The organism is Georgenia deserti, assembly GCF_042680605.1.
GTDB lineage: Bacteria > Actinomycetota > Actinomycetes > Actinomycetales > Actinomycetaceae > Allobogoriella > Allobogoriella deserti.
In genome coordinates this window covers 98317-211821 of sequence record NZ_JBHUEE010000003.1, presented here as the reverse complement: position 1 = coordinate 211821, position 113505 = coordinate 98317, and the positions used below count along the sequence as shown (strand labels likewise).

General features: G+C 70.3%; 107 protein-coding genes, 1 pseudogene and 1 riboswitch (1 of these 109 only partly in view). Of the genes and pseudogenes, 56 read left to right on the top strand and 52 right to left on the bottom strand.

What is annotated here, in order from left to right:
- Positions 1–283 carry the 3' portion of a beta-xylosidase/alpha-l-arabinosidase gene (locus tag ACFSE6_RS07790; protein ID WP_388004601.1) on the top strand. It extends 2051 nt beyond the left edge of the window, so the window shows 283 of its 2334 coding nt (coding positions 2052–2334); its start codon lies beyond the left edge, outside the window; its stop codon occupies positions 281–283.
- Positions 284–377: 94 nt separating this feature from the next.
- On the opposite strand, the gene ACFSE6_RS07785 is transcribed toward ACFSE6_RS07790, so the two are convergent.
- Positions 378–926 (bottom strand): TetR/AcrR family transcriptional regulator, encoded by a 549-nt coding sequence (locus ACFSE6_RS07785; protein WP_388004597.1) that lies wholly within the window; start codon positions 924–926, stop codon positions 378–380.
- 88 nt (positions 927–1014) lie between these two features.
- Here ACFSE6_RS07785 and ACFSE6_RS07780 point away from each other — a divergent pair, with 88 nt between their 5' ends.
- Entirely contained in the window at positions 1015–2172 is a 1158-nt protein-coding gene (locus ACFSE6_RS07780) for an FAD-dependent oxidoreductase (protein ID WP_388004594.1), read from the top strand.
- 84 nt (positions 2173–2256) lie between these two features.
- On the opposite strand, the gene ACFSE6_RS07775 is transcribed toward ACFSE6_RS07780, so the two are convergent.
- Complete coding sequence (locus ACFSE6_RS07775; protein WP_388004591.1) at positions 2257–3228, bottom strand: sugar-binding transcriptional regulator; 972 nt, start codon at positions 3226–3228, stop codon at positions 2257–2259.
- 121 nt (positions 3229–3349) lie between these two features.
- On the opposite strand from ACFSE6_RS07775, the gene ACFSE6_RS07770 reads away from it, so the two are divergent.
- From ACFSE6_RS07770 to ACFSE6_RS07760, 3 genes are all read left to right on the top strand, one after another.
- Positions 3350–4663, top strand: a complete 1314-nt coding sequence (locus ACFSE6_RS07770) for an MFS transporter (protein ID WP_388004588.1) — start codon at positions 3350–3352, stop codon at positions 4661–4663.
- A 59-nt stretch (positions 4664–4722) separates the two neighbouring features.
- On the top strand, positions 4723–6183 hold the full coding sequence (locus tag ACFSE6_RS07765) for a sulfatase family protein (RefSeq protein ID WP_388004585.1): 1461 nt from the start codon (positions 4723–4725) through the stop codon (positions 6181–6183).
- 87 nt (positions 6184–6270) lie between these two features.
- Positions 6271–7074 carry a VOC family protein gene (locus ACFSE6_RS07760; protein ID WP_388004582.1) on the top strand — a complete coding sequence of 268 codons (804 nt, stop codon included), beginning with the start codon at positions 6271–6273 and terminating at the stop codon, positions 7072–7074.
- Between the two features lie 26 nt (positions 7075–7100).
- Here the strand turns inward: ACFSE6_RS07760 and ACFSE6_RS07755 are convergent, their stop codons facing one another.
- From ACFSE6_RS07755 to ACFSE6_RS07735, 5 genes are all read right to left on the bottom strand, one after another.
- The gene (locus ACFSE6_RS07755) at positions 7101–7988 is read right to left on the bottom strand and encodes an alpha/beta fold hydrolase (protein ID WP_388004579.1); all 888 of its coding nucleotides are present in this window, start codon (positions 7986–7988) and stop codon (positions 7101–7103) included.
- Between the two features lie 9 nt (positions 7989–7997).
- Entirely contained in the window at positions 7998–8585 is a 588-nt protein-coding gene (locus ACFSE6_RS07750) for a TetR/AcrR family transcriptional regulator (RefSeq protein WP_388004576.1), read from the bottom strand.
- Positions 8586–8638: 53 nt separating this feature from the next.
- The gene (locus ACFSE6_RS07745) at positions 8639–10267 is read right to left on the bottom strand and encodes an ABC-F family ATP-binding cassette domain-containing protein (RefSeq protein WP_388004573.1); all 1629 of its coding nucleotides are present in this window, start codon (positions 10265–10267) and stop codon (positions 8639–8641) included.
- 166 nt (positions 10268–10433) lie between these two features.
- Positions 10434–11483: an RNA polymerase subunit sigma-70 gene (locus ACFSE6_RS07740; protein ID WP_388004570.1), complete on the bottom strand. Its 1050-nt coding sequence runs from the start codon at positions 11481–11483 to the stop codon at positions 10434–10436.
- Entirely contained in the window at positions 11480–12013 is a 534-nt protein-coding gene (locus ACFSE6_RS07735) for a dihydrofolate reductase family protein (protein ID WP_388004566.1), read from the bottom strand. Before ACFSE6_RS07735 ends, ACFSE6_RS07740 begins: the two co-directional genes overlap by 4 nt.
- A gap of 134 nt (positions 12014–12147) precedes the next feature.
- Positions 12148–12256: riboswitch (TPP riboswitch) on the top strand.
- Between the two features lie 50 nt (positions 12257–12306).
- Here ACFSE6_RS07735 and ACFSE6_RS07730 point away from each other — a divergent pair.
- The 4 genes from ACFSE6_RS07730 to ACFSE6_RS07715 are packed head-to-tail and all read left to right on the top strand — an operon-like array spanning position 12307 to position 16296.
- The gene (locus ACFSE6_RS07730) at positions 12307–13026 is read left to right on the top strand and encodes a YkoF family thiamine/hydroxymethylpyrimidine-binding protein (RefSeq protein ID WP_388004563.1); all 720 of its coding nucleotides are present in this window, start codon (positions 12307–12309) and stop codon (positions 13024–13026) included.
- Positions 13027–13031: 5 nt separating this feature from the next.
- Positions 13032–13643, top strand: a complete 612-nt coding sequence (locus tag ACFSE6_RS07725; RefSeq protein ID WP_388004560.1) for an ECF transporter S component — start codon at positions 13032–13034, stop codon at positions 13641–13643.
- Positions 13640–15448, top strand: a complete 1809-nt coding sequence (locus ACFSE6_RS07720) for an ABC transporter ATP-binding protein (protein WP_388004557.1) — start codon at positions 13640–13642, stop codon at positions 15446–15448. The genes ACFSE6_RS07725 and ACFSE6_RS07720 overlap by 4 nt, the downstream gene beginning before the upstream one ends.
- Entirely contained in the window at positions 15445–16296 is an 852-nt protein-coding gene (locus tag ACFSE6_RS07715; RefSeq protein ID WP_388004554.1) for an energy-coupling factor transporter transmembrane component T family protein, read from the top strand. Before ACFSE6_RS07720 ends, ACFSE6_RS07715 begins: the two co-directional genes overlap by 4 nt.
- A 121-nt stretch (positions 16297–16417) precedes the next feature.
- Here the strand turns inward: ACFSE6_RS07715 and aztD are convergent, their stop codons facing one another.
- Positions 16418–17839, bottom strand: a complete 1422-nt coding sequence (gene aztD / locus ACFSE6_RS07710) for a zinc metallochaperone AztD (protein ID WP_388004551.1) — start codon at positions 17837–17839, stop codon at positions 16418–16420.
- 137 nt (positions 17840–17976) lie between these two features.
- On the opposite strand from aztD, the gene ACFSE6_RS07705 reads away from it, so the two are divergent.
- Positions 17977–19065, top strand: coding sequence for a DNA polymerase IV (locus tag ACFSE6_RS07705; RefSeq protein ID WP_388004548.1), 1089 nt, complete (start codon positions 17977–17979; stop codon positions 19063–19065).
- A gap of 13 nt (positions 19066–19078) precedes the next feature.
- Here the strand turns inward: ACFSE6_RS07705 and ACFSE6_RS07700 are convergent, their stop codons facing one another.
- Entirely contained in the window at positions 19079–19852 is a 774-nt protein-coding gene (locus ACFSE6_RS07700) for a potassium channel family protein (protein WP_388004545.1), read from the bottom strand.
- A 76-nt stretch (positions 19853–19928) separates the two neighbouring features.
- On the opposite strand from ACFSE6_RS07700, the gene ACFSE6_RS07695 reads away from it, so the two are divergent.
- From ACFSE6_RS07695 to ACFSE6_RS07670, 6 genes are all read left to right on the top strand, one after another.
- On the top strand, positions 19929–20624 hold the full coding sequence (locus ACFSE6_RS07695; protein WP_388004542.1) for a FadR/GntR family transcriptional regulator: 696 nt from the start codon (positions 19929–19931) through the stop codon (positions 20622–20624).
- 194 nt (positions 20625–20818) lie between these two features.
- Complete coding sequence (locus ACFSE6_RS07690; protein ID WP_388004539.1) at positions 20819–21802, top strand: C4-dicarboxylate TRAP transporter substrate-binding protein; 984 nt, start codon at positions 20819–20821, stop codon at positions 21800–21802.
- Entirely contained in the window at positions 21799–22377 is a 579-nt protein-coding gene (locus tag ACFSE6_RS07685; protein WP_388004536.1) for a TRAP transporter small permease, read from the top strand. Before ACFSE6_RS07690 ends, ACFSE6_RS07685 begins: the two co-directional genes overlap by 4 nt.
- The gene (locus ACFSE6_RS07680; RefSeq protein WP_388004533.1) at positions 22374–23648 is read left to right on the top strand and encodes a TRAP transporter large permease; all 1275 of its coding nucleotides are present in this window, start codon (positions 22374–22376) and stop codon (positions 23646–23648) included. The genes ACFSE6_RS07685 and ACFSE6_RS07680 overlap by 4 nt, the downstream gene beginning before the upstream one ends.
- A 15-nt stretch (positions 23649–23663) precedes the next feature.
- Positions 23664–24422: an SDR family NAD(P)-dependent oxidoreductase gene (locus ACFSE6_RS07675; RefSeq protein WP_388004530.1), complete on the top strand. Its 759-nt coding sequence runs from the start codon at positions 23664–23666 to the stop codon at positions 24420–24422.
- Between the two features lie 70 nt (positions 24423–24492).
- Positions 24493–25491 carry a hypothetical protein gene (locus tag ACFSE6_RS07670; RefSeq protein WP_388004527.1) on the top strand — a complete coding sequence of 333 codons (999 nt, stop codon included), beginning with the start codon at positions 24493–24495 and terminating at the stop codon, positions 25489–25491.
- A 40-nt stretch (positions 25492–25531) separates the two neighbouring features.
- On the opposite strand, the gene ACFSE6_RS07665 is transcribed toward ACFSE6_RS07670, so the two are convergent.
- Positions 25532–25675 (bottom strand): hypothetical protein, encoded by a 144-nt coding sequence (locus ACFSE6_RS07665; protein ID WP_388004524.1) that lies wholly within the window; start codon positions 25673–25675, stop codon positions 25532–25534.
- A gap of 98 nt (positions 25676–25773) precedes the next feature.
- Positions 25774–26577, bottom strand: a complete 804-nt coding sequence (locus tag ACFSE6_RS07660) for a hypothetical protein (RefSeq protein ID WP_388004521.1) — start codon at positions 26575–26577, stop codon at positions 25774–25776.
- A gap of 215 nt (positions 26578–26792) precedes the next feature.
- Between ACFSE6_RS07660 and ACFSE6_RS07655 the strand changes: the two genes are divergently transcribed.
- Positions 26793–27977 carry an endo-1,4-beta-xylanase gene (locus ACFSE6_RS07655; RefSeq protein ID WP_388004518.1) on the top strand — a complete coding sequence of 395 codons (1185 nt, stop codon included), beginning with the start codon at positions 26793–26795 and terminating at the stop codon, positions 27975–27977.
- Positions 27978–28096: 119 nt separating this feature from the next.
- A complete protein-coding gene (locus ACFSE6_RS07650; protein WP_388004515.1) occupies positions 28097–29734 on the top strand; it encodes a S49 family peptidase in 1638 nt (545 codons plus the stop codon).
- 12 nt (positions 29735–29746) lie between these two features.
- On the opposite strand, the gene ACFSE6_RS07645 is transcribed toward ACFSE6_RS07650, so the two are convergent.
- The 4 genes from ACFSE6_RS07645 to ACFSE6_RS07630 all read right to left on the bottom strand — a co-directional run bounded on the left by ACFSE6_RS07645 (position 29747) and on the right by ACFSE6_RS07630 (position 32826).
- Complete coding sequence (locus ACFSE6_RS07645) at positions 29747–30511, bottom strand: VIT1/CCC1 transporter family protein (RefSeq protein ID WP_388004512.1); 765 nt, start codon at positions 30509–30511, stop codon at positions 29747–29749.
- Between the two features lie 84 nt (positions 30512–30595).
- Positions 30596–31702, bottom strand: coding sequence for an App1 family protein (locus ACFSE6_RS07640; RefSeq protein WP_388004509.1), 1107 nt, complete (start codon positions 31700–31702; stop codon positions 30596–30598).
- A 68-nt stretch (positions 31703–31770) separates the two neighbouring features.
- On the bottom strand, positions 31771–31992 hold the full coding sequence (locus ACFSE6_RS07635; RefSeq protein WP_388004506.1) for a DUF6458 family protein: 222 nt from the start codon (positions 31990–31992) through the stop codon (positions 31771–31773).
- A 108-nt stretch (positions 31993–32100) separates the two neighbouring features.
- Positions 32101–32826: a TetR/AcrR family transcriptional regulator gene (locus ACFSE6_RS07630; RefSeq protein WP_388004503.1), complete on the bottom strand. Its 726-nt coding sequence runs from the start codon at positions 32824–32826 to the stop codon at positions 32101–32103.
- A 145-nt stretch (positions 32827–32971) separates the two neighbouring features.
- Between ACFSE6_RS07630 and ACFSE6_RS07625 the strand changes: the two genes are divergently transcribed.
- A complete protein-coding gene (locus tag ACFSE6_RS07625) occupies positions 32972–33919 on the top strand; it encodes an NAD-dependent epimerase/dehydratase family protein (RefSeq protein WP_388004500.1) in 948 nt (315 codons plus the stop codon).
- Between the two features lie 12 nt (positions 33920–33931).
- Here the strand turns inward: ACFSE6_RS07625 and ACFSE6_RS07620 are convergent, their stop codons facing one another.
- The 3 genes from ACFSE6_RS07620 to ACFSE6_RS07610 are packed head-to-tail and all read right to left on the bottom strand — an operon-like array spanning position 33932 to position 36317.
- Positions 33932–34708 carry an amino acid ABC transporter ATP-binding protein gene (locus ACFSE6_RS07620; RefSeq protein WP_388004497.1) on the bottom strand — a complete coding sequence of 259 codons (777 nt, stop codon included), beginning with the start codon at positions 34706–34708 and terminating at the stop codon, positions 33932–33934.
- Entirely contained in the window at positions 34705–35490 is a 786-nt protein-coding gene (locus ACFSE6_RS07615; protein ID WP_388004494.1) for an amino acid ABC transporter permease, read from the bottom strand. The genes ACFSE6_RS07620 and ACFSE6_RS07615 overlap by 4 nt, the downstream gene beginning before the upstream one ends.
- A gap of 14 nt (positions 35491–35504) precedes the next feature.
- On the bottom strand, positions 35505–36317 hold the full coding sequence (locus ACFSE6_RS07610; RefSeq protein WP_388004491.1) for a transporter substrate-binding domain-containing protein: 813 nt from the start codon (positions 36315–36317) through the stop codon (positions 35505–35507).
- A gap of 95 nt (positions 36318–36412) precedes the next feature.
- On the opposite strand from ACFSE6_RS07610, the gene ACFSE6_RS07605 reads away from it, so the two are divergent.
- Complete coding sequence (locus ACFSE6_RS07605; protein ID WP_388004488.1) at positions 36413–37138, top strand: GntR family transcriptional regulator; 726 nt, start codon at positions 36413–36415, stop codon at positions 37136–37138.
- A 231-nt stretch (positions 37139–37369) separates the two neighbouring features.
- The gene (locus ACFSE6_RS07600; RefSeq protein ID WP_388004485.1) at positions 37370–38143 is read left to right on the top strand and encodes an SDR family NAD(P)-dependent oxidoreductase; all 774 of its coding nucleotides are present in this window, start codon (positions 37370–37372) and stop codon (positions 38141–38143) included.
- 166 nt (positions 38144–38309) lie between these two features.
- Here ACFSE6_RS07600 and ACFSE6_RS07595 read toward each other — a convergent pair whose 3' ends face one another.
- From ACFSE6_RS07595 to ACFSE6_RS07585, 3 genes are read right to left on the bottom strand one after another with little or no spacing between them, the layout of a single operon-like run.
- Positions 38310–39086, bottom strand: coding sequence for a triose-phosphate isomerase (locus ACFSE6_RS07595; protein WP_388004482.1), 777 nt, complete (start codon positions 39084–39086; stop codon positions 38310–38312).
- A 3-nt stretch (positions 39087–39089) separates the two neighbouring features.
- Entirely contained in the window at positions 39090–39548 is a 459-nt protein-coding gene (locus tag ACFSE6_RS07590; protein WP_388004479.1) for a ribose-5-phosphate isomerase, read from the bottom strand.
- 26 nt (positions 39549–39574) lie between these two features.
- Positions 39575–41293, bottom strand: a complete 1719-nt coding sequence (locus ACFSE6_RS07585; RefSeq protein WP_388004476.1) for a dihydroxyacetone kinase family protein — start codon at positions 41291–41293, stop codon at positions 39575–39577.
- Between the two features lie 241 nt (positions 41294–41534).
- Here ACFSE6_RS07585 and ACFSE6_RS07580 point away from each other — a divergent pair, with 241 nt between their 5' ends.
- From ACFSE6_RS07580 to ACFSE6_RS07570, 3 genes are all read left to right on the top strand, one after another.
- The gene (locus ACFSE6_RS07580; protein ID WP_388004473.1) at positions 41535–42455 is read left to right on the top strand and encodes a sugar phosphate isomerase/epimerase family protein; all 921 of its coding nucleotides are present in this window, start codon (positions 41535–41537) and stop codon (positions 42453–42455) included.
- A gap of 59 nt (positions 42456–42514) precedes the next feature.
- Complete coding sequence (locus ACFSE6_RS07575; protein ID WP_388004470.1) at positions 42515–43489, top strand: 3-hydroxyacyl-CoA dehydrogenase family protein; 975 nt, start codon at positions 42515–42517, stop codon at positions 43487–43489.
- A 130-nt stretch (positions 43490–43619) separates the two neighbouring features.
- Entirely contained in the window at positions 43620–45038 is a 1419-nt protein-coding gene (locus ACFSE6_RS07570) for a GntP family permease (protein ID WP_388004467.1), read from the top strand.
- A 15-nt stretch (positions 45039–45053) separates the two neighbouring features.
- On the opposite strand, the gene ACFSE6_RS07565 is transcribed toward ACFSE6_RS07570, so the two are convergent.
- Positions 45054–45722 carry a GntR family transcriptional regulator gene (locus ACFSE6_RS07565; RefSeq protein ID WP_388004464.1) on the bottom strand — a complete coding sequence of 223 codons (669 nt, stop codon included), beginning with the start codon at positions 45720–45722 and terminating at the stop codon, positions 45054–45056.
- Between the two features lie 188 nt (positions 45723–45910).
- On the opposite strand from ACFSE6_RS07565, the gene ACFSE6_RS07560 reads away from it, so the two are divergent.
- Genes ACFSE6_RS07560 through ACFSE6_RS07540 form a run of 5 tightly spaced genes read left to right on the top strand, consistent with a single transcriptional unit; the run spans position 45911 to position 51781 of the window.
- Entirely contained in the window at positions 45911–47635 is a 1725-nt protein-coding gene (locus ACFSE6_RS07560; protein WP_388004461.1) for a GH39 family glycosyl hydrolase, read from the top strand.
- Positions 47632–48480 (top strand): aldo/keto reductase, encoded by an 849-nt coding sequence (locus ACFSE6_RS07555; protein WP_388004458.1) that lies wholly within the window; start codon positions 47632–47634, stop codon positions 48478–48480. Before ACFSE6_RS07560 ends, ACFSE6_RS07555 begins: the two co-directional genes overlap by 4 nt.
- A gap of 15 nt (positions 48481–48495) precedes the next feature.
- Positions 48496–49473, top strand: a complete 978-nt coding sequence (locus ACFSE6_RS07550; RefSeq protein WP_388004455.1) for a carbohydrate ABC transporter permease — start codon at positions 48496–48498, stop codon at positions 49471–49473.
- A complete protein-coding gene (locus tag ACFSE6_RS07545) occupies positions 49470–50333 on the top strand; it encodes a carbohydrate ABC transporter permease (protein WP_388004452.1) in 864 nt (287 codons plus the stop codon). The genes ACFSE6_RS07550 and ACFSE6_RS07545 overlap by 4 nt, the downstream gene beginning before the upstream one ends.
- Positions 50334–50371: 38 nt before the next feature.
- Positions 50372–51781 (top strand): ABC transporter substrate-binding protein, encoded by a 1410-nt coding sequence (locus tag ACFSE6_RS07540; RefSeq protein ID WP_388004449.1) that lies wholly within the window; start codon positions 50372–50374, stop codon positions 51779–51781.
- Positions 51782–51800: 19 nt separating this feature from the next.
- Here ACFSE6_RS07540 and ACFSE6_RS07535 read toward each other — a convergent pair whose 3' ends face one another.
- The 3 genes from ACFSE6_RS07535 to ACFSE6_RS07525 are packed head-to-tail and all read right to left on the bottom strand — an operon-like array spanning position 51801 to position 54798.
- Positions 51801–53072, bottom strand: coding sequence for a TRAP transporter large permease (locus ACFSE6_RS07535; protein ID WP_388004446.1), 1272 nt, complete (start codon positions 53070–53072; stop codon positions 51801–51803).
- A gap of 2 nt (positions 53073–53074) precedes the next feature.
- Positions 53075–53659 (bottom strand): TRAP transporter small permease, encoded by a 585-nt coding sequence (locus tag ACFSE6_RS07530; protein ID WP_388004443.1) that lies wholly within the window; start codon positions 53657–53659, stop codon positions 53075–53077.
- Positions 53659–54798, bottom strand: a complete 1140-nt coding sequence (locus ACFSE6_RS07525; protein WP_388004440.1) for a TRAP transporter substrate-binding protein — start codon at positions 54796–54798, stop codon at positions 53659–53661. The genes ACFSE6_RS07530 and ACFSE6_RS07525 overlap by 1 nt, the downstream gene beginning before the upstream one ends.
- Positions 54799–55223: 425 nt before the next feature.
- On the opposite strand from ACFSE6_RS07525, the pseudogene ACFSE6_RS07520 reads away from it, so the two are divergent.
- Positions 55224–56321, top strand: a pseudogene (locus ACFSE6_RS07520) (endo-1,4-beta-xylanase); the annotation flags it as partial.
- A 510-nt stretch (positions 56322–56831) separates the two neighbouring features.
- Here the strand turns inward: ACFSE6_RS07520 and ACFSE6_RS07515 are convergent.
- Complete coding sequence (locus tag ACFSE6_RS07515; protein WP_388004434.1) at positions 56832–57779, bottom strand: sugar kinase; 948 nt, start codon at positions 57777–57779, stop codon at positions 56832–56834.
- Entirely contained in the window at positions 57779–58477 is a 699-nt protein-coding gene (gene eda, locus ACFSE6_RS07510; RefSeq protein WP_388004431.1) for a bifunctional 4-hydroxy-2-oxoglutarate aldolase/2-dehydro-3-deoxy-phosphogluconate aldolase, read from the bottom strand. The genes ACFSE6_RS07515 and eda overlap by 1 nt, the downstream gene beginning before the upstream one ends.
- Before the next feature lie 158 nt (positions 58478–58635).
- Between eda and ACFSE6_RS07505 the strand changes: the two genes are divergently transcribed.
- Genes ACFSE6_RS07505 through ACFSE6_RS07460 form a run of 10 tightly spaced genes read left to right on the top strand, consistent with a single transcriptional unit; the run spans position 58636 to position 68994 of the window.
- Positions 58636–59691, top strand: a complete 1056-nt coding sequence (locus ACFSE6_RS07505) for an Ldh family oxidoreductase (protein ID WP_388004427.1) — start codon at positions 58636–58638, stop codon at positions 59689–59691.
- Between the two features lie 49 nt (positions 59692–59740).
- Positions 59741–60769: a DctP family TRAP transporter solute-binding subunit gene (locus ACFSE6_RS07500; RefSeq protein WP_388004424.1), complete on the top strand. Its 1029-nt coding sequence runs from the start codon at positions 59741–59743 to the stop codon at positions 60767–60769.
- Positions 60766–61278 (top strand): TRAP transporter small permease, encoded by a 513-nt coding sequence (locus ACFSE6_RS07495; protein WP_388004421.1) that lies wholly within the window; start codon positions 60766–60768, stop codon positions 61276–61278. The genes ACFSE6_RS07500 and ACFSE6_RS07495 overlap by 4 nt, the downstream gene beginning before the upstream one ends.
- A 1-nt stretch (position 61279) precedes the next feature.
- Entirely contained in the window at positions 61280–62563 is a 1284-nt protein-coding gene (locus ACFSE6_RS07490) for a TRAP transporter large permease (RefSeq protein WP_388004418.1), read from the top strand.
- A gap of 59 nt (positions 62564–62622) precedes the next feature.
- Positions 62623–63954 carry an enolase C-terminal domain-like protein gene (locus ACFSE6_RS07485; protein WP_388004415.1) on the top strand — a complete coding sequence of 444 codons (1332 nt, stop codon included), beginning with the start codon at positions 62623–62625 and terminating at the stop codon, positions 63952–63954.
- Positions 63954–65432 carry an aldehyde dehydrogenase (NADP(+)) gene (locus ACFSE6_RS07480; RefSeq protein ID WP_388004412.1) on the top strand — a complete coding sequence of 493 codons (1479 nt, stop codon included), beginning with the start codon at positions 63954–63956 and terminating at the stop codon, positions 65430–65432. The genes ACFSE6_RS07485 and ACFSE6_RS07480 overlap by 1 nt, the downstream gene beginning before the upstream one ends.
- Positions 65429–66664, top strand: coding sequence for a fumarylacetoacetate hydrolase family protein (locus tag ACFSE6_RS07475; protein WP_388004409.1), 1236 nt, complete (start codon positions 65429–65431; stop codon positions 66662–66664). The genes ACFSE6_RS07480 and ACFSE6_RS07475 overlap by 4 nt, the downstream gene beginning before the upstream one ends.
- A complete protein-coding gene (locus ACFSE6_RS07470) occupies positions 66661–67509 on the top strand; it encodes a fumarylacetoacetate hydrolase family protein (RefSeq protein ID WP_388004406.1) in 849 nt (282 codons plus the stop codon). Before ACFSE6_RS07475 ends, ACFSE6_RS07470 begins: the two co-directional genes overlap by 4 nt.
- Positions 67510–67520: 11 nt before the next feature.
- Positions 67521–68279 carry an SDR family NAD(P)-dependent oxidoreductase gene (locus ACFSE6_RS07465; RefSeq protein WP_388004403.1) on the top strand — a complete coding sequence of 253 codons (759 nt, stop codon included), beginning with the start codon at positions 67521–67523 and terminating at the stop codon, positions 68277–68279.
- Between the two features lie 10 nt (positions 68280–68289).
- Complete coding sequence (locus tag ACFSE6_RS07460) at positions 68290–68994, top strand: GntR family transcriptional regulator (RefSeq protein ID WP_388004400.1); 705 nt, start codon at positions 68290–68292, stop codon at positions 68992–68994.
- Between the two features lie 5 nt (positions 68995–68999).
- On the opposite strand, the gene ACFSE6_RS07455 is transcribed toward ACFSE6_RS07460, so the two are convergent.
- Positions 69000–69704 (bottom strand): IclR family transcriptional regulator, encoded by a 705-nt coding sequence (locus ACFSE6_RS07455; protein ID WP_388004397.1) that lies wholly within the window; start codon positions 69702–69704, stop codon positions 69000–69002.
- Between the two features lie 143 nt (positions 69705–69847).
- On the opposite strand from ACFSE6_RS07455, the gene ACFSE6_RS07450 reads away from it, so the two are divergent.
- Genes ACFSE6_RS07450 through ACFSE6_RS07415 form a run of 8 tightly spaced genes read left to right on the top strand, consistent with a single transcriptional unit; the run spans position 69848 to position 75770 of the window.
- Positions 69848–71050 carry an amidohydrolase/deacetylase family metallohydrolase gene (locus ACFSE6_RS07450; protein ID WP_388004394.1) on the top strand — a complete coding sequence of 401 codons (1203 nt, stop codon included), beginning with the start codon at positions 69848–69850 and terminating at the stop codon, positions 71048–71050.
- Entirely contained in the window at positions 71047–71415 is a 369-nt protein-coding gene (locus tag ACFSE6_RS07445; protein ID WP_388004391.1) for a hypothetical protein, read from the top strand. Before ACFSE6_RS07450 ends, ACFSE6_RS07445 begins: the two co-directional genes overlap by 4 nt.
- A 33-nt stretch (positions 71416–71448) precedes the next feature.
- A complete protein-coding gene (locus ACFSE6_RS07440; protein ID WP_388004388.1) occupies positions 71449–71832 on the top strand; it encodes an SFCGS family glycine-rich protein in 384 nt (127 codons plus the stop codon).
- Positions 71829–72164: a DUF4312 family protein gene (locus ACFSE6_RS07435; protein WP_388004385.1), complete on the top strand. Its 336-nt coding sequence runs from the start codon at positions 71829–71831 to the stop codon at positions 72162–72164. Before ACFSE6_RS07440 ends, ACFSE6_RS07435 begins: the two co-directional genes overlap by 4 nt.
- A 25-nt stretch (positions 72165–72189) precedes the next feature.
- Entirely contained in the window at positions 72190–72975 is a 786-nt protein-coding gene (locus tag ACFSE6_RS07430) for a DUF4311 domain-containing protein (RefSeq protein ID WP_388004382.1), read from the top strand.
- An 11-nt stretch (positions 72976–72986) separates the two neighbouring features.
- A complete protein-coding gene (locus tag ACFSE6_RS07425; RefSeq protein WP_388004379.1) occupies positions 72987–73679 on the top strand; it encodes a DUF4310 family protein in 693 nt (230 codons plus the stop codon).
- A gap of 55 nt (positions 73680–73734) precedes the next feature.
- Complete coding sequence (locus tag ACFSE6_RS07420; protein ID WP_388004376.1) at positions 73735–74853, top strand: DgaE family pyridoxal phosphate-dependent ammonia lyase; 1119 nt, start codon at positions 73735–73737, stop codon at positions 74851–74853.
- A complete protein-coding gene (locus ACFSE6_RS07415) occupies positions 74850–75770 on the top strand; it encodes an HPr family phosphocarrier protein (RefSeq protein WP_388004373.1) in 921 nt (306 codons plus the stop codon). The genes ACFSE6_RS07420 and ACFSE6_RS07415 overlap by 4 nt, the downstream gene beginning before the upstream one ends.
- Before the next feature lie 43 nt (positions 75771–75813).
- Here ACFSE6_RS07415 and ACFSE6_RS07410 read toward each other — a convergent pair whose 3' ends face one another.
- The 4 genes from ACFSE6_RS07410 to ACFSE6_RS07395 form a co-directional block, all read right to left on the bottom strand.
- Positions 75814–76785, bottom strand: coding sequence for a C-terminal binding protein (locus ACFSE6_RS07410; protein ID WP_388004370.1), 972 nt, complete (start codon positions 76783–76785; stop codon positions 75814–75816).
- Positions 76786–76835: 50 nt separating this feature from the next.
- Positions 76836–77852, bottom strand: a complete 1017-nt coding sequence (locus ACFSE6_RS07405) for a zinc-binding dehydrogenase (protein WP_388004367.1) — start codon at positions 77850–77852, stop codon at positions 76836–76838.
- An 8-nt stretch (positions 77853–77860) separates the two neighbouring features.
- Positions 77861–78634 carry an SDR family oxidoreductase gene (locus ACFSE6_RS07400; RefSeq protein WP_388004364.1) on the bottom strand — a complete coding sequence of 258 codons (774 nt, stop codon included), beginning with the start codon at positions 78632–78634 and terminating at the stop codon, positions 77861–77863.
- A gap of 184 nt (positions 78635–78818) precedes the next feature.
- On the bottom strand, positions 78819–80561 hold the full coding sequence (locus tag ACFSE6_RS07395; protein ID WP_388004361.1) for a pyruvate dehydrogenase: 1743 nt from the start codon (positions 80559–80561) through the stop codon (positions 78819–78821).
- Between the two features lie 148 nt (positions 80562–80709).
- Here ACFSE6_RS07395 and ACFSE6_RS07390 point away from each other — a divergent pair, with 148 nt between their 5' ends.
- Together ACFSE6_RS07390 and ACFSE6_RS07385 are read left to right on the top strand one after the other, a co-directional pair.
- Positions 80710–81768: an ATP-binding cassette domain-containing protein gene (locus tag ACFSE6_RS07390; protein ID WP_388004358.1), complete on the top strand. Its 1059-nt coding sequence runs from the start codon at positions 80710–80712 to the stop codon at positions 81766–81768.
- Positions 81765–82568 (top strand): ABC transporter permease, encoded by an 804-nt coding sequence (locus tag ACFSE6_RS07385; protein WP_388004356.1) that lies wholly within the window; start codon positions 81765–81767, stop codon positions 82566–82568. The genes ACFSE6_RS07390 and ACFSE6_RS07385 overlap by 4 nt, the downstream gene beginning before the upstream one ends.
- A gap of 17 nt (positions 82569–82585) precedes the next feature.
- On the opposite strand, the gene ACFSE6_RS07380 is transcribed toward ACFSE6_RS07385, so the two are convergent.
- Positions 82586–85672, bottom strand: coding sequence for an ATP-binding protein (locus tag ACFSE6_RS07380; protein WP_388004354.1), 3087 nt, complete (start codon positions 85670–85672; stop codon positions 82586–82588).
- A 9-nt stretch (positions 85673–85681) separates the two neighbouring features.
- Complete coding sequence (locus tag ACFSE6_RS07375; RefSeq protein WP_388004352.1) at positions 85682–86686, bottom strand: LacI family DNA-binding transcriptional regulator; 1005 nt, start codon at positions 86684–86686, stop codon at positions 85682–85684.
- 146 nt (positions 86687–86832) lie between these two features.
- Between ACFSE6_RS07375 and ACFSE6_RS07370 the strand changes: the two genes are divergently transcribed.
- Genes ACFSE6_RS07370 through ACFSE6_RS07355 form a run of 4 tightly spaced genes read left to right on the top strand, consistent with a single transcriptional unit; the run spans position 86833 to position 92159 of the window.
- Complete coding sequence (locus ACFSE6_RS07370) at positions 86833–88518, top strand: HAD family hydrolase (RefSeq protein WP_388004349.1); 1686 nt, start codon at positions 86833–86835, stop codon at positions 88516–88518.
- 28 nt (positions 88519–88546) lie between these two features.
- Complete coding sequence (locus ACFSE6_RS07365; protein ID WP_388004346.1) at positions 88547–89485, top strand: DUF8171 family membrane protein; 939 nt, start codon at positions 88547–88549, stop codon at positions 89483–89485.
- Positions 89482–91254: an ABC transporter ATP-binding protein gene (locus ACFSE6_RS07360; RefSeq protein WP_388004343.1), complete on the top strand. Its 1773-nt coding sequence runs from the start codon at positions 89482–89484 to the stop codon at positions 91252–91254. The genes ACFSE6_RS07365 and ACFSE6_RS07360 overlap by 4 nt, the downstream gene beginning before the upstream one ends.
- On the top strand, positions 91251–92159 hold the full coding sequence (locus ACFSE6_RS07355; protein WP_388004340.1) for an energy-coupling factor transporter transmembrane component T family protein: 909 nt from the start codon (positions 91251–91253) through the stop codon (positions 92157–92159). Before ACFSE6_RS07360 ends, ACFSE6_RS07355 begins: the two co-directional genes overlap by 4 nt.
- Before the next feature lie 16 nt (positions 92160–92175).
- On the opposite strand, the gene ACFSE6_RS07350 is transcribed toward ACFSE6_RS07355, so the two are convergent.
- Positions 92176–93456, bottom strand: coding sequence for an MFS transporter (locus ACFSE6_RS07350; RefSeq protein WP_388004337.1), 1281 nt, complete (start codon positions 93454–93456; stop codon positions 92176–92178).
- Between the two features lie 134 nt (positions 93457–93590).
- Entirely contained in the window at positions 93591–94913 is a 1323-nt protein-coding gene (locus ACFSE6_RS07345) for an Nramp family divalent metal transporter (protein ID WP_388004334.1), read from the bottom strand.
- Between the two features lie 120 nt (positions 94914–95033).
- Here ACFSE6_RS07345 and ACFSE6_RS07340 point away from each other — a divergent pair, with 120 nt between their 5' ends.
- Positions 95034–96863 (top strand): gamma-glutamyltransferase family protein, encoded by a 1830-nt coding sequence (locus ACFSE6_RS07340; RefSeq protein ID WP_388004331.1) that lies wholly within the window; start codon positions 95034–95036, stop codon positions 96861–96863.
- A gap of 84 nt (positions 96864–96947) precedes the next feature.
- Here ACFSE6_RS07340 and ACFSE6_RS07335 read toward each other — a convergent pair whose 3' ends face one another.
- Both ACFSE6_RS07335 and pgm read right to left on the bottom strand, forming a co-directional pair.
- Entirely contained in the window at positions 96948–97202 is a 255-nt protein-coding gene (locus ACFSE6_RS07335; protein WP_388004328.1) for a hypothetical protein, read from the bottom strand.
- 3 nt (positions 97203–97205) lie between these two features.
- Positions 97206–98951, bottom strand: a complete 1746-nt coding sequence (gene pgm / locus ACFSE6_RS07330) for a phosphoglucomutase (alpha-D-glucose-1,6-bisphosphate-dependent) (RefSeq protein ID WP_388004325.1) — start codon at positions 98949–98951, stop codon at positions 97206–97208.
- 114 nt (positions 98952–99065) lie between these two features.
- On the opposite strand from pgm, the gene ACFSE6_RS07325 reads away from it, so the two are divergent.
- Positions 99066–99419, top strand: a complete 354-nt coding sequence (locus ACFSE6_RS07325) for a rhodanese-like domain-containing protein (RefSeq protein ID WP_388004322.1) — start codon at positions 99066–99068, stop codon at positions 99417–99419.
- Between the two features lie 226 nt (positions 99420–99645).
- On the opposite strand, the gene ACFSE6_RS07320 is transcribed toward ACFSE6_RS07325, so the two are convergent.
- From ACFSE6_RS07320 to ACFSE6_RS07255, 14 genes are all read right to left on the bottom strand, one after another.
- Complete coding sequence (locus ACFSE6_RS07320) at positions 99646–100533, bottom strand: sugar phosphate isomerase/epimerase family protein (RefSeq protein ID WP_388004319.1); 888 nt, start codon at positions 100531–100533, stop codon at positions 99646–99648.
- On the bottom strand, positions 100530–101723 hold the full coding sequence (locus tag ACFSE6_RS07315; protein WP_388005007.1) for a dihydrodipicolinate synthase family protein: 1194 nt from the start codon (positions 101721–101723) through the stop codon (positions 100530–100532). The genes ACFSE6_RS07320 and ACFSE6_RS07315 overlap by 4 nt, the downstream gene beginning before the upstream one ends.
- Before the next feature lie 92 nt (positions 101724–101815).
- Positions 101816–102979 carry a Gfo/Idh/MocA family protein gene (locus ACFSE6_RS07310; protein WP_388004316.1) on the bottom strand — a complete coding sequence of 388 codons (1164 nt, stop codon included), beginning with the start codon at positions 102977–102979 and terminating at the stop codon, positions 101816–101818.
- 213 nt (positions 102980–103192) lie between these two features.
- Positions 103193–104098 (bottom strand): ABC transporter permease, encoded by a 906-nt coding sequence (locus ACFSE6_RS07305; protein WP_388004313.1) that lies wholly within the window; start codon positions 104096–104098, stop codon positions 103193–103195.
- Positions 104095–105048, bottom strand: a complete 954-nt coding sequence (locus tag ACFSE6_RS07300; RefSeq protein ID WP_388004310.1) for an ABC transporter ATP-binding protein — start codon at positions 105046–105048, stop codon at positions 104095–104097. Before ACFSE6_RS07300 ends, ACFSE6_RS07305 begins: the two co-directional genes overlap by 4 nt.
- Positions 105049–105179: 131 nt before the next feature.
- Entirely contained in the window at positions 105180–106421 is a 1242-nt protein-coding gene (locus ACFSE6_RS07295; RefSeq protein ID WP_388004307.1) for an RNA polymerase sigma factor, read from the bottom strand.
- Positions 106422–106638: 217 nt separating this feature from the next.
- Positions 106639–106974: a YciI family protein gene (locus ACFSE6_RS07290; RefSeq protein WP_388005004.1), complete on the bottom strand. Its 336-nt coding sequence runs from the start codon at positions 106972–106974 to the stop codon at positions 106639–106641.
- A 5-nt stretch (positions 106975–106979) separates the two neighbouring features.
- Positions 106980–107354 carry a YciI family protein gene (locus tag ACFSE6_RS07285; RefSeq protein ID WP_388004304.1) on the bottom strand — a complete coding sequence of 125 codons (375 nt, stop codon included), beginning with the start codon at positions 107352–107354 and terminating at the stop codon, positions 106980–106982.
- Positions 107355–107433: 79 nt separating this feature from the next.
- Complete coding sequence (locus ACFSE6_RS07280; RefSeq protein ID WP_388004301.1) at positions 107434–108114, bottom strand: RraA family protein; 681 nt, start codon at positions 108112–108114, stop codon at positions 107434–107436.
- Between the two features lie 20 nt (positions 108115–108134).
- Positions 108135–109241, bottom strand: coding sequence for an Ldh family oxidoreductase (locus ACFSE6_RS07275; protein ID WP_388004298.1), 1107 nt, complete (start codon positions 109239–109241; stop codon positions 108135–108137).
- Positions 109242–109281: 40 nt separating this feature from the next.
- Positions 109282–109956: a GntR family transcriptional regulator gene (locus ACFSE6_RS07270; protein ID WP_388004295.1), complete on the bottom strand. Its 675-nt coding sequence runs from the start codon at positions 109954–109956 to the stop codon at positions 109282–109284.
- A gap of 43 nt (positions 109957–109999) precedes the next feature.
- The gene (locus tag ACFSE6_RS07265; RefSeq protein ID WP_388004292.1) at positions 110000–111217 is read right to left on the bottom strand and encodes an enolase C-terminal domain-like protein; all 1218 of its coding nucleotides are present in this window, start codon (positions 111215–111217) and stop codon (positions 110000–110002) included.
- A 12-nt stretch (positions 111218–111229) separates the two neighbouring features.
- A complete protein-coding gene (locus ACFSE6_RS07260; RefSeq protein ID WP_388004289.1) occupies positions 111230–112201 on the bottom strand; it encodes an aldo/keto reductase in 972 nt (323 codons plus the stop codon).
- Positions 112202–112213: 12 nt separating this feature from the next.
- Positions 112214–113344 (bottom strand): ADP-ribosylglycohydrolase family protein, encoded by a 1131-nt coding sequence (locus ACFSE6_RS07255; protein ID WP_388004286.1) that lies wholly within the window; start codon positions 113342–113344, stop codon positions 112214–112216.
- Positions 113345–113505 lie beyond the last annotated feature (161 nt).

Genomic DNA, 113505 nt, shown 5'->3' with positions numbered 1-113505 from the left:
CGACCATGTGGCCCAGGTGACCCGCCCCGTCCGTGAGCTCGTGGGTTACCAGCGCCTCACGCTCGAGCCCGGGCAGACCCGGCGCGTGACCTTCCGGCTGCACGCCGAGCGGACGTCGTTCACCGGCATCGACCAGCGGCGGATCGTCGAGCCCGGCAGCTTCACCCTCGGTGCCGGCCGGTCCGCCGGCGACCTGCGGACGATGGCGGACTTCGCGATCACTGGTCAGGTGCGCGAGGTCGAGGGCGCTCGCGTGATGACGACGCCGGCCGTCGTCGACTGACGGTCAGTGCCCCGGCCTGCGGCCGCACGCGTCGAGCTCGACCGGACAACCATGGCCGAGCTCGGCGCGATCTGGGAGGTACGGCGCACCCAGCTCACGCGATGAGGTAGCGCTGCAGCGTCGGTCCGACGGTGCCGACCACCTGGTCGCGCTCCATGTCGACGACCGGGGGGAGTTGGAGGATGTAGCGGCACATCCCCAGGCCTAGCATCTGGGTCGCGACCAGACCTGCCCGGTACGTCGCGTCGGACCGATCGAGTCCGAGCTTCTGCATGGCCCCGACCACCTGGTCGGCGAAGATGGCGCGGAGCCGGTCGGCGGCCGCCGGTGTGGTGGCCGCCGAGCGCAGCAGGATCGTCAGCAGCTCATCCTCCCCTTCCCAGCGATCCAGGAAGTGCGCGGCGAGCACGGCTCCGATCTCCTCAGCCGGCACGCGGGACAGGTCAGGCAGTCGCAGGTCGAGGTCGACGACGTCGGCGAACAGCGCTTCCTTCGATCCGACGCGGCGCATGACCAGGGCTGGGTCGATCCCGACGTCCTGCGCGATGGCGCGGATCGTCGTGCCGTCGTATCCGTCGCGGGCGAACCGCTCGCGGGCGGAGGCGCGGATCAGCTGCGTGGTCTCGGCGGCGGAGCGTCTCATGTCTCGATGTTAGTCAACAGCTGTTGACTTGTCCGTCAGGTGATGATCGACTGAGGTCAACACGCGTTGACTTCGGAAGGAACCGCCCATGCTGCCCTCGACCACCCGCGTCCTGGTCGTCGGAGCTGGCCCGGTGGGGCTGGCCACCGCCGTCGTACTGCGTCATCACGGCCACGCGGTCACCGTCGTCGATGCACAGGCCGAGGCGGCGAACACCTCCCGCGCTGCGGTGGTGCATCCGCGCACCCTTGAGCTGCTCAGTCCGTACGGCGTGGTTCGGCAGATGGTCGACCGCGGGGTCCACACGCCCCGGTTCACCGTTCGTGACCGGGACGCGATCCTGATCCCGGCGCCGTTCACGACCCTCCCCACCGACTACCCGTACGCCCTGATGCTCTCGCAGGCGGACACCGAGGCCTACCTGCTCGCTCGGCTCCGGGAGCTCGGGGGCGATGTGGTCCGGCCCGTCGCCGTCGACCGACTCGACCAGGAGGTCGACGGGGTCCTCGCCATCCTGGATGGCGGGCGCCGCATCCGGGCGGAGTACGTCGTCGGCGCCGACGGGATGCACAGCACGGTGCGCGAGCAGTCCGGCATCAGCTTCAGCGGAGATACGGCATCGCAGTCGTTCAGCCTTGCCGACATCAGGCTCAGCTCCGGTGTGCCTGGCCGAGACGTCATCCTCTACTTCTCGCCGGCCGGGACGCTCGTTCTCGCCCCTCTGCCCGACGGACTGCACCGGGTCGTGGCCGCTGTCTCCGAGGCGCCCGAGCATCCCGACGTCCCTTTCGTCCAGCGCCTGCTCGATGTTCGCGGTCCGAAGCGGTGGCCCGCGGTGGTCCAGGAGGTGGTCTGGGGCTCCCGATTTCGAGTGCACGAACGGCTTGCCGAGTCCTTCCGCGCCGGGCGGATCCTGCTCGCGGGCGACGCCTCCCACGTCCACTCGCCCGCCGGTGGTCAGGGTATGAACCTTGGCCTCGACGACGCCGTCCATCTCGGCGAAGCCCTCGCCCGCGTGCTGGATGGTGACTCGGACGCGGCGCTCGACACCTACTCGGAGGTCCAGCTGCCCAAGGCTCGCCAGGTCATCCGCCTCGCCGGACGGCTCACGTCGCTGGCCACGGTGCCCGGCGCGGCGCGGCCGGTGCGCAATGCCGCCCTCTCCCTGGTCGGCCGGCTCCCGGCCTTCCAGCGCGCCCTGGCCCGGCAGCTGGCGGGACTGGATCGGTCCGACCGGAGGGTCTGAGGCTTGACGTGCGCGAGTGCGGCACAGCGGGCCGGAGCGCGACCTCGGAACGTTCGTCGTTCCCCCGTCAGGCGTCGCGCCTGACTACCGGAGCAGGGCCTCGGCCAGCTCGCTGTCCACGATCAGCGTCTGTGCCAGGCCCGCGCGCACGACGGCGAGGGTGGCCTCGCGCCGGTCGGCGCCGCTGGCCGTCGTGATGCGTCGGCGTGCCCGGCGCAGCTGGTCGAGCGTGGCGCCGATGACGCGGTCGTCGAGCGGACTGACCACGGGCTCGCCGGCGGCATCGAGCAGCCGGCCGGAGACCTCGCCGTGGATGTCGTGCTGGGCGAGTTCGTCGTGCTGGCGTTCGCTCAGCAGCTCATACACCGCGGACGCCCCCGCGTGCCAGGCACCGACGGACAGCACGGCGACGTCGAGGTCGTCGGCCTCGGCCAGGGTGGCCGCGATCTCCGGCTGACGGCGGAGGCCGGCCGCTGTCTCGGCGTCGGGTACCACCAGCGGCGCGTAGAGGATGTGCGCCGTGCCGCCCGCTGCTGCGGCGACATCCCGTGTGACCTCCACCGATCCGGGGAGCCCGGCCGGCGGATAGACGGCGCCGGAGACCTGCACGACCGTGCAGCGGTCGAGACGGCGCAGCGTGCGTGCCATGGCCGGCATCGCGCGGCTCCACGCGATCCCGACCGTGGCGTCGACGGTCACGACGCGTTCCAATTCCTTCGCGAGAGCCGATCCGAGCAGGTCGAACGTCGTCTGCGCCGAGGTCGGATGGGATTCGACGACGACGGCGCGTTCGACGTGGAGCTCCTCGGCCAGCTGACGTGAGAGGCCGTCATCGATGTGACCGGGGGACCCGATCTCGATGCGGACCAGGCCGGTGCGGCGGGCTTCCTGCAGCAACCGAGCGACCTGGAAACGGCTGAGTCCCAGGTCGCGTGCGATCCCGACCTTCGACTGGTCCTCCCAGTAGTACCGCCGCGCCACGGTCAGCATCTGCGCCGTCGTCTCGCCTGTGTCCCGGCCGGCCGCGCCGTCCTCCGGCACCGACGTGCTCGCCATGAGACCTCCCGAGCCGACGGACACGATCATCCGGCACGGGGTTGACCGCGCCAGGGTTGCCACTCTACCGTCGCGCTCAGATGAGTTCCACGAACTCTCAGATGAGCGTCAGGAGACGATGGTGTCAGCACAACCGCAAGGCATCACCCGCACCAAGCCGCGTCAGGCACTCACCGCGGCCATGTCCGGGTCCTTTCTCGAGTGGTACGACTTCTATCTCTTCGGCATCGCTGCCGGGCTGGTCTTTCCGACCCTGTTCTTCCCGAACTCCTCCACGACGGCGGGGATGATCGAGTCATTCGGAACGTTCGCCGCCGGCTTTGTGGCGCGGCCCATCGGCGCCGTCCTCTTCGGCCACTTCGGTGATCGCGTGGGCAGGCGCCGGATGCTGCTCATCACGGTCCTGCTGATGGGCGGATGCACCTTCCTGGTCGGCCTGCTGCCGACCTACGGCTCGCTCGGTCCCTGGGCGGCGGTCCTGCTCGTGCTGCTTCGTCTCGTCCAGGGCCTGGGCATCGGCGGGGAGTTCGGCGGCGGCGCGCTTGTCGCACTCGAGAACGCGCCGACCGGTCGCCGCGGCATCATGGGCAGCGTCCACCAGCTCGGGACGCCGCTGGGGCTCCTCGCCGCGACCGGCATCTTCGCCGTGGTCCAGACGTTGCCCGAGGGGAGCCTGTACTCGTGGGGATGGCGCGTGCCGTTCCTGCTCAGCGGCCTTTTCCTCGTGGTGGCGATCTACATCCGTAAGGCGCTCCCGGAGACGGAGGCGTTCCAGGCGGACCGGTCCACCACCGAGCGGATGCCGCTGATGGCGCTGCTGCGTGGTCATCCGAAGAACGTCGTGCTCGCGATCGGTGCCCGGATGGCCGACGCGGTGACCTTCAACGTCATCAACGTCTTCGGCATCGCGTTCGCCACGACCCACCTCGGCATGCCCGAGCACGTCATGCTCAACGGCTTCGTCGTGGCATCCGCCGTCGAGATCGCCGTCATCCCGTTCGTCGGTGCGCTCTCGGACCGGATCGGACGCCGGCCCGTATACATGTTCGGCATCGTGGTCTGCGGCACGCTCGGGTTCGCCTACTTCCCGGCGCTGGAGAGCGGCAACGTCCCTCTCGCCTGGCTGATGATCGTACTCATGCTCGCGGTCGGCACCGGCTGCATGTTCGCCATTCAGGGCACCTTGTTCGCCGAGATGTTCAGCACGAGCACCCGCTACACGGGCATCGGCGTGGCCTACCAGAGCTCGGCCCTGCTCGGCGGTGCACCGACGCCGGCGATCGCGACGGCGCTCGCCGCAGCCTTCTCGCAGTCCTACTGGCCGGTGGCCATCTATCTGGCCGTCGTCTGCGCAGTGAGCCTGGTCTGCCTGCTCGTCCACCGCGAAACCTTCCGCAACACCCTGACCGACTCCGAGCCCGTCCCGACGCGTTGACCGCGCGGCGTCGACCGATCAACTTGGAAACCGTTCCCCTGGAAATGGAGTACTCACCCGTGCAACAGGCCGCATCAGCGGAGACCGACCGACGTCCGAACATCGTCTTCGTCATCACCGACCAGCAGCGGTTCGACACGATCAACGCGCTCGGGTTCGACCACGTCGACACCCCGAACCTGGACCGACTGGTCCGCGAGGGCACGACGTTCACACGCACCTACGTCTCGGCGCCGTCGTGCTCGCCGTCGCGGGCGAGCTTGTTCACGGGCCTGTACCCGCATTCGCTCGGCGTCCTGAGGAACGAAGAGCTCTGGCGTCACTCGTGGGTGGAGGCGCTCGCACGGTCCGGGTATCACTGCGTGAACGTCGGCAAGATGCACACTCACCCGTGGGAGACGCCGCTCGGGTTCCACGAGCGGACCGTGGTGGAGAACAAGGACCGGGACCATCCGAACGTGCCGTTCTTCCACGACCAGTGGGACAAGGCGTTGTGGAGCCACGGGTACACCAAGCCCACGCGCACGGAGCACCGCAAACGTGCTGACTACCGTGACCGGCTCGGGGCGTTCGAGTGGGAGCTGCCCGAGGAGTTGCACTCGAACAACTTCGTCGCGGGGCATGCCCGGTGGTGGCTGGAGACCTACCCCGGCGACGAGCCGTTCTTCCTGCAGATCGGTTTCCCCGGGCCGCATCCGCCCTACGATCCGGTCAGCCGCCATCTCGAGGCGTACCAGGACCGGGATGTGCCGCTGCCCGTCCGCTCCGAGGAGGACCTCGCGCGCCAGCCGGCGGCGCTCCACGAGTTGCGCCAGCACCATGAGGAGAACGACCACGACTCCGTGGTGCATCAACCGATGTCGAGCGAGGAGGCGGCGCGGCGTCAGCGACGCCATTACTACGCCGAGGTCAGCCAGATCGACGAACAGATGGGTCTGGTCATCGATGCGCTCGAGCGACGTGGTGTCCTGGACAACACCGTCATCATCTTCACATCCGACCATGGCGACTGCCTCGGCGATCACGGGCACAGCCAAAAGTGGACGATGTACGACCCGTCCGTGCGTGTCCCGGCCATCGTCTGGGGCCCCGGCATCGCCGCGGACCGGCAGCTCGACGGCCTGACGGCGATGATGGATCTCGGTCCCACGGTGCTCGAGCTGGCCGGTCTCGACGTCCCCGGCTGGATGGAGGCCGAGTCTCTGGTGCCCGCGCTGCGCGGTGCGCAGTGGGCCGGCCGTGACCACGTCTTCTCCGAGCACGCCAGGGACATGATCCTGACCGGTACCGAGCTGATGACGATGGTCCGGGACGATCGGTGGAAGTACGTCGAGTTCGTCGACTCCGACGACGGGCAGCTCTTCGACTTGCATGCCGACCCGTTCGAGGAGCACACACTCTGGGACGCCCCGGCCGGGTCCGAGGCCGGCCAAGCACGCGAGCGACTACGCGACGTCGTGGCCCGCTGGCGCGCTCGCAGCGCACTGCACACCGCAGACTTCGGCAAGGAGCACCGCTGAGGCGGTCGCGCTCACCGCTGCCGAACCGCGGGCGGTACCGTGCCCGAATCGTGTGCACCCCATCACGTACGGGTACGGGAGGAGACCATGGCGGTCAGGTCCGTTGTCGTCAACACACTCGACGTCGAGCGCGCGGTCGCGTTCTACCGGGATCTGCTCGATGCGCGTCTGATCGGGGAGGCAACGAGGCACGGCGCCGATCTCGATCTCGTGACCGCGACGCTGCACCTGCGTGCGCTCGGCGCACGCGGCAAGGCGTCGACATGGGATCCGGACGATCTGCAACGCGGGTTCCGTCACATCGGACTGAAGGTCGACCGGGTGGATCCGTACGCCGAGCGCCTGGCGGATGCCGGCGTGCCGTTCCATCTCAAGCCGCTGGACGCCGTCGGTGGCGTGCGGATCACGTTCTTCTACGACCCGGACGGCACACTCCTCGAACTCGTCGAGGGTGACGTGCAGTACAGCGACGTGCTCGACGCCGAGGCCGTTGCGGCGGAGCGGGCGCTCGGCCCGCCGGAACGGCCACGTTTCGACCACGTCGCCCTCACGGTCGCCGACGCGCAGGCTGCTGGCGAGCGGTATCGCCCGCTGGGATTTCGCCCAGCGGGGGCGCTCGAGCAACCGCAGGACTCGCGGGGTTTCCGCATCACGTATCTGCACGCGTCCGGACCCGGTGTGTTAGAGGTCTTCACCTACTCGGCGCAGACGCATCTGCGCCGGCCGCAGCTCGAGGCACCTGGGTTCCAGGCCGTCGTCCTCACCGAGAGCGTGGAGTCGCTGGACGGGTTCACCGAGATGTGCGGGTCGTGGGAGCTCGACCGGCTCGGTCTCGACGGCCTGGCGCTGTATATCGACGACGACGGACTGATCGTGGGCGTCGAGCGTTAGCCCTCTGCGTCTGCGACGCCCGTCCCTTACCCGGCCACGAACTCCACGACCCGCTCGATCACGCTCTGGTCGCGCAGGATCCGCTGGTGGCCGAGCCCGTCGGTGGTGACGAGGTCTGCCGAGGGCCAGGCACGGGCCAGGCGCTCGGCCTGCTCGTACGGGACCTCCTTGTCACGGCGGTCGTGCACGATGAGCGTCGGTGGGACATCGCCGTAGGTCGACGGGTCGAAGTCGCTCAGCGGCCGCCCCGCCAGGTTCTCGATGCGATCGATCAGCGCCGCAGTGGTCCGCCGGCCGAAGCCCAGCAGCTGCGCGGTGCCGCTGACCGAGACCATGGCGTCCACCGACGGCGCGACACACACCAGCCGGCCGACACCCAGTCCGTCCCGCAACGCCACCACCGAGGTGGCACAGCCCAACGAGTGCGCGATCACGGCTTCGGGTTCCCCGTGCACCGCCGAGACCGCGGCGAGCGAACGCGCCAGTTCCAGGGCATTGCCGCGGCCTGGTCCCAGGCCGCCGGGGTCCGACGAGCCGTGGCCCGGTGCGTCGAAGGCGACGACCGTCCGGCCCGCGCGGACGAACGGGTCGACGAACCTGCCGAGCTGACCGCGCCAGCCACCCCACCCGTGAACGAGATAGACGGGCGGCCCTTCGCCCCAGGTCTCGACGACCACGGTGCGGCCGTCGACCGAAACCGCGGACGCCGTTCCCGGGTGCGGACGTTCGTCGCGCCGTCGTCCCCCGTTCCGCGGAAGCGTGGTCCACAGCCGCAACGCCCACCATGACGCAGCCCTCGGCGCCACCGGCTCGAGCACGGCGAAGCCCGCACGGATCGCCGCGAGCTGGATCGTCGGCACAAAAGCACGAACGATCGTGCGCGTCTGGGTACGGCCGGGGTGCATCGTCGTCATCTGGTCCTCTCAGGCGCGTATCGAATCGAGGAGCGCCTCGAAGCTGCACCGGGCGCGCCGCTCGGCCGTCGGATCGCCGAGCAGCCGAGTCCAGTGGTAGCTGGCGAGCATGAGACCGTCGAGATCGAAGGCGAACTGGTCCGGGTCGGCGTCGGAGCGGAAGTGCCCCTCGGCGATCCCGGTGCGGAACATCTGCGCGATCGAGTCGTACAGATCGCGGTGGTCCTGGGCGAGCTGGTCCCGCACCGGGCCGGTCTGCTCGTCGAGCTCGGTGGCGGCCTTCACGAAGAGACAGCCGCCCGGGTCCCGGCGCAGGGCGCAGTCGAGCCACCGCTCGAAGAGCTCGCGCACCCGCGGCTCGCCGCGCCGCGTCGCCAGCGCGGGGCGGATGACCGCGGAGACGAACTTCTCCCGCGCCTGCCCGAGGACCTCGAGCTGGAGGGACTCCTTGGAACGGAAGTGCGCGAAGAGACCGGACTTGCTCATCCCGGTGGCGCGGGCGAGCTCGCCGATGGTCAGGCCGCCGAGGCCGACGCGGTAGGCCGCCTCGACCCCGTGCACCAGAATGCCGTGCCGCGTGGCGGCTCCCTTGGACACGGTGACAAAATAGTACGACCGTGCGATCTAGGGAAGTGGGTGCCGGTGCCGACTCACTCGTCGCCGCCCTGGTGGCCCGGCGAGTCCACGTGCAGGTCGCGTTCGTTCAGTTCTCCCTCGCGCAACTCCAGCACCAGGTCCGGATCCAGACGCCGGAGGAACGTCTCGTCGTGGCTGACGACGAGGACTGCCCCGCGGTAGGCGTTCACGGCACCGACCAGTTGGTCGACGGTCTCCAGATCGAGGTTGTTCGTCGGCTCGTCCAGCACGAGTACCTGGGGCGGTGGCTCCGCCAGAAGCAGGCGCGCCAACGCCACCCGGAATCGCTCACCCCCCGAGAGGCTGCCGAGCCGGTGACCTACAGTGCCGCCGCGGAGGTGGAACCGGGCCAGCCGGTTGCGCAGCTGCCCCTCCGGAGTGTCCGGCGCGGCGTGCCGGACGTTGTCCAGCACCGAGGCGTCGTCGTCGAGGTCGTCCACCCGCTGCGGCAGGTAGCCGACGTGCGGCACGTGGAGCTCGTGGCGGAATCCCGGGAGCAGCCCCTCGGGTGCCGGCGCGCCGATCAGCCGGCGCAGCAGCGTGGTCTTGCCGCCGCCGTTGGGTCCGGTGAGCGCCACGACCTCGAGACCTTGGACGACCCACGACCGCACGCCGTCGCCCACCGTCGCGATCTGCCGGCCCGCAGGCACGCCCGGGTCGGGCAGGTCGATCGTGACCGACGTGTCCTCGCGGACTCGGCGCTCGGCCGCCTCCAACGCGGACCGCGCGGCGGACTCCTTCTGCCGCACCTCCCCGCGAAGCTTGCCCGCTGAGACCTGGGCCTCACGGTCCCGCAGCTTCATGATGATGCGCGGCCGGCGTTTGTTCTCGTAGTCCGTTCTCGCATACCGCTGCCGTCGGGCCAGCTTCGTCTCGGCCTCGATCCGTTGCCGCTTCTCCTTCCGCAGGGCCTTGGCGGCGTCCCGCTCGGCCTGCGCCGCCGCGGCCTGTTCGGTCTCGAGCCAGGAACGCCAGGCCGAGTACGGCCCGCCGAAGACGGTCAGCTCGTTGTCGTAAAGCTCGACCGTCTCATCCATCAGGTCGAGCAGCGTGACATCGTGACTGACGACCACGAGCGCTCCGCGCCATGTGCGCACCATGCCGTAGAGGCGCTCGCGCGAGTCGCGATCGAGGTTGTTCGTCGGCTCGTCCAACAGCGTGAGGGGCGCGCGCCGCAGCCGCATGCCGGTGACGGCCGCCAGCACCACCTCGCCACCGGAGAGCGTCCCGACGGCGCGGTCCAGCGCGTCCTCGGGCAGTCCGGCCTCGGCCAGCGCCGCCCGGGCACGGGCCTCGATGTCCCAGTGGTCCCCGACGGCGTCGAAGAGCGCCGGGTCGACCTCACCGGATTCGATGGCACGGACCGCGGCGAGCGGTGCGGCGATCCCGAGCAGCTCCGGCACCGGCCGGGTCACGTCCAGGGTCAGTGTTTGGGGCAGGTAGGCCACGGCCCCGTCCCGGCAGACGTGTCCGGACGTCGGCGTGAGTTCGCCGGCGGCCAGCCGCAGCAGCGTGGTCTTGCCCGAGCCGTTCCGGCCCACCAGTCCGGTGCGGCGGTGGCCGAAACTCCCGCTCACGTCGGTCAGCGCAGGGGTACCGTCCGGCCAGCGGAACGAGACGCGGTCGAAGGTCAACGTAGACATAGGAGTCCTTCCGGTGTGTGCGGAGCACTGACACCGGGCGCGACCGAGAAGTCGGTGCGCGGGACTGCAGCCCTGAGGTGGGGCGTCGCCGGGTCAGCGCGTGGGCGCGGCAGCGAACGCAAGCTCCACCGGTCACTCCAGACCTCGACAACAGGGCGCTCGCACATTAACGGGGACGTGACGCCTGGCGCCACCCCATTTTTGGCGGGATCGGCGGCAGGCCGAGCCTGGCGAACAACTCCGCACCGAAGGTCGAGATCTCCAGGACGCGTCCGTCCCGGACACGCAAAGCGTTCAGGGAGAACGTCTCCCATTCGCGTGCCCCCCGCCCGCGGATCCACGAGGCGATCCCGACGTCGCCGTTCAGGGCCACCGGCCGCAGGATCATCTCGGGTGCGTCGTCGGTGTGCAGAATCGGTGCCCACCCGTCGAGGACAGTGTCCACACCGCCGTACCAGACGACGTCGTCGGTCATGTTCCCGCCCGCCCACGGGGCGTGACTGACCTGGACCTCGGTGTGCAGCAGCCGGGCGATGCGTGCGTCGTCGGCCGACTCGATCGCCGCGATGTACTCCTCCACCAGCGGTCCGGCACGCTCGCCGGCGTCCCATCGGTCCGGATCGACCCCGAGCACGTCCCGCATCCTCGCGCGGGCACGCTGCACGGCGCTGTTGACCGCCGCCGGTGATGTCTCCAGCGTCTCGGCACACCGGTGCACCGGCCAGTCGAGTCCGTCCCGCAACAACAAGGCCACACGCTGGCGTGGCGGGAGGAACTGGACCGCGGCGACGAAGGTGAGGCGGACGGTCTCACGCGCGAGCGTCCGGTCCTCGGGTCCGGGCGCCCGCTCCGCAGTGCCGGCGGCCAGGCCGACCGCCTCATCCGTGTAGGGCTGCAGCCACGGAACGGCTACCTGGGCCGGGACGCTCGGGAAGTCCGACGCCGGGACGTGGGGACGGCGTTCCCGCGCCCGGCGCCGTAGATGGTCGAGGCAGGCGTGGGACGCGATCTGGTACAGCCAGGTGGTCAGGGACGAGTTGCCTCGATAGGTCTGCCAACCACGCCAGGCCCGTAACGCCGTCTCCTGAGTGAGGTCGTCGGCGTCGTCGAGGTTGCCGACCATCTGGTAGCAGTGCAGCCTCAGCCGCGGCCGTTGCCGGGCGAGTTCGGCCTCGAGCGCCTCGCGGCGCCCCGTCTTCTTCCCGGGGCCTGTCACGCCGACCTCCGGTAGGTCAGGTGCATCACGCCGTGCGGCAGCTCGCGAGCAGCTCCGAGGACCAATCGCGATTGGCCGACGCCGGCGTCGAAGAGCCGCTCACCCGTGCCGAGAACGACCGGGTCGAGATAGAACTGCATCTCGTCGACGGCGTCGATGGACAGGAGTGCCCGGGTCAGGCGGGTGGCGCCGTACACGCCGACCGTCAGGCCACGGCGCTCGACCTCGGCGACGGCGGTGCGCGCGTCGGCGGCGATGACCTCGGCCGGTTGGTAGCCGACTTCGGCGGTCGAGGACACCACGAACTTGTGCAGGCTGTTCGTCTCGTCGGCCAACGGGACCTCCCCGTCCTGGTGTGGCCAGTAGGCGGCGAACTCGTCGTATGTGCGCCGTCCGATGAGGTGGCCGTCGAGGCGAGCCAGCTGGCTGCGCATGACGTCGTACTGCTCGTCCGACGCGAAGGACGCGTGCCAGTCTTCCGGAGCCTGGACCACGCCGTCGAGCGTGATGAAGTGACTGGTGAGGATCATCGATCCGACCTTTCTCGTGGGGGCCGCCGTTCGGCCCGTCACAGTGATAGACGTCCGAGCGGTGGGTCAGTCATCGGTGCGCCGGTCCGGGATCCGAGCCGTGTGGACAGTCGCCTGCCGTGTGGCTAAGTTCGACGTGACCCCCGGGGAGCGCCGAGAAGGCGCTGAGAGTGCGGAACGTCCGCAGACCCGTACACCTGATCCGGTTCGCACCGGCGTAGGGAGCAGGGCACCCGCCGTCGCCTGCGACGGCGAGTCTCGACGTACCCGCGGGCCCGAGAAGAGGGACCGTGATGACCACACAGACTGACGCGACGCCACCGACCGAACCGACCGCGCCGTCGGACCGGTCCTCGAGCGTGTCGACCACCCGTGGCCGCCGGCCGGGAGCTACCCCGGCCGAGCTCGGGATCGGCATGAGGTTCAGCATCCATCCGCACACCGATGCCTTCGTCGACGTCATCCTCGGTGCGCTGGCCGACGTCGAGGAGGCCGGGTTGGCCCACGGCCTCGTCCTGGAGACCGATGAGGTCAGCACCTATGTCGGTGCGCAAGAGGCGCCGGCCGAGCAGCGACTCGCGGACTACCTGACCGCCGTCCTCGCCGCCGCCTCGCGCCGGTCCGGCGGCGGGCACGTGGTGGCGCACGCGCTGTTCTCGCGGGGCTGCCCCGGCGAGCTGGCGTGTGACCTGTCCGTGACCGGCCTGCCGGACCCGGCGCCCGTCGAGCTCGAAGCGACCGGCATCGCGGCCGCTGCACAGTGGTCGCTGTACCCGCTGCTCGACGGTGGCGACCCGGACGACCACATGACCCACATCGAGGAGGCCATCGCCGCGGCGCACCGGCGAGGGACCGGCGCGAGCCCGAACCACTACGCGACCAAGCTCACCGGTGACGTCTCCGAGGTGGTCGCGACGGCGGTCGACGCCTGGTCGCAAGTCGGCGCACACGTCCCGCACGTGGTCACGCACCTGACGATCTCGGTGGGCTCGCCCTCGCAGGCGGAGGGCTGACGGCGATGCGCACCGACACCTCCGGCCCGCGTCTGTCCCGGCGTCCGGCCTGGACCATGCGCGACCTCGTGCTCATGGTCGTCCTCGGCGTCGTCTTCGGGTTCGTCTACTGGGTGCTCGTCCAGGCCTGGAACGGTCTGGCGGTCCTCATGGGGCCCGCTGGCGATCTCTCCCAGCATCTCCTGCTCGGTGGCTGGTTGCTCGTCGCCCCGATCGCGATCGCGATCATCCGGCGCCCCGGTGCCGGCATCGCCGCCGAGATCCTCGCCTCGGTGATCGAGGTGGTCTTCCTCGGCTCGCCCGTCGGGCCCACGCTCATCATCTCTGCGGCGATCCAGGGCTTCGGCAGCGAACTCGCCTTCGCTCTGACCCGCTACCGGCGCTACGGCTGGGGCGTCTTCGCCCTCTCCGGCCTCCTCGGCGCGGGCCTGGTCTTCTTCTTCACCGCGTTCCGCTCCGGGTGGTACGGGCAGGACATCTTCGCCCTGCGACTGGTGATGCAGTGCGTCTCCGGCGTCGTCCTCGGCGGCCTGCTCGCCAAGGTGATCGTCGACGCGCTGGCCCGGACCGGCGTCGTCGACAACTTCGCCATCGGGCGCGCCGCCGCGCGGTCATGAGGACCACGCCACCGCCTGACGTCGTCGACCTGGTCGGCGTCACGGTCTCCTTCCCGCGGCGGGACGAGCCGGTCCTGACCGACCTCACCCTGCGGCTCAGCCCGGGCGAGCAGGTGGTGATTCTCGGTGCGTCGGGTTCCGGCAAGTCCACGCTGGTGCACACGATCACCGGGGTCGTTCCGCACACCGTCCACGCTGAGCTCGCCGGCGAGGTGACCGTGGCCGGGACGACGACGGAGGAGACCACCGTGGTCGAACGCTCCCGGCACCTGGGCATGGTCGCCCAGGACCCCTCCTCGTCCGTGTGCCTGCCCGTGGTCGAGCAGGAGCTCGCCCTGCCGTTGGAGAACCACGCGGTCGAGCCGGCGGCGATCGACGGGCGGATCGGCGCGGCGCTCCAGGCGGCCGGCGCCGCGCACCTGCGCACGCGCGCCACCGCAGCCCTCTCCGGCGGGGAGTCCCAGCGTGTCGCGCTCGCGGCCGCACTGGTCACCGAACCGGACGTCCTACTGCTGGACGAACCGACCTCGATGCTCGATCCCGACGGCGTCGCGGCAGTCCGCGAGGCACTCGGCCGGGCTGTGGAGACCTACCGGCCGGCCGTGATGCTGGTCGAGCACCGGCTGGACGAATGGGCCGGGGGCGCGGGCACCACGGGTCTGCCCGGCCGCGCGCTGGCGCTCGACGAGACCGGACGGGTCATCGCCGACGGGCCGACCGACGTTGTGCTGCGCGACTGTGCGAGGGACCTGCACGCCGCGGGATGCTGGCTACCGCTGGACGCCGAGCTGCAGGCGCTGACCGGTGCCGACGGCGGGCTCGCCCACCCCGAGAACGTCGCCTACCTGGACTCGCTGGTGACCTCCCCCGGTCCGCGACTCGTCAATGATGTGCCGACTCGTCAATCCTGTGCAGGACCTGACGTGTCACCGCACGGGGCGAACCGCGCTCCAGCGGGAGCGCATGGCGACGCTTCAGCGGGAGCGCCTGGCGTGCCGCTGCTGGCCGCCCGGGACCTCGCCGTCGCACGTCCGTCGCCGCGACGACGCCGGAAGGATCCCCGGCCGCCGGCGCTGCTCACCGGGGTCGACCTCGAGGTGCACGCCCGTGAGGTGGTCGCGATCCTCGGCGCGAACGGCGTCGGGAAGTCGACGCTGCTGCTCACGCTCGCCGGCCTCCTGCCGCCACGGTCGGGCACGGTCGACGGGCCACGGCCCGGCATGGTGTTCCAGAACGCCGAGCACCAGTTCGTCGCGAACACCGTGCGTGGCGAGATCGCGCACGGGCTGACGACCGGCACCGACGAGGACACGGACCGGATCGTCGAGCGCCAGCTGCGCCGGCACCGCCTCACCCACCTGGCGGACCAGAACCCCTTCCGCCTCTCCGGCGGGGAGAAACGGCGCCTGAGCCTGGCCGCCATGCTCGCGCACGACCGCCCGGTCCTGCTCGCCGACGAGCCCACGCTCGGCCTCGACCGCCGCGACACGATCGCCACCGCGGCCACGCTCCGCGAGGTCGCCGGCAGCGGCGGCGCCGTCGTCCTGGTCAGTCACGACCTGCGAACAGTCGCCGGGCTTGCGACCCGCGTCGTCCTCCTCGGGCCCGGCGGCCTGCTCGCCGACGGCACCACGGCCGAGGTCCTCGGCGATGAGACGGCCCTTGCCCGCGCCGGCCTGCGGCTCCCGGCGCTGGTGTCCTGGCTGGTCAGCCACCACCCGCATCGACTCAGGACCGTGTTGACCCGACTCGACGATGCGGTGCCCCGCCGAGAGCAGCCGATGACGCCTTCGGTGCGGCGATGAGCGCCGAGACAGGTGCCACCTCGATCCACGTCGACTCACCGCTGGCGCGTCGCAACCCGGCCGTCAAGCTCGGCCTGCTGACCGCGGTCTCCCTGGTGGCGGTCTTCCTGCTGGACCCGGTCACGCCCGCCGTGCTCTACGTCCTCGCGCTGGCGGCCGTGGCCGCATCGGTCCGGGCGCCCGCGCGGACCCTGGCGCTGGCGCACATCCCGTTCGCGCTTTTCGCCGTCGGCATCCTCGTGGTGAACGTGCTGACCCGCCCCGGGACGGTGCTGTGGCAGGCCGGACCGCTGCGCGTGACGGCCGAGGGTCTCGAGATCGGCGCCGCGCTCGCGATCCGCACGTTGCTCATCGGCGTGCTCGCCGTCGGGTTCCTGCTCTCCACCGACGGCGTCGCCCTCATGACGAGCCTGCACCAGAACGTCCGCCTCGGCCCGCGCCTGACGTACGCCGTCCTGGCCGGTTATCGCATGCTGCAGGAGATGCCCCGTGAGTGGGCGACCATCCGGGCGGCGCACGCCGTCCGAACGGGCGAAGGTCGTGGCGCACGGGTCCCCGGCCACCGCGAAGACCCCGGCAACCGCGGTGCCCCTGTCCCACGCGGCCCGCGGCACCTGGCCGGGGTGGTCTTCGCGCTGCTCGTGGTCTCGGTGCGCAAGGGCGAACGGATGGCGCAGGCGCTGGAGGCCCGCGGCCTCGGCCTCAGCCCGCGATCCACCTGGCGGCCGGTGCGGGTGACGCGGGCCGACTGGCTGATGGTGGCCACGGCCGCCGCCGTCGTGGCGGCGGTGATCGGGGCCAGTGCGTGGCTCGGCCAGCTCGACGGGCCAGCGGTGCTGTTCGGGTGATGCCCGCGGGCCGCGCCGCCCGGAAGAGTCCCGCACGACGCGATCGAGCCCCCGGTGTGCTCTGTGCAGCGCAACCGGGGGCTCGATGGAGCGTCAGGTCCTCAGGTCTCGACCGTCCGGATCAGTGGTCGTGGTCCTCCTCGGCGTGGTCTTCCTCGCCGTGGTCGTGCCCCTCGTGACCCTCCTCGCCGTGGTCGTGCCCCTCGTGGCCGCCGTCCTCACCGTGCTCCTCGGGCGGGAACCCGGTGCTCACGGCGAGCTCGTCAGGCGTGTGTGGGAGGTCGTAGCTCTGCACCACCTCGCCGGCGCTGAGGTCGACGGCGTGGACCTGGTCGGTCGCCGGCTCGGTGACGTAGGCGATGGAGTCGGCGACCCGGACGGCCGGGCGAGCCTCCTGCCACTCCACCGGCTCCTCCCACTCCTCGACGACCGGGATGGAGGCGGTCTCCTCGCCGGTCTCCTCGTCGATCACGCGCAGCGCGCCGTCGGTGGTCAGGACAAGAGCCTCGCCCTCCGGGCCGCGGGCCAGGGAGCGGAACGAGTAGCTCGCGCCGAGATCGACCAGTTCGAGCGACGCGTCACCGCTGTCGATCAGGGCGATCCGCTCCGGACGCTCCAGCTCGGCGTCCGCGTCGACCTTGTAGTCCCCGAGCACGATGGGGGAGTCCGGGGTGCCGAAGAGATTGCCGCTGCGGGCGTACTCGTCCTGCACCGGCACCTTGACGAACTCCTCGCCGTCGAGGACCACCGGACCGTTCTCACAGCCGAAGACCACCCGGTCGTCGGCCGCCGCGGCCTCGCCGTGCACGCCGGGGCAGTCGTCGGTGGCGGTGACCTCCTCACGGTCGGCGTCGAGCATGCGGACGCCCGAGCGGGAGTCCTCGTTGCCGTCGGTGACGACGAGCCGATCGTGCAGCGGCACCGCCACGCCGTGGTGCGCCTCTGGTGCCGTCCACGTGTCGGCGATGAGATCGCCGGCGTCGGTGGCCTCCCCTTCCGCGAGGTCGGCCGGATCGAAGAAGGTGACCTCGCCGGTGCCGTCGGCGAACAGCGCGGTGACGCCGTCGTGCGTGACGACGTGGCCGGCGTGGTCGGCCGGGAAGACGAGGTTCGTCAGCGATGGATCGGACTCGTAGTAGTGGTAGTGGTCTCCGTGCGCGACGGCGGACAGTCCCGAGTCGTACGCCTGGAACCCGTCCGGGGTGGTCACCAGCACGTGCCGACCGTCTCCGGCCTGGTTGACACGCAGGTACCCCTCGAGCTCGACGTCGTCGACCACCTCACCGTTCCCGGTGTCCAGGGTCATGACGCCGCCGTCGTACGTCAGGACGATGCGCGGGTCGAGCGTGGCGACTTCGACCTCCTCGCCGCCGGACTCTTCACCCGACTCTTCACCCGCGGATTCGTCGGCCGCGTTCTCGGTGCCCGCGCCCGCCTCCTCGGCGTCGTCGGAACCGGATTCTGGGCTGCCGCACGCGGCAAGGGTGAGAGCGACGGCGAGAGACCCGACCGCAAGGGCGGGACGCCGGCTGAGCAGGGACATGAGCGATGAACTCCTCGGGGAGGGGACGGATCGGACGCACCGCGCGGTGAGCCTGAACCGTACGTAGTGATAATCGTTATCGTCAAGTTCCGGATCAGACGCATGACAGGTCGGCCCGAACCCGCGAGACTTCGGCTATGAGCGCGGCCGCTCGTGCCTGGGTGCTGCACGTGGACCTCGACCAGTTCCTCGCCGCCGTCGAGGTGCTGCGCCGTCCCGAGCTGGCGGGACGGCCGGTCATCGTCGGTGGCCGCGGTGACCCCAGCGAGCGGGCCGTCGTCTCCACCGCGTCCTACGAGGCGAGGGAGTACGGAATCCGCTCCGGTATGCCGCTGCGCATCGCGGCTCGCAAGGCGCCGGAGGACGCCGTCTTCCTGCCGGTCGACTTCGCTGTCTACGAGCGCGCCAGTGACGAGGTGATGACGGCGTTGCGGGAGATCGAGGGCGCTGTCGTCGAGATCCTCGGCTGGGATGAGGCGTTCCTGGGTGTGTCCACCGCCGAACCGGAGGAGCTCGCTCGGGACGTCCAGGCCCACGTGCTCGACCGGACGCGGCTGCACTGCTCGATCGGCGTCGGCGACAACAAGGTGCGGGCGAAGATGGCCACCGACTTCGGCAAGCCGCGTGGCGTCTTCGTGCTCACCGAGGACAACTGGTTCGAGGTCATGGCGGCGCGCCCCACGCGGGCGTTGTGGGGCGTCGGATCCAAGGTGTCCAAGCGGCTTGCGGCGCGCGGGATCACTACTGTCACCGAGCTTGCCGCGGCCCCGGTCGCGGACCTCGTGGCCGAGTTCGGGCCGCGGATGGGCCAGTGGTACCGGGACCTCGCGCACGGTCGCGGCCCCGCCGTCGTCGACGACACGCCCTGGGTCGCCCGCAGCCACAGCCGGGAGACCACGTACCAGCAGAACCTCACCACGCCGGAGGAGGTCGACCGCGCGGTCCGCGCCCTGACCGACCAGGTGCTCGACGACACGGCCGCGGAGGGCCGCCCGGTCTTCCGCGTCCATCTCAAGGTCCGGTACGCCCCGTTCGAGACGCGGACGATCGGGAAGAAGCTTCCGGCACCGACGGCCGAACGCGCCGATGTCCTCGACGCCGTGCTCGCCCTGACCCGCCGCCTCGCCCCGGACCGAGAGGTGCGTCTGCTGGGCGTGCGCGCGGAGATGACCATGCCCGATGACGGCGACACGGCCGAGCGCACACCGGTGCGTGGGCGGATCTGACGGCCGGCCGGCGTCAGTCGCTGCGCGCCGACCGCAGCTCCTCGCGCAGCGCGCGCACCTCGGCGGCGAGTGCGTCCACCTGCTTGCGCGTCGCCGCCTGGTCCTCGTCGGTCAGCTCGGAGACCTTCTCCACCAGCCAGGAGGCGAAGGTCGCCGTCACCACACCGAGCAGGGCGATCCCGCCGAACATGAGGGCGACGGCGATCGCCCGGCCGGTGCCCGTCACCGGATAGGCGTCTCCGTAACCGACCGTCGTCATCGTCACCACGGCCCACCACAGCCCGTCCCCGACGGACTGGATGGTCGCCTCCGGATGCCCGCGTTCCGCGTCGGTGATCGCCAGTCCGCCGCACAGCACGAGCAGGATCGTCCCGCCGGCGAGGTAGGTGACCACCCGGCCGCGCAGTTGGTGCGAGCCCGCGCGGTTGAGGATCGTCAGCAGAGTCACCAGGCGCAGGAGCTGCAGCGGCCGCAGCAGCGGCAGCACGATGATCGCCAAGTCGAAGAGGTGCTTGCGCACGTACTCGCGCCGGCGCTCGGCCAGATGGACCCGCACTGCGTAGTCGACCGCGAAGAGCACCCACACCAGGCCCGCCACCACGGTGCAGACGTTGCCCAACCACGCTGGGATACCCGGCTCCATGATCGGCAGCGCGTAGGCGGCGAGGAAGAGGAGGGCGGCGCCGGCGAGCGGCCACTCGGTCCGGGACTGCCACTGGTCCACCCGGCTCGGCGCCTCGGCACCAGGGGCGCTCGCGGTGCCCCCCTCGGTCAGGTCTGGGTCCATGGGTTCGATGATGGCAGCGCATGACGACGGCGTAGAGTCCCGGCGAGTCCCGACGATCCGGCCAGGAGGAGCAACGATGCCGGCGAGCCCGCTGCACCATCGCGTCGCCGACACCCTGGGGCGCCGGGTGGCCGGCGGTGAGCTGCCGGCCGGGAGCGTGGTCAACCTGGCCGGGCTCGAGAAGGAGTTCGGCGTCTCGCGCACCGTCGCCCGGGAGGCGATGCGGCTGCTCGAATCGCTCGGGATGGTCGAGGCGCGTCGTCGGGTCGGCCTGATCGTCGCGGACGCCTCGCGTTGGAACGTGCTCAGCCCTCAGGTGATCGAGTGGCGCCTGGCCGGCCCTGGGCGCGACGCACAGCTGCGTTCCCTGCTCGACCTGCGGGTCGCCGTGGAGCCCACGGCCGCACGGTCGGCGGCGGTCCACGCCTCCGGCGCCGAGCGCCGCCACCTCGTCGAACTGGCCGATCGGCTGCACACTCTGGGGGAGCGGGGACTGGGGCAGAGCGAGGAGTATCTGCGCACGGACGTCGAGTTCCATCAGACGATGCTCCGCGCCAGCGGGAACGAGATGCTGGCCGCCCTCGACCAGGTGGTCAAGGCGGTGATGGTGGGTCGCACGCGACTCGGCCTGTCGCCGGATGTGCCCGTCGCCGAGGTCCTCGACCACCACCGGACCACGGCCCGCGCCATCGAGGAGCACATGCCCGAGGCTGCGGAGATCTACTCCCGGCTCCTCGTCGCGCGCGTGCGTGCGGAGTTCGTCCTGCCGTAACCCAAATGGGAATACTTGTGTGCCGGTGGTGGCAATGGCACGATGTGTGGCCACAGACGACCGTCACGTCGACCGCGCGCGTGCTTCGACAGCTACGCGGGTGCTAAATGGCTAGCTCCCGCCATCTCGCAGGTCGCACGCGCGCGCCAGGCATCCAGAAAGGGCTACTGATCATGCAGCGCCGCAGGTCACGAATGGTGCTATCTATCGGCACGATCGGGGCGGCGACCCTCGTCGCCGCATGTGGGAACGGGGGACCGGGAGGTGGGGACGAGTACACCCTGCGGTTCAATCACGTGCTGGCCGAGAGCGAGCCGTTCCACGAGGGCTTCGAGAACTGGGCGCAGGCGGTCGAGGAGCGCACCGACGGCGGCCTGACGATCGAGGTCTACCCCGCCGCCGAACTCGGCGTGGAGGAGGACATCATCGAGCAGATCCAGGGCGGAGCGAACATCGGTCAGAACACCGACGCCGCACGGCTGGGTCAGTACGTCGAGGAGCTCGCCGTCGTCAACGGCCCGTACTTCGTCGACAACCTCGAGGAGGTCGAGTCACTCGCCGACAGCGAGACGTTGCAGACTCACCTCGAGGCGCTCGAGGAGGAAGGCTTGAAGGTCATCTCCTTCAACTGGGTGCAGACCCACCGCCACTTCTTCACCAACCGCGAGATCAACACCCCCGAGGACCTGAACGGACTGCGGATCCGGACGCCCGGCGCACCGATCTGGCAGGAGTCCGTCCGCGCACTTGGCGCCGAGCCGGTCGCCATGGACTTCGGTGAGGTCTACTCGGGGCTGCAGCAGGGAGCGATCGACGGCGCAGAGCTGGTCTACGCCAACATCCCGGCGGGCAGTCTGCAGGAGGTCACCGACCACGCGACGGAGACCGGTCACATCCTGCTCATCAACTTCGAGGTCGTCAGCGCCGAGTGGTTCGACTCGTTGCCGCAGGACTACCAGCAGGCGCTGGTCGAAGAGGCCGACCGCGCCGGCATGGAGACCTCGCAGACCATGGAGGATCAGGTCGCGGACATCCGCCAGGAGCTGGCCGACGCCGGCATGACGATCAACGAGGACCCGGACGTCGAGGCCTTCCGCGAGGCCGGAGACGCCGCCTACGAGCGCCTCGGGCTCACCGAGGTCCGGGACCAGATCTGGCAGGAGATCGGCAAGGGATGACCGACCGGCCCGAGGACGCCGGCCATCCGGACGACGACGGTAGGCCGCAGCCGGCCGACGACCACGAGGAACCGGCCGAACAGGCCGGCAGCCGGTTCTACCACTGGCTCGGCCGCGTCGAGCTCCGCTTCGCCCAGCTCTGCATCGTGGCGATGACCGTGCTCGTGCTGACCTCCGCCGTCGCCCGCACCATCGGCAGTCCGATGAACTGGACCGTCGACCTCGCCACGTTCACCTTCGCCTGGGCGGTGTTCGTCGGGGCCGACGTGACCTGGCGGCGGAACCGGATGGTCAGCATCGGCGCCGTGGTCGAGCGGCTCCCGGTCCGGGTGCAGGCGGCGGTCGCGGCGCTGAACACGGTGCTCATCGGACTCTTCCTCATCGCCGTCGTCATCACCGGATACACGCTCGCCATCGACGCCGCGGACCGCAGCTTCGACGGCATTCCGGCGCTGAGCTACACCTGGGTCACCATCGCGGTGCCGGTCGGCTGCGCCCTCATGCTGTACACGACAGCGCACAAGCTGGCGGACCAGCTCCGCACGCTGCGCCACGGCGGGGAGGGCCGGTCGTGACGCTGGTCCTCGTCGTCTTCCTCGTGCTGGTCGCCCTCGGTATGCCGGTGGCGTTCGCGATCGGCATCTCCGGCTTCCTGTTCTTCCTCACGCAGAACCTGGACATCTCGATCCCGGCGCAGGTGGCTGTCACCCAGACACAGAACTTCGCCATCCTCGCGATCCCGCTGTTCATCTTCGCGGGGAACTGCCTCAACGAGACGGGGCTGACCCGACGGCTGCTGGACTTCGCCTCCGCGCTCACCGGGCACATGCGCGCAGGACTCGGCCACGTGAGCGTGGTGTCCTCGTTCATGATGGGCGGTGTCACCAGCTCGGCCATCGGCGACGCCACGATGTTCGGCCGGGTCCTCGGCCCTGCGATGCGGGAACGGAGCTATGCGCCCGGCTTCGCCGCCGGTGTCATCGGCACCTCGGCGATCATCACCACCATGGTGCCGCCCGGCACGGGCCTGATCCTGTACGGGACGCTCGGCGAGGTCTCCATCGGCCGGCTGTTCGTCGCGGGCATCGTCCCCGGTGTGCTGATGACCGTCCTGCTCATGGTGGCGGTCGCCCTCACGGCACGTCGCTACGGATACCCGCGTGAACGCGCCGAGCGGGCGTCGGTCGCGCACGTGCTGCGGGCCGGGCTGCGCTCCACCTGGGCGCTGCTCTTCCCCGTCATCCTGATCCTGGGCCTCCGGTTCGGGTTCTTCACCCCGTCCGAGGCCGGTGCGTTCGCCGTGGCCTATGCCCTCGTTGTCGGGGTGCTCTTCTACCGGGAGCTCAGTTGGGCCCGGCTCAGCCGGGCACTGAGCAACACCGTGACCGACGTCGGCATGATCATGCTGCTCATCGCACTCTCCGGCGGATGGGGCTACGCGCTGACCTGGGATCGCGTGCCGCAGACCATCATGGACGCCCTGCTGGGCATCTCCGAGAACCCCACGCTCGTGCTGCTCATCCTCGTCATCGCGCTGCTGGTGGCCGGGATGTTCATGGACTCGACGGTGCTCATCCTGCTGCTGACCACCATGCTGGTGCCGGTCGCGGAGATGGCCGGCCTGGACCCGATCCACTTCGGGATCGTCATGGTGCTCACGCTCACCCTCGGGCTGCTCACGCCGCCGATCGGCATCGTCATGCTCGTCGTCTGCCAGATGTTCCGCACCGACGTGCCCACCTACCTGCGCCAGTCCGTCTACCTGTGGCTCGCGCTGGTCACCCTCATCGTCGTCGTCATTCTCGTGCCGGAGACGACGACGTGGCTGCCCGAACTCATCTACTGACCCGCAGGGGGAGATGTGGACTTCACCGGAAGGGCCGTGCTCGTCACCGGCGCCGGAGCCGGCATCGGGCGAGCGGCCGCGGAACTGTTCGCACGCCGCGGCGCGTCCGTCGTCGTGGGTGCCACGGACCGGTCGGGACGCGGCCGCGAGACGGTCGAGCGCATCACCGCCGGCGGCGGCCGCGCCGTTCTCGCGACCGGTGACGTCGGTGACTCGGCCACCGCGCGGGCTGCGGTGCGGACGGCGCTGACCAGCTTCGGCCGCCTGGACGTCCTGGTGAACAACGCCGGCCTCGCCGCACCGGGCACCGTGGAGACGACGAGCGAGGCGGACATCGACGCCATGCTCACCGTCAACGTCAAGGGCACCGTCCTCATGGCCCGCGCCGCGCTCCCGGCCCTGCGCGAGACGGGTGGGGTGATCGTCAACGTCGGGTCGGTGGCGGCGTTGAAGGGGCACGTGGACCGCGCGGTCTATGCCGCCTCGAAGGGAGCGGTGGTGGCCCTGACGAAGTCGATGGCCACGGACCATGTCGGTGAGGGGGTTCGGGTGAACTGCGTCTGCCCCGGTACGACGTTGACCCCGGCGTTGCAGGCGAAGATCGACCAGGCGCCCGATCCGGCTGCCATGGAGGCGCAGTTCGTCGGTCGTCAGCCGATGGGCCGGCTGGGCACGCCGGAGGAGATCGCCGGCGCCGTCGCCTATGCGGCCTCGTCCGAGGCGGCGTTCATGACCGGATCGGTCCTGGTCATCGACGGCGGCATGACGATGTGACGGCCGCTGCGACCGTTCTGTGACACATGACCTAGTGAAATCGGGCGGGAACGCCCCGTACTCTCGTGGCATGCGCTCAGCCCGGAGCCTGGCCGGCGCCGTCGCCCTCGCGGTCTCGGCCACCATGCTCCTCGCCGCCTGCAGGACCGACCCGGAGGACGGGGCCGGCCCGTCCACGGACGCGCCGCCGTCCTCGGAGTCGCCGACCGCGCAGCCCGACGACGACGGCCCCAGCGGCGGCACCGAGGACCCCACCACCGAAGACCCGTCGACGGAAGAACCCTCGGACGAGAGCGGCGACCCGGATGAGCCGTCGGGAACGCGCGACCCGCTGCCGACCGATGAACCGACCGACGACGACTCGCCGCAGGACCCGCCGAGAACCGAACCGCCGTCGAACCAGGAGCCGACCCCCGAGGACCCGAGCATCGACGGGCCCACGGAGGAGGACGACGGCGGCGGAAGCAGCGGCTCCGTGGAGGACGAGGAGATCACCGGCCCGGACAACCCCGTCGGGTTCGGGAGCACGTACCAGTGGGACAACGGCCTCGCCGTCACCGTCTCCGCACCGCGCGGCCTGGGGAGCGCGGAACCGTCCGGCTTCACCACCACGAACACGTCGACATCGCCCTCGCCGACGGACGAGGACGGCACTGAGGACACCGACGGCACCGGTGATCCCGACGGGACTGAGGACGGGTCCGGCGAGGGACAGAGTGACGCGCCGGACCGCGTCCCGGACTCCGGTGAGTCGACGACCCCGCCGCCGTCGAGCGACGCCCCGGACAGCGAGGTCGTCGTCTTCGACGTGACGATCATCAACGGCACCTCGCAGGACGTCAATGCCGCCGTGCTGGTCTCCATGTACAGCGGAAGCAGCAACGCCTCCGACGAGTACCTCGACCCCGAGGCGGGCCTGACCGGGCCGCCTGACACGACCCTCCCGCCGGGCGAGGAGACGACCTTCTCCGTCGGCTACGAGGTCACCGAACCGGGCGACCTCACGCTCGAGGTCTGGCCGGAGTACTGGTACTGGCCGGCCTACTTCGTCGGCAGCTACAGCGCCTGAGACCTTCGGCGCCCGGATCTGCGGCGCCGCGGCGAGTCCGTCAGAAGACCTCGTGATCGTGTGCGCCGCACGTCGCGCAGAACCCGTCGAGTACCTCGGCCGGACCGCCGACCTCCGTGCACCACACCGTGAGGTCCGCGTACGGGTCGACGTCGGACTCGATCTCCGCCGCGGTGATCGCCATGCCAACTCCTTTCCGCGGGTGGCTTGCCTGGTTCGTGCCTGTGCCGTCCGCACCATGGTTGCGCGGAGTGCCGACATCGCCACGGCGACGCGCCGCTCTCAGCCGTTCGCTCGCGGCGGCGTCCTGGTCCGGGCGAGCATCACCAGGAACGGCGCGAGTGTGAGTCCGAGCATCCGGATGAGACCGCCCGAGAGCGCGGAGGTCACCAGAACCACCGCGCCTGCCAGCAGGACGAGCGCCACGGGACGGCGTGCGGAACCGCGCATCGCGGCGACCAGCACCGCCCAGCAGGTCACCGCCCCGGCGAGGTAAAGCACCAGCGGTACCCACACCATCCACGCCGGCCGTGCCGCGGGCGTCCCAGCCAGCTCGAGTGCGCCGGCGCCCCGGATCGCCGTATCCACCACGCTGGCGGTCAGCAGTAGTGCGCCCGTGACCAGGACCAGCATGGCGCCGCGGCCGAGCCGCACCCGCCCCGGACGCGCGGCGCCGGCGGTGAGGACTGGGATCAGGCCGATCGCGCACAGCACCGTGGCGACGGCGAGCGCCGTCAGCGGCAGTCCGAGCGGCCGGTCGGCCCACGAGTCACCGCCGGCCGCCCCACGTCCGAGGGCCTGCGCCGTCTCCGCCCGAGCGAGCTGCATCGTCAGCCCCACCGCCAGCAGCGTCCACCCGACCGCGTCCCGCGGCCGGCGGCGCAGGACGAGGCCGCCCGCCACCGCATACGGCAGTCCGAGTGCGGCCTGGATGGGGTACTGCCACGAGCCGGGCACGGATCGTGCGCTGTAGTACTCGGCCTCGGTCCACGACGCCCACACGGCGGCGGCTGCGGTGACCAGCACGGCCACCAGCACGGGAACCGGGACGCGGATCCCTCGCACCCGTTCACGACCGGTCGGCATGACGGCAGTCTCCCGCTCACCCGCGCGCCGGCACCGCTGTCCGCGCCGAGCCGCTGCGAAATTGTTCCGGACGCACCGGTCTTGCCCGGCCCAGATCGGCTCCATACGGTCGTATTTGTTGCGGCATCGGACAATCGGGCGACGGAGCCCGCCGACAGGCGGACCGGCGTCCCCGGACCGCCCGAGAAGGACCTCGGGCACGGAAGGAACGCGACATGAGGACGACAACGGGAACGCGACTGCTCTGCGCGGTCGGTCTGGCGGTCGGCGCCCTGGCCGTCGGCGCACCGGCGGCCGCCGCGCCACCGGGACAGGATCTCCCGCCTGGGCTGGCGAAGCAGGACAGCCTCGCCTGGCTGGCGCCCGAGGGCCTCGAGATCGGAGGCGCCGTCGCAGGCGGCGGGCACCATCTCGACCAGGACTATCCGCCGCCGTTCTCCGAGGACGAGGCCTACCGCGACCTGCTCGCCAGTGAGTTCACCTCGCTGACGCCCGAGAACCAGATGAAGTGGGACTACATCCACCCCGAGCCGGATGTCTACGACTTCGAGGCCGCCGACGACATCGTCGCCTTCGCCGAGGAGAACGGCCAGGACGTCCGTGGTCACACGCTGGTCTGGCACAGCCAGAACCCGGCGTGGCTCGAGGAGGGGGACTACACCGCCGCCGAGCTGCGCGAGATCCTCCGGGAGCACATCACGACGGTCGTGGGGCGTTACGCCGGCCAGATCGACCAGTGGGAGGTCGCCAACGAGATCTTCGACGACTCGGGCAACCTTCGGACGGAGGAGAACATCTGGATCCGCGAGCTCGGCCCCGGCATCATCGCCGACGCGTTCCGCTGGGCCCACGAGGCCGACCCGGAGGCCGAGCTGTTCCTCAACGACTACAACGTCGAGGGGCTCAACGCGAAGGCCGACGCCTACTACGCGCTCGTCCAGGACCTGCTCGCCGACGACGTCCCGATCCACGGCATGGGGATGCAGGCCCACCTCGGGACGATGTACGGCTACGACACGAGCCTTCCGCAGAACATCGAGCGGTTCGGCGACCTCGGCCTCACCACGGCCATCACCGAGCTCGACGTGCGGATGGAGCTGCCCGCTGACGGCGCCCCGACCCCGGAGCAGGTGGCCGAGCAGAACGAGTTCTACGAGTTCGTGCTCACCTCGTGCCTGGAGGCGCCGAGCTGCGAGTCGTTCACGTTGTGGGGCGCGAGCGATCTCTACTCCTGGGTCCCGCACACCTTCGAGGGCCAGGGCTCGGCAACCCCGTGGACCGAGGACCTCGAGCGCAAGCCCGCCTACTGCACGCTGCAGCAGACCCTGGGCCAGGCTCAGCCGGGTAACCGCTACGCCCACCACCCGGCCTACGCGCAGTGCCGGGACATGCTCGGCTGACCCGATGACCGGGCCGGGCGCCAGCTGCGCCCGGCCGACGTTGATGTGCCGGAGGGGAACCCGGATCCTCTCCGGCACATCACTGCGTGCCACCCCCGGACCGCCTCTACGCTCGAAGGATGAAACTCCTCGACAGGTTCCGCCTCGCCGTCGACAAGGACTCCACGCGCCCGGACTGGGTGGTGCTCGATCTGCACGGGCCCTACCACGCCTACCGCTCCGCCGATCCGATCCAGACGCTGCTGCGCCAGGCCGACTCCCTCGAGGGCCTGACAGACCGGTTGCGCCGCCTGGGGGAGGCCGAGTGGGTGCGCGGCGTCCTGGTGCGCGTCGGCCGCTTCGAGGGCGACCTCGCCACCGCGCACACGATCGGACACTCCCTCGCCCGGCTGTCGGCGCGCAAGCGCGTGGTCGGTTACCTGCCGCAGGTCAGCATGCGGTCTCTGCTCGTGACCGCCGGCCTGGACGAAGTCCTCGCCCCGGAGTCGGCCGAGGTCCAGTTGCCCGGTTTCGCCGCCGAGCAGCTCTTCTTCGGCGCCTTCCTCGACCGGCACGGGATCACGTTCGAAAACCTGCGGATCGGTGAGTACAAGGCGGCGCTGACACCGTTCTCCGAGTCCGGCATGGACGAGAAGAACCGCGAGCAGCTGACCGCCTACCTCGAATCCGCCGAAGCGCGCTGGTCGGCCGACGTCGCCGAACCTCGCGGCGCCGCCGGCGTGCCGGACGCGAACCATGTCAGCGCCCGCCAGCTGCTCGACGCCGGACTGCTCACCCGCGTCGCCTACGACGACGAGATCTGCACCGTCGTCGACGGCGACTGGCAGCGGGCACTCGAGCTCGCTCTGCCGGGCACGTTCGGCCTCAAGCGCGGGCTCGGCCTGCGCGGCCGTGGTGGCAAGGACGCCAAGGGCGAGGTCGCCGTCGTCCCGGTCGTCGGGCCGATCGTCACCGGCCGATCGCGCGGGATGCCGACGCTGCCGTTCACGCCCGGACAGCAGGCCGGCTCGGACACCGTCGTGGCGGCCCTGCGGAAGGCGGACCGGGACGAGGACGTCAAGGCCATCGTCCTGTACGTCGACTCGCCCGGCGGATCCGCCGTCGCCTCCGACCTGATCTGCCGGGCGGTCGCCCGGGCGACGACGCCGGTCGTCGCCGTGATGGGCCCGGTCGCTGCCTCCGGCGGCTACTACGTCGCCGCCCAGGCCGACCGCGTGGTCGCCGACCCCTACACGATCACCGGCAGCATCGGCGTCGTCGTCGGCAAACCGGTGCTGAGCGGCTTCGACGACGCCCACGGCCTACGGCCGGAGGCCGTGGGGCGCGAGAGCGCACTCTTCGCCAGTCCTCACCGTCCCTTCTCCGACGCCGACCGCACCTGGGCCGAGCAGATGATGAACGACGTCTACGGCCGCTTCGTCGACCGCGTGGCCACCGGCCGTGGCCTGGAGCCGGACCGCGTCGACAGCCTCGGGCGCGGCCGGATCTGGAGCGGGAGCGACGCCGCCGAGGTCGGCCTGGTGGACGAGCTCGGCGGATTGGAGGCCGGTCTCGACCTCGCCCGCCGACTCGGCGGCCTGCCCGAGGACGCACCGGCCAAACCGATCTCGCACGGCTTCCAGCTCCCGGGCACGCCGGCCTTCGCGGTCGACCCGACGGCGCTGGCCACCGATCCGGTCAAGGCGCTGTCGGGACTGTGGCCGTTCGGGTCCGAGGTCGTGCTGACGTGGTTCGACCGCGCCGTGACCATCCGCTGACGTCGCGGCGGATCAGACGACGCCGCTGACGCCGAGCAGCACACCGGCGGCGTACGTCACCGCCAGCGCCAGCGCGCCGCCGAGCACCACGCGCAGTGCGGCGTGCCGCCGGCTGCCGCCTCCGATCCCGGCGGCGATCGCACCGGTCAGTGCCAGCGCCACCAGCGTCGCCACGAACGTCACCGGCACGCGGACGTGTGCCGGCGGCAGGAGGATCGCGACGAGCGGGAGCAGCGCCCCGAGGACGAACGACCCGAACGAGGCGAAGGCCGCGTGCCACGGGCTCGCGACGTCGTCGAGATCGATGTGGTGCCGGGCCCGGACATGGGCCGCCAACGCACCCGTCCGTGTCTCCTCGTCCGCCACCTGACGCGCGGTCGCGGGGGAGAGGCCGCGGGCTTCGTACATCGCCGCGAGCTCGCGCACCTGACCCTCGGGGTCCTCGCGCAGCGCCTGCTTCCGGACGGCGATGAGGTGCCGCTCGCTGTCGCGCTGGCTGCTGACCGAGACGTACTCGCCCAGCGCCATGGACACGGCGCCGCCGAGTGCCGCGGCCAGGCCCGCCGTGGCGATCGGACCGGTCTGCGTCGTCGCCCCGGCGACACCGACCACGACGGCGGCAACCGAGACGATGCCGTCGTTCGCCCCGAGCACGCCGGCCCGGAGCGCGTTGAGACGCTGCTCGATCCCTCCGGCGCGCCGCGCGGGCCGCTCCGGGCCGGAGGAGGTCGGCCCTGCCGCCGCAGGACCGGACCGGCCGATGGCGAGGCTGCCCATACCGTTAAATGTAGGCTCGTGGCGGCGCCCTCACAACGAAGGAAAGGCAACCCTTTCCCGCAGAATTCTGCGGTTCTCGCCGGGTCAGCGGGGTGTGCTGAGCGCCTCCCGGCGTTCGGCCACCACCTCGGGCAGGAGCGTGGCCAGAGCGTTGCCGTCGCGCCCCTGGACGGTCGGCACACCGTGCTCGGCCGTGGCGTTGCGCATCGCCGGCGGGTGCTCGATGGCCTCCGGGGTGCCGTGCGCGAGGACCTGCTCGGTGGGGGAGAGCTGGCGGATCGCGATCGCCGCGATGTGCCGCGGATGCTCCCGGGCCAACTCGTCGTAGATCACCGGGTCATGCTGCCCGTCGTCACCGACGAGGATCCACCGGATCTCCGGGAAGGTGATGATGAGGTTGCGCAGCTGGATCCGCTTGTGCTCGATGCCGGAGCGGAACAGTCCGGTCGGGGTCGGCCCCCAGTCCGTCAGCAGCATCGGCCCCTCGGGGTAGCCGTGGGTGCGCATGAAGCGGCGCAGCGTCGGCGCGGTGTTCCAGGCGCCGGTGGAGAGGTAGAAGATCGGTGCGTCCCGGTGGCCTTCGAGCAGTGACCGGTACAGCCGGGCCATGCCGGGGACGGGCTTGCGGGTGCTGGTGTGGCGCACGAAGGTGTTCCACGCCGCGATGAACATGCGCGGCAGCATCGTGACCATGATCGTGTCGTCGATGTCGGAGACGATGCCGGTGCGCACGTTCGGGTCGACGACGAGCACCGTGGCCGTCACCGGCTGCGCTGCGACCGCCTCGATCTGGACCTCGTGCCACCCGGGCTCGAGGCCGTGGTCACGGACCATGACGTCGATGTAGCCGCCGCGGTCCGTCGTCGTGCGCAGCGTCTGGCCACCGGCCCGCACCGTGACCGGCAGGAAGCCGACCTGCGCCGTGAAGAACGAGCGCCAGCCACGCTGGGCCTCCGCCGCGACGTCCAGCGGCCCGATGGGCCGCTCGGGCGCCTGGTCGCCGTTCTCGCCGTCGTCGTCCTCGGCGTGCGGGTGCGCCATGATGACCCGGCCGAGGACGTGCAGGCTGCGCACCGAGCCGTAGCCGGTCAGGCCGATGATGCGTGGGCGCCAGCCGCGCCGGCGCAGGTAGACGACGCTGCGGCGGTTGATCGCGTCCTCGGCGGCGCTGACGGCTCGGGACAGTCCCATGAGGACCACGCTATCGGCATGGGGTGGCCCACCGCCGCCACCGCCGCAGGTCGTGGCGGAGCGTGGCCTCAGACGTCCTCGCGGGGGTCCGCTCGCCGCTCCACGCGTTCGGTGTGGCGGGTGCGGGAACGCTGCGCGTTGACGATCAGCGCGATGATCAGGGCGAGCACGCCCGCGCCCATGCAGATGTAGCCGACCATGATGAGGTCGACCCCTTCGATACGGTCGGCGACGGCGAAGCTGAGGATCGCGCCGACCACAAGGAGGAAGATTCCAGCGCCGATACCCATGTGTCCGGCTCCTCTCGTCGGAACGGGCGGCTGTGCTCATGCCCGCCCGCGGGTACCAGTCAGTGTGACCCCGCCACGGCCGTCCCGCACGTCGAGCGGGCGCGGGGGTCAGGCGCCCGGGAGGCCGACAGTCCGGGCGGTGGTGCGTGCGAGGTGCTCGATGTGGGCCTCGCGCGCCTCGATGACCCGGTGGTAGTGCCCGAAGAGCTCGAAGCTGACGGCGCCGAACAGGGCGGACCACGCGTCGATGACGCCGAGCACCGTGTCGGGACGAAGGGCGCGCAGCGATGCGGTCTGCTCCGGCGCCATCGTCCGGACCACGTCGGCGATCCGAGCATCGACGTCGGACTGCAGGGTTTGCGGCACCGGCACGGACTCGTGCTCAGCCAGTCCCGGCCCGACGGCGGCGTCGGTCACGATGCCGGCCAGGAGGAGCGTCACCTGGGCCGCCGGCCCGACGGTGTCCTCCGGAGCCACGTACCCGGGTACCGGTGTGCCGTAGATGAGGGCGTACTCGTGCCGATGGGTCAGCGCCCACGCGCGGACCGCGCGGAAGACGGCGTGCCAGCGGCCTAGATGATCCTCACGGTCGACACCGGACTCCGCCTCGCGCGCGGCCGCGCCGAGCCCCTCGTACGCGGAGACGATGAGCGCCGTCAGGAGCGCATCGCGGTTCGGGAAGTACCGGTAGACCGCCGACGGCGCCATGCCGAGCTCGCGGGTCACCGCGCGCACCGACAACCCGGCGGCGCCCCGCTCGCCCAGATGCCGCCGGGCGACCTCGACGATCTCGGCGACGAGTTCGGCACGGACGCGTTCGCGGATCCCAGGCATGCGGCCGAGTGTGCCACATGAGCAGATCACCGATACGCAACGTGATCAGTGTTCTTGACGTGGACGACGCCGGGTGAAACGCTGATCACGAACACGAACAGCGTTCTCGCCACTCGGTGTATCCGCCACTCCTTCGGAGGTCCCCATGTCTTTGCACGTCATCGTCGGCGCCGGTCCCGTAGGGACCGCCCTGGCCCATCTGCTCGCCGACGAGGGGCACGACGTTCGCGTCGTCACCCGCTCCGGGCGGGGACCGGACCGCCCGGGGGTCACCCGGGTGCAGGCGGACGCCGCCGATCCGGCCAGCCTGACCGCTCAGGCGCGCGGCGCCGTCGCCCTGTACAACTGCGCCAACCCGCGCTCCTACACCAGCTGGGAGGAGCACTGGCCGCCGCTGGCGGCCTCGATCCTCCAGGCTGCGGAGACGACCGGCGCGGTGCTGGCGATCACCGGGAACCTCTACGGCTACGGGCCCGTACCCGGACCGATCACCCGTGACCTGCCGCTCGCCGCCACCGATCACAAGGGGCGGCTCCGTGCCCGGATGTGGGCCGACGCGATGGCTCGTCAGCGTGCCGGTTCCGTGCGGGTGACGGAGGTCCGTGCGTCGGACTACGTCGGCGCGATCGAACCGATGAACAGTATGGCGATGCTCTATGCCAGTCAGGCGGTCCGCGGCCGGCCGGTGCTCACCTTCGGGCCGCCGGATGTGCGGCACACCTTCACTTACGTCCCCGACGTCGCGCGGACCCTCGCCGCCGTCGCGGTCGACGAGCGTGCCTGGGGCGAGGCGTGGCACGTGCCCTCGCCGCCGACCCGCACCGTGCGCGAGGTGGTCGCCGACGTCGCATCGGCAGCCGGTGCTCGCCGGGTGCGGATGCTCCGGGTCCCGCGCCCGCTGCTGCGGATGACCTACCCGTTCGTGCCGCTGATGCGGGAGATCGGCGAGCTGCTGTACCAGTGGGACCGGCCGTACGTCCTCGACGCCGCCGAGACCACCGACGTCTTCGGTGTCGAGGCGACGCCGTGGGAGGAGGTCGTCACCGAGACGGCTGCGGCGCTGACCGGGCGGGCGACGGCAGCCGCCCGCTGACGGCGGACCGGCTCACAGGACCTTCGACAGGAACGCCTGCGTCCGCTCGTGGCGCGGACGGGCCAGTACGTCGGCCGGGACCCCCTCCTCGACGATCACGCCGCCGTCCATGAACAGCAGTCGGTCGCCCACCTCGCGGGCGAAGCCCATCTCGTGGGTGACCACCATCATCGTCATGCCCTCTTTGGCGAGGTCCTGCATCACCTGCAGGACCTCGCCGACGAGCTCGGGGTCGAGCGCCGAGGTGGGCTCGTCGAAGAGCATCATGTCCGGGTTCATGCAGAGCGATCGCGCGATGGCGACACGCTGCTGCTGACCGCCGGAGAGGTGCGAAGGGTAGGCGGACCCGCGCTCGCCCAGCCCGACGCGATCGAGCATCTCCTGGGCGACCTTCCGCGCCTCGGTGGTGCGGCGGCCCAGCACCTTCTCCTGCGCGATGGTGAGATTGCGCAGCACGGTCATGTGCGGGAACAGGTTGAACTGTTGGAACACCATGCCGATGCGGGTGCGGACGCGGTCGATGTCGACGTCCGGGTCGAGGATGTCGACGCCCTCGATGAGGATCTGGCCTCCGGTCGGCTCCTCGAGCAGGTTGACCGAGCGTAGCAGGGTGGATTTGCCGGACCCGGACGGTCCGACGACGCACACCACCTCGCCCTGCCGGATCACCAGGTCGATGCCCTTGAGCACCTCGACGTCGCCGAAGCTCTTGTGCAGGTCTCGGATCTCGATCGCGGGGGTTCCCGGCGCGGGCGTGTCCGCGGCGCGGGTGGTCAGGTCGGAACTCATCGGGCCCTCGCCATCTTCCGCTCGAGTACGGCCACCAGCCGGGTCAGGGGAACCGTGACCAGCAGGTACAGCATCGCCGCCATGACCAGCGTGGTGCCGTTGGCGTTCGTCGTCGCACTGTCCCGGGCGAACGTCGTCAGCTCCTTGGTCATCACCGTCGACCCGGCGATGTAGACCAGGGAGGTGTCCTTGAGCAGCAGGACGAACTCGTTGGTCATGGGCGGGATCGTGATCCGGAAACCCTGCGGGAGGACCACCCAGAGCATCGTCTTCGCCGGAGACATGCCGAGGGTCCGCGCCGCCTCGGTCTGCCCCTTGGGGACGGCCTGGATGCCGGCCCGGATCACCTCGGCCATGTACGCCGAGGCGACCGCGACAAGCCCGAGCAGGCCCGCGCCGACAGCGCCGCCGGGCAGGCGGACACCGAAGGCGATCGGCAGGATGAACGCGAACGCGAAGATCGTGAGCAGTGCCGGCAGGCCACGGAACAGCTCGATGTACGCTGTCGCGAACCAGCGGTACGGGCCGATGGAGGACAGCTTCATCAGCGCCATGAGCACCCCGAGCACGAGGCCGCCGGCGAAGGCGATCACCGTGAACAGCAGGGTGTTCTTCAGCGCGATCGTGATGATCTCCGGGAACTGCTCGGCCGCGAGGGCCGGGTCGAAGAACTGCTGCTGGAGGCGGGCCCAGTCCGCGGAGACGATGACGAGGACGACGGCGATCACGAAGATCGCGTACATCACCCAGCGGACGAGCCGCTGCCTGGTAGACCTGCGCATCGCTCAGCTCTCGATCAGTCGGTGGTGAAGTACGTGTCGTAGATCTCGTCGTACGTGCCGTCCTCGCGCAGGGCCGCGAGTTCGGCGTTGACCGCGTCGACAAGCTCGGGGTTGAGATCCTTGGCGACCGCGAAACCGTACTGCTCGTCGGTCTGGTACTCCTCGACGACCTCGTAGGCCTCGTCGTCGCGCACGTGCTGCTGATTGACCGGCAGGTCCTGCAGGATGGCGTCGATCTGGCCGGCCTGCAGGGCGGGCCACAATTCGCCGTCGGAGGGCAGCTCGAGGAGTTCGGCATCCTCGGGGGCGTTCTCCTCGGCGTACGTCTGACCCGTGGTGCCCTGCTGGACGCCGACCGTGCGACCGGCCAGGTCGTCGATGCTCTCGATGTCGGAGTCCGCGGGGACGAGGAGCGACTGCAGGGAGTCGTAGTACGGGTCGGTGAAGTCGAGGTTCTGCTCGCGCTCCGGCGTGATGGTGATGGCCGAGGCGCCGATGTCGCACTGACCGGCGGCGAGCGCCGTGCCGGACTGGAGGGCGTCGAAGCCGGTGTCCTGGACGGCGAGATCGAGGCCGAGGTTATCGGCGACCGCCTGGAGCATGTCGATGTCGAAGCCGCTGTAGCCGCTGGGGGCCTCCGGGTCCTCGACCTCGAAGGGCGGGTAGGGCACGTCCGAGCAGGCGGTCAGCGTGCCGGGAGAGACGAGGTCGAACTCGGCTCCCTCACCTCCGGCGTCGTTGCCGCCGCCGTCGCCGCCACTGTTACAGGCGGACAGCAGAGCGACGGCGCCGGCGAGGGCGACCGTGGTGCGGATGGGGCGGGTCATGGGAGCCTCCGGGAGGGCGAACGGGCGGATCGTCAGGCCGATAGCATCACGCAACTGTTGCGTACGTGTGAAACCCAGACACGTAGGCTTGCCCTATGTCACACAGTCCCGCCCTCTCGCCGGTGCTCCGTCCCGAGCGCCGGGTGCTACGCGACGAGGTCTACGACGCCGTCTTGGGAATGTTGGTGGACGGCCACTTCCGGGCGGGCGAATCGCTGGGCATCGAGCCCCTCGCCGCACGCCTCGGCGTCTCGCCGACGCCGGTGCGTGAGGCGCTGGTCCAGCTCGAGTCCACCGGGCTGGTGACGCGTACCGCGCTGCGCGGATACAAGGTCGCGCCGCCGATGTCCCGCGAGCAGATCCGGCAGTTGTTCGACGCGCGCCTGGTGGTCGAGGTCGGTGCGGGCAGGCACGCCGTCGCCGGACGCGAGGAGCTCGTCCCGCAGCTGCGCGAGATCCTCGACCGTCAGCGGCGCCACGCGGCGACCTTGCGACGGGCGGGCGAGGGCGACCAGTCGGTGCGTGCCGTGAGCGACTACCTCACCGCCGACCGCGACTTCCACGACGCGGTCTTCGCCGCGACCGGCAACCCGTTCTTCATCGAGATGGCCCGGCACATCTCCATCCACGGGCAGCGACTGCGCCAGTTCATCGAGCAGCAGCACGACGACGCCGAGCTGGCCGTCGCCGAGCACGAGCGCATCCTGACCGCGATCGACCGGGGCGAGCCCGATGGTGTGGCGCAGGCCGTCGAGAGCCACATCCTTGCCGTGCGTGAGCGGACCCTCAGTGACGCACCCGAGGGTGAGCCCACCCCCTGAACCCACCCCAGTCCGCGACTCGTCACTCATGTGCCGACTGGTCATTGACGTGCCGATTCGTCAATTGTGTGCCGACTGGTCAATCGGTCCCACCGGGGAGGTCCGGCGGTGACCGCGGAGCTCGCGCACTTCCGGGTGACCGGGCCAGGCCCGGGCCCAGCAGGGTGACGCCACGCGTCCCCTATAGGATGTACGACGACGTCCGACGCCGCACGAACCCAGGAGTAGAGGTTGGCTGCCACCGAATTCCCGCACGCACGCACCGCCGTCGTCACCGGAGCCGGCGGTCTCCGGGGTATCGGGCGCGAGGTTGCCCGCACGCTCGCGGCCGAGGGGTGGGCCCTCGCTCTGGTGGACCGTGACGCGGACGGACTACGACAGGTGCGAGAGGAACTGGTGGCCGCGGGGCACACCGCCGTCGACATCCCGGCGGACGTGACCGATGAGGAGTCGGTCCGCCGCATCTATCAGGCCGTCGACGAGGCCGATCTGCCACCCGTGGTCGGCCTGGTCAACCTGGCCGGCGTCCCCTCTCCGACACCCCTGGCGGACCAGAGCCTCGAGGAGTGGAACCGGGTCATGGCGGTCAGCGCGACCGGATCGTTTCTCATGCTCCGCGGGGCGGCGCCACGGATGCGTGCCGCCGGGGTCGGCCGGATCGTCAACACTTCGTCGATCACCGCCTTCGACGGCGGCGGCACGTTCTCGAAGGGCGGGTACGCCGCGGCGAAGGCGGCCGTGCTGGGCCTGACCCGCGGGGCGGCGCGGGAGTTGGGTCCGGACGGCATCACGGTCAACGCCGTCGCGCCCGGCCCCATCGACACCGACATCATGGGCGGCACGCTGACCGAGGAGCGCAAGGCCGAGATGTCTGCCGGCATCCCGGCCGGCCGAGTGGGCAAGCCGCAGGAGGTTGCGGCGCTCATCGCCTTCCTGTTGTCCGCGAACGCCGGCTACCTCACGGGTGAGACGTTCCGGATCGACGGCGGCAAGCACATGTTCTGAGGCGCATGAGCGCGCCGTCCGACCACCCGCCCACCCATGCGCCGAGTGGTCATCTATGTGCCGAGTTGTCATTCCTGTGCCGACTTGTCATATCTTGACGTCGAGATACCGGCACGTGACTGACGACTCGGCACACAAGTGACGACTCGCGCCCGGGCGGGGCGGGTCAGGCCGCGGCGATCTCGAGGAGACGGCGGAAGCCGTCGAGCTCCCACGCGGTGCGGCCGACGAACAGTCCGTCGATGCCGGGGATGGCCAGCAGGTCGGCGGCGTTGTCGGTGTTGACCGAGCCGCCGTACAGCACGGCACGGACGGAGGCGCCGAACTCGGCCTGCAGGGCGGCGACCGGGTCCGCGAGGTCGGCGGGGGTCGCCGGGCGCCCTTGCTCGCCGATGGCCCAGATCGGCTCGTACGCGAGCAGGATCCGCCCCAGCTGCTCCTCCGGCAGGCCGTCGACGGCGCCGCGGACCTGATCGAGGATGAATCCGGCCGAACCGCCGGCGTCGTGAACCTCGAGCGGTTCACCGATGCACAGCAGCGGAGTCAGGTCGTGCCGGAGCGTCGCGGCGACCTTCAACCGGGTGGTTTCCACCGTCTCGCCGAAGTGTTCACGGCGCTCCGAGTGACCGATCTCGATCAGCTGCGCTCCGGCGTCGGCGGCCTGCGGGACCGAGACCTCGCCGGTCCACGCACCGGCATCCTCCCAGTGTGCGTTCTGCGCCCCGAGCAGGACCGGTGAGTTCTCGCCGAGCAACTCCCGGACGGTGGTCAGGGCGGTCAGCGGCGGGATGACGAACGGCTGGATGCCGCTCATCAATTCCGGCCGTTCGGCCAACGTCGCCAGGACGCCGGCCGTCCACTCCCTGGCCTCGGCCAGGGTCTTGTTCATCTTCCAGCTCGTGCCGATCCAGACCGGCCGGGAGGTCGCCGTTCCCTCCGGCACGCCTCAGATGCCCTCGTAGGCGCAGATGGCGTCGACCTTGGGGCCGGAGGACGAGGTCGGGTCGAACTCCAGGCCGAGCCATTCCTTGACGAGTGTGCGCGCGAGCTCGAGGCCCACCACGCGCTCACCCATGCACAGCACCTGGGCGTTGTTGGACAGCACCGAGCGCTGCACGGAGTAGATGTCGTGAGCGGTCACCGCGCGCACGCCCTTGACCTTGTTGGCGGAGATGGCGACGCCGAGTCCGGTGCCGCAGATGAGCAGGGCGCGGTCCGCCTCACCGGCTGCGACTTTCTCCGCCGCGGCGATGGCGACATTCGGGTAGTAGGTGCCGTCGTCGGTGCCGACGACCCCGACGTCGGTCACCTCCTCGACCCGCTCGTCCTTCTCGAGGTCCTGCTTGAGGGCCTCCTTGTAGTTGAAGCCGGCGTTGTCACCGCCGACGACGATGCGTAGTCCCATGGTGGATCTCTCCTCGTTCCTCGTGGTCAGTGGTCGCCGAGATGCTCGGCGAGCGCGGTCATGAGCAGCGAGAAGGACAGCGCGCCCGGGTCGGGCGTGCCGAGGCTCTTCTCGCCCAGTACGCGGGAGCGGCCGAGGCGGGCGGTCAGCTCCTTCGTCTTCTCGGCGCCCTCGCGCGCGGCCGCCGCTGCGGCGGCGAGGGAGGCGGGCAGGTCACCGGACCGGTCGAACTCCGTCTGCAGGGTCTGCGCGAACGGCGTGGCCGCGTCGATCATCGTCTTGTCGCCGACCTCGGCCCCGCCGAGGCGGCGCACCGCCTCGACCGCAGCCACGATCGCGACGACCTGACGCGCGTCGTCGGCTCCGCCGTCGTCGTCCAGGGCTCCGCCGGCCGCCGTGAGCGCGGCGCCCCACAGGGCGCCGGACGTGCCACCGGCCGATTCGGACCACGCGGTCCCGGCGTGGACCAGCAGCGTGCGGGCTCCGGCGCCCCGCTCAAGCGCCGCGCGTCCGGCCTGGACGGCACCGTGCGAGCCGTACACCATGCCCTGGCCGTGGTCCCCGTCTCCGGCCACCGCGTCGATGCGCCCGAGCTCGTCCTCCTGATCGCTGCAGACCTTCTCGAACAGCTCCAGGACGCCCTGGAGCTTCCCGGCGAGCTCGCGCGAGTCTGCGCCGGCGTCCGGGACCTCGTCCTCGCCGGCCTCCCAGATGCTCGTACGCTCTCTCCGTTGTCCGGGAACGAGGGACTCAGGGCTGCGCCGGTATGCGGGGGTGTCCGCCGGTGCGAGCCAGTACTTCTCGAGCTCGTCGTCGAGGAAGACCAGCGTGAGGGACAGGCCGGCCATATCGAGGCTGGTGACGAACTCACCGACCTCTGGCACCACGGGGGTCAGGCCCGCCTGCTCGAGGCGTTCGGCAACCCGACCGTAGACGACGAACAGCTCCTCGTACTTCACCGTCCCCAACCCGTTGAGCAGGACGGCGACCCGGCCGGACCGGTCTTGCGGGGCGTCTTCCATGATTCCGTCGACCAGCAGGTCGGCGACCTCGTCCGCACGTCCCATCGGCACGTCCCGGACCCCGGGCTCGCCGTGGATCCCCAGACCGATCGCCATCTGGCCGCCGGTGACGTGGAACAGCGGCTCGTCGGCGCCGGGCAGCGTGCAACCGTCGAATGCGAGGCCGAAGGACCGGGTCGCGTCGTTCGCCTTCCAGGCCACGCGCTCCGCCTCGTCGATGTCGGCGCCGGCCTCGATGGCGGCACCGGCGATCTTGAAGACCGGCAGGTCACCAGCGATGCCCCGCCGCTCCCGGTGGTTGTCCGGGCTGTTCGAGGCGATGTCGTCGCTGACCTTGACGATGCGGACGTCGATGCCCTCCGCGCGCAGCTTCTCCGCAGCGGCACCGAAATGCAGGACGTCGCCGGCGTAGTTGCCGAAGCCGAGGATCACCCCGCCGCCGTTCTCGGCGTTGCGGGCCACGGAGTACACCTGGGAGGACGACGGCGAGGAGAAGATGTTCCCGCACGGTGCGCCGTGCCCGATGCCCGGGCCGACCCACCCGGCGAAGGCGGGGTAGTGGCCGGACCCGCCACCGATGACCAGCGCCGGCTGGCCCGCGGGCGTCTCGGTGGAACGCACGACGCCGCCGTGCACGGCGCTCACGTACTGCGGGTGGGCCGCGACGAACCCGCGCAGGGCGTCGGTGGCGAACTCGGTGGCGGTGTTGATCAGGTAGGTCATCGCTCGCTCGTTCCTCGGTCATCGTCGGCCGGTGCCCGTCGCGCCCGGACGGTTCGTGCCTGCCGTGCTCGGTTCGGTTCCGACGGTAGCGGGCCGCCGGCGGCGCGGGCGCCGAGACCCCGACCGGCATAACACACGCGCGGCGGAGTTTGTGCCCGCGGTGACCGGTCGGCGCCCACGTTGACGTACGCTCGCCCCGAGCCAATATCGTATAGGCAACCGACTGAGACGAAGGACGTGGATGTTCACCGCAGAGAGCTGGCCGATCGCCTGCAACATGCTGCCGTTCGGCCCCACCGCCCCGGACGGCACCCCCATCGCGGAAGCGCCGGCCTCCGTGTGGGCCGCTCAGATGCGCCAGGTGCGCGAGCTCGGCTTCGACCACATCGACCCCACCGACGCCTGGGTCCCCCTGGGCAAGCTGTCCGACGCCCGCGTCAAGGAGTTCCAGGCGGTCCTGGCCGACGAGGGCCTGGCCGTCTCCTCGATCTCCATGACGCGCAACAGCGTCGTCGACGTCGAGCACGGTGAGGAGAACCTGCGTACCGCGCACCGCCTCATCGACCTCGCGCCCGAGTTCGGTGCCACGGTGGTCAACACCGGCTTCATGCAGGCCGTGACGCCCGAGCAGCAGAAGGCCCTGTGGTTCTGGCTGGTCGACGGCCACGTGGACGACCCGGAGCTGCGACCGCTCGCCATCGAGCGCACCCGCGAGCTCGGCGAGCATGCGCAGCGGAACGGCATCCAGCTCAGCCTCGAGATGTACGAGGACACCTACGTCGGCACGCCCGACGACGCCGTCGAGTTCGTCACCGACGTCGCCCACCCCGCCGTCGGCCTCAACCCCGACCTCGGCAACCTCATCCGGCTGCACCGGCCGATGCCGCCGTACCAGGAGATGTTCGAGAAGGTCCTCCCGCACTCGAACTTCTGGCACATCAAGAACTACATGCGCGACGAGGATCCCCGTACCGGTTCGTACGCGTCGGCGCCGATGCCGTTGAAGTACGGCGTCATCAACTACCGTGCCGTGATCCGCCGCGCGCTCGAGCTCGGTTACTCCGGCCCGTTCTGCTGCGAGCACTACGGCAGCGACTCCATCGGCGTGTGCGCCGAGAACAAGGACTACATCCGCCAGGTGCTGACCTCCGCCCTGCGCTGAGGCACGGGCCCGCACCGAGACATCCAGGCCGGCACAGCCGGCGGACCGAGGAGCCACGAATGAGCAGGACCATCTCCACCGTCACCATTGTCGGTGCCGGGTACATGGGCGGCGGGATCGCCCAGAGCCTCGCACTGGCCGACTTCCACGTCGAGATCGTCGACGTCGACGTCGAGGCCTCCGTCAAGGGGCTCGAGCGCCTGCTGGCCGAGGCGCAGGACTTCGAGGACCAGGGCCTGTACGAGCCCGGCTCGACCGAGAAGATCCGCGGCAACCTCACGGCGGGCCGCACGCTCGCCGAGGCCGTCGCCGACGTCGACTTCATCGAGGAGGCCGTTTTCGAGCGGCCCGACGTCAAGCAGAACGTCCTCGCCGAGATCTGCAAGCACGCCCGCCCGGACGCCATCATCGGCACCAACACCTCCACCATCCCGGTGCATGTGCTGGCCCCGGCGGTGACGAACCCGGAGCGGTTCCTCACCGTCCACTTCTCCAACCCGGCGCCGTTCATCCCCGGCGTGGAGCTGGTCGCCGGTGAGGCGACGACGCCGGACGTCGTCGAGGCGGTCAAGGACCTGCTGGCTCGTGCGGGTCGGGAGGGTGCTCAGGTCGCCGACACCCCGGGCATGGTCCTCAACCGTCTGCAGTACGCGCTGCTGAAGGAGGCGACCTCCGTCGTCGAGGAGGGCGTGGCCACCGTTGAGGACGTGGACACGATCGTGCGGACCACGTTCGGGTTCCGGCTCGGATTCTTCGGCCCGTTCGCCATCGCCGACCAGGCCGGCCTGGACGTGTACGAGAACTGCTTCCGTACGTTCGAGGAGGCCTTCGGCGAGCGCCTGTCCACCCCGCAGATGATCTCCGACGCCGTCGCCGCCGACCGTAAGGGCGTCAAGAACGGCAAGGGCATCACCGGCGACTTCGACGACGAGACCAAGGCCGAGCTCATCGCGTACCGCAACCGGGCGTACAAGCGGATGAGTGACCTGCTCCGTGAGCTCGGCCCGGCCCCGAAGGGCAAGCCCAGCGCCTGACCCCGCCCCACCCGCCCGCCGAGCTCCGGTCGCTCCGGTCGTCCTGCCACGCCGCGTCGCGGCGCCGCAGTGCGTCCGGGTGCCGGGCATCCGGCGGGCGGGTCCACACCCACGCCCTCAAAGGTGAATCATGAACGGCATCCTTCTGTCCGCCGAGGACAGCGTCACGCTGGCCGAACGGCCCGCCGGCGCACTCGTCGCCATCGCGGTCGCCGCGATCGCGGTCCTGCTCTTCCTCATCATCAAGGTCCGTCTGCACGCGTTCTTCGCCCTCACCGTCGTCAGTCTCGTGACGGCGCTGGCGGCCGGGATCGACGTCGCGGACGTGGTCACGGTCGTCGTCGACGGGTTCTCCTCGACGGTGGGCAGCGTGGCGCTCCTGGTCGGCTTCGGGGCGGTGCTCGGCCGGCTTGTCGAGGTCTCCGGCGGCGCACAGGTCCTCTCGGACAAGATGCTCGCCACCTTCGGGGAACGGCGCGCGCCCCTGGCGCTCGCGGTGGCGTCGCTGTTCTACGCCTTCCCGATCTTCCTCGACGCCGGCTTCATCGTCATGCTGCCGATCATCTACACGGTGGCACGGCGCCTGGGCGGCTCGTTCATGCTCTATGTACTGCCGTCCATCGGCGCGTTCCTCATGATGCACGCCCTGACCCCGCCGCATCCTGGCCCGACGGCGGCCGCGACCGTCATGGGGGCCGACATCGGGCTGGTCGTCTTCGTCGCCCTGCTGGTCGGGCTTCCGACGTGGTACCTCGCCGGCTACCGACTCAGCCTGGTCATCTCCCGCCGGTACCCGAACCTCCCGGTGCCGAACCTGCTCGGTGAGCCGGAGGTCACCGAGGAGAGCGAGCGTCCCGGTTTCGGCACGGTCGTGCTGTGCCTGCTGCTACCGCTGATCCTCATCTTCTTCAACACGCTGCTCAGCACGATGAACGAGACCGGTTCGGTGGGGGATGAGAACGTCTTCTACCGCCTCTCCGAGCTGATCGGCGCGACCCCGATCGCGCTGCTGATCTCGGCCATGGCCGCGATGTACCTGCTCTACGTCCGGCCCCGCCGCGGACGGTCCCTCGGCGGTGTGCTGGAGGACCTGGTGGACAAGGCTCTGGCGCCGGTCTGCTCCATCATCCTCATCACCGGTGCCGGTGGCGCCTTCGGCAGTGTGCTGACCGAGACCGGGATCGGCTCGATGTTCGCCGAGAGCCTCGACGCCATGGGGCTGCCGGTCATCCTCGCCGGATTCCTCGTCGCGATCGCGTTCCGCGTGGCGCAGGGATCGGCGACGGTCGCCGCGACGACCTCCGGCTCGATCATGGCGCCGGCCGTGGCCGACCTGGGCCTGTCGGGCGTGGGGCTGGCGGCGATCGTCGTGGCGATCACCGCGGGTTCGATCACCTTCTCGCACGTCAACGACTCCGGATTCTGGCTCATCGGCCGCTTCTGCGGGTTCGACACCGTGACCACCCTCAAGACGTGGTCCGTCATCGGCACCGCTATCGGATTCATGGCGTTCGCGCTGAGCTGGGTGGTCTACGCCGTCGCCGCGTAGGCACGACACCCCGGCTCAGCGTTCGGGAAGCTCGAGCTGGCGCAGCCGGGAGTAGGCGCCGCTCATGTGCTTCTCGACGGCCACCCGCGCGGCGGCGGGATCGCCGGAAGCGAGCACGGTCCGCAGCTCGTGATGCTCGGGATAGCCGACCGTCGGGAAGTCGGGGAAGTTGATGTTGCGCGTGATGAGGAAGAACGAGACCTGGCTGCGTATCGACGTCCACACCCGGCGCAGGCGCGCGTGGTCCGCCGCCTCGTAGATGACGTCGTGGAAGGCGAGGTCCAGACGTGCCGCCTCCTGCGGCTCGACGGTCCCCGACGTCTGCTTCATCGCATCGAGGACGTGGTCCATCTCGGCGACGTGGTCCGCCGTCAGCCGGGTGGTGGCGCGTTCGCCGGCCAGCGCCTCGATCGCGGCCCGCAGCGTGTGCACCTCCTCGACGTCCTGCCGGGTCAGGACGCTGACGAACGCTCCCCGGTGGCGCTTGATCTCGACCTGGCCCTCGGCCTCGAGCAGTGCTAGGGCCTCTCGGACCGGGCCCCGGCTGACGTCGAGCTGCTGGGCGAGGTCGGCCTCGCGCAGGTGCTCGCCGGGCCGGAGCTCTCCGGTCGCCATCTTCGCGCGCAGCACGCGGACCACGTAGTCGCTCAGCGACGTGCGTGGCGGGAGGGCGTCGAGTGTCATGCGTCGGCTCCTTCGGGCCGCGCTCGGGCCCTGTGCTCGGTCGGTGCTCATCCCCATGGTGCCGCCCCGGGCAGCTCGCGGCACGGCAATCGCGGCAACGGATTGCAGAGCATATATCGTTGACAATCTGCAATCGGCCCCACTAGCGTCGCCTGCACTGTCACCGAGGACGAGAGGCGCACGAGGTCGTGAGCGTAGGAAGCGACGTCAACCCCGGGATCGGCATCGACGAATCGCCGTTCCCGAAGAATGCTCCGAGCGATCCGACGGCACCGCACGTGCGGACGGCCCACGTCCGCGTGGACGCCGGCGCTGACCTGGGTGAGCTCACCAGGCTGTGGGAGTCGATCGGCTACGACGAGTTCAACTGGACGTACACACCGACCGGACGCCGGTTGCTCGGCACCTTCGGTGAGATGACCTCGACCGGGTTCCACGTGCGTCCGCACTACGTCTTCTGCTCGGGCAGCGGATTCGCGATCCCGCACTGGGGCAACGGGAACGTCTACCACGAGGGTCCGGACGGTCAGCCCGCCTACGACTTCACGATGGTCGACCAGGCCTACGACGCGATCGTCGAGGCCGGCCACCATGTGCTCGTCGAGCTCGCCTTCACGCCCCGCGATCTCCTGCCGGAGGAGGCGGCCGAGCTGACCGTGACCCCCAGCCCGACCGTCTACAGCAACTACGAGGCCGGCGCGTGGGCGTATCCGCCGCGCGACTACGAGCGGTGGGGCGATCTGGTCCGCGCCCACGTGCGCCACTGCCGGGAGCGCTACGGCGACGACGAGGTCGGCACGTGGCTGTGGGAGTTGTGGAACGAGCCGGACATCTTCTACTGGCGCGGTACGCCGCAGCAGTTCTACGAGCTCTACTCCGTCACGGCTGCCGCGGTACGCGACGCCATGCCCGCGGCGAAGGTCGGCGGCCCGGCGGTGACCGGCGCCGGTGTGGAGTTCCTGCGCGGTTTCCTGCAGCACGCCCGGGACCACGGCGACCCGCTCGACTTCGTCTCCTTCCATACGAAGGGGTCGGCGTTCACGCCGTGGCGGGTGTACGGGCCCACCGGCGGTGAGGCACCGGAGCAGCAGAGTCCCTCGAGCACCAAGATGCTCTTCGAGGTCCGGCGAATGCTGCGCGTGATGGGCGAGTTCGCCGAATACCGGGACCTGCCCGCCATCGTCGACGAGTGCGACGCCGGCGTCCCCGCGCACTACAGCGCCTACGACAACGCCAACTTCGGCTTCCAGAACACCGAGTACTACCCGGTCTTCCAGGTCAAGCTCATGAAGAAGTTGCTCGACGTGAACGACAGCGAACCCGCCCGCGTCGCCGAGGCGACGTCATGGAGCTTCTACTTCGAGGCCGAACGCTACTTCGAGGGAACTCGCGCCTTCCTCACCGCCGGCGGCGTCGAGAAGCCGCTGCTCAACGGGTACCGCGCCCTCGCGCACCTCGGCCGGACGCGTGTGGGCGCCGTCTCCGACGCCGCTCAGGAGATCCCGCCGCTGGACGACACCTCGGGGGCCAGCATGGCCGAGGAGGTCGACACCCTTGCGGCGCGCTCGGACGACGGCGCCGTGTCCGTCCTCGTCTGGCGCCACACCGACGACCAGTACCGCTCGGACGACGTCGACGCCGACGTGACGGTGAGCGTCGCCGGCCTCACGGGTCGGTACCGGCTGCGCCACCTGCGCATCGACGCGGAGCACTCGAACGCCCACACGGTCTGGAAGCGGCTCGGGTCCCCACAGGTGCCCAGCGAGGAGGAACTGGCGCTGATCCGGTCCCGGCAGGGCCTTGAGGAGTACGAGCCGTCGCGGACGGTCACGGCGTCGGACGGTGCCGTGGACCTCAGGGTCCGGCTTCCGCTCCCGTCCGTGTCCCTGCTCGTCCTGGAGCCGCTCTCATGAGCGCGGGCACCGTCGACTTCCGGGTCATGCTGCCGGGTGACGTGGCGATCCCGCAGGTCGGGCTAGGGGTGTTCCAGGTTCCGCCGGACGAGGCGCAGGACGTCGTCGAACGGGCACTGGAGATCGGCTACCGGCACATCGACACGGCCGCGGCGTACGTCAACGAGACCGGTGTCGGTGCCGCGATCCGGGCCTCCGGGATCCCGCGCGAGGAACTGTTCGTCACCTCGAAACTGCGCAACGGCGATCAGGGCCTGGACACCGCGCGCCGAGCGTACGAGGACAGCTGCCGGCGTCTGGGTGTCGACGCGCTCGATCTGTACCTCATCCACTGGCCGAACCCGGCCGCCGGGCTCTGGCAGGAGAGCTGGCGCGCCCTCGAGCGCCTGCATCGTGAGCAGGCCGTCCGCGCCGTCGGCGTCTCGAACTTCCTGCCGCACCACCTCGAGGAGCTGGCCGGATTCGCCGAGCAGTTGCCCGCGGTGAACCAGGTCGAGGTGCATCCGACCTTCCAGCAGCGAGACGTCACGGCGTGGTGCCGTGAGCACGGTGTCGTCGTCGAGGCGTATTCACCGCTCGGCCAGGCGGCCGACCTCCAGGACGAGACGGTCGGGCGGATCGCAGCAGAGTTGTCGGTCACCCCGGCACAGGTCATCCTCCGCTGGCACCTGCACAAGGGCCACGTGGTGATCCCCAAGAGTGTCTCGACCACGCGGATGGCGAGCAACGCGGACCTGACCGGCTTCGCGCTGGACCCCGATCAGATCCGTGCCCTCGACGCTCTCGAGCGCGGCAACCGCACCGGGAACGACCCGAACACCTTCGCCCTCAGCCAGATTCGCTGACCAGGAGGCAGCTCGATGACGAGCTCAGCTGTCATAGACGCCCCGACCCGCCCGGACCCGACGTCCGCGGCCGTCACGCGTCCGGGCTACCGCAAGCGGCTACGTCGCCGGAACCTGTGGATCTACGCGTTCCTGCTTCCGACGATCGTCCTCTACGGCCTGTACACGCTCTACCCGATCGTGGCGAGCTACTGGTACTCGCTCGTGGAATGGAACGGCTTCAACGACGACCAGACCTTCGTCGGCATCAGCAATTTCCAGGCGGTCGTCTCCGATCCCCTGTTCTGGTCCGCGGTGCGCATCACCGTCGTGTTCATGCTCATCGTCGCGCCGCTGCGGGTCTTCGGCGCATTCTTCATCGCGATCCTGCTCAATTCGCCGCGGTTGCCGTTCTCGGGCTTCTTCCGCACCGCGTTCTTCCTGCCGGTGGTGACGACGACGGCGATCGTCGGTGTGGTCATGCGGTTCGTCTTCGACCCGGCGAACGGGCCGACCGCCGCCGTCGCGCGGTTCCTCGGCCTGGGGCCGATCGACCTGCTGGGGGACTCCGGGACGGCACTGGCGACGGCCGCCGTGGTCTATGTCTGGAAGTTCTTCGGGATCACGATGATCTATTGGCTGGCGGCCCTGCAGACGATCCCCCGGGATCTGTACGAGGCGGCCCGGATCGACGGGGCGCGTGGCTTCCAGATCTTCCGGTACATCACCCTGCCGATGTTGCTGCCCTTTCTCCTGATCATCTCGGTGCTGACCATCGAGGACTGCTTCCACGCCTTCGATCTGATGCAGACCATGACGGCCGGTGGCCCCTTCTACAGCACCGAGATCATCGAGATCTACATCTACCGATGGGCATTCGCGGCCACGATCCCCCAACTCGGATTCGCGTCGGCCGCCGCCGTTCTCTTCGGTGTGCTCGTGCTGATCGTCGTCGCTCTGCAGCTGTGGGGGATGTCCGTCTCGCGCCGGATGCGGAAGGGAGTCGACTCGTGAGCCATTCCGTCGCCGTGGCGACACGCTCGGCACGGACCCGGCGCGTGGGCTGGTGGCTGCTCGTGGCCGTGCTTGTCGCCGTCGTCCTGCTGTGGGTGTTCCCCTTCATCTGGATGGTCTCCGCCTCGTTGAAGTCTCCGGCCGAGATCTTCGCGGGCGGGCTGAGCCTGATCCCGGAGTCGCCGGTGTGGGAGAACTACCGGCGGGCATGGGTGGACGGCAGCTTCAACACGTACCTGCTCAACACCGTGATCATCACCGTGGCCACCACCGTCATCGTCGTGGTCCGGTGCGCCCTGGCGGGCTACGTGCTCGGCCGCTACCGTTTCCCGGGCTCGCGGCTCATCCTCGGCATCCTGCTGGCCACGCTGTTCGTGCCGACCGGTTACACGATCATCCCGGTGGTGAAACTGTCGATGCAGCTCGGCCTGCTGCAGAGCCACATGGGCATGATCCTGGCGCTGGCCGGTGCCTCGAACGTCGCGTCGATCCTCATCTACGCCGGCTACTTCCGCGGCCTGCCGAACGAGCTCGAGGAGGCGGCGATCGTCGACGGCGCCGGGTTCGCGCGCACGTTCGCAAGGATCATGCTGCCGCTGTCCATGCCGGTGACGGCGACGGTCTCGATCCTGACCTTCTTGTTCACCTGGAACGCCTTCCTACTCCCGCTGGTGTTCTCGTTCAGCAATCCGGACCTGCGCACGGTCAGCGTCGGGATGCAGGCCTTCGTCGGTGAGAACTCGACCGACTGGTCGGGCATGGCGGCGGCAGGAGTGATCTCGCTGGTGCCGATCGTCGTGCTGTTCGCGTTCATGCAGAAGTACTTCGTCGAAGGCATCGCCGGCGCGGTGAAGTCATGACCGGCGATCGAGGCGCAGCTTTCGGGAGGGGAAGGCCCATGACACTGTCACGCCGACGGTTTCTCGGTGGACTCGGAGCCCTCACGGTGGCCGGCGGGCTGGCCGCGTGCTCGGGTGATGCCGGCGCCGACGAGCGACGCCGCGAGCTGCTGTGGTGGGACCACTTCGGGGGGCTGCAGGACCTGCACGTGCAGTGGGCGCAGGACGAGGGGCAGCGCCTCGGGAAGCCGATCGAGTACACCTACAACGAACCCGCGCAGGCGACGGAGGCGCTGCAGCTGGCCAACCAGAGCAGCCAGATGCCGGACGTGTTCTCCAACATCCTGGGCCTGCCGCTGTCCGCTCTGGTCGAAGCCGGGTGGCTGCATGCCATCGACCTGTCGGACGAGGCTCGCGCCCGGTTGCCCGAGGGCACGCTGGTCGAGGGCGTCTCGATGCTGGACGGCGCGCTGTACGGCCTCCCGGTGCTCACCGACAGGCAGTACTGGGCGTGCACCTGGTACAACGCGGACATCGCCGAGGAGGTCGGATTCGGCCCGCCGCACAGCTACGACGAGTTCCGGGAGGCGCTGCGGGCGATCGCCCGTGACGGCCGGTACGCCCCGCTCACTCTTGCCATGGGCAACGCGGACCGCATGCGCGAGCAGGTGGACGACCTGGCCCAGGCCGGTGGCTTCCCCGGATACGAAGGACTGCGGTACGACACCGGCGAGTACCAGTACGACCACGACGCCTACCTCAATGCGATCGAACTGCTGAAGGAGATCTCGCAGAACGGGTGGCTGCTACCGGGGACCGCCTCACTGCAGATCCCCGACGCCCGCGGACGCTGGGCCGCGGGCAACATCGGCTTCTTCATCGACGGCCCGTGGGCGCCGGGCGGAGTGCGCAACCTCAACGAGGCGTTCCTGCCGAAGATGGCGGTGGCCGGCGAACTCACGCCCGAGGGGGAGGACCTCGTCATCACGCGCGGGGCGCCGGCTCCGACCTGGTTCATCGGCGGCACGACGCCGAACCCCGACCTGGCCAGCCGGCTCGCCGACTCCTTCACGACCGACGAGTACCAGGCGAGCCTGGCCGAGGCCATGGACCAGCCACCACTCAACCTCGACATCGTCGCCGACGCCGACGTCATCGAGCCCTACGCGTGGTTGGCGGAAGATTTCTCCCGCCGGGTGTTCCGCGCTCCCGAACCGCAGGTACGCAATCCGGACGTGGCCCACGCGCTGGCGAACACCATGCCGGTCGCCCCGCACCTGGGCGACATCATCCAGGGCTATCTCGGTGGTGACATCACGGACCTGCGCGGCCAGCTGCGCCAGCTCAACGACGCGTTCTCCGACAGCCTGGACAGCGCCATCGCGAGCGCAGGGACGAGCGGTGTCGCGGTCGACCGCTCGGACTGGGAGTTCCCCGACTGGGTTCGCGGCGAGGACTACACGTACTGAGCGCGGGCGGGGGGCGACGTCAGCCCATCGTGCCGGGAAGCCACAGCACCGCCTGCGGGAACAGGATGAGGACGGCCACCACCGCGAGGAGCGTCACGTAGAACGGGATGAGCGCACGGACGAGCCCTTCCATCCGGACCCCGCCGACGCCGCAGCCGACGTAGAGCACCGTGCCGACGGGCGGCGTCACCAGCCCGATCCCGAGAACGAACGACATCAGCACACCGAAGTAGACCGGGTCGACTCCGACGGCGGCGACGACGGGGGTCATGATCGGCGCGAGGATCAGCATCGCCGGGGTCAGGTCCATGACAACGCCGACCGCGACGAGGAGCACGACCATGACGCCGAGGATGACGTAGGGATTCGTGGAGACCCCGCTGGCCGTCTCGACGAGCTCCTGCGGCACGCGGGCCGTGGTCAGCAGCCAGGCGACGATCATGGCCATCGCCAGCATGAACAGCACCATGCCGGTGGTCCGCGCCGTCCGGATGAGCATCCCGACGAGTGCCCGTGGCTTGAGCTCGCGATAGATCACCATCGCGACGAACAGCGCGTAGAACGCCGAGACGACGGCGGCCTCGGTGGGGGTGAAGACCCCGCCGAGGATGCCGCCGACCACGATCACCGGTAGCAGCAGCGTCCAGGCCGCACGGCGCAACGCGGTCAACAACCCCGTGACGCGGAACGACTGGCGCATGTCGTGACTCGCACGCAGGGCCACCACCCCGGTCGCCACCATGAGCGCGACGCCTACCAGGACGCCGGGGATCAGACCGGCGATGAACAGCCTCGAGATCGAGGTCTCGGTGACGATCCCGTACAGGATCAACGGGATCGACGGCGGGATCAGTAGGCCAATCACGGACGAGGACACGGTGATCGCCGTCGCGAGGTTGCCGGTGTAACCCTGACGCTTCATCGCCGGGATCATCATGCCGCCGACGGCCGAGGTGTCCGCGACGGCCGAGCCGCTGATCCCGCCGAAGAACATCGAGGCCGCGACGTTGACCTGACCCAGCCCGCCGGGGACGAACCCGACGATCGCCTGTGCGAGCTCGACGAGTCGGCGCGCCAGGCCACCGTGGGTCATGATCTCGCCGACGAGGATGAAGAACGGGATGGCAAGCAGCGGGAAGCTGTTGACGCCGCGGATCGCCTGTTCGACGACGACAGCGGCGCTGACGTCCATCAGGAACATCATGGCGACGGCGGCCAACCCCAGCGAGAAGGAGATCGGCAGCCCGATGAGGATCCCGGCGAGCAGGATCCCCAGGAACACCCAGAGCACCCTCACACCTCCCGCGTGGTCGCGAGCCGCACGAGGCGGTAGAGGGACATGAGCATCATGAGGGCCGCCGCGACCGGAACGGCCGCATTGATGAGGTTGAACGGCACTCGCAGCAGCGCGGTGGCGCCGAAGGTGGTGCCCATCACCAGCAGCGCTCCCCACAGCAGGACGCCGAGAATCGCCAGGACGACGATCTCCCGCACCGCGGCCGCCATGAGTTGCACCGGCTTCGGTGCCTTCTCCACGAAGTAGGCGACCGCAATGTGCTCTTGCCGAAAGTGTGCGAGCGCGGCCCCGAGGAAGATCAGCCAGACGAACATCGCCCGGGCCGCCTCGTCCGACCAGGCGATCGAGCTGCTGAGGACGTAGCGGCCGAAGATGTTCGCCCCCACCACCACGAGCATCAGCGCGAGCAGCGCCGCGAGGAGCGCGTTGATCAGCAGGTCGCCGTACCGGAAAAGCCTCGGCAGATCGCGCTGGCGGACCGGTCCGTGCTCCGAGCGGGCGTCAGCTCCCTCCGCGCGGTCGTCTGCGGCGGGGTCCCCGGAGAACGCAGACCCCGCCGAACGCTGGGGCGAGGAGGACATCACTCGCCCTCGGCGACGGAACGAACCTCGTCGATCAGCTCCTCACCGATCTGCGGCGCCCACCGGTCATAGACCGGCGCGGTGGCCTCGCGGAAGGCGTCGAGTTGGTCCTCGTCGAGGACGTTGACCTCGGCCCCGCTCGCCTCGAACTGGTCACGCGCCCAGGAGTCCATCTCGCGTGCGACCTGACGCTGATATTCGCTCGTGGCGTCGGACGCCTCCTGAATGAGGTCCTGGTACGCCGGGTCCAGGCCGTTGTAGAACTCTTCGCCGATCATGAACAGGAACGGCGTGTACACGTGCCGGGTCTCGGACCCGTAGTCCTGGACCTCCCAGAAGTTGGAGGTGTAGTTGGTGACCCACGGGTTCTCCTGGCCGGAGACCACTCCCTGCTCGAGGGCGCTGAAGACCTCGCCGAAGGCCATCGTCGTCGGGTTGGCACCGAGCTGCTCCCAGATCGTCACCTGGATCTCGTTCTCCATGACCCGGACATCCAGGCCCTGCACGTCCTCGGGGCTCTCGATCGGGCCGTCGTTGTTCGTCACCTGGCGGAACCCGTTCTCGCCCCAGGCGAGCGCGAGCATGCCGGACCCCTCGAACTCGGCGAGCATCTCGTCGCCGACCTCGCTGTCGAAGATCCGGTCCGCGGCGTCGGTGTCCGGGACGAGGAAGGGCAGGTCGAAGACGCCGAGCTCGGGCACGAACGAGACCGCGGGCGACGTCGACGGATACGTCATCTCGAGCGTGCCGCTGCGCAGTCCACTCATCATCTCCAGGTCATCCCCGACCTGGCTGTCCGGGAACAGGTCGACCGTCAGCCGTCCGTCGGTGCACTCGGAGAGGTAGTCGCCGAAGTACTGGACGGCGCGTCCTTGCGGAGAGTCCTCGGCGAGACCGATGCCGAACTTGATGGTGTGCTCGGCGAGGTCATCTCCGTCGAGAACCTCGCAGTCGATCTCCGGCGGCGGCGACAGCTCCGGCTCACCGCTGTCCTGCGCCGTCTCCTCGCCACCTCCCTCATCATCGCCGGCAGCGGCCTCGCCGCCGAAGTCTCCGCTGCAGCTCGCGATGAGCAGACTGGTGGCGGCGAACGACGTTCCGAGCCACGTCATCCTCCGGGGGCGGGTGTGCGTCCTCATCTTCGTCCTCACTCCTCGGTCTGTACCGGTGGGTGGAGGAGCGCCGCGCGGATTCGCGCCAACTCTGCCTCCTTGCAGGGTCCCTGGACGGTGCCAGGCCGCTACATGCTATAGCCTCACCACCCCGTCGGATATCAGAACGGGGTCGGCGTCCGCGAGGCCCGTGTTCCCGGACCCGACGTATATCCGATTGACTCTTTCGTATAGACGTGACTAGCGTCACAGTCGGGCGATGGCGACCACGGGCGGAGCGAGCCGGTTGTCGGCCCGCCCGAGCCCGAGGCGTTGACGGTCTCGGGGCGGCGCCAGGCGCGTCAGACGTCGTGCGCCGTGGGACGGCGCGCCCTCGATCGCCCGGCGAGGTATCGACCGCGGCGCGAACCAGAGAGGAAACAACGATGTTCCGAATGGCACGACGACTTCCCATGGCGATGGCCGCCATGGCGTTGCTCGTGGGTGGGACGGCGGCCCCGGCCGGGGCCGACCCGGAGCCGGCTGACGGTGCGGGATCCGAGGCGGGATCCGAGGCGTTCCCCATCTACGGCGAGGACAAGTTCCTCGGTAGCGTCAGTCAGTTCGACCATCCGATGTTCCCCGACCTCTTCAATCAGGTCGCGCCGGAGAACGCCGGCAAGTGGGGCGTCGTGGCCGGTGCCACGCGTGCGGCCCCCAGACGGTGGGAGCAACTCGACGAGATCTACGCGTTCGCCCAGCAGAACGATATGCCGTTCCGATTCCACAACCTCCTCTGGGGCAACCAGCAGCCCACGTGGATGAAAGACCTCGAGCCCGAGGAGCAACTGGCCGAGATCGAGGACTGGTTCGCCGCGGTCGCCGAACGCTATCCGGACATCGAATGGCTCGAGGTGGTCAACGAGCCCACCTGGGACCCGCCGGACTGTGCCGATCCGAAGAACGAGGGCGACCTGTGCGAGGACGCCGGCGACTACCTGCAGGCCCTCGGTGGCTACAACGGCACCGACGGCACCGGATGGGACTGGATCCTCAACGCGTTCCGCCTCGCCCGCGAGTACTTCCCGGACACCAAGCTCATGATCAACGACGTGCTGATCACGAACTCGCCGGAGGCGACGTCGGACTACCTGGAGATCATCGAGGTGCTGCAGGAGGAGGACCTCGTCGACGGGATCGGCCTCCAGGGACACGCACACGTGACCACCGAGGGCGTCCCCGGCCCCACCGTGTGGCGGCGCGATTGGGCGCCGGAGGAGGACATGGCGGTCCATACGGCGAACCTCGACCGGCTCGCGGCGACCGGCCTGCCGATCCAGATCACCGAACTGGACCTCGACGGCGTCGAGCGTGACGGGGTGCCCGGTGACGAGGTCCAGCTCGCGGACTACCGGCGGGTCTTCCCCGCCTTCTGGGAGCATCCGGGCGTCGAGGGGATCACGCTGTGGGGTTGGCGCGAGCCCTACCACTGGAGGAACGATCAGGGCGCCGCGATCGTCGATGCCGAGGACGAGCTCCGGCCGGCCGCACGCTGGCTGTTCGACTACGTCCGCGGGATCGCGCCGGTCGTCCGGCAGGGCCAGGAGTTCGTCCTCGGCGACGGCGTGGCGAATCACGTCGGCACCGTCGAGGCGGACGACTGGGCCTCGGAGATCGGCCGGGCGGACCTGCGTACCTTCACGTGGGAGATCACCGGCGGTACGGGCGCTGAGGCGTTCACCATCGACTCCGGCACCGGCGAGCTGAGCGTCGACCCGCGCGAGCTCGAACCGCGCGTCTCGGAGTACTCACTCACCGTGCATGTCGACGACGGGTTCCACACCTCCCACGAGGTCGACCTGACGGTCACGGTTCCGCCCGTGATCAGCATCTGCCACAAGGGTCAGGACATCGAGATCGACCGGGCGGGCCTGCACGGCCATGCCCGGATCCCGGGAACCATGATCGGGGCGTGCGGCCCGGCGTGACCTGACCGGCGCGTGCCGAGCCACGGTCCGAGTGCCGCCGGCGGGTTCCCTCCGCGGAGACCACATCCTCACGAGGAGGGGCCGTCGGCGGTCTCAGTCCCGCACGTGCGGACCGTGACCGGGCCGGTTGTCGTGCGGAGAGCCGAGGACCCAGGCGGCCAGCGAGTGGCCCATCGCCAGGCGGTCGGTGGCGGCGTCGCCGCGCAGTAGCGCGATGAGGTAGCCGGCACCGAACGCGTCACCGGCGCCGACCGGCTCGACCACGTCGACGCGGCGGGCCGGCAGGCGCGTGAGGATCTCGCCGCCCGCCCCGGCCGTGCGATCCACCTCGACCGCCTCGACATCGCCGTCCTTGACCACCACCCGCCCGGCGCCCGGGAACAGTGCGGCGATGTCCTCCGCGGCCGGGGTTTGCCACAGGGTCTCCGCCTCGTCGCGGCCGACGAGCACCACGTCCGCACGATCGGCGAGCGGCCGCAGCGTCCTGGCGGCCTCCTCGGCCGGCCACAGGGCGGGCCGGTAGTTGACGTCGAAGGAGACCCCGGCGCCGCTGTGCGCGGCCGCGTCGAGCACCGCCGGCAGCAGGGCGCGACAGGACGGTGACAGGGCCGGTGTGATGCCCGAGACGTGGACCCAGCGCGCGGTCCGCACCGGCCACCCGGCTACATGCTCCGGACCGAGGCGGGAGGCGGCGGATCCGCGCCGGTAGTAGTAGACGCCGGCTCCCGGGTCTTTGACGTAGACGGCGGTGTTCGCCTCCGGATCGCGGCTCACCCACCGGGTGTCGATGCCGGTGGCCTCCAGCGCGGCGAGGATCCGGTCACCGAGCGGGTCGGCCCCCAGGGCGGAGACCCACGCCGTGGCCAGGCCCATCTCCGCCAGGTACTGCGCGAGGTTCGACTCCGCACCGCCGGGGGTGATGGTGAACATCTCCGCACCGGCGACCGGCCGGGCGTCGGCCGGAGTGACCATCGCCATGGTCTCCCCGATGCACAGCACCTCCGGGGTGGGGCGGGCATTCGCGCCGTCCGCCGTCGTCATCACCGTGCCTCCGCCGCGGCGGCGACGGCCGCCGCCGTCAACGACTCGATCCGCGCGGTCTCCCGCGCTCGCACGGCGTCGGCCGGAACCATCCACGACCCACCCGCCGCGACCACGGCCGGCAGGGACAGGTAGTCGCTCACGTTGCTCTCGTTGACGCCGCCGGTCGGGACGAAACGCATCTGGGGGAAGGGTGCGGAGAGCGCCTTGATCGCGGCCGCACCCCCGGATGCCTCGGCCGGGAAGAACTTCACCGTGCGCAGGCCCATGGCGAGCGCGGCCTGGACCTCGCTCGCCGTCGCGGTGCCGGGCAGCGCCAGCACGCCGTGCGCGCGACACCGCTCCACCACCTCACGGCTCAGGCCCGGGGACACGACGAACCGCGCTCCCGCCTCGACCGCGGCGTCGACCTGCTCGGGGCTGACCACCGTGCCGGCGCCGACGAGCAGCTCGTGACCGTCGTCCGTGCGTAGGCCCTCCGCCACCATGGCGCGGATCGCCTCGGCGGCGGCCGGTGTCCGGAACGTCACCTCCGCCACCGGGAGTCCGCCGGCGAGGAGCCCGCGCGCGAGCGGGACGGCGTCGGCGGCGTCCTCGACCGCGACGACGGGCACCAGGCGGAGTTCGGCCAGCCGGTCGAGCAGTGCGGCGTGCTGGTCGGGGATCTCGGCGTCGAGCTGACCCTGGTCGCCGTGCATCTGTCCTCCTCCTCGCGGTCGAGCCGGTGCGGCCCGCAACACGGTAGCGCCCTCGCGAACCGACGGGTTGGCACGCTCAGGACAAGGAATATACGCTGGCGCGAGTTCCTATAGGACGGCCTCGGCAACCTGCCAGGCTGCGCACAGCGAGGTGACACATGGACAGGACGTACCCGGTCGAGTCGCTCACGGACCTGGGCTCGCAGGCCCTGCAGGCCGTCGACGTGCCCGTCGACGAGGCACGCCTCACCGCCGAGGCCCTCGTCGAGGCCGACCGCCGCGGCATCGCCTCGCACGGCCTCCTCCGCCTGCCGCTGTACGTCGCCGCCATCCGGGCCGGCGGGATCCGGCCGCGCCCCGAGCTGCGCTGGATCCGCACGCAGGGCGCCACCGCCGTCCTGGACGCGGACTCCGGGCTCGGCCAGGTGGCCATGGCGGCTGCGACCGACCGTGTGGCCGACCTGGCCGCCGAGCACGGCGCCGGCGTCGTCGCCGTCCAGCACAGCACCCACTACGGCGCTGGCGCCTACTGGACGGACCGGCTCGCGGCGCGCGGCATGATCGGCGTGGTCACCTCGACCACCGGCCCGTCCGTCACGCCGTTCGGCGGGGTCGAGAAGATCCTGGGCACCAACCCGCTCACCCTCGCCGCGCCCAGCAGCGACGGCGCCGCCCTGACGGCGGACATGGCGACCAGCGCCGGCGCGTACGGAAAGGTCGTCGCCGCCCGGAACGAGGGGCGTGAGATTCCTGCCGGCTGGGCCGTCGACGCCACCGGCCGTCCCACCACGGACGCCGAGTCCGCGCTCGCCGGGGCGCTGTTGCCGTTCGGTGGCCCGAAGGGTTCGGCGATCGCCGTGCTGCTGGAGGCGTTCTCCGCCTCGCTGACGACGGCGAACTACGCCTTCCAGACCGAGGACATCTGGGCGAACAACGCCTCGCAGATGAACACCGGGCACCTGGTGCTCGCGCTCGACACGGCGGCCTTCACCTCCCGCGAGCACACCGAGCACCGGGTCGCCGAGCTCCAGCAGCGCATCCGCGGCGCGGCCGCCCCCGGCCAGCAGGCCTTCGCACCGGGCGACCTGGAGCACGCCAACACCGGCCGGAACCGCGAGACGGTGCCGCTGGCGTCCTCGACCGTCGGTCAGCTCGAGGACCTGCTCGGCTCGCTCGGACTGCCTGACGACCTCATTCCCGACCCCGCCGACTGACAACCGTCGATCGACCCGGTCCCTCCCCGACCGTTCGAAGGAGAACACCATGACCCGTCCCCGGATCTCGCGGCCCGTGCTCGTCGCCGCCACCGGAGTGCTCAGCGCCACCGCCCTGACCGCCTGCGTCGGCGGGCAGGTCGACCCCGAGGAGGCCGAGGAGGCCCAGGCAGGCGCCGACGATCTCACCTTCCGGTTCGCGCACGTCTACGACCCGAACCACCCGGTCGAGACGTGCGGCGTGCCGGCCATCCAGGACGCCCTCGAGGGCAGCGGCGTGACGATCGAGAGCTTCCCCGCCGCCCAGCTCGGCAGCGAGGCCGAACTGCTCGAGCAGGTGAGCGCCGGCAGCCTCGACATCGCGGTCGCGGGCCCGTCCTTCCTCGGCGTGTGGTACGAGGACGCAGCCGTGCTCGACGGCGGCTACATCTTCGACGACGTCGAGGAGTTCACCGAGACCATCGACTCCGACGTCGTCCAGGACATCTGGGCCGGGCTCTACGAGGAGTCCGGGCTGAAGGTGGAGACGAGCTGGTACTACGGCACCCGCCACGTCACCTCGAACACGCCGGTCAACACACCGGAGGACCTCGCCGGCCTCAAGCTGCGCACGCCGGACGCGCCCCTGTACCTGACGAACATCGACACCATGGGCGGCACCGCCACGCCGATGGCGCTGGACGAGGTCTACACGGCGCTCCAGCAGGGCACCATCGACGCGCAGGAGAACCCGATTCCCACCATCGACTCCTTCCGGCTCAACGAGGTGCAGGACTACATCAACCTCACCGGTCACAGCGTGCAGTCGGTGCAGATCGTCACCAGCGACGCGATGCTCGACCAGCTCACCGAGGACCAGCGCAGCGCCTGGGACGAGGCCATGACGACCTCCGCCGACGCCGTGCGCGAGTGCATCGTCAGTGCGGAGGAGGAGACGCTCGAGGCCTGGCGCGAGGACGGCAGCATCGAGATCAACGACGACGTCGACCGCGAGGCGTTCGCGGAGCAGGTCCGGGACGAGCTGCCCGGCCGGGTGCCGTGGGGCGAGACCTACCGCGACATCGTGGAGGGCTCGTGACCGGCCGGTTCCACCGCGGCCTGATCGCCGTCGAACGCGGCGTCGCCGTCGTCCTCCTGGTGGCGACGTTCACGGTGATCCTGCTGCAGGTGTTCACCCGCTACGTCCTCGGAGACCCGCTGTCCTGGACCGAGGAGCTGGCCCGGTTCCTGCTCGTCTGGCTCGCGTTCGTCGCCGCCGGCTACTGCACCGCCGAACGCCTGCACATCTCCGTCGACCTCCTGCTCGCCCGGCTCGGCAGACGCGCCGGTGCCGTGGTCGACACGTTCGCGAACGTCGCGGTCGTCGTCGCGGCTGGTGCGCTCGCCGTGGCCGGGGCCGCCTTCGCCGCCGACTCGACCGGCCTGCGCGCGCCCGCCACCGGCCTGCCCATGGCCGTCGTCTACGGGGCGGGAGCCCTCGGCTTCGCTCTGGTGGTGCTGCACGGCGCGGGCAACGCGGTGCACAACCTCCGCCGCCCCGAGGACGTGCCCGGCGCGATGGAGTCCGCCGAACGGGAGGGGGCCTGAGATGACCCTTGCCGTCATGGTGGTCGCGCTGCTGGTCCTGCTCCTGCTCCGGGTGCCGGTGGCGTTCGCGCTCCTCATCCCGTCCCTCGCATACGTGGCGCTCGACCCGGGCGTCGGCCTCGGCGTGGCCGTCCAGCAGACGCTTTCCGGGGTCAACAGCTTCCCCATCCTCGCCGTGCCGATGTTCATCCTGCTCGGCAACCTCGCCAACGCCTCCGGCATCACCGACCGCGTCTACGACGCCGCCGTCGCCTTCCTCGGGCACATCCGCGGCAGCCTCGGCTACGTCAACGTGGCGACGAGCTTCGGCTTCTCCTGGATGTCCGGGGCCGCGATCGCCGACGCCGCCGCCATGGGACGGGTGCAGGTGCCGCAGATGATCAAGCGCGGGTACCCCACCCCCTTCGCGCTCGGAGTCACCGGGGCCTCCTCCCTCATCGCGCCGATGATCCCGCCGTCCATCCCGGCGATCATGTACGCCGTGACGGCCGGACTGTCCGTCGGTGCGCTGTTCGTGGTCGGCATCGTCCCCGCCGCCCTGCTCGTGGTGGCGCTGTGCCTGACCGTGTGGTGGTTGCTGCGCCACCGCAGTGACCTGCGCGGGGAGCGGACATCGTGGCCGGTCCGGGCCAAGGCCCTGCTGGCCGCGCTGCCCGCGGTCGGGGCCGCCGTCGTCATCCTGGGAGGCATCCTCGGCGGCGTCGCCACCCCCACCGAGGCGTCGGCCGTGGGCGTGCTCTACGTGTTCCTCCTGGCTCTCGCTTACCGGCAGCTCACCTGGAGCAAGCTGTACCGGACCCTCGTCCAGAGCGTGGAGACCACCGGATCGGTGCTGCTGATCGTGGCCTCCGCCGCCCTGTTCGGCTGGGTGCTCGCGCGCGAGCGGGCGCCGCAGCTGGCCGCAGAGACGATGATCGACCTCACGACCTACACCGTCGTGTTCCTCATCCTCGTCAACGTCCTGCTGTTCGTCGTCGGCGCCGTCCTCGAGCCCACCGCCGCCATCCTCATTCTCGTCCCCGTCCTCGCGCCGGTGGCGGAGACCTTCGGGGTGCACCCACTGCACTTCGCGGCGATCGTCATCGTCAACCTGCTGCTCGGGTTGCTCACCCCACCGGTCGGGCTGGTGTTGTTCGTGCTCTCGTCCGTGACCAAGCAGCCGGTCCCCGCCGTCATCAAGGGCGTGCTGCCGTTCTACCTGTTGATGGTCGGCGTGCTGCTGCTCGTCACCTTCGTACCGTCCGTCAGCCTGTGGCTCCCGACGGCGCTCGGCCTCGCCGGCTGAACCGACCCGGCCGCCCCGCGATCCAGACCACCGACCCAGACCCCAAGGAGACTCACCTCATGTCGCGCATCGCCTCGGTCGACGTCCGGGACGTCCGGTTCCCGACGTCGCTGGAGCTGGACGGGTCCGACGCCGTCAACGTCGACCCCGACTACTCCGCCTCGTACGTCACCGTCACCACCTCCGACGGCGAGACGGGCTACGGCCTCGTCTTCACCTGCGGCCGCGGCAACGAGATCATCTGTGCCGCCATGGAGAGCTACGGCGCCCTGCTGACCGGGCGGGAGACCGACGCGTTGCTCGACGATCTCGGCGCCGCCTCCCGGCTGCTCATCCACGATTCCCAGCTGCGCTGGCTCGGCCCGGAGAAGGGCGTGCAACAGATGGCCTGCGGCGGCGTGCTCAATGCGCTGTGGGACCTCAAGGCCCGCCGTGCCGGCAAGCCGCTGTGGCTCCTGCTCGCCGAGATGAGCCCCGAGGAGCTCGTCGCCGCCGTCGACTTCACGCATCTGCGTAACGCCCTGACCGAGGACGAGGCCCTGGACGTCCTCCGCCGGGGCGCGGCCGGCAAGGCCGAGCGCATCGCCGAGCTGGAGGCGAACGGCTACACCGCCTACACGACCACGCCCGGATGGCTCGGCTACAGCGACGACAAGCTCGTCCGGCTCAGCCGGGAGGCGGTCTCCGACGGTTTCGGCATGATCAAGCTCAAGGTCGGGGGCGACCTCGAGGAGGACCGCCACCGGATGCGGCTGGCCCGCGAAGCCGTCGGCCCGGACATCCGCATCGGCATCGACGCCAACCAGCGCTGGGAGGTCGGCGAGGCCATCGAGTGGGTGGGCGCTCTCGCCGAGTTCGAGCCCTACTGGATCGAGGAGCCGACCTCAACCGACGACATCCTCGGCCACGCCGACATCCGCCGGGGCGTGGCGCCCGTCAAGGTCGCCACCGGTGAGGCCGTCGCGAACCGCATCGTGTTCAAGCAGCTCCTCCAGGCCGGCGCGATCGACGTCATGCAGATCGACTCCACGCGCGTGGCCGGCACGAACGAGAACATCGCGAACGTGTTGCTGGCGGCCAAGTTCGGTGTCCCGGTCTGCCCGCACGCCGGCGGCGTCGGCCTGTGCGAGCTCGTCCAGCACTTCTCCTTCTTCGATTATGCGGCCGTGTCCGGATCGATGGAGGATCGTGCCATCGAGTTCGTCGACCACCTGCACGAGCACTTCACCGACCCGGTCCGCATCGAGCGGGGTCGCTACCTGGCCCCCTCGCGGCCAGGCATCGGGGCGGAGATGCACGCCGCCTCCGTCGACGCCTGGGAGTTCCCGGGCGGCTCCGGGTGGGCCGAGGTCGGCGAACGTGCCGCCGTCACCGGAAGGAGCAGTTCCTGATGACCACTGCCACCACACCGACCGAGCTCGACGCCACGGTCCAGGCGGCGAACGCCGCCTACCAGCAGGCCCGCGACGTCGCCCCCGCGCGGCGGGCGGACTGGCTCCGCGCCGTCGCCGACACGCTCGACGGCGCCCCCGACGACCTCGTCGGTCTCGCCGGCGAGGAGACGCACCTGCCGGACGGGCGGCTGCGCGGGGAGCTGACGCGCACCACCTTCCAGCTCCGGCTGCTCGCCGACGAGGTCGCCGCCGGCCACCACCTCGAGGCCACGATCGACCATGCCGACCCGGACTGGGGGATGGGTCCGCGGCCCGACCTGCGCCGGGTCAACGTCCCCCTCGGCGTCGTCGGCGTCTTCGGTGCCTCGAACTTCCCCTTCGCCTTCTCCGTCATGGGCGGTGACACCGCCTCGGCGCTGGCCGCCGGCTGCGCCGTGGTGCACAAGATCCACGAGGCGCACGCCCGGCTGGGCGCTCGCACCGCCGAACTCGTCACGGCTGCGCTCGCCGACGCCGGCGCACCCGAGGGCCTGTTCGCGGCCGTGACCGGCCAGGAGGCCGCCGAAGCCCTGGTCGACCATCCGCTGGTCAAGGCCGTCGGCTTCACCGGCTCCACCCGCGTCGGCCGCATCCTGGCGGACCGGATCAACGCCCGGCCCGAGCCCATCCCGTTCTACGGCGAGCTCGGCAGCACCAACCCCGTCTTCGTCACCGGCCAGGCCTGGTCCTCCCGGCGCGAGGAGATCCTCACCGGTTACGCCGGTTCCCTCACCCTGGGCATGGGGCAGTTCTGCACCAACCCGGGCCTGCTGTTCGTCCCCGACCTCGACGAGCAGGCCGTGGCCACCCTGACCGAGGCACTCGGCCAGGCCCCCCGCTTCCCGATGCTCAGTCCGCGCCTGGCGGAGGGGTTCGAGAAGGCGGTCGGCACGGTGGCCGGGACCGACGGCGTCGAGCCAGTCGTCGACGGCGGCGCCGGTGAGGCGCCGGCCCCGACCGTCCTGGTCACCGATGCCGACGAGGTCCGCGCCCATCCCGAGCTGCTCGAGCAGGAGATGTTCGGCCCCGCCGGCCTGATCATCCGCTACGACGACGAGGGGCAGCTCGCCGAGCTCGCCGCGCTGCTCGAGGGCCAGCTCACCGCCACCGTGCACGCCGAGGACGGGGACCGGACCGCCGGGCTCGTGCGCGTGCTGACCGACAAGGCCGGCCGCGTGCTCTGGAACGGGTGGCCGACCGGCGTGACGGTCTCCTGGGCGCAGCAGCACGGCGGCCCGTACCCGGCCACCACGGCCCCTGGCACCACGTCGGTGGGCACGGCCGCCGTCCTGAGGTTCCTGCGGCCCGTCGCCTACCAGGACTTCCCCGCCTCCGAACTGCCGCCGGCGCTCGCCGACGACAACCCGTGGCACATCACCCGCCGCGTCGACGGCGTCTGGGAGCGTGCCGAGAACCCTGACGAGAGGACCGCATGACCGGCGAGACCAGTTCACCCGCCCTCCTGCCCGACGACGTCGAGCGCGCCGTGCTCGTCGGTCGGGTCTGGGACCCCGAGACCGGCGGACCGCGGCCGGTGGCCGTGCGCGGTCACGGTTCCGACGCCGTCGTCCACGACATCTTCGCCGTGGCTCCCACGGTCGCCGACCTCATGGAGTCCGCCGACCCGGCAGCGGCCGTACGGGCGGCGGACAACCCGCGGTGGCGGCTGGGTGAGCTGCTCGAGCACGGCAGCCGCCCGGAGGACGACCTGTCCGTCCCGCGCCTGCTCAGCCCGGTGGACCTCCAGGTCATCAAGGCCTGCGGCGTCACCTTCGTGGACAGCATGGTCGAGCGGGTCATCGAGGAACGCTGCGCCGGTGACGCGAGCCGGGCTGCGGAGGTCCGGGCGGCCGTCGAGGCCTCGCTGTCCGGGTTCGAGGGCGGGATCGGTTCCGTCGAGCCCGGCTCGCACGAGTCGGCCCGGATCAAGGAGGTGCTGCTCGAGCAGGGGCTGTGGTCCCAGTACCTCGAGGTCGGCCTCGGTCCCGACCCCGAGGTCTTCACCAAGGGGCCGGTGCTCTCCTCGGTGGGGTACGGCACCCGTATCGGCATCCCGGCCTTCTCCAGCTGGAACAACCCGGAGCCGGAGCTCGTGCTCGTCGTCGACTCGGCAGGCACGCCGCGCGGCGCCACTCTCGGCAACGACGTCAACCTCCGCGACGTCGAGGGCCGCAGTGCCCTGCTGCTCGGCATGGCAAAGGACAACAACGCCTCGACCGCGCTCGGCCCGTTCGTCCGGCTCTTCGACGAGCATCTGCGGCTGGACGATCTGCGTGACGAGCGGATCGCGCTGCGGGTCGAGGGCCGGGACGGGTACCAGCTCGACGGCGAGAACAACGTCGGCCGCCTCAGCCGCAGCTTCGAGCGGCTCATCGCGGCAGCCAGCGGAGACCATCACCAGTACCCGGACGGGTTCGTGCTGTTCACCGGCACGCTGTTCGCCCCCACCCAGGACCGCGACACCCCGGGGCTGGGGTTCACGCACAAGCCGGGTGACCGGGTCTCGATCTCGAGTCCGCACCTGGGCACACTGACCAACGAGGTCGGCGCCGCCGAGCAGCTCCCGCCGTGGACCTTCGGCGTGCGGGCGTTGACGCGCTATCTCCTCCAGACCGCCGGGCAGCAGGATGTGGCCCGGGACACCACCGAGACAGGGAGCAGAGCATGAAGCTGATGCGGGTCGGGGCCGTCGGGGCCGAACGTCCCGTGGCCGTGGGCGAGGACGAGCAGGCCTGGGACCTCACGCCGCTGACCGCCGACATCGACGGAGCCTTTCTCGCCGACGGCGGCATCGCGAAGGTCCGCGCCGCGCTCGAGGCGGGCGACCTGCCCGCCGCGCGGCTCGACGGTCAGCGCGTCGGCACCCCGGTGGCCCGGCCCTCGGCGGTGATCTGCATCGGCATGAACTATGCCGCGCACGCCGCCGAGTCCGGTGCTGCCCCGCCCGAGCAGCCCGTGGTTTTCCTCAAGACGCCCAACACCGTCGCCGGTCCGGACGACGTCGCCTACATCCCCAAGGGCTCGACGAAGACGGACTGGGAGGTCGAGCTGGGCGTGGTCATCGGCAGCCGGGTCTCCTACCTCGATTCGCCGCAGGACGCGGGCCGCCACATCGCCGGCTACCTGACCGCGAACGACCTGTCCGAGCGGGCCTTCCAGATCGAAGTCTCCGGCGGACAGTGGTCCAAGGGCAAGTGTGCCCCGGGTTTCTCGCCGCTCGGTCCGTGGCTGGTGCCGGCCGACGAGATCGACCCGTCGAACCTGCGGCTGCGCAGCTGGGTCAACGGCGAACCGCGCCAGGACTCGACGACGGCGGATCTCATCTTCGACGTGGAGACGATCGTCCACCACCTCAGCCAGTACATGGCGCTCGAGCCCGGGGACGTCATCATGACGGGCACCCCCGAGGGCGTGGCGCTCTCGGGCAGATTCCCGTACCTGCGCGCCGGCGATGTGGTCGAGATCGAGATCGAGGGCCTGGGCCGCCAGCGGCAGGTCTTCGAGCAGGCGTGAGGGAGGCCGTCATGGCGGAGTTCACCGGTCTCGTCGCCGTCGTCACCGGCGGCGCCTCGGGCATCGGCGCGGCGACGGCCGAGTTGCTGAGCAGCCGGGGCGCCTCCGTGGCGGTCCTCGACCGTGACATCTCGCCCGTGCCGCCCGAGGCCGGGCACCTGGCGTTGACCTGTGACGTCACCGACGACGCGGCGGTGCGGGCCGCCGTCGCCGAGGTGGCCGAGCGGCTCGCCGGGATCGACGTCGTCGTCAACAACGCCGGCATGGGCGCCCAGGGCACGATCGAGGACAACGACGACGACGAGTGGCGCCGCGTCCTCGACGTCAACCTTCTCGGGGCGGTGCGGGTCAGCCGCGCGGCGTTGCCCTACCTGCGCCGGTCACGGTCCGCGGCGATCGTCAACACCGGTTCCATCGCGGTCACCGCGGGCCTGCCGGCGCGGGCGCTGTACAGCGCGAGCAAGGGGGCGATCTACTCCCTGACGCTCGCCATGGCCGCCGACCACCTGCGCGAGGGCATCCGCGTCAACGCCGTCAATCCCGGCACCGCGGACACCCCGTGGATCGGACGGCTGCTGGAGAAGGCACCGGATCCGGCGGCGGAACGGGCCGCGCTGGAGGCCCGGCAGCCGCACGGCCGGCTCGTCGCGCCCGAGGAGGTCGCCGCCGCGGTGGCCTACCTGGCCTCGCCGTTGGCCGGGTCGACCACCGGGACGGTCCTGGCGGTCGACGGCGGCATGCAGGGCCTGCGGCTGCGACCGGAGCAATGAGGCCGGCGCGATGAGCGACTCGGACCATGCGCCCCGGCGCCGGGCGTCGGAAGAGGTCTACGACCGGCTCCGGGCGCTCGTCGTGGAGAACCGCATCGCGCCGGGGGAGCGGATCAACATCGATGCCGTCGCGCGGGATCTCGGGGTCTCCCAGACCCCGGTCCGCGAGGCGGTCCGGCAGCTCGAAGGGGACAAGCTCATCGTCAAGGTGCCCGGCAAGGGCTACCAGACGACGCCGCTGCTGGATCTGGACGGCCTGCGGAACCTCTTCGAGTTCCGGCTGCTCGTTGACGTGTGGGCGGCGCGGTCCGTCGCGGTCAACCGGCTGGCCAACCCGTCGCCGGAGCTGCGCGCCGAGCTCGACCGCTTCGCCGGCCTGCTGACCGGTGCGGCGGACGTGCCCCGCGAGCTCGTCAACCACGACACCCGCTTCCACGGCCTCATCCTCGCGGCGCTCGGCAACGACGTCGTCCGCGAGGCCTACGAGCAGACCCACGCCCACCTGCACACCTTCCGGCTCTACGCCGCCGACATCGACGGCTCGGTCACTCTCGCCGAGCACACCCGTATCTGGGAGGCGATCGACGCCTGCGACGCCGACGCCGCCGAGGCAGCGATGCGCCGGCACCTGACCAAGGCCTACGCCCGGTTCGCCCAGGTCTTCGACACCCCGGCACCGGAGCTGCGTGAGCCCGGCACGACGCGGATGTTCTAGCCGAGTCAGAGCCGCTTGGCGACGTCGCGCGCGGCCGCCACGACGGCGGGTCCGAGACGGCGCAACTGAGTCTGCGTCGTCGCGATGGTCAGCGTCAGGACCGCGATCGCGGCGACCGGCACGTCGTCGTGATCGAGCACAGGCGCCGCGACGCTGCAGGTGAGCGGATCGTTCGTGCCGTACTCGAGTGCCCAACCGTGCCTGCGGACCTGCTGGAGTTCGGCGTCGTCGGTCGGCTCGCCCGCCGGGAGGTGGGCGAGGATGGCCAGTCCTGCGGCCGAGGTGTGCAGCGGCAGCTGCGTGCCGACGTCCGCCGTCATGGCGTACGGCAGGTCCGGCTGCGCCTTGTGCGTGATCGTCACGTGGTTGTCCGAGCGCACCACGAGGCAGACGGTGTGCCGGACCTGGTCCGCCAGTGCGTCGAGAACCGCGGTGATACCGAACCCGCTGTGCCCCTCCATAGCAGCGGCCAGGACACGTAGGCCTGGACCAGGGCGATAGGTGCCCCGGCCGGCCGGCTCGACGTACCCCTCCGCGATGAGCTCACCGAGAAGCCGGTGCGCACTCGACTTGGCCACGCCGGCCTGCTCGGCGACCTCCCGGAGGGCGAGAGCGTCCGGTGCTTGGGCGAGCAGGGTGAGGAGCCGTAGCGCCTTCGAGATGGCGCTCGGTGGCGGGCTGCCGGGCTTCGACGCACTCGGTTTGTTCACTCGACCTCGATTCCTCGTCGGAAAGTTCTGGACAACGGAACAGGATTCAGTACAGTGGAACGCACTCTGCCAGCATACGAGTGCGACCGACCGGGGGATGTGCCCCGCGACGCGCACGATTTCCGGACGGAGCCCGGACCTCCATGTCGCTCACCACTGCCGATCCCGCCACCATCCTGGTACGCGGCGGCCAGGTCGTCGACGGCACCGGCGCGCCGCGGCCGGCAGACGTCGTCGTGGCCGGTACGCGGATCTCGGCCGTCATCGACCGGGACGGTGCTGACGGACCATCCGTCGCACCGCCGGAACCGGGCGGGACAGCATCCGTCGTCGACGCCCGGGGATGCCTGGTGCTGCCGGGGCTGATCGATCTGCACACGCACGTCTTCGCCCCGGGCACGGGGCTCGGCGTGGCGCCGGACACCGTGGGTGTGGATCAGGCCGTCACCACGGTCGTCGACGCGGGAAGCACGGGTGCCCGCGACTTTGCGCGGTTCCGCGAGGACGTCGTCGCCCCCGCACGTACCCGCGTGCTGTCGTGGCTGAACATCGCCGAGCCCGGCCTCGTGGACGGACTGTCCGAGCTCGCGGACCTCAGCGCCGTCGCCACGCCGGCCACCGCACAGCTGCTGGCCAGTCAGATCGCCGAGGACGCCGGCGATCGGATCGTGCGTGGGATCAAGGTGCGGATGAGTTCCTCGGTGACACGCGGCACCGGCACAGCTGGGCTCGCCCGCGCCCTCGAACTCGCCGACGCCCACGGGCTACCGGTCATGGTCCACGTCGGCAACGAGCCCCCGACGCTGGTGGAGGTCGCGGCCATGCTCCGCCCGGGCGACGTCATCACGCACGCCTTCCACGGCAAGGCCGGGGGGCTCTTCGACGATGCCGGGTACCTCCACCGCGGCGTGGTCCGGGCGCGGGAACGTGGCGTGCTCTTCGACGTCGGCCACGGCAGCGCGAGCCTCTCCTTCGAGACCGTCGAGCATGCGATCGCCGAGGACTTCGCCCCGCAACTGGCCAGCACCGACCTTCACGCCGGGAACCTCGACGGTCCGGTCCATCACCTTGCGATGACTATGACGAAAATGCTGGCGGTCGGCCTGCCGCTTTCCGACATCGTGCGGGCGACCACCTCGGCGGCCGCGGACGTCATCTCAGAGACCGGGCGGCTCGGCTCGCTCGCTCCCGGGGCCACCGCTGACGTGAGCCTGCTGCGGATCGTCGAACGGCGCGTCACGCTGGTCGACGCGGAGGGGGCGACCCGCGACACCGACCATGTCCTGGAACCCGTCGGCGCCGTCGTCGCGGGGCGTCCCGTCACCGAAGCAGTGGTGAGCCGATGAGGTCGACCACGGACGAGGTGCTCGACACGCTTGCGGCCGAGAGGGAGTTGACCGCCGCGGACCGGGAGGAGACCGCGGAAGTCGTCCGGCGCATCGAGCGCATCCTTCCCCGATGGGACATCGAGCTCGATGCGCAGCGGCACCTGGCGCTGGCTGCGCACAGCCTGGCCTTCGTCCGCAGGATCCGCTCGGGGGAGCGGTTGCCGGACATCGACGCGGACCTCGTCGCGGAAGCGGATCCGGACGTCATGGCCGCCGTCCGCCGCGCCCTCGCGCCGTTCTGCGAGGACCGAGGAGCCGATCTCGAGGCCGGCGAGAGCTTCCTGTTCAGCACGCACATCGAGGTGGCGCGGTTCAGCGCCTAGACCGGTTCGTCCTACACACCAACGGAGGAAGACATGTCTCAGGACGAAGCACCACAGCTCACGATCGTCGTCGGACATCGGCTCGGTAAGGGGCAGGAGGTCGCGCGCGGTATCGAGGAGGCCGGCGTGCGGGCGGTACTCATCCCCGGGCCCGCCGGAGACATGCGCGTCGGTGACGTCATGGCCGAGGAGGAGGCGGACCTCGGTATCAGCTTCTGCGGATCCGGCGGCGCCGGGGCGGTCACCGCGAAGTCGAAGTACGGGCACGACATCGAGTTCGGTATGCGGTCGGTCGACGCCGGGGTCACCGCTGTCCAGGCCGGGAAGACCGTCCTGGGGTTCGGGTTCCTCGACACCTATGAACTGGGCCACCGCATCGCCACCGAGCTTGTCCGCCGGGCTGGTGCCCACGCATGAGGACCGCCCGAATCGATCTGGAGCTCACCGGTACCGGCGACACCGAGGAACGCGCGCTCGGAGACATCTTCCGCCAAGTCTCCGGTGCGGTACGTGCACGGGTGGCCGGACCGTGTCTACGCATCGAGCCGATGGATCTGGCGATCCGCGACGCCGTGTGCCAGGTACGCACCGAGAAATTCCTCGGGCTGATGTTCGCGCGGCGACGGGAGACCTTCCGGCTCACCGCAACCGTGACCGTCGAGGTGCGTTTCGTCGACCTGGAACGCACCTCCTGGCGGCGCGTCGAGGAGCAGCTCAGCCCCACCCAGCACCTGCTGGAGATGCGATGACCGCTCCCGCGGAAAAGGCGCAGCCATGAGTGACTTCCTGGTCGTCCTCCTCGAGTCCCTGGTCATCGGGGCCCTGTGCGGGTTCGGTGCCGGTGCCGGTGTGGCCCGCATGTTCCACGCACCGAGGGTCCAGGGCGCCGGAGCGTTCCGCACCCTGGGGGAGCTGAACGCGTGCGAGAACGATCCGATCGCGCACGGGTCCTTCGGTCTCGGCTTCTTTTTCAACGCCTGGGCGAGCGTGGTCGGCGCCGGTGCCCTCACCGGTGACGTCGACCACCGGATCATCCCGCACTGGGCAGCCTCGCTCAGTCTCATCCGGCAGAAGTCCCTGGAGTCCACGTTGTACAACCCGCGCCGGATGGGGTGGCTCGGCGCACTCGTCGGAGCGGTGCTCGTCGCGTTCCTCAACTCGACGGCGGCAGCGATCCCCGAGGACCTGCGGGCGGTGGCCACGGCCGTGCTCGGCCCCGCCTCGGAGTGGCTGCTCAACCCGGTAATGCCGGCCATCTTCTGGCTCGCGGCCATGGACGCCGGGCGCCGCACCGGTGCCTGGGGCACCGTCCTCGGCGGGTTGGCGCACGTCGTGTTCGGCAACGCCGTCCCCGGCATCGTCCTCGGCATCGTCATCGCCAAGGGACTCGACGATCTCGGATGGTCCCGGGTGACCCGATCCATCGTCACCGCCGTCGTGCTGCTGTTCCTCTGCAGCGGTTTCCTCCGCGGTGTGGACGTCACCTTCCTCAACCAGCTCGGCGCCGACGTGCCGGTGTGGCTCGAGAATCTGCACCGCGCCACCGGCACCATGCCCTGATCGGAGAACACGTGGCTCTCGACAGCACCACTTCCGGCACCACCCGGCTTCGGCCGTGGCAGGGCGGGTTCTGGCTCTCCGAGCTGGCCTTTCCCCTCTTCACGGCCGCACTGTGCGCCGGCGTCTTCGCCGGGACGCACCTCTTCTACGTCTACGGCACCGGCATCTTCAACGAGATCGCCATCGCCGCCCTGCTCCAGCAAGGGTTCGACGGCAACGGATACGGGGCGGCGGCCGCGTTCGGCGCCGGGTTCATGCTCGCCCGCATCATCGAGGGCCCCATGGTCGGCATCCTCGACATCGGCGGGTCGATCCAGACCGGCGTGGGGATCGGCGTGCCGGCGATGCTCATGGCCGTGGGGATCACCGCGCCGCTGGAGCACTTCTGGCTGGCCCTCCTTGTCGGCGGCGCGGTCGGGCTCCTCATGGGCCTGCTGATCTTCGCCGTGCGAAGGGCCACCGTAAACGCCTCGGGCGCTCGCTCGACGTTCGGTGCCGACGTGATGATGGGGGCCGGCAACTCGGCGGGGCGTTACCTCGGCCCGTTGATCATCGTCTCGGCCGGCACCGCCTCGATCCCCGTCGGTCTCGGCGCGCTCATCGGAGCCGCCCTCTTCTACTGGTGGAAGAAGCCCATCGTCGGTGGAGCGATCCTCGGCGCCATGGCCGTCGGTGGGTTCGTCGGCATCCCCGAACCGGCGTGAGAGACCACAACTCGCCGCGCAACCGCACGCATCCATGTGAGAAGGGCGGATCCTCGTGACCACCTACGCCGACATCGGCCTGACAGCGGCCATCAACGCATCCGGAAAGATGACCGCGCTCGGCGGCAGTGTGCTGGCCGCAGACGTCGTCGCCGCCATGGCGGACGCCGCCGGCAAGCACGTCGTCCTCTCGGATCTCATGGCGTCCGCGGGACGCCACGTCGCACGCCTGCTCGGTGCGGCCGACGCCGCCGTGACCTCGAGTGCCTCGGCCGCCATCGCGCAGACCGTCGCCGCCCTCATCGCCGGCGCAGACACGGCCCTCCTCCAGCGCCTTCCGGCCGACGTCGGCAGGCCACGGGAGGTGATCCTGCAGAAGGGACACGCGGTCGACTGGGGAGCGCCGGCGACCCAGATGATCGCCCTGGGCGGCGGGCTGCCGGTCGAGGTCGGATCGGTCAACCGCACCGATCCGGCCCACGTGGCGGGTGCGATCGGGCCGGAGACGGCGGCGTTGGTCTACGTGCAGTCCCACCACACCGTGCACAAGGGCATGCTGCCGTTCGACGAGATGCTCGAGCTGGGCAGAACCCACGGTGTCCCCGTCATCGTCGACGCCGCTGCCGAAGAGGATCTGCGCCGGTGGGTCGCCTCGGGTGCCGACGCCGTCGTCTTCAGCGGTACCAAGGCCATCGGTGGGCCGACTTCCGGCCTGGTGTGCGGCTCCGCCGAGCTCATGCACGCTGTCCGCGCCCAGAGCGCGGGGATCGGCCGGCCGATGAAGGTCGGCAAGGAAGAGGTGCTGGGTCTGATCACCGCACTCGAGACCTTCCTCGCCGGGAGCGGCGGGCTGGACCCTGACGTGCAACGCACCCGGATGCACGAGATCGTCGACCACATCGCCCGGCGCCCGGGAATCGCCGCACAGATCGAGCAGGACGACGCCGGACGCGAGATCTACCGCGCGGTGCTCACCGTCGGGGAAGAGTCCGGAACCACCGCGACCGCCGTGGCGCGTGAGCTCGCCGCGTCCACCCCGCCCATGTACGTACGTGACCACAAGGCCGCCGTCGGCCAGCTCGCCATCGATCCTCGCCCGCTGAGCCCGGAGGAACAGATCCAACTCATGGACCGACTCGACGAGATTCTCGACGCCGCAGGAGCGCAGGCATGAGCGCGGCGCCCACCCGACAGGCCATGATCGAGACCATCGTCCGCGCTCGCGTCACGCCAACGGTCCGGGCCGCGGACTTCGAGCAGGCGGACCGGTGGGCCCGCGCGGTGGTCGACGGTGGCCTCCATGTCTTCGAGTTCACCGCCACGACGCCGGGCTGGGTCAGCGCCGTGGCGCGCTGGTCGTCGGAGGACTCGGCGACCGTCGGGCTCGGCACCGTCACGTCCGCCGAGGTCGCCGAGCAGGCGGTCGACGCCGGCGCGGCTTTCCTCGTCAGTCCGTTCCGCGTCCCCGAGGCACGGAAAGTGGCCGACCGGCACGGCGTCCTCCTCATCGAAGGGGGCCTGACGCCGAACGAGGTGCGGGAGGCGGGCCGGCACGGCCTGGCCAAGCTCTTCCCCGCCGGCCTCGGCGGACTGGACTACCTCAAGTCCCTGAGGTCCGTGCTTCCGGGAACTCCCATCGCGGCCACCGGTGGCATCGCCGTGGACCAGGCACGGACGTGGTTGGAGGCAGGCGCGGCGTCGGTGAGTATCGGCAGCGACCTCTTCGCCGGGCCGGACGTCGCGTCCGCGGCCCGGGCGCTGGCGGCGTCGGTCGCGGACGTGCCGCTGCCGGCGTTCCTCGACGACGGCGGTGACGGGCCCGAAGAGGCCGCGGCCAGCGAGGTCGTCGCGACGATCGGGGATCCGTCCGGGCTGCACGCCCGTCCCGCCTCCGAGATCGCCAAGACCGTCCGGGCCGCCGGCGGGGCGGTCACCCTCACCGGCCCCGACGGCGAGGAGGTCGACGCGCGCAGCATGCTTGCCGTGATGGGGCGGAACTACCAGCACGGAATGACGATCACGGTGGCGGCGTCGGGCCCGGACGCGGAGAGGGTGGCCAGGGACGTCGCCACCATCCTCGAGGCGAGCTGAACCGGGCACTGTCTGCCCTTGAGCGTCCTGACCGGTGACTGCCTCAGCCGGTCGCGGCGAGCACCTCCGGGTTGAGCACATTCCGCGGCCGGCGGCCCGCGACGACGTCGATAACGTTGGTGATGGTCCGGGTCTTGAGCTCGGCGTAGGACTGATCGGTGTAGAACCCGGCGTGCGGGGTGAGGACCACGCGGTCGAACCGGGTGAGCGGATGACCGACCGGCAGCGGCTCGGTCTCGAAGACATCCAACCCCGCGCCGAGGACGTGGCCGGACTGCAGGGCATCGACCAACGCGTCGGTGTCGACGACGCCGCCGCGTGAGGTGTTGACGACGACGGCGCGGTCGGGTAGCTGGGCGAGGGCGGCCGCGTCGAGGAGGTGGTGGGTCTCGTCCGTGAGCGGGACGTGCAGCGAGAGCACCTGCGAGCGAGCCAGCAGCTCGGGGAGTGACAGCACGGGGAAGCCGTCCTCGCTCGTGGTGCCGGCGCGGCGGGCCACGTCGTGGACGGCGACGTCCATACCGAGACCGGCGGCCTTCCGGGCGGTGGCCCGGCCGATGGCGCCGTAGCCCACCACACCGAACGTCGTGCCGGCGAACTGAGGGATCGGCACCTGTCCTTCGATGTCGGGCCGGCCGGCGCGGACCCCGGCGTCGAGCGCCGGGATCGCCCGCAGCACGGTCATCGCCAGGGTGATCGCGTGGTCGGAGACCGCCTCGGTGCCGTAGTCCGGAACGTTGCACACGGCGACGCCCCGGGCGGTGGCTGCGGTGACGTCGACGGTGTCCACCCCCACGCCGTACCGGCCCACGGCACGCACTCCCGGCAGGGCGTCGAGTACCGCCGCCGTGATGGGGGCGTACTGCACCACGAGACCGTCCGCGCCGGCGGCGGCGTCGATGACCTCCGCCTCGGTGGTCGCCTGAGCGCGGACTAGGTCGGCACCCACGGCTTCGGCGACAGCCTGCTCGTGGGCGATGGTGGCGTGGTCGCAGTCGGTGATGACGATCCGCACTGAGCCCTCCGTGTTGTTGCTGGGTGTCGTATCGGTGGTGGCGGCCGGCCTCAGCCGTCGGGCCACAGGGAGACGAGGACCTTGCCCGACGCCTGGGAGTCCTTTGCCGTCACGAAGGCCTCGACGGCCCGCTCGGCCGGGATCTCATGGGTGACGACCTCGCCGATCCGGGGTTCGGAGGCGAGCAGTGCGACGGCGTCGTCGATCTCGTCGAGGAAGCGCCACGCTCCCTTGACGGTCACCTCCTTGGAGATCATCGGAGCCAGGTTCACGCCGATCGGCGCGTTCGGCACCATGCCCACCTGGACGTAGGTTCCCGCCCGCCTGGCCCCGGCCAGCGCCGCCGAGATCGCGGCGGCGGCGCCGGAACACTCCAGCACGACGTCGAAGTGCTCGGGCGGCACGGCCTCTGCGGTGACGTCGATGGTGCGGTGGGCACCGAGCGCGCTCGCGCGCTCCAGCGGTCCCGGCAGGACGTCGGTCGCCACCACCTCCGAGGCGCCCGAGGCGAGGGCACCGGTCACGGCGAGCAGGCCGATCGGTCCGGCGCCGGAGACCAGCACCCGTTTGCGGTCCACCGGGCCGGCGAGGGCGATGCCGTGCAGGGCCACGCCGAGGGGCTCCGCGAGAGCCGCCCGGTCCAGCGGCAGGTCCTCGGGCAGCGGCCGCAGCATGTGGCTCTCGACCACGAGGTACTCCGCCATGCCGCCCTGGGTGTGCGGCCATGTCGACGCCGAGCCGAGGTAGGCGCCGCCGGGCCAGAGGTGCGCAGCGTCCGGCAACCCCGGAACGGCCTGCCCGAACGTGGCCGGATGGACCGTCACCGGCGTCCCGGGCTCCAGGTCGCCGGCGGGGTCGAGGTCGACGGTGCCGGAGACCTCGTGACCGGGGATCAGCGGCTCGCGCACCACGAACTCGCCGTTGGCGCCGTCGAAGTAGTAGTGCAGATCGGAGCCGCAGATGCCGGCGTAGGCCATGCGCAGCCGCACCTGGCCCGGGCCGGGTTCCGGCGTCGGGACCTCGCCGACCTCGAGGGTTTCCTTGCCGGTGATGACGACCGCTCGCATGGCTCTCCTCACACGACGGCGGTGATGCCGCCGTCGACGACGATGTTCTGCCCCGAGACGAACGATGAGGCGTCCGAGGCCAGGTACACCAGTGTGCCCACCAGTTCCTCCGGCCGACCCCAACGCTGCGCCGGCGTGCGCGCCCGCAGCCAGAAGTCGAACTGCTCGTCCTCGACGAGTGCGGTGTTCATCTCGGTGGCGAAATAGCCGGGGGAGAGGGTGTTCACCTGGATGCCGTGGCGCGCCAGATCGGCGGCCATGCCCTGGCTCAGCATCGCGAGACCCGCCTTGGACGCGGAGTACGGGGCGATGGTCTGCCGGGCGAGTCGGGACATCACTGAGCCGATGTTGACCACCTTGCCGGACCCGCGCTCGACCATGTGCGCGGTGATCTCCCGCGCGACGTAGAACGCGGCGGAGAGGTTCGTGGCGATGACGGCGTCCCAGTCCGCCGGGTCGAACTCGGCGAACGGTGCTCGCTTCTGGACACCCGCGTTGTTCACCAGCACGTCTGGGACGCCGTGCGTGGCGACGAGCTCAGTGACGCCCTCACGCACGGCGCTGGAGTCGGTGACGTCGAACGTGACGGTCCCGGCCACCCCGCCGGGTGCGGTCTGGTCGACGTGCTCGCGCGCGCGGGCGAGGGCTTCGGTGTCCCGCCCGTGCAGGATGACGCGTGCGCCGTGCTCGGCCAGGCCAGTCGCGAGGGCGAGGCCGAGACCGCGGGAGGAGCCGGTCACCAGGGCGAGGCGGTCGGTGAGGTCGAAGAGCGATCGGGCCATCCCCCAACTCTGGCGAATCCGGCGCCGTCTCGCGCGCGCGTCCACGCACAGGACGGCCCGGGGCCGCCAGCCCCCGCCCTCCCGCCGAGAGCGGAAACCTATGCCAAGAGCGGACGTTCAGACATCCGCTCTTGACTCAACTGTCCGCTCTCGGCGGGGGCGGGGTCAGCCGGGGACGGGCGGGTCAGCCTCGGGGGAGGTTGCGCAGGTTCGACCGCGCCATCGACATGACCTCACCCATGCCGCCGCCGAGGATCTCCTTGGTCATCGCCGTCGCGAAGCCGCGGATCTGACCGGAGGTGATCGACGGCGGGATGGACAGGGCATTGGGGTCGGTGATGACCTCGATGAGCGCAGGCCCGGGTCGGTCGAGCCCGTCCTGCAACGCCTTGCGCAGGTCCTTCGGGTCCTCCACCCGTACCGCCGGGATGCCGACGGCGAGGGCGACCTGGCGGTAGTCGATCGCCGGGGAGTCCGTGGCGTGTGAGGGCAGGCCCTCGACGAGCATCTCCAGCTTGACCATGCCGAGGGAGGAGTTGTTGAACACCACCGTCTTGATGGGCAGGTTGTAGACGGCCACGGTCAGCAGCTCGCCGAGCAGCATGGACAGCCCGCCGTCGCCGGCGAACGCGACCACCTGCCGGTCCCGGTCCGCCATCGAGGCGCCGATCGCGTGCGGCAGGGCGTTGGCCATCGATCCGTGCAGGAACGAGCCGATCACCCGGCGCCGGCCGTTCGGGGTGAGGTACCGGGCCGCCCAGACGTTGTTCATTCCGGTGTCGACCGTAAAGACGGTGTCCTCCGCGGCCGCCTCGTCGAGCTGGACGGCCGCGTACTCCGGATGGATCGGCGTGTGCTTCTCCACGTTGCGGGTGTACGCGCCGACGACCTTCGTCATCACATCGGCGTGCTTCTTGACCATGGACTTGAGGAACTTGCGGTCACGCTTGCGCTCCACCTGCGGGTTGAGTAGCCGCAGCGTCTCGCCGACGTCGCCGTGCACGGGGATGTCCAGCCGGGTGCGGCGGCCCAGGTGTGCGGCCTCGATATCGATCTGCGCCGTCGGGACGTCGTCCGGCAGGAACGCGTTGTACGGGAAGTCCGTGCCGATGAGGACGAGCAGGTCGGCATCCTCCATCGCGTCCTGGCAGGCGCCGTAGCCGAGCAGGCCGGACATGCCGACGTCGTGCGGGTTCTCGTACTGGATGATCTCCTTCCCGCGCAGCGAGTGCCCCACCGGGGCGGCGGCGAGGTCGGCCAGCTCGAGCACCTCCTCCCGCGCGTCCCGCGCGCCGGCGCCGACGAAGAGCGTGACCTTCTTGGCCCGGTTGATGGCCTGGGCGAGCGCGGCGACGTCCTCGTCGTGCGGCACGATCCGGGCCGGGCACGCGCCGGGGACGAGGATGGGCTCGTCGTCGTCGCTGACGTGCTCGTCGGCGACGTCACCGGGAAGGGTGAGCACCGCGACACCGGGCGCGGTGAGCGCGTGCTGGATCGCGGTCCGGGTGACCCGCGGGACCTGCTTGGCGGTGGAGATCATCTCCGAGTACACCGAGGCCTCGTTGAACAGCCGGTCCGGATGGGTCTCCTGGAAGAAGCTCGTGCCGATCTCCTCGCTCGGGATGTGCGAGGCGATCGCCAGGACCGGCACGCCGGAGCGGTTGGCGTCGTAGAGACCGTTGATGAGGTGCAGGTTGCCCGGCCCGCAGGAGCCGGCGCAGGCGGTCAGCTTGCCGGTGACCTCGGCCTCGGCCGCCGCGGCGAACGCGGCCGCCTCCTCGTGGCGGACCTGGACCCATTCGATGCCCTCGGTGCGGCGGACGGCGTCGACGATCGGGTTGAGCGAGTCCCCGACGATGCCGTAGATGCGCTCGACGCCGGCGGCGACGAGCTGGTTGACGAGGTGTTCGGCGACGCTACGGGCCACGGTCGGCCTCCCGGTTCGTTGAGCTGGGTTGCTTCGGCTCCACCGACGATCCTGCCCGCTTCGGCCGAGCTGTGCAGGTTCTCGTCGCGAAACCGGGTGAAACCGCCGTGAAACCGGGTTGAAGGCGCCCGGCCGCAGGCTTGCCGTCATGACCACAACACTGCAGAAGGACCCGCCCCGGGTCCTCACCGGCGGCAACGCCGTCGTGGCCCGGGGCCTGGTCAAGACCTTCGGAACCGTCCGCGCGGTCGACGGCGTGGACCTGACGATCCGCCGCGGCGAGGTGTTCGGGCTGCTCGGCCCGAACGGCGCGGGCAAGACCACCACGGTGCAGATGCTCGCCACCCTGCTGCCGATCACCGACGGCGAGGCGGAGATCTTCGGCGTCGACGTGCGGCGCGAGCCGCACAAGATCCGTCAGCTGGTCGGCGTGACCGGCCAGTACGCCTCCGTGGACGAGAACCTCACCGCGGCGGAGAACCTCTGGCTCTTCGGCCGGTTGCTCGGCCTGAGCTCACGGGACGCGCGGCGGACCGCCACCGACCTGCTGGGCCGGTTCGGCCTGGAGGACGCCGCGACCCGGCAGATCAAGACGTTCTCCGGCGGTATGCGGCGCCGCCTCGATCTGGCGGCCTCGCTCATCGCGCGGCCGCCGCTGATCTTCCTGGACGAGCCGACCACCGGCCTCGACCCGCGGACCCGGGGGCAGATGTGGGACACGATCCGGGATCTCGTCGCGGCCGGTTCGACGATCCTGTTGACCACCCAGTACCTGGACGAGGCCGATCAGCTCGCCGACCGCATCGCCGTCATCGACCGCGGCACCAAGGTCGCCGACGGGACACCCGAAGAACTGAAGACCTCCGTCGGATCCTCGACCCTCCACCTACGGCTCGCCGAGCACGATGAGATCGCCACCGCGGCCGAGGTCGTCGCCGCCGTCACCGGCGAGGAACCGGTCCTCACCCCGGAGTCCGGCGGGCTCAACGTGGCCCTGCCCGATCCCAACGGCGCCGCCGACATCCTCATCCGGCTGCGCGAGGCCGAACTGTCCATCGCCACCGCCTCGGTACGCCAGCCCACGCTCGACGAAGTCTTCCTCGCCATCACCGGCCACCACAGCGAGGACGACACCGGCCACCACGACCCCCACGACGACGCCACGGACGACGCCGCCACGTCCGGCACGAAGGAGACCCGCGCATGACCACCGTCACCCTCGATATCGACCTCCAGGCCCGGCCCGGGCCGAGTGAGACCGTGCGCCAGACGCTGTCCATGGCCTGGCGTGCGGTGATGAAGATGCGCCGCAATCCGGAGCAGCTGTTCGACGTGGTGTTCCAGCCGTTGCTGTTCACCGCCATGTTCACCTACATCTTCGGCGGCGCGATCTCCGGCTCGGTGGCGAACTACCTGCCGCTGATCATCCCGGGCATCCTCGCCCAGACCGCGCTCACCGCCTCGATGGCCACCGGCGTCCAGCTCCGCGAGGACATGGACAAAGGCGTCTTCGACCGCTTCAAGTCTCTACCCATCGCCCGGATCGCCCCGCTCGCCGGCCCGATGGTGGCGGACCTGCTGCGGTACGGCATCGCCGCCACGTTGACGATCCTCACCGGATTCCTCATGGGCTACCGACCCGACGGCGGTCTCTTCGGCGTCCTCGCGTGCTGGCTGCTGACCATCGGGGCCGGCTGGTCGATCGCGTGGATCTTCTGCTGGCTCGGCACCATCGCGCGTTCGGCCCAGGCGGTGCAGGGCATCTCGATGATGATCCTGTTCCCGCTGACCTTCCTGTCCAACGCGTTCGTGCCGGCCGAGACGTTGCCGGACTGGCTGGAGGCGTTCGTGACCGTCAACCCGGTCTCGCACGTGGTGACCGCCTGCCGTGACCTCATCAACACCGGGCAGGTCACCGGTGAGGTCGGCTGGGCGCTGGTGGGCTGCCTCGCGGTGGTCGCGATCTTCGCCCCGCTCGCTGTGCGGGCCTACAGCCGGAAGATCTGAGACGCGGAGTGGCCGAGTCAGGCGCTGTCGACGATCCGCTCGATCGCGGCGCGGGCCTCGGGCAGCAGGTCGGCCGCGCGCCGCTCGCCGTACTCGGCCGCCACGGCCTCCAGCACGCCGGGCGCCAGGGCCTCGGCGTCGGTGACCACGTGTTCCCAGCGCATCGGCGGGCTCATGCGGGGGTAGGCGAACCGCTCGGCGAGGACGAGCAGCCGGATCGCGTCGGTCGGGGCCAGCGCGCCACGCAGCAACGCCCACATCCCGGTGGCGAAGAAGATCAGACCGGTCACCGGATAGTCGATGAACGGCCGCTCCTCGTCGAGCAGTGAGCGGACCTTTCCGGTCAGGAGCTCGAACAGGTCCCGGCCGCGCTCGCCGTCGGCGTAGCGTGCCTCGGCCGCCAAGGCCGTGGCCTCGGTGGCGAGCACCCAGGGGAAGAGCATGTTCTCGCCGTCCATCGGGTGGCCGCGGCGGTGCGCGTGGCTGTCCTCGACCGCGGTCCGGTACAGCGCCAAGCCGTCCTCCACGTGCCCGTCGGCGATCGCGAGCTGCGCCTGCGCCATGATCACGGCGCCGGTGCGATCTCGGCCCGCGGCGCGGCCGGCCTCTTCGATGTCGGCCACGTCGCGCCGTGCCGCCTCGAAATCCCCGCGGTCGATGGCCGCCAGGGCGATGGCCAGTCGTGCCTGGACGGCGTCGTCGGTGGCGCCGATGCGCTCGAGCATCGGCAACGCCTGCTCGGCGTGCCGGGCCGCCGGGTCCGACTCGCCGAGCTGACCGTGCAGGCTGGCGAGCATCATGTGCAGGTTCGCGTGGATCCACGGGCCGTCGTCGGCGCTCGCGCAGTCCAGCGCGCGGCGGGTGGCGGCGATCGCCTCGGTGAGTGCGCCGGCGTTCTCTCGTTCGTGGGCCTGGTAGTACCAGGCGATGGCCCGCACCCGGGCGTGCGGTGACTCGACGAGAGCGAGACAGCGCCGGTGCATCTCGTCGTCCGGCGTCGCCGGATTGGCGATGGCGCACGCGATCTGGATCATCGCGTCCAGGCTGGGGTCGTGGGCGTGGCTCCCCAGCCGATCGAGGATGCGGTGCAACCGGCTGCGATCCCCGGTCGCGCCGACCAGGGCTGCGAACATGCCCAGTGCGAGCGCCGCACGGGTCAGGTCCGCGAGCTGCGACGGGGGAGTGAAGTCCTCGAGCACCTCGGCCAGCGGCATGACGAACGTCCCGCCCCGCGGTTGGTCGCCGCGCAACCCTCCCAGTCCCGCGACAGCGACGAACACCGGGACGACCGTGGCCGGATCCGGCTCGTCGAACGCCTGCCGCAGCACGTCGGAGAGATTGGCGTCCTCGAGGGCGAGGACGTCGATGGCAGCCAACTGATCCGGGCCGTACAGCTTCCGCGACTCACGCTCGGCGAGCGTGACCGCCCAGCGGCGCTGCTGCTCTCGCGCCACATCCTCCTCGCCGGCGCCGACGAGCTGCATCCGCCCGAACTCGCGCACCGTCTCTAGCATCCGGTAGCGCAGGTGCGTGCCGGCGTCCGAGACGGTGAGCAGCGAGGCGTCCACCAGCTCCGCGACGGCGTCGACGGCCTCCGCGCCGACCATCGCCTCGGCGGCTTCGAGCGAGAACCCGTCCTGGTAGACCGAGAGGCGGCGCAGTGCCCGGCGCTCGCGTTCGGCGAGCAGGTTCCATGACCAGTCGATGACGGCCAGCAGGGTCTGGTGCCGGTCCGGGGCGGTGCGGTCGCCGCCGCGCAACAGGTCGAAGCGGTTGGTGAGCCGGCGCAAGATCTCCTCGACCGACATCGCCCGGACCTTCGCGGCGGCGAGTTCGACGGCGAGCGGGAGACCGTCCAACCGGTCGACGATCCCGCGGACGGTATCGGCGGGCAGGCGCGCGCCCGGCCGGGCGGCCGTGGCGCGCTCGGCGAACAGGGCGGCGGCGTCGCCCGGGCCGAGCTGCCCGAGCGGGTAGACGCGCTCGGCCGCGATGGCCAGCGGTGTGCGGGAGGTGGTCAGGACGGTGAGCTCGGGCACCGCGCTGACGAGGAAGGCCGTGAGCTCCGCGACGGCGGTGACGAGGTGTTCGCAGTTGTCCAGGACGAGCAGGGTCGGCACCTGGAAGAGATGGTCGGCCACCCGGGCACGCACGTCGGCGCGTTGCTCGCGGGTGAGCAGACGGCGGCTGCTGACCGAGTCACGCACCCCGAGTGCCGCCGCGACCTCCGCGAGCACGTCCTCGTCGGCGGTGACGCCGACGAGCTCGACGACGTGCACGGCCGGCTGGTCCGCCCGGCCTGCGAGCACCTGTGCCAGCCGGGTCTTGCCGAGCCCTCCCGGTCCGAGAATGGTGACCACGCGCGCCTGGCGTAGCAGGCCGGTCAGGGCCTCGACGTCGTCGGCCCGCCCGAGCAGTGAACTCGCCTCGTACCGGACGCCGGTGCGCACCGGCCGGTCCCGGGCCAGCAGTTCCCGGTGCAGCGCCTGCAGCTCGGGTGCGAGGTCGACGCCGAGCCGGTCGGCCACGTCGGTGCGGTACCGGTCGTACCGGGCGAGCGCCGCTGGGACGCCGCGGACGGCCGCCTCGCTGCGCAGCAACGCGAGCAGCACCTCGTCCGTGTGCGCGGCGGCCTCGAGGAGGGGCAGGGCGTCCTCGTGCCGGCCGGCAGCCGCGTGAACCCGACCGAGGAGGCCCTCGGTGTCCTGGCCGGCGGCGTGGACCCTTCGGGCGTCCGCTTCCGCGGAGGCGGGATCGCCGTCGGCCAGGGCGCGACGGGCGCGGGCCGCCGCGTCGCGGACGAGCCAGGTCTCGACGTCGTCGCGGGCAAGGGCGAGCCGGTAGCCGGTTCCGGCACGGGCGACGGCCTCGGCGCAGGTGGCCTTCCGCGCGCGGGAGACCACGACCTGCAGGGCCTTGTCCGGGTTGGCCGGCCGGTTCTCGGGCCAGATCGCCTCGGTCAGGCTCGCCTCGGAGACCGGATGACCGTCGGCGGCTGCGAGTCGCCTAAGCAGGGCGCGGGTGCGGTCGCCCGGCACGGAGCGGCCCTCCCACGTCACGCCGTCGAGCAGCCGCAGGCGCGGATCGTGCGCTGTCCCGGCCACGGGGGAAGTTTAGTCGGGATCCGTCCGAGGCCTCGTCGAGTCACGAACGATCAGCCGAGGTTCCATAATCAGGTGCTGGTCCTCGGCGCGACCGTCGATCCTGCTCAGTAGCAGGTCGACGGCACGACGCCCTAGGAGCTCTCGACGCTGCTGCACCGAGGTCAGTCGGGGCCGTGACCTGCGTGCGAGAGCTGAGTCGTCGTACCCGACGACGGCGAGGTCGTCGGGGACCCGTGCGGCCACGTGGTCGGCGGCATCGATCAGGTCGAGGGCCTCGACGTCGTTGCGTGCGAAGTACGCGTCGTACCCGTCCTCGAGTGCCCTGGCGAGGAGGGTGCCCAGGCCCTCGTCGGCCACGAACGCATCCAGCACCCGGACATAGGCGCCCAGGCCTGCACGGCGCATTGCGGCGGCGTACCCGTGACGCCGTGCCAGCCCGGCCGGCCGGTACGAGGATCCGACATGTGCGATCCGGGTGTGTCCCGTCGCGTGCAGGTGTTGCACTGCCAGCGCCGCCCCGTGCTCGTCGTCGTTGTTCACAGCGTCCACGCCCGGCACGGGTCTCTCGCTCCGGCCGACCATGACCACCGGCGCGCGCCGCGCCGCTCGCCGAAGAACCTGGGGTTCGACCCACGAGGACACGACAACGAGCCCGTCGAGACCAAGGTCGAGCAACGACTCGACTCGTCCGGTCAGCTTGCCGCGGTCCCGGGAGCCGTGGGCGAGGAGGACTGACAATCCGGCACTCTCGGCGGCCTCCTCGACCGAGGTGACGATCTCGGTGTGATACGGGTTCTCCAGGCTCGAGATGACGACGCCGATGAGCATGGTGCGGCCCTCGCGCAGGCTGCGGGCCAGCACGTTGGATCGGTAGCCGATGGCTTCGGCCGCGAGCAGGATCCGCTCCCGCGTCCGCTCCCGTACCCCCGGATCGCCGCGCAGCGCCAGGGAGACCAGCGATTTGGAGACTCCGGCGTGTGCCGCGACGTCGCGGATGGTGGGGCGGCTCGTCACGGCATTCATCTTGCCTGGTCGTGGACGCGTCCCGACAAGGTCGGACGCTCCAGCGTCTGGAACGTTCCAAGAATTCGGCCGCCGTTCACCGTCTCGATCCGTTCCGGACGTTTCGTGGTCGGACCGCCTGCCTAGCGTGCCGTGACGTGAGCACGATCGAGACCACGCCGGCGATCTCCCCCGACCGGAGGGCACCAGGGCTGCGCACACGGCCGGAGGTCTTGCTCCTCGATTTCGGAGGTGTCGTCTTCGCCACGCGCCGCCGCGCGGAGGGCATGACGGAGGTGGCCGAGCGGGTGTCGAGCCTCCTCGCGCACGCGAGTCACGAGCACCACGTCGCCGACCTCGTGACGATGCTCGAGGGCGGCAAGCGTGCGCTCGGGGACTGGAAGAACAGTCAGTCCCGGAGACGGGAGCCCACCGAGTTGGACCACCGGACCATATGGCGTGACTTCTACGGCGCGCCCCTGCCGCTCGCGCAGCGTGAGCTGCTCGCCGGGCACGCCGAAGAACTCCAGATGATGATGACGTTGCACCTGACCGAGCACAGCGTACGGCCGGGCATCGTCGACCTGCTCGGCGTGGCCGCGAACCTCGGGATCCCGGTCGGCATCGTGTCCAACACACACTCCGGCCGAGCGCACCGCGCCGTGCTCGACCGCTCCGGCCTCACGGACCGGTTCGCCGTGCAGGTCTACTCCGACGAGGTCGGTGTCCGGAAGCCTCATCCCGGCATCATCGCGCTCGCCGCGCGGGCGCTCGGCACGACGGCGAGCAGTAGCTGGTACGTCGGTGACACCTTCGACCGAGACGTGGTCGCCGGAAGGCGAGCCGGCGTGGCCGCCGTCGTCCTGACCCGGCACCACAAGACGGACCATCCGCCGTTCCCTGTCGCCGAACGCGCGGACCTCGTTCTCGACGATCCACGGGGTCTCGTACCGCTGCTCGAGGAGGCGAGTCCCACCCGCCCGAGCGGGCCGGCCCGCAGCCGTGCTGATGCGTCAGCCCGCGATCTCACCGCTGCGGCGGGGAGTCGGCCCCCGTCAGCACTCCTGCTCGATCATGGCGGCGTCATCTCCACCTCGCAGGTCGACACGGCCGGGCTCCAGCGTTTCGCCGCCCTCCTCGCGGGCCGACTGACCGCAGCCGGCCATCCGACGAGCCCGCGCGAGGCAGCGCGGGCGCTCGCGGCGGCCCGGCGTGGCCACAAGCAGTGGAAGCAGGCACACGAGACCACCCGGGACGGTGTTGTCCCAGAGATCGACCCGGCCACGTTCTGGGCCGACCTCGTCGCACCTGCGTTGCCCGGCCTGCCGGAGGCCGTCGCGGCGTGGATGCGAGCGGAGTCCCACGACCTGATGTACTTCTACGCGCGGGCGAAATCCGTGCGCACCATCCGGCCGGGCGTGGCGGCCTTGCTCGAGCGCGCCGCTCGCGCCGGAGTCCCGGTCGGCATTGTCTCGAACACCGTCAGCGGGCGCGCGGTCAGGGCAGAACTCGATCGCCTCGGCGTGCTGGACCTGATCGCCGCGCACGCCTACTCGGACGAGGTCGGGCGGCGCAAACCCGATCCGGCGGGTGTCCATTCCGTCCTGACGGCCCTGGACGCGGACCCGGCGCAGGCCTGGTTCGTGGGCGACAAACCGCACCGTGACGTTCCCGCCGCGCGCCGGGCGGGAGTCGGGACCGTCGTGCTCGTGCGCGGCGGCTCCACACCGGACGACACGCTCGATCGCCTGGTCGGTGGGGCGCCGTCCGAGCAGCTACCGGACCACGTGATCACCGAGATGACCGAGCTGCTCGACCTGGCTCTGCCGCACAGCCGCGTCTAGCAGCGCCCCACGACCCGAGGGAAGCCACATGACCACGTCCGCCTCCGTGGCCGCCGACTCGTTCGAGCGCCACCGCCCCTCCGAGCAGCTATCCGGCTCACAGAAGCTCATGATCCTCATCCTCTCGATGACCCTGTACGGCGTCGGGGACATCGTGTGCCAGGTCCTGCCCGAGTTCAGCGTCGGACCGCTCGAGCTCGGCGTCTCCTATTTCGCCTTCATCGCCGTCGTCCTTGCGGCGCTCCTCAGCCCGGCCTGGGTGGCGCTCGGTGCGCCACTGGGCGAGCTGGTGTTCTCGGACATGCTCCTCGGAGACTTCGGCGGTTTCAGCGAGCTGGAAGGCTTTCTCCAGACCGCCTTGGCCATCTACGTCGCCGGGTCCCTGGTGAAGAATCCCGCGAAGGCCAAGCAGCTTGCCTGGGCGTGCGTCGCGATGGTGCTGGTCGACAAGGTCTCCGGCGGCATCGTCGACATCACGAAGGTCGCCGTCGGTATTGATCCTGAGACGCTCGAGGAGTCCGACGGTCTGATGTCCGCCTTCCTGCTCGCCGAGGGGCTGGACATCGTGGTCACGGTCGCCCTGTCCGGGATCCTCTTCGGCGCGCTGCCCGCGATGTGGCTCGCGCCGCGACTGTACGGCAAGATCGAGCCGATCATGGGCCTGCGCCCTCGGGACCCGCAGCACCCACCGCAGTTGCGCGGACCATGGGGGACCAGCTTCTGGTTGCTCGCCGCCGTGGCAGTCGTCCTGGCCGGTGCGATTGCCCTGTTCGCCACCTGGGAAGAGTTCGTCGGCCGGGAGGGCCTGTCCACCTTCGCCGCTTTCGAACCCGACTTCGTCGACCGGTACGGCCAGGGCTACCTCGCCGTCGCGGTCGCCGTCGTCCTGGCCCTTGGTCTCACCGGATTCTTCGTCCTACGCGCCCTGCGCGGACGTGGCGAGCGGGCACAAGGCCGCCGGCAGTGAGCCTGTCCACCGAGGACGTCCCGGCGCGGACCACCGACGCCGGGACGTCCGCCGCCATCGAGGTCGCCGACCTGTGCTTCACGTACCCGGGGGCGTCCGAAGCGACGCTGCACGGAGTGTCCCTCCAGATCGAGCGCGGAGACTTTGTCGCTGTGGTCGGTGGCAACGGCTCGGGCAAGACCACGTTGTGCAAGACGTTCAACGGGCTGGTGCCACACTTCTGGAACGGCGACATCACCGGCGTCGTCCGTGTCAACGGACGCAGCACGGCCGGGGTGAGCGTCGCCGAGATCGCGCAGGACGTCGGGTACGTCTTCCAGGACTTCGGCAACCAGCTCGTCCGCCCGACCGTGCGCGACGACGTCGCCTTCGGGCCTTTGAACTTCGGCCACGACGACTGGCGTGAACGCACCGAGCGCGCGCTGCGTGCCCTGTCCATCGAGGACATCGCCGGGACACACACGTGGCAGCTCTCGGGCGGGCAGCAGCACCTGACAGCGCTCGCCGGCGCACTCGCTCTGGCCCCGAGCATCCTCGTGGTGGACGAACCGGCGGCCGAGGTGGACCCGGGGCGTGCCGCGGTGTTGTACGACCACCTCACGCAGTTGAACGCCCAAGGCATCACCGTCGTGGTCATCGAGCATCACGCCGAGCTCGTGGCACGGTACGCGCGGTCGGTCGTGCTCATGGCCGACGGGGCGGTGCGCTGGCACCTCCCTGTGGCCGAGGCGCTCTCCCGTACGGCGGACCTGGAGGAGGCGGACATCCCGGCACCGCAGGTGGTGGCCGCCGCCCGGGCGCTCGATCCGGCCGTGGCCGCCGGCGAGCGGCTCGCTCCCCTGTCCGTCCAGGAGTGCGCCGAGCTGGTGCGCGCCACGACCGGTGTCCCGGCGGACGGCGGTGCCGTCACGGACGGCGGTGCGGACACGTCCGAGGGAAAAGGTTCGAACGGCGGCGTCGTCGCGCAGGCGTCCGACATCGAGGTCGCGTACCAGAGCGTCGACGGTGGCAAGTCCGTGGTGATCGAGGGCCTCGACCTCGAGCTGCGCGAAGGCGAGCGCGTGGCGCTCGTCGGCTCCAACGGAGCGGGGAAGTCGACCCTCCTTTCGGCCCTCGCCGGATTGACGCTGCCGCGGCGGGGCACGGTCGTCGTCGACGGTTACGACACTCGCCGCCTGACAGCCGCGGAACTGGCCGGAACCGTGTGTTACCTCGTCCAGCGCCCGGAGCAGATGTTCCTGCAGGACTCCGTACGTGCCGACGTCGCGATGTACCCCACCGGCAGGAACATGGTCGACGCCGAGGAACTCGTCGACGAGGTGCTGTCCAGAGTCGAGTTGACGCACCTGGCCGATCGCGACGGCCGGTTGCTCTCCGGTGGACAGCAGCGCAGGGCCACGCTGGCCATCGGGCTGGCGATGCGACCGACCCTCCTGCTGTTGGACGAACCGACGTCCAGCCTTGATCTGCGATCCAGAGACGACGTGATCGCGATGCTCGCCGCACTCTCGGAGCACATCCGTTGCTCGGTGGTCGCCACCCACGACATGCAGCTGGTCGCCGAGTGGGCCGATCGTGTGGTCGTGCTGGACCACGGTCGCGTGATCGCCGACCTGCCACCCGCGGAGCTCTTCGCCTCACCCGGCGTGCTGCACCAGGCACGACTCGTACCGCCTCAAGTCAGTCAGCTCGGCGCTGTCCTCGGACTGCGCCCGATCCCGCTGACCGTCGCGGACCTCGTGGCACGCCTGACGAAGGAAGACACATGACGGTCGTTGAGATCCGCCGTGGACATACTGACGATGAGCCGGCACCGGTGACACCGCGGCAGGGAAAACGACGCACCGATGCCGGACGTCTCTCGATCGAGTGGGTCAAGCTCGAGCTCATGCGGGTCGCCTATGCGACTCGGGGCGGCTTCCTGTCGGTCCGTGACCCCCGTGCCGTGCTCGGCTGGTACGTCCTGTGTGCCCTCGCCCCGTGGTTGACCTACGACATCGGCACTCTCGCTGTGCTGTTCGGTCTCGGGCTCGGCTGCGCGCTCGCGGCACGGATCGGCCCGCTGCTCTTGGGACTCTTCGCGTTCGGACTGCTCACCCAGGGCGTGTACGTGCTGGTGATCACCCTCGTCCTCGGCGGCGATCTCGCTGCTCTCCACGGACTGGTCCAGGTCTCGCTCAAGCTCGGCACGGTCTCGCTCGCGAGCATGGCAGCCTTCGTCTCTTTGGATCCGGAGAAACTCTCCGACGGGCTCCAAGCGCTGCGTGCACCGGCGATCGTGGGATTCGGCGTCAGCTACGGATACCGCATGGTTCCGCTGCTCGTGGACGAGTTCCGCACCATCGTGGACGGTCACCGCCTGCGTGGTGCGCCGCCGACGGGCCACGGCTTCCTCGGCTGGCGCACCGTCGCCCGAGCGGGGCGGATCGCCGTCCAGGCGTTCTACCCGCTGATGCTCAATACCGCCAGGCGCACCCGGACCACGGTCGAAGGGCTGGAGACGCGTGGGTTCGGGACACAGACCGCGGCCACGAGGAAGCTTCGCCTGGCTCATCTGCACTTCGGCCTCCGGGACGGGACCCTGCTGGTGGCGACCGTCCTCGTCATCGTCGCGGCCTACGTGTTCGGGCCCGATCTCATGGCCGTGTGGCGCGGCGCGGTGGCCGACGGGTAGGCATCCGCGGTTGGGCTCAGAATCCGGAGTCCCGGCCGGCCCCGTCGGCCCCCGGTTCCGTCTCGGCCGGAGTGTGCTGTCCCGGCAGCTCCACCGCGGCGCCGCGGTCCTGGGCACGTAGCACGGGAGCGAGCGCGAGCGCCGCCAGCACGGCCGCGGCGCCGCTGACGGCGAGCACGGCGAAACCGCCGGTCGAGCCCGAGGTGTCCACCAGCGAGCCGGCCAGCGCCGAGCCTGCGGAGACGCCGAGGTTGATGCCGGTGTGCAGCCACGCGAGTCCTTCGGTCAGGCGCCGCCGGTCGACGAGGTGCTGGACGAGGGTGTTGCCGTTGATGATCGTCGGCGCGATGGCCAGCCCGGTGACGAGCATGACGGCGCCCATCACGAGAATGGAATCGACCAGGAGGAACAACACCGCCCCGAGGCCGAGCACGCTGACCGTGGCCAGCAACCGCCGCCACGCAGGCCCGAGCCAGGTGTGCGCCCCGTAGGCGAGGCCGGCGAGGAACGAACCGAGTGCGAAGACCCCGAGCAGTGGGCCGGCGGCACCGGCGCGGCCCAGTTCGTCGGTGAAGGAGACGACGGCGACCTCGGAGGCCCCGAAGATGCCGCCGACGAACATGAACACCACGACCAGGCCGAGCACGGCTGGTGATCGGATGACCGGCGCGCCCGGTTGCGGGTCCTCAGCGGTACGCGGGTGCGGAGCGGGCTCGGTGCCCCGCAGTGCCAGGAACGTGAACCCGCCACCGACGAGGAGGATCGCGCAGGTCGCCGTCGCCGACCACGGGGCGACGCTCGTGGCCAGCGCCGTGGCCACCACCGGCCCGACGACGAAGGTGAACTCGTCCAGCGAGGACTCGAGCGAGAAGGCACGGTGCAGCTGGTGCGGTGTCTCGGTGACGTTCGTCCACCGTGCGCGCACGAGCGAGCCCATCGACCCGGTGGTCAGCCCCGCCAGCACGGCGCATCCGTAGATGACCCACAACGGTGCGGCGTTGACGGCCGCCACGATGAGGGCGACGAGGGCGAGCGCCGAGACGGCGAGTGAGGGGCGCATCACTCTGGCCTGGCCGAAGCGGTCCACCAGGCGGGACAGCTGAGGCGCGCCGGCGGCCTGGGAGAGGACGTACGTGGCCGAGACCGTGCCGGCGGTGGTGTAGGACCCGGTCAGCTCGGAGAGCATGAGCACGATCCCGATGGACATCATCGGCACCGCGAAGCGGGCGAGCAGCCCCGCCGCGGAGAACGCCAGCGCCCCGGGCAGCGCGAGGACTTCGCGATAGGGATTGCGCACCGGCCGATTCTTCCAAACGCGCCGGCGTCCGGGCGTCCGGAAATCCCCGGTCAGGGCGCCACACAGCTGTGGGGTCGGCCACCACGTCCGGCCGCCGGGTCGATACAGGCGACCTCCGATGCCGTCGGCGCCGGTCAGGCCTGCTGGAAGGCTCCGATGAGCTGGTCGACGCCCAGCCAGACGAACAACAGCGCCACAACGGCCAGCAGCGTGTTCCCGAGCCAGCCGTTGCGCCACTGCTGCGGCATGGACGAGCTGTTGAGCAGCCCCAGCAGGGTGATCGCCAGGAACGGCATGAACAGCGCGCCGAGCGCGCCGTAGGCGATGACCAGGCCGGTCGGCTGACCGAGCAGGAACAGCAGCATCGGCGGGAAGGTCAGCCACGCGACGTACCACTTGAAGTACCGGCCGCCGGTGCGCAGGTCCGGGTGCCCGGACGGTAGGCCGCGCAGCGTGCCGACGAAGTCGGCGAACATGAGCGAGACGCCGTTCCACACGCCCACCAGGGAGGAGAAGGCTGCGGCCCAGAAGCCGACGAGGAACACGGTGCCGATGACGTCGCCGTACCGCTGCCGGAGGACGTCGGCGAGGTCGACCAGGCCGGACTGGTCGGTCGAGATGGCCAGGTTCGCGCTGTAGAGGAGTTCGACGCCCATGACCATGACGGCGATGACGAAGATGCCGGTCACCACGTACGCCATCGTGTTGTCCAGGCGCATCACCTTCATCCAGCCGGCGGCGGCCCAGCCCTTCTCGCGGAGCCAGTACCCGTACGCGGCGAGCGTGATGGTGCCGCCGACGCCGCCGGCGACGCCGAGCACGTAGACGACGGCGCCGTCGGGCACCTGGGGGATGAGTCCGGCGAGCATGGCCGGGACGTTCGGCAGCGCGAACAGCGAGATGCCGACGACGATGACCATCATGAGCAGCACCAGCGAGCTCACGATCCGCTCGAAGGTCTTGTACCGGCCGAACCAGACCATGAGGAAGCCGAGGACGCCGGTGCCCGCGGCGACGATGTTGCGGTACGTCGCCTCGTCCAGCCCGTCGATCGGGATCAGTTCGACGACGGGCAGCGCGGCCGACGTCATGGCCGAGGCGCCGTAGACGATGCCCCAGATGACGATGTACGGCCCGAAGTACCAGGTGGTCCACCGGCCCAGCGACCGCCAACCCTGGAAGATCGTCAGTCCGCTCGCGAGCGAGAACCGGCCCGCGCCCTCGACGAGCAGGATCTTCATGAGCACGCCGAGCACGACCGCCCACAGCAGCGCATAGCCGTAGTTGGAGCCGGCGGTGAGTGTGGCGACGAGGTCCGCTGCCCCGACGCCGGTGCCGGCCACCACCAGGCCAGGTCCGATGACCCGCCACTTCTTGACCGAGATCAGCTGCTCGCCGGTCGCGGGCGAGTCGTCCGGCTGATCGGCGTCCGCACGGGACGGCGTCTCCTCGCTCACGGGCCCTCCATCGTCGTCGACAGCGCGGGCGGCGCCCGCCGGAACGTGCGCGGCAGTGAACCACATCCGCGCAGCGATATGCACGCCGCCGTCCGATATCCGTCTCGTTAGGGTCGGACCATGCCCGACGCCTTCACACCGCCGCCGTCCTTCACCACCCGTCCCACCCTCCGGGGGACCTTCGGAATGTCGGCCTCGACGCACTGGCTCGCGACCGGGACGGCGCAGTCGGTCCTGGAACGCGGCGGCAACGCTTTCGACGCCGCCGTGGCCGCGGGGTTCGTCCTGCATGTCGTCGAGCCGCACCTCAACGGGCCCGGTGGTGACATGACCGGCGTCTTCGCGACGGCACGGGAACCGGGCCGGGCCACGGTGCTCATGGGGCAGGGTCCGGCTCCGGCCGGCGCAAGTGTCGAGCACTACCGCAGCGAGGGACTCGACCTGGTGCCCGGTTCCGGTGCGCTGGCCGCCGCCGTCCCCGGCGCCGTCGACGCCTGGCTGGTGCTGCTGCGCGACCACGGCACCTGGGAGCTCGCCGACGTGCTGACGCCGGCGATCGACTACGCGCGCAACGGGCACCCGGTGCACGACCGTGTTGCCGCGACGATCGCGCAGATGCGCGAGCTGTTCGAGACCCGCTGGCCCACGTCCGCGGCGGCGTGGCTGCCCGGTGGCCGCGCGCCGGCCGGCGGTGAACTGATCCGCAACGAGGCCTACGCGCGAACGTTGAACCGGCTCGTCGCGGCCGGTCGCCGGCCGGGAGTGCCGGACGCTCGGCCGGCGCGGGTGGAGGCGGCGCGTGCTCAGTGGCGGACCGGATTTGTCGCCGAGGAGGCGGCCGCGTTCGCCGCAGCCCCGCACTGGCACGCCGACGGCGCCGACCACGCCGGCGTGCTGACCGCCGAGGACTTCGCGGCGTTCGAGGCCGGATACGAGCCCGCGGTCACCGCCACGTTCCGCGGGTACACCATCGCGAAGACCGGTGCCTGGGGGCAGGGTCCGGTGCTGCTGCAGATGCTGCGCATCCTCGACGGGTTCGATAATGACGCCCGGCTCGACCCGTCCACGGCGCTCGGTGCGCACACGATTCTCGAGACCCAGAAGCTGGCGCTCGCCGACCGGGACGCCTATTACGGCGACGACCCCGACGTCCCGCTGGAGACGCTGCTCTCCGCGGAGTACGCGGCCGAACGCCGCGCCCTGATCGGCCAGGAGGCCTCCGCGGAGATCCGGCCGGGCGCGATCGGTGGACATACCCCGTTCCTGCCGCCGCAGATCGTGCACGACCCGACGTCCGCCGCCGGCACCGGGGAGCCGACCGTGGCCCCGGTCGCGGCGTCCGGCGCCGCCGACGGCGTGCGACGCGGCGACACCTGCCATCTCGACGTCGTGGACCGGTGGGGCAACATGATCGCTGCGACGCCCTCGGGCGGTTGGCTGCAGTCCAACCCGTACATCCCCGAGTTGGGTTTCTGCCTCGGCACCCGTCTGCAGATGACGTGGCTCGAGGAGGGGGCGCCGTCCACGCTCACCCCCGGCAGGCGGCCCCGCACCACCCTGACCCCGACGTTGGTGCTGCGCGACGGGCGGCCGGTCATCGCCGTCGGTACCCCGGGCGGCGACCAGCAGGACCAGTGGCAGCTGCTGTATCTGTTGCGCACGATCGTCGGCGGGTACAGCCCCCAGCAGGCCATCGACGCACCGGCCCTGCACACCACGTCGAACACCGGCTCGTTCTGGCCACGCACGCGCGTGCCGGGCGGCGCCGTCGTCGAGGACCGTCTCGGCGAGGAGGTGATCGGCGAGCTGGAAGAACGCGGGCACCGGGTGACCCGCGCCGGTGACTGGAGCCAGGGCCGGCTCTCGGCCGTGACCCGCGACCCGGACACCGGAGTGCTCGGCGCCGCCGCCAACCCGCGCGGCGCCCAGGGCTACGCGGCCGGTCGCTGACCTGCTGCCCGACGGCGCGGCCACCCCCGGGTCGGGCGATTTGCGATGACGAGGCCGGACCGTCCTGCCTCAGCGCCGTCGGTGTCAGTCGCGGCAGCGAGCGCGCCGTCTGCCGAGCCGGTAGCCGACAGTGCCAGCCAGCACGGCGAGCCCCAAGGCAGACGCCGCCATCGCCCACAGGTCCGTCCGGTCCATGACCATGACACCGGACGAGAACGAGGCGCCGGACAGTGGCGTGTACGCCGTCCAGCCGGCGCTCGCGGGCGTGACGAGCGCAAGAACCAGCCCGGCGACGAAGATCGCCGCTCCGAGGAGTCCGAGGAGCGTGGAGCGGCGCATCGGTCAGCCCTCGAGCGCGGCGTCGACGACCTGCTTGGCCTCGGCCTGGACCTGGGCGAGGTGGTCCTCGCCGCGGAAGGACTCGGCGTAGATCTTGTACACGTCCTCGGTGCCGGAGGGGCGAGCGGCGAACCAGGCGCTCTCGGTGGTGACCTTCAGCCCGCCGATCGCCTCGCCGTTGCCCGGCGCCTCGACCAGCCGGTCGACGATCGGCTCACCGGCCAGCTCGTCGGCGGCGACGTCGTCCGGTTGCAACTGCTTCAGGCGTGCCTTCTGCTCCCGTGTCGCCGGAGCGTCGATCCGGGCGTAGGCGCTCTGGCCGTAGCGCCGCACGAGGTTTCGGTGCAGCTCACTGGGGTTCATCCCGGTGGTCGCGGTGATCTCCGAGGCCAGCAGGGCGAGCAGGATGCCGTCCTTGTCCGTGGTCCACACGCTGCCGTCCTTGCGGAGGAACGAGGCGCCCGCCGACTCCTCACCGCCGAACCCGACCGAGCCGTCGAGCAACCCCGGCACGAAGTACTTGAAGCCGACCGGCACCTCGATGAGGCGGCGGTCCAGCCCGGCCACGACGCGGTCGATCAGGGCGGAGGAGACCAGCGTCTTGCCGATGGCGGCGTTCGGCCAGTCCGGCCGGTACTGGCACAGGTACTCGATGGCGACGGCGAGGTAGTGATTCGGGTTCATCAGCCCGCCGTCGGGGGTGACGATGCCGTGCCGGTCGGAGTCGGCGTCGTTCCCGGTGGCGATGTCGTAGGGCAGGGCGGTGCCGTCCGTCGTCGGAAGGGTGCGCAGGTCCAGCCAGGTCGATCCGGCCGGCAGCTGTTTGGCCGCCTCGAGGTCGGTGGCCATGACACGCCGCAGCGAGGCCATGGCGTTCGGTGAGGAGCAGTCCATCCGGATCTTGCCGTCGGTGTCGAGCGTCATGAAGCTCCACCGCGGATCGACCTCCGGGTTGACCACCGTCAGGTCGAGGCCGTACCGCTCGGCGATCGCGGCCCAGTACTCCACCGACGCGCCACCCAGCGGGTCGGCGCCGATCCGCACGCCGGCCGAGCGGATGACCTCGAGGTCCAGCACGTTGACCAGGTCGTCCACATAGGCGCTGAGATAGTCGTTCTTCCGCGTGGTCTCCGCGGCGAGAGCCTGCTCGAACGGCACGCGTGGGATCTGCTTCCAGCCCGCGCGCAGCAGCTCGTTCGCCCGGTCCGCGATCGCCGACGTCGCGTCCGACCCGGCCGGTCCGCCGTGGGGTGGGTTGTACTTGAAGCCGCCGTCCCGCGGGGGGTTGTGCGACGGCGTCACGACGATGCCGTCGGCCAGGCCCGGGCCCTCGGTTCGCACGCCGCCGCTGGTGCCGGCGCCGTTGTCGCGCAGGATCGAGTGGGAGACGGCCGGGGTGGGCGTCCACGAATCGCGGGCGTCGATGCGGATCTCGACATCCGCCGCGGCGAGCACCTCGATCGCGGTGCGCCAGGCCGGCTCGGACAGCGCGTGCGTGTCCCGGCCGAGGTACAGCGGCCCGTCGTAGCCCTGGCTGCGGCGGTACTCGACGATCGCCGCCGTCGTCGCCGCGATGTGTGCCTCGTTGAACGCGTTGTCCAGGCTGGATCCGCGGTGTCCCGAGGTGCCGAAGACGACCTGCTGGGCAGGATCGTCGGGTTCGGGCTCGCGGTCGTAGTAGGCGGAGACGACCTCGCCGACGTCGATGAGGTCCTCGGGCTGGGCGGGCTGGCCGGCGCGCTCGTGCATGGTCTAGATCCTGCCACCCAGCGGCACCCTGCGGCACGGGCAGGCAGGTGCCGGTGCGGTGCGCGAGCGACGACGTGGCAGGCATGGGGCGATGCGCTGTCCTACGCTGATCTCATGGCTCTGCCCGAGACCCCTGGTTCGGACGTTCCGGTCAACGAGCTCGACCCCGAGCAGCCCGTGCCCCCGGGTTACGTGCTCCTCGACGTGCGTGAGCAGGAAGAGTGGGACGCCGGCCACGCTCCCGGCGCCGTCCACATCCCCATGGGTGAACTCCCGGCGCGGATGGACGACATCCCCGAGGGAGAACTGCTGGTGGTCTGCCGATCCGGCGGCCGCTCCGCGCGGTCGGTGCAGTGGCTCAATCAGGCCGGCTTCGATGCGTACAACGTCGCCGACGGCATGAAGGGCTGGCAGCGCTCCGGGCTGCCGGTCGAACGCGCCGACGGCGGCGAGCCCGAGATCATCTGACATCGATCCTGGCCGGATACCGAGAGCGGTCTGGGTCGAGTTCCTCCGGTCTACGCTCACCTGCGGTCGATCGTCGACGGTCTCGCCGCGACTGGAGGCAACGCGAGTGCCGCAGCGCGGGAGAACCGGTCCGCAATCTCGGTCACTGCCGGATCGCCGTTGTCGTCGTGCGGTCGGGAGTCTCGGCTGTCCATCGCATCCGTGACTTCGAGGCGCCCGCGCGAGCTCACAGATACGGCCGGACGTACCTCGCGTAGCGCTCGCCGACCGTGCGTGCGGTGGCCACCGGCTCGTCCGCCCAGATCTCCTCGTTGAAGATCTCCGTCTCGACGTCGCCGGTGTAGCCGGCCCCACTCACCCAGGCCGAGATCGCGGCGAAGTCGACGTAGCCGTCGCCGACGTGCCCGCGCGAGTTCAGCGGCTCGGCGGCCAGCGGCAGGATCCAGTCGCAGATCTGATAGCTCGCCAACCGGCCCTCGCGCCCCGCCCGCGCGATCTGCTCACGCAGCTGCGGGTCCCACCACACGTGATACGTGTCGACGACGACGCCGACGGTCTCGGCCGGGAACGGCTCCGCGAGGTCGAGAGCCTGACCGAGGGTGGAGATCACCGCCCGGTCCGCGGCGAACATCGGGTGCAGCGCCTCGAGCACGATCCGCACGCCGTGCTCGGCGGCGAACGGCACGAGGTCGGCGATCCGGTCCGCCACACGCGCGCGGGCCGCGACCAGGTCCCGATCGCCGGGTCCGGCGTCCGGCCGCGGCCCCTGCCCTGGAGCGCTCACCGCCGGCAGGCCGCCGACGACGAAGATCAGCTCGCGCGTCCCCACGGTGGCGGCCTCCACGATCGCCCGCCTGTTGTCCTCGAGCGCGGCGGCGATCCCCGCCTCGTCGGCGGCGGTGAGGAAGCCGCCGCGGCACAACGAGGAGACCCGGAGTCCGGCACCGGCGACCGCCCGCGCGGCCTGCTCGGCACCGGCCTCCTGGACCTGGTGACGCCAGAGGCCGACGGCGCCGAGCCCGGCAGCGGCCGCGGCGTCGACGAGCTCGGTCAGGGACGCGTGCTTGACGGTCGCGCTGTTCAATGAACAGCGGCTCAGGTCGGCGGCGCTCATGCCGCGACTCCGTTGGCCGTGACCCCGCTGGTCGTCAGGAACGCCTCGAGCCGCGTGGCCGCGGTCTCCGGCTCGAGCAGCATGCCGCAGTCGTCGGCCAGCCGGACGAGCTCGACGAGGTGCGGCAGTGACCGGCCGGCGTGGAGCCCGCCGACGAGTTGGAACCCGGGCTGCAACCCGTTGAGCCAGGACAGGAACGCCACGCCGGTCTTGTAGAAATAGGTCGGCGCGGCGAAGATGTGCCGGCCGAGCGGCTCGGTCGAGGCGAGGATCGCGTGGCCACGGGCTGCGCCGTCGTCGTCACCCGCCGCGGCGGCGTCGAAGGCCTGCAGCGCGGTGGACGCGGCCGGGTAGATCGCCGAGAAGATGCCGAGCAGGGCGTCGGAATGGCCCTGGTCGTCCCCCGTGATGAGCTCGGGGTAGTTGAAGTCGTCCCCGGTGTAGAGGCGGACCGGTGAGCCGTCGAGTGCCGCCAGTGCGCGGCGCAGCCCGATCTCGTGCTGAGCGTCGAGGAGCGAGACCTTCACCCCGTCGACCCGGCCCTGGTGCGCGCGGATCAGGTCCAGGAACGTGCGTGTGGCGGTCTCGACATCCTCCGAACCCCAGTACCCGGCGAGGGCCGGGTCGAACATGGTGCCCAGCCAGTGCAGGATCACCGGCCGGTCGGCCTCGGCGAGCACGGCGTCGTAGACACGGGCGTAGTCCTCGGCGGAGCGGGCGACCTTCGCCAGGGCACGGGAGGCCATGACGATGACCTGGGCACCGGATTCCTGCACCACGCGGACCTGCTCGCGGTAGGCCTCGACGACGGTGGACAGTCCCGCCTGACCGGACTCGACGGTGCCCGGATCGAGCTGGTCGGTCCCGGCCCCGCACGCCACCCGCGCCCCGACCGATGCCGCCTCGGCGGCCGAGCGGCGCACGAGCTCCTGTGTGGCCTCCCAGTCCAGGCCCATCCCACGCTGGGCGGTGTCCATCGCGTCGGCGACGCCGAGGTCGTGCTCCCAGATGCGGTGCCGGTAGGCGAGCGTGGCGTCCCAGTCGACGGCGGCGGGGGAGCCGGGGGTGTTGTCCGCGCCGACCAGCGGGATCACGTGCGCGGCCGCGAAGGCGACGCGGGAGGTGATCGGTCCGTCCGGCTTCGTCCACGGACCCGGCGCGTTGAGCGTGCGGGTCTCGACGTCGACGATGCGCGTCTTTCCCGGTGCGCCCTCGAACCGGGGGAGTCGGACCGTGACGCCGCTGGGGTTCAGCGCCGGCGCGACCGGCGTGCTCGGGGCTCTCACAGCGTCACCTCCGGGATCGGCACCGTCCGGCCCTCGGCGGAGGACTGCAGGCCCAGCTCGGCGAGCTGGACACCGCGCGCGGCTGAGAGCAGGTCGTACCGGTGCGGGCGGCCGGCGACGGCGTCACGCAGGAACTCTTCCCACTGCAACTTGAAGCCGTTGTCCAGCTCGGCGTTGGCCGGGACCTCGAGCCACTGGTCGCGGAACGGCTCGGTGGCGGGAAGGTCCGGGTTCCACACGGGTTTGGGGGTGTGCGCGCGCTGTTGGGCGACGCACCGGCGCAAGCCGGCGACGGCGGAGCCGTGCGTTCCGTCGACCTGGAACTCGACCAGCTCGTCACGGAAGACCCGGACCGCCCAGGAGGAGTTGATCTGGGCGACGACCGGATCACCGTCCGGGGTGGTGACGTCGAAGATCCCGTAGGCGGCGTCGTCGGCCGTGGCGGGGTACTCCTGGCCCTGCTCGTCCCACCGGGTGGGGATGTGGGTGACGGCCTTGGCGGTCACCGAGTTCACGGTGCCAAGGATCCCCTCGAGGACGTAGTTCCAGTGGCAGAACATGTCCACGGTGATGCCGCCGCCGTCCTCCTTGCGGTAGTTCCAGCTCGGCCGCTGCGCGGGCTGAGTCTCGCCCTCGAAGACCCAGTAGCCGAACTCGCCGCGCAGCGAGAGGATCCGGCCGAAGAAGCCCTCGTCGACCAGGCGGCGGAGCTTGACCAGGCCGGGCAGGTAGAGCTTGTCGTGCACCACGCCGACCGTGACGCCGGCCTCCTGCCCCAGCCGGGCGAGCTCGACGGCCTCGGCCAGCGTCTCGGCGGTGGGCTTCTCGGTGAAGACGTGCTTGCCGGCGCGCATGGCTGCGGTGAGGGCGGCCGGGCGGCGGGAGGTGACCTGGGCGTCGAAGTAGATGTCGACGTCCGGGTCGGTGATGACCCCGTCGGTGTCCGTGGTCCAGTGCTCGACGCCGTGCAGCTGGGCGAGCTCCCGCAGCTTCTCCTCGCGCCGGCCCACCAGGATCGGCTCCACCTGGACCTTCGTGCCGTCGGCCAGCTCGACGCCGCCCGCTTCACGGATCGGCAGGATCGAGCGGACGAGGTGCTGGCGGTAGCCCATGCGGCCGGTGACGCCGTTCATGGCGATGCGAAGCGTGCGGGTGCTCATGTGCGGTGCTGCTCTCTTCGTCGAGTCGGAGCAGGTCGGGGCCCGACCTGCGGGAATGCGCTTTCCCCAGCGTAGCGGTCCCTCCCGCGCGGCTGTCAACACCGGCCAGGCCAGTTACCCAACACCGCCGAGAGCGGACAGATGAGTCAAGAGCGGACGTTCGAACGTCCGCTCTTGACTCACCTGTCCGCTCTCGGCAGCGGTGCGGTGCCGTCAGGACACGTCGCGCCGGGTCACCAGGAGCACCGAGCCGACGAGCGCGAGCACCGCCCAGGCCACGACGGTCACCGCTGCCCGGTCGCCGGCGACGACGTCCAGCACGCCAGGCGTGCCGTTCGACTCGGCCCCGATGATCGAGCCGACCAGAGACCCCGCCGCCGTGCCGGGCAGGACCGCGGTGAGCGCCTCGACCCACGACAGCAGCGACCCGACACCGCGCAACAGGTTCTCGACCACCAGCGACCAGACGAGCCCCAGTCCGACGGCCAGCGCGGGCCCACGGGCGAGGGTGCCGAGGAGGTAGCCCACCAGCGCCCACATCTCGAGGACGGCGAAGCCGGCGGCGAACGCCTGGGCGATAGATCCCAGTTCGGGCCAGGTCATGGCCTGAGACTCCGTGGTCGCGATGAGGCTCGACAGCCCCAGGAAGAGTGCGAAGGTCACCGCCATCGTCAGCACGACGACGACGGTCAGCGCTGCCAGTGAGCCCCCGACGCCGGAACCGCGCCGCACCCCTTGGGAGAACACGGTCTTCCACGTGCCCCAGCCGTAGCCGTTGCCGGCGATGAGGGCGCCGAGGACCATCATCAGCGCGCCGCCGAACATCGGCATGCCCTGCAGGAACACATCCGGGACCGCCTCCGGCATCATCTCCGCCAGCAGGGCCTGGTCACTCGCCACGCCGTCGCCCGGTCCGACGGTCCCGTCACCGGTGTAGGACAGGTAGGTGAAGAGGTAGCCGAACAGCACGCTCATGGTCATCCAGGCCCCCAGCGTGACCCAGACGGCGGGCCAGCGGCGTAGCCGGAGAAGCTCGGCGCGGGCGCTGCGGGCGATTCCGCCTGCCAGGCCGGCGCCGAGTGCCGGAGCGGCGGCGGGAGGTGTGGTGGTCGCGCTCATGACACGAGCTCCTTGTTATCACGTGCCGCCTCGGATGCGGGGTCGGCGGCGGGCCGGTGGAGGCCTGCGGTCATCTCGAAGAAGACCTCTTCGAGGCTGCGTTCGACGACGGCGATCTCGCGGACGTCGACACCGGCCGCCACGAGCGCCCGGGTGAGGTCCGGTGCGGCGTCGGCAGGCAGGTCGGAGACCAGCCCGTCCGGGGTGTCTCGGACCGACCGGTCTGCCGCTGCGCGGGCGACGATGGCGCGTGCCGTCTCGACGGGGGTCGCACGCACGCGGAGGGAGACGCCGCCGCGCATCTCCGCGACGGTGGACTCCCGCAGCAGGCGGCCGTCGTTGATCACCCCGACGCGGTCGCAGATCTGCTGAACCTCGGCGAGCAGGTGGCTGGACAGCAGCACGGTCTGTCCGTCGCGTGAGAGATCGACGATGAGGGCGCGCATGTCCGCCATGCCGGCGGGGTCGAGCCCGTTGGTCGGCTCGTCGAGGACGATCAGTTCGGGGTCGCCCATGAGTGCGGCCGCGACGCCGAGCCGTTGCTTCATGCCGAGGGAGTAGCCCTTGAACCGGTCATCACCCCGTTCGGTCAGGTCCACCCGGTCGAGCACCCGCTCGACCTCGGCGTCGCCGAAGCCGCGGTGCCGGGCCAACGTGCGCAGGTTGGCGCGGCCGGACAGATAGGGGAAGAACCCGGGACCCTCGATGAGGGCACCGACGGTGCCGGGCGGGTGCGGCCGGCCGGCGGGCCGACCGAGGATGCTCGCGGCACCGCTGGTCGGGCGGACGAGCCCGAGCAGCATGCGCAGCGTGGTGGTCTTGCCGGCCCCGTTTGGGCCCAGGAAGCCATAGACCTCGCCGCGGCGGACGGTCATGCTCACGGCGTCGACGGCGACCCGGTCGCCGTAGCGCTTCGTCAGTTGTCTGGTGGTGGCTGCGTTCTCGCTCATGAATCCCACGGTCCGCGCCCCGGGCCGTGCCGGAATCCGCCCGGGTGCGACTCGTGGCCTACGCAGGCGGACGTAGCCGGGCACCGACCGACTGCGTCGCGCGAGCGTCGTACCTTGTCAGCGGGGCCGGATCAGAGCGGCCCGGTCGACGACGGTCCTGCGCCGAGCCGATCCCGCCGACTGATCAGGTGGTCGCGTTCCGCCTGGTTCGCGCACACGGCGATCGCTGCGTCGAGGGCACGGATCGCGGCGTCGGTCTCGCCCGCTCGCGCGAGGAGCTCACCACGGGCGGCCGGCAGCCGGTGGCCGGGCAGGGCGATACCCTCCAACGCCTCGAGACCCGCACGCGGCCCGGCAACCTCGGCGAGCGCCACCGCGCGGTTCAACCGGACGACGGGGGAGTCACCCAGTCCCAGCAACTCGTCGTAGCGCTCGACGATGCGGTGCCACGCGGTGGCCTGCTGGCTCGGGGCGACGGCGTGCTCCGCGGCGATGAGGGCCTGGACCAAGTACGGCGACGCCGGCGTCGTGGCCAGTGGCGCGAGCAGGTCGAGCGCCTCGGCGATCTCGTCGTGGCGCCACCGCGAGCGGTCCTGGTCCGGCAGCAGCACCAGGCGGCCCTCGCGCACGCGGGCGTCGCGGCGTGAGTGCTGCAGCAGGAGCAGTGCCAGGAGTGCGTCCAGGTCCCCCGCGGCGTGGTCGGGTGGCAGTACGTCACGCAGGACCCGCAGCAGCCGGATAGCCTCGCCGGCGAGCTCAGCGCGCAAGACGTCCGGCCCTGACCCGGGTGCGTAACCGGCGGTGAAGGCGAGATAGGCGACGTCGGCCACAGCGGTGACCCGTCCGGCCAGGACCGCTCCCGTAGGGACCTCGAACCGGGCGCCGCTCAGTTTCTTCCGTGCGCGCGTCAGCCGCGCCGCCATGGTGGAGGTGGACTGCAGGAAAAGTCGTGCGATGTCCGCCGTCGGCACACCCAGGACCAGTCGCAACGTCAGCGCCGAGGCGGCCTCGCGGGAGAGGGTCGGGTGTGTGCACAGCAGCACCAGCCGCAACCGTTCGTCCACGATCTCCTCGCCCGTGTCCGCCATGACGCGCTGTGCCCCGGCGGTGACGTCGGCGTCCACAGCAAGCAACGGCATGCGGCGGACGAGGACCTCCTCGGACCGGAGCCGGTCGAGGACCCGGCGCCGCGCGGCCGTGAGCAGCCACGCGGCGCCGTTGTCCGGCTCGCCCTCGGCCGGCCAGGTCCTGGCCGCAGCCTCGAAGGCGTCGGCGAGGGCGTCCTCGGCGAGGTCGAGACGCCGGTACCGCGCGACGAGCAGGGCCAACAGCCGGCCCCACTCCTCGCGCAGCAGGTCCTCCAGCCGAGTCATCGACGCGTCCGGCTAGCGACACTCACTCGTGCTCGTCACTCCTAGTGTTGGGTGGTCGGGGTTCCTCACACTCCGTTCATTCCTCACTCGTGCTCGTCACCCCTCGGGTTGTTGGTCGGGGTTCCTCGCACTCCGTTCGTTCCTCACTCGTGCTCGTCACCCCTGGTGTTGGGTGGTCGGGGTTCCTCGCACTCCGTTCGTTCCTCACTCGTGCTCGTCACCCCTCCGTGGTGGGGCGGATTTCGACCGTGATGTGGTCCGCCAACAGATGAGCGAGGTCGACAGCGGTGTCCATGTCAGGCACATCGATGACGTAGAAACCGCCCAGCTGCTCGACCGTCTCGGCGTACGGTCCTTCGGTGACCGCCCGCTCGGGCCCCGGCTGCAGCGTGCGCGCCGTCGACGGGTCGGCCAGCCCCTCGCCGGCGACCACCTCACCCCGTTCCCGCACGGCGGCGGCGAACGCCTTCAGGCTGGCGAAGAGCCGCTCGCGTTCCTCCGGTTCGGCGCTGTTCCACTTCGTGTAGTGGTCCGCCTCGACGAGCTGGATCATGAACCTCACGGCGTGGTTCCGTCCTCGTGGTCCACGGCCGCGCGCACCTCGACGGCGCTCTCGGCCCCGACCAGCACGCGGCAGATCTCGAGGAGGTCGTCGAGGTCGTCGGACTCGACGAGGTACAGCCCGCCGAGCTGCTCGACGGTCTCCGCGTACGGGCCGTCATGAACGGCGACGGACCCGTCGTCGTCGGGCCGCAGATGCTTGCCGGTGCGGGACGGAGTCAGCTCGGCGCCACCGGTGATGGTGTGACCACGCTCGGCGAGCAGCCGGGCGAACTCCTCGTGCTTGGCGTAGGCCGCGGCCCTCTCCTCGGCGGTGGCGTTGTCCCAGACGGACTCGTCGCCCGGCAGGAGGACGACGTACGTGGTGGCCATGATGTGTTCCCTTCCGTGTGGAGTCTGGCATCTCCATGACGTGCGGGAAGCACCGGGATCGACAGCTGGCTACTGGGAATCAACGGGCCGCTGGTACTTCGCGGATGGTGAGCGAGGCGTCAATCCACGACCGATCCCACGAACCAGTGGAGATCGCTTCGCTCTCGGCTTCCTCGGCCAATCGTTTCGCTTCGGCAGCGGCGATGATCTCCTCTGCGCGCGAACGGGGGATGGTGGCGATTCCGTCCTCGTCTCCGATGACTAGGTCGCCATCAGCTACAGCTACGCCTCCCAGCGAAACACGGCATCGCAAGTCACCCGGTCCGTCCTTGTACGGCCCAAGATGGCTGACGCCGGCCGCAAAGACTGGCGGCGCGGACTTGTCGAGAGCGGACCGGTCACGAACGGCGCCGTCGACCACTAATGCTGCGATGCCACGAGAGGCGGCGTACTGGCCCATGAGGCCGCCCAGAATCGCTCGATCACGCTGGCCACCTGCTGCGACGACAAGGATCTCGCCGGGGCGAGCGATATCGAGTGCTTTGTGCACCACAAGGTTGTCCCCAGGTCGAGTACGAACAGTGAATGCCGGGCCAACGACGACCTGCCCTGATGGCAGGCCTGCGATAGGCGAAATTCCGGCAGCGCCGGCCCAGCGTCCGAAGACGTCAGAGACCAACGACGTCTCCAGTCTTCGCAGACGATCGAGCAGGTCGCGCGCGGGCATCTCCGCGGCCTGATGCAACACGCATTCGGACATTGGGAATCTCCTTCGATCTGCTATTGCGGCGTTGAGGCAAGTCGCGGTTCACTTCCGACCTCTAACGCCAACGCGTTAAGGTCGGAAAGCACATTCACAGGCAATTGGATCCCATCGGTTCGTGCGCGCTCGTACGCACGTTCCTCAACCTCGCCGGGCAACAGGACGTTCTCGAACCCTTCAGCAGGTGGAAGGCCGTGAACGCGCTGCGCGAACTGGTCGACGTACGGAAGGAATGCGGCACTGCCGACCCAGCCATCCGGATTGAGCGCGATGAAGAAGTGACCCACGCGTTGTGGGCGGGACCAGTCTTCGTACATGTCCCCGATGTCGTCGCCACAGACCCCGCCGACCATCGCTCCCGCGATGAGGTCGACCATCATGGCAAGACCGGAACCTTTGGGACCTGCGAAGGGGGTTACTGAGCCGGCGAGCGCAGCGGAGGCGTCAGTGGTTGGTCTGCCGTCTACGTCAATGGCCCAACCCTTCGGGATGGCCTTGCCGAGCTGATTCGCGAGGAGAATCTTCCCGCGGGCCGTGGCGCTTGTCGCCATGTCCACCGTGATGGGCTGGCCCTCGGCGCGGGGCACCGCCAGACTAAGCGGATTGGTACCTACCGCGCGAGTTCGGCCCCCGTAATAGACCATCGTGACTGGCGCGGTCGACATCGCGATCGCGACCAGACCCTCGCGCGCTGCCTGACGCGTGAAGTACGCAAGCGTTCCGCAGTGGTTCGAGTTCGAGACTCCGACAGCGCCGATCGCACCTTCCTTGGCGCGTGACATTGCAAGTCTGATTCCGGCGTTGGCACCGGCGTGTCCGACGGCGTTTCTCGCGTCGATATGTGCGCTCGCGCGGTCTTCGCGCACCACGACCGGCTCCGCGGCACCATTCACCATGCCAGCAAGCAATCGTTCCGCGTAGATGCGCGTCCTGGCGACACCGTGAGAAGATATGCCGCGCGCCTCCGCGTCTACGAGAGATTCGGCAACGACTGCCGAGAACTGACTTGCGAGACCTGCGCTGCGCAGCACGGCGGCGCAGTGCTCGGTAAGGTCCTCGAGGGGCACCGCCTTTGCTGAGATGCCCGACGCAACCTCGCGGACACTCGCAGATCTCTCTGCCATTCCATCTCCTGTTATCGTTGATTCGTTCTATGGCCTGTCGCTAACCCGTCGTCTGCTGTCGCAGGTGCCGAATCATCAGCTTTTCGCCCGTGCTTAGATGATTAACTAGTTCGGTGCGCGCACGCCCAAAATCGCGGTCGGCAATGGCCTGTGTAATGGCGCGATGTTCTTCGAGTGTCTCCTCGATGCGGCCAGACGTCGAGCCGATTAGGAAGTATCTTCCTCGATTGATGTGGCTCTCAATGATTTCGTAGAAGTGCCGGATCCGGCTGTTCCCGCTGCAATCAACGAGTGATTTGTGGAACGCGTCGTCGCAGGCGAAGTATTCCTGGTAGCTTCCCGAAGGGATCGGATGTGTGTAGTCGCGGAAGAACGATGCTATGTAGTCCATCTTTTCGGCGTTGCCGGCCGCTTCAAGTGCGTCTAGCCCGACCGGTTCCAGCAACTTGCGCAGCTGGAACACCTCGCGGACGTCTTGCTCCGTGAAGTGTGTGACGGCCCAGCCCGATCGCCCTCTCGGCTCAACAAGGCCGGCCTCCTTGAGCCGGTGAAGAGCCTCTCGCACCGGAGTTCGACTCACCGCGAGTGACTCAGCAAGCTGGCGGTCGCTCAAAGACGCGCCACCAGGCAGCTCGCCGCTAATGATGGCAGAGCGGATCGCTTCGAGGGTCCGGTCGCTCAGCGGAACCGTTTCGATTCGCCCGAGTGAGGTCATCCCGATCTCCTTAGGTCGACTGAATGCTAAATGCAGCATACCGTCAGCTACTCGGATTGGCCCAACGTTCGTTTGGCACTAGCGGGTACCAGTCGGGGCGATGCGGGTCGCGGTCGTAGGTGTAGTTGCCAACTTCCCGAAAGTGCTCGGCGTACTTTTGCATCCGGTCATGATCGAGTTCGACGCCGAGCCCAGGTCCGGTGGGTACTTGTATGGCACCATTCTCATACTTCATCTTTCCGCCAGCGATGATGTCGTCAACGAGATGGTGGTAATGAGTATCTACCGCGAAGGGAAGGGCCGGCAAAACCGCACCGAGGTGCAACATCGTGGCGAGCTGGATGCCCAACTCTCCCGAGGAGTGCATTGCTACGGAAAGCTGGAATGTCTCACATACACCAGCCGCTTTGATGCAAGATCGAATCCCGCCCCAGAACGTAGTGTCGAGCAGGATCACGTCAACGGCTGGATGTAGCACGTTCGTGGCTAACTGTTCGAAGTTCACTACAATGGTGTTCGTCGCCAACGGGATTGCTACATTCTCGCGGACCCGCCGCATTCCATTAAGTCCCCATGTCGGATCCTCGAAGTAGTCGTTACGCAGGTGCTCGATGGCTTTGCCGAAGCGGATCGACTCCTCAACACTCAGGACGGCGTTCGGGTCGTAGCGGAGCCCGTCGGATGGAAACGCTTCTGCTAATGCCTCATAGCATTGTTGCTCGTAGCGTGGAGGAAAGACGCCACCTTTGAGTTTGTGCGTGCGGAATCCGTGACGTTGTCGAAGGTCAGACGCCTGGGAGACGAGCTCCTCCGGGGTGCGGATTTCGCCTGTCCCATCGTCATTGGCATAGCGAAAGAACAGGTAGGAGCCGAACTCGACCCGGTCTCGTAGCGTTCCTCCCAAGAGCTGCGACGCCGGCAGATCGAGGTACTTACCCATAATGTCGATGCACGCGAACTCGAGCGCTGAGTGAAGGCTAGTGCGATTGCTGTATAGCGCTGCCGTCGGGTTCAAGAGTTTGAATCGCATTGCCTCCAAGTCGAACGGATCGTGGCCTTCGAGGTACTGCTTGAGACCGAGGAGTGCCTCCTCCGTGGCCGGGCCCGCGCCGCGCAGTTCTCCGAGTCCGGTGATGCCCTCATCGGTGTCCACCTCGACGATGGTCCGGACGAATCGACCCCAGTGTCCCCCGTTGGCGTGCCGCAACGGTGCCTCGAGAGGAACGGCGACCGTCGTAGCGCGAATGTCGGTGATCTTCATGTGACTCCCCGGTCAGCGGTTGTAGTCGGGGGCGGCGCCGCGAAGGTCCGACCAGACCTCGTCGCATGCACTCATCGTGTCGGCGCCGAGCGTTGTGCTTTCGACTGCTGCCAGGTTTGACCTGAGCTGGTCGAGATGCGACGCACCGAGGAGGAGTCCGTGGGCGAGCGGGCGTGAGTTTAGCCAGCCGTATGCAAGTTCGATCAGGGTGACGCCGGCATCTTCGGCGATCAGACGTAGTTGCTCGACCGCTCTGAACTGAGCGGTGTTCCAGTACCGGTCGCGGTATCTCGGCTTGCTGAATCGGGTCCCGGCGTCCGGTGGTGAGTCCTGCTTGTGCTTGCCAGTGAGAAGGCCGCCCGCGAGTGGGTTGTAGGTGATGTTGGTCAGTTCTAGGCGCTCGGAGCATGCCGCATACTCGGCTTCGATCCGGCGGCCGAGGAGGTTGTACATCGGCTGCGAGATCCGAACTTCGGGCCAGCCGTGGATCTTCGCTAGGTAGTGCATCTCGGTGATCTGCCAGGCGGCGAAGTTCGACTGACCTACGAATCGGACCTTTCCCGAGCGGACGATCTCATCCGCGGCCGCCAACGTTTCTTCGATCGGGGTACGCCAGTCCGGCCGGTGGAGGTAGTAGACGTCGATGTGGTCCAACCCGAGTCGCCGCAGGCTCGCGTCGACGGCATGGTGTAGCGCCTTGCGCCCGAGACCCGCCAGCGACGGGTCAGCTTGGTCGACGTGGCTACCTGCTTTGGTCGAAACGACGACTTCGTCGCGGAATGGCTTGATGATCTGCCCCAGCATCTCCTCGGACGCCCCATTGGCGTAGTTGTTCGACGTGTCGAACATCGTGACGCCGGCCTCGCGGCAGGTATGAACCATCTGTGCGGCTTCACCGACGTCGACCTGTGTGCCGAACGTCATCGTGCCGAACACGACGCGGCCCACGGTCAGGTCCGTCCCGGCGAGCTTGATGCGTTCCACGAAGCGCCCTCCTTATGCGATCTGGGATTCGATGAGTTGTACGCGTTCTTTGTTGTCGCGGGTTGTGTTGAGGAGGGCCTCGTATAGTCCGCGTGCGCTCTCTTCGGGGGTCCGTCGAGATACGGTGTACGGGTCGTTCTTGACTTGCTCGGTGACTGTGGTGAGCCAGCGCTCGGGAATTTCTGCGATGCCGCGAAGCGCAGCTGACCAGCCTCCGGCGATGTAGGCGCGGCAGTCGGTGTCGCGGCCCATGTTGACGGCCTGGATGATGGCGTCTTCGACGTGGCCGCCGGAGGTGTGGAAGATTGCCATTCCCGAGGAGAGGAGCTCGACGGCGTTGGACATCCAGCGGCCCTGGTACTTGTCGTTGAACAGGGGGCGGAGGTCTTTCCAGTCGGAGGCATCGCGAGCCCACTCAAGACCGGCTTCGACTTCGGCTCGCGGTACGCGCGTGAGCTGGCTGAGTGCGACTTCGGTGACGTCGTCCACGGTGGCGTGGGGTTTCATCGCCTCGGCGGTGCCTGCCGCGATGGCGGCGGCCACTTCTAGTGCGTAGTTGTCCCGTGGGCCGCGCACATCCTTCAATCTCCCCAGGTCGAGGGCATCGAGGGCGGCTTGGCGGGGGTCGCACGCGTTGATGACGCCGACCGCAATCATCATCTTCGATGTGCCGATCATGCCCGGGAAGGTGGCGTATCGGCCGGTCTCCCAGGGCCAGACTCCAGCCTTGAGTCCGTAGTAGATGACCTGGTCTTGCGGGCCGAGCAGGTACCCGAAGTGCTCCGGATTGATGTCTCGGAGCCATACCCGCGCGAGGTCCTCGACGGTGATCCGACCGCCCTTTTCGATGATCGCCGTGACGGCAAGGCGGTAGCGCTCGTGCCCGTCTTCGCTCTGGCCTGCGGGCCGGTCGTGAACATGCCACACGAACGGCGGCCCCCACTCCTGTTCCATGCGGGCGTCTCCATTGTCGAGCCGTTTACCCCAGGAACTGCTCTTCGCTCGCTGCGGTAGCAGTTCGGTGACGAGTCCGTACTGCTCCTCGATCTGGGTCCAGCTCAGCCCTTCGACCACATCGCCCATGGAGTTGGCGATCGTGGTCGCCGCCTCGACCCCAAAGACCTTGTCAAACAACGTCGGCATGCGTCCGTCCTCTCGTGATCGTGAAGCCGCGGATAAGCGAGTCACGCTTGAACTGCATGTGCCGCGATCTGGGATTCGATGAGTTGTACGCGTTCTTTGTTGTCGCGGGTTGTGTTGAGGAGGGCCTCGTATAGTCCGCGTGCGCTCTCTTCGGGGGTCCG

Coding starts and splice junctions, on each gene's coding strand:
- ACFSE6_RS07405 (WP_388004367.1), bottom strand. CDS start 77,852: ATGCGAGCGGTCGTCATCACCGGCAAGGAAACCCTCGAGGTCGGCGAG.
- ACFSE6_RS07440 (WP_388004388.1), top strand. CDS start 71,449: ATGTCTCAGGACGAAGCACCACAGCTCACGATCGTCGTCGGACATCGG.
- ACFSE6_RS07670 (WP_388004527.1), top strand. CDS start 24,493: ATGCGCTCAGCCCGGAGCCTGGCCGGCGCCGTCGCCCTCGCGGTCTCG.
- ACFSE6_RS07390 (WP_388004358.1), top strand. CDS start 80,710: ATGACCACAACACTGCAGAAGGACCCGCCCCGGGTCCTCACCGGCGGC.
- ACFSE6_RS07785 (WP_388004597.1), bottom strand. CDS start 926: ATGAGACGCTCCGCCGCCGAGACCACGCAGCTGATCCGCGCCTCCGCC.
- ACFSE6_RS07340 (WP_388004331.1), top strand. CDS start 95,034: ATGCCCGACGCCTTCACACCGCCGCCGTCCTTCACCACCCGTCCCACC.
- ACFSE6_RS07480 (WP_388004412.1), top strand. CDS start 63,954: ATGACCACTGCCACCACACCGACCGAGCTCGACGCCACGGTCCAGGCG.
- ACFSE6_RS07745 (WP_388004573.1), bottom strand. CDS start 10,267: ATGTCTACGTTGACCTTCGACCGCGTCTCGTTCCGCTGGCCGGACGGT.
- ACFSE6_RS07300 (WP_388004310.1), bottom strand. CDS start 105,048: ATGAGCGAGAACGCAGCCACCACCAGACAACTGACGAAGCGCTACGGC.
- ACFSE6_RS07355 (WP_388004340.1), top strand. CDS start 91,251: ATGACGGTCGTTGAGATCCGCCGTGGACATACTGACGATGAGCCGGCA.
- ACFSE6_RS07590 (WP_388004479.1), bottom strand. CDS start 39,548: ATGGGACTACGCATCGTCGTCGGCGGTGACAACGCCGGCTTCAACTAC.
- ACFSE6_RS07450 (WP_388004394.1), top strand. CDS start 69,848: ATGTCGCTCACCACTGCCGATCCCGCCACCATCCTGGTACGCGGCGGC.
- ACFSE6_RS07700 (WP_388004545.1), bottom strand. CDS start 19,852: ATGGACCCAGACCTGACCGAGGGGGGCACCGCGAGCGCCCCTGGTGCC.
- ACFSE6_RS07365 (WP_388004346.1), top strand. CDS start 88,547: ATGACCACGTCCGCCTCCGTGGCCGCCGACTCGTTCGAGCGCCACCGC.
- ACFSE6_RS07720 (WP_388004557.1), top strand. CDS start 13,640: ATGAGGACCACGCCACCGCCTGACGTCGTCGACCTGGTCGGCGTCACG.
- ACFSE6_RS07660 (WP_388004521.1), bottom strand. CDS start 26,577: ATGCCGACCGGTCGTGAACGGGTGCGAGGGATCCGCGTCCCGGTTCCC.
- ACFSE6_RS07530 (WP_388004443.1), bottom strand. CDS start 53,659: ATGTCCTCCTCGCCCCAGCGTTCGGCGGGGTCTGCGTTCTCCGGGGAC.
- ACFSE6_RS07540 (WP_388004449.1), top strand. CDS start 50,372: ATGACACTGTCACGCCGACGGTTTCTCGGTGGACTCGGAGCCCTCACG.
- ACFSE6_RS07270 (WP_388004295.1), bottom strand. CDS start 109,956: ATGACCTCACTCGGGCGAATCGAAACGGTTCCGCTGAGCGACCGGACC.
- ACFSE6_RS07415 (WP_388004373.1), top strand. CDS start 74,850: ATGAGCGCGGCGCCCACCCGACAGGCCATGATCGAGACCATCGTCCGC.
- ACFSE6_RS07665 (WP_388004524.1), bottom strand. CDS start 25,675: ATGGCGATCACCGCGGCGGAGATCGAGTCCGACGTCGACCCGTACGCG.
- ACFSE6_RS07400 (WP_388004364.1), bottom strand. CDS start 78,634: ATGGCCCGATCGCTCTTCGACCTCACCGACCGCCTCGCCCTGGTGACC.
- ACFSE6_RS07585 (WP_388004476.1), bottom strand. CDS start 41,293: ATGACCTACCTGATCAACACCGCCACCGAGTTCGCCACCGACGCCCTG.
- aztD (WP_388004551.1), bottom strand. CDS start 17,839: ATGTCCCTGCTCAGCCGGCGTCCCGCCCTTGCGGTCGGGTCTCTCGCC.
- ACFSE6_RS07695 (WP_388004542.1), top strand. CDS start 19,929: ATGCCGGCGAGCCCGCTGCACCATCGCGTCGCCGACACCCTGGGGCGC.
- ACFSE6_RS07685 (WP_388004536.1), top strand. CDS start 21,799: ATGACCGACCGGCCCGAGGACGCCGGCCATCCGGACGACGACGGTAGG.
- ACFSE6_RS07605 (WP_388004488.1), top strand. CDS start 36,413: ATGTCACACAGTCCCGCCCTCTCGCCGGTGCTCCGTCCCGAGCGCCGG.
- ACFSE6_RS07725 (WP_388004560.1), top strand. CDS start 13,032: ATGCGCACCGACACCTCCGGCCCGCGTCTGTCCCGGCGTCCGGCCTGG.
- ACFSE6_RS07735 (WP_388004566.1), bottom strand. CDS start 12,013: ATGATCCTCACCAGTCACTTCATCACGCTCGACGGCGTGGTCCAGGCT.
- ACFSE6_RS07275 (WP_388004298.1), bottom strand. CDS start 109,241: ATGGCAGAGAGATCTGCGAGTGTCCGCGAGGTTGCGTCGGGCATCTCA.
- ACFSE6_RS07625 (WP_388004500.1), top strand. CDS start 32,972: ATGTCTTTGCACGTCATCGTCGGCGCCGGTCCCGTAGGGACCGCCCTG.
- ACFSE6_RS07255 (WP_388004286.1), bottom strand. CDS start 113,344: ATGCCGACGTTGTTTGACAAGGTCTTTGGGGTCGAGGCGGCGACCACG.
- ACFSE6_RS07730 (WP_388004563.1), top strand. CDS start 12,307: ATGACCACACAGACTGACGCGACGCCACCGACCGAACCGACCGCGCCG.
- ACFSE6_RS07430 (WP_388004382.1), top strand. CDS start 72,190: ATGAGTGACTTCCTGGTCGTCCTCCTCGAGTCCCTGGTCATCGGGGCC.
- ACFSE6_RS07525 (WP_388004440.1), bottom strand. CDS start 54,798: ATGAGGACGCACACCCGCCCCCGGAGGATGACGTGGCTCGGAACGTCG.
- ACFSE6_RS07615 (WP_388004494.1), bottom strand. CDS start 35,490: ATGCGCAGGTCTACCAGGCAGCGGCTCGTCCGCTGGGTGATGTACGCG.
- ACFSE6_RS07760 (WP_388004582.1), top strand. CDS start 6,271: ATGGCGGTCAGGTCCGTTGTCGTCAACACACTCGACGTCGAGCGCGCG.
- ACFSE6_RS07715 (WP_388004554.1), top strand. CDS start 15,445: ATGAGCGCCGAGACAGGTGCCACCTCGATCCACGTCGACTCACCGCTG.
- ACFSE6_RS07320 (WP_388004319.1), bottom strand. CDS start 100,533: ATGAGCGCCGCCGACCTGAGCCGCTGTTCATTGAACAGCGCGACCGTC.
- ACFSE6_RS07385 (WP_388004356.1), top strand. CDS start 81,765: ATGACCACCGTCACCCTCGATATCGACCTCCAGGCCCGGCCCGGGCCG.
- ACFSE6_RS07570 (WP_388004467.1), top strand. CDS start 43,620: ATGAACGGCATCCTTCTGTCCGCCGAGGACAGCGTCACGCTGGCCGAA.
- ACFSE6_RS07470 (WP_388004406.1), top strand. CDS start 66,661: ATGAAGCTGATGCGGGTCGGGGCCGTCGGGGCCGAACGTCCCGTGGCC.
- ACFSE6_RS07335 (WP_388004328.1), bottom strand. CDS start 97,202: ATGCGCCGCTCCACGCTCCTCGGACTCCTCGGAGCGGCGATCTTCGTC.
- ACFSE6_RS07620 (WP_388004497.1), bottom strand. CDS start 34,708: ATGAGTTCCGACCTGACCACCCGCGCCGCGGACACGCCCGCGCCGGGA.
- ACFSE6_RS07775 (WP_388004591.1), bottom strand. CDS start 3,228: ATGGCGAGCACGTCGGTGCCGGAGGACGGCGCGGCCGGCCGGGACACA.
- ACFSE6_RS07690 (WP_388004539.1), top strand. CDS start 20,819: ATGGTGCTATCTATCGGCACGATCGGGGCGGCGACCCTCGTCGCCGCA.
- ACFSE6_RS07705 (WP_388004548.1), top strand. CDS start 17,977: ATGAGCGCGGCCGCTCGTGCCTGGGTGCTGCACGTGGACCTCGACCAG.
- ACFSE6_RS07755 (WP_388004579.1), bottom strand. CDS start 7,988: ATGACGACGATGCACCCCGGCCGTACCCAGACGCGCACGATCGTTCGT.
- ACFSE6_RS07310 (WP_388004316.1), bottom strand. CDS start 102,979: ATGAGCACCCGCACGCTTCGCATCGCCATGAACGGCGTCACCGGCCGC.
- ACFSE6_RS07505 (WP_388004427.1), top strand. CDS start 58,636: ATGGACAGGACGTACCCGGTCGAGTCGCTCACGGACCTGGGCTCGCAG.
- ACFSE6_RS07580 (WP_388004473.1), top strand. CDS start 41,535: ATGTTCACCGCAGAGAGCTGGCCGATCGCCTGCAACATGCTGCCGTTC.
- ACFSE6_RS07325 (WP_388004322.1), top strand. CDS start 99,066: ATGGCTCTGCCCGAGACCCCTGGTTCGGACGTTCCGGTCAACGAGCTC.
- ACFSE6_RS07630 (WP_388004503.1), bottom strand. CDS start 32,826: ATGCCTGGGATCCGCGAACGCGTCCGTGCCGAACTCGTCGCCGAGATC.
- ACFSE6_RS07575 (WP_388004470.1), top strand. CDS start 42,515: ATGAGCAGGACCATCTCCACCGTCACCATTGTCGGTGCCGGGTACATG.
- pgm (WP_388004325.1), bottom strand. CDS start 98,951: ATGCACGAGCGCGCCGGCCAGCCCGCCCAGCCCGAGGACCTCATCGAC.
- ACFSE6_RS07640 (WP_388004509.1), bottom strand. CDS start 31,702: ATGGGACTGTCCCGAGCCGTCAGCGCCGCCGAGGACGCGATCAACCGC.
- ACFSE6_RS07655 (WP_388004518.1), top strand. CDS start 26,793: ATGAGGACGACAACGGGAACGCGACTGCTCTGCGCGGTCGGTCTGGCG.
- ACFSE6_RS07475 (WP_388004409.1), top strand. CDS start 65,429: ATGACCGGCGAGACCAGTTCACCCGCCCTCCTGCCCGACGACGTCGAG.
- eda (WP_388004431.1), bottom strand. CDS start 58,477: ATGCACGGCGACCAGGGTCAGCTCGACGCCGAGATCCCCGACCAGCAC.
- ACFSE6_RS07485 (WP_388004415.1), top strand. CDS start 62,623: ATGTCGCGCATCGCCTCGGTCGACGTCCGGGACGTCCGGTTCCCGACG.
- ACFSE6_RS07555 (WP_388004458.1), top strand. CDS start 47,632: ATGAGCGCGGGCACCGTCGACTTCCGGGTCATGCTGCCGGGTGACGTG.
- ACFSE6_RS07650 (WP_388004515.1), top strand. CDS start 28,097: ATGAAACTCCTCGACAGGTTCCGCCTCGCCGTCGACAAGGACTCCACG.
- ACFSE6_RS07465 (WP_388004403.1), top strand. CDS start 67,521: ATGGCGGAGTTCACCGGTCTCGTCGCCGTCGTCACCGGCGGCGCCTCG.
- ACFSE6_RS07550 (WP_388004455.1), top strand. CDS start 48,496: ATGACGAGCTCAGCTGTCATAGACGCCCCGACCCGCCCGGACCCGACG.
- ACFSE6_RS07305 (WP_388004313.1), bottom strand. CDS start 104,098: ATGAGCGCGACCACCACACCTCCCGCCGCCGCTCCGGCACTCGGCGCC.
- ACFSE6_RS07490 (WP_388004418.1), top strand. CDS start 61,280: ATGACCCTTGCCGTCATGGTGGTCGCGCTGCTGGTCCTGCTCCTGCTC.
- ACFSE6_RS07435 (WP_388004385.1), top strand. CDS start 71,829: ATGAGGACCGCCCGAATCGATCTGGAGCTCACCGGTACCGGCGACACC.
- ACFSE6_RS07515 (WP_388004434.1), bottom strand. CDS start 57,779: ATGACGACGGCGGACGGCGCGAATGCCCGCCCCACCCCGGAGGTGCTG.
- ACFSE6_RS07295 (WP_388004307.1), bottom strand. CDS start 106,421: ATGACTCGGCTGGAGGACCTGCTGCGCGAGGAGTGGGGCCGGCTGTTG.
- ACFSE6_RS07280 (WP_388004301.1), bottom strand. CDS start 108,114: ATGTCCGAATGCGTGTTGCATCAGGCCGCGGAGATGCCCGCGCGCGAC.
- ACFSE6_RS07290 (WP_388005004.1), bottom strand. CDS start 106,974: ATGATCCAGCTCGTCGAGGCGGACCACTACACGAAGTGGAACAGCGCC.
- ACFSE6_RS07500 (WP_388004424.1), top strand. CDS start 59,741: ATGACCCGTCCCCGGATCTCGCGGCCCGTGCTCGTCGCCGCCACCGGA.
- ACFSE6_RS07610 (WP_388004491.1), bottom strand. CDS start 36,317: ATGACCCGCCCCATCCGCACCACGGTCGCCCTCGCCGGCGCCGTCGCT.
- ACFSE6_RS07445 (WP_388004391.1), top strand. CDS start 71,047: ATGAGGTCGACCACGGACGAGGTGCTCGACACGCTTGCGGCCGAGAGG.
- ACFSE6_RS07645 (WP_388004512.1), bottom strand. CDS start 30,511: ATGGGCAGCCTCGCCATCGGCCGGTCCGGTCCTGCGGCGGCAGGGCCG.
- ACFSE6_RS07460 (WP_388004400.1), top strand. CDS start 68,290: ATGAGCGACTCGGACCATGCGCCCCGGCGCCGGGCGTCGGAAGAGGTC.
- ACFSE6_RS07635 (WP_388004506.1), bottom strand. CDS start 31,992: ATGGGTATCGGCGCTGGAATCTTCCTCCTTGTGGTCGGCGCGATCCTC.
- ACFSE6_RS07565 (WP_388004464.1), bottom strand. CDS start 45,722: ATGACACTCGACGCCCTCCCGCCACGCACGTCGCTGAGCGACTACGTG.
- ACFSE6_RS07780 (WP_388004594.1), top strand. CDS start 1,015: ATGCTGCCCTCGACCACCCGCGTCCTGGTCGTCGGAGCTGGCCCGGTG.
- ACFSE6_RS07265 (WP_388004292.1), bottom strand. CDS start 111,217: ATGAAGATCACCGACATTCGCGCTACGACGGTCGCCGTTCCTCTCGAG.
- ACFSE6_RS07285 (WP_388004304.1), bottom strand. CDS start 107,354: ATGGCCACCACGTACGTCGTCCTCCTGCCGGGCGACGAGTCCGTCTGG.